This is a genomic window from Paracoccus sp. SCSIO 75233 (genome assembly GCF_027912675.1).
GTDB lineage: Bacteria > Pseudomonadota > Alphaproteobacteria > Rhodobacterales > Rhodobacteraceae > Paracoccus.
This window is the reverse complement of record NZ_CP115757.1, coordinates 281352-395733: the sequence shown is the minus strand read 5'-3', so window position 1 is coordinate 395733 and position 114382 is coordinate 281352. Positions and strand designations below refer to the sequence as shown.

The following is a 114382-nucleotide window of genomic DNA, read 5'->3' as shown; positions in this document are numbered from 1 at the left end:
GTGCTGGACGTGGTCGATGGCGGGCTGAAGATCGTCGAAACCGCCGATGGCGTTTCCGAAGACGACGTCCGCAAGGCGACCGAAGCCACCATCGTCTGAGCGGCGCCACATATATGCCAAAAGGCCCCGCATGCGGGGCCTTTTTTATGTCTGCCATTGGGATTGCCCGACGTGCGCTTTAAACGGTCTCAAACCGAGCGCGACGGCACAAACCGGGCTGCACGACCCGATGAAACGTTGTGCAAACAGAAGCTTAATTTACCTTTGCGCATAGCTGCGAAAACCCCGCAGCCCCGGCTCAACCCAGCGAATAACCCGTGCCGCGCACGGTGCGCACCGGATTATCGCCGCCATTGGCCATCAGCGCCTTGCGCAGGCGACCGACATGCACGTCGATGGTGCGGGTATCGACATAGATGTCGCGACCCCAGACCCGGTCCAGAAGCTGCTCGCGGGTCCAGACACGGCCCGGTTTTTCCATCAGCGTCGACAGAAGCCGGAATTCGGTCGGGCCCAGATGCAGGGCCTGACCGGCGCGGAACACGCGATGTTCGCCCGCGTCGAGGATGATATCGCCATAGCTCAGCCGCTCGCCCATCGTGGCCGGGCGGGTCCGGCGAAGCTGGGTGCGCAGCCGGGCCATCAGCTCGACCACGGAATAGGGTTTGACGACATAGTCATCGGCCCCGGTCTCCAGCCCCCGGACCCGGTCGACCTCGTCGCCGCGCGCAGAGAGCATGACGATCGGGATCTGGCGGGTGTCCGGATCAGCCTTGACCCGCCGACAGATCTCGATCCCGGAGACATTGGGCAGCATCCAGTCCAGCACGATCAGATCGGGCTGCTCCTCCTGAACCAGAAGCAGGGCTTCATCGCCGTTTTCAGCGGTCACGACGTCGAAGCCCTCAGCCTCGAGGTTGTATTTCAGAACCTCGCGCTGCGCGCCCTCATCTTCGACAACCAGAACACAGGGAGTCTGTCGGGCCGACATAGTTCTTATTCCTCGTCCTGGGCCACCGGCGTACGAACCACGCTGTCCTTTTTCGGACGAGCGTCCTCCGGAAGCTCACCAGTGACAAGATAGATCACCTGTTCCGCAATCGTCGTGGCATGGTCGCCCATACGCTCGATATTCTTGGCGATGAAATGCAGATGCATGCAGGCCGTGATGTGCCGCGGGTCTTCCATCATATAGGTCAGGAATTCGCGGAACAGCGCATTATACATCTGGTCCACTTCCAGATCGCGGTCGCGGACATCGGCAGCCAGATCGGCATCACGCTGGATGTAGCTGTCAAGCGCATCCTTCAGCATCCGCTCAACCGTCACCGCCATCCGGCGCAGCGCCATGCCGGTGCCGTCAATGACCGGCATCTGCGACAGAACATGGCTGCGTTTTGCCATGTTCTTGGCGTAATCCCCGACCCGCTCCAGCGAGGCGGAGATCTTGATGACAGTCAGGACCAGCCGCAGATCGGTCGCCGTCGGAGCGCGCAGCGCGATCAGCCGCGCCGCCTCCTCATTGACCTGAAGATCGAGCGCGTCGATCTCCTTGTCGCGGCGGCGCACCTGCTCCGCCAGTTCTTCGTCAAAGGTTTCCAGCGCCCTTGCGGAGTCCGTGATCGCGGTCTCCACAAGTCCGCCCATCCGCACCACGAGGGCCTGAATGGTTTCCAGATCGCGGTCGAAAGCCGAAGCGATATGTCTGGTTTCATTGCTCATTTCACGCGCTCCTGAAGGTCAGCCGATACGGCCGGAAATATAGCTTTCGGTCCGCGGGTCCTGCGGATTGGTGAAAATATCGTCCGTGTCGCCATACTCGACGAGGTTGCCGAGGTGGAAGAAGGCGGTTTTCTGGCTGACCCGCGCCGCCTGCTGCATGGAGTGGGTCACGATCACGACCGAGAAATTCTCGCGAAGCTGGTCGATCAGCTCCTCGACCTGACTGGTCGCAATCGGGTCAAGCGCCGAGCAGGGTTCGTCCATCAGCAGCACTTCCGGCGCTGTCGCAACGGCGCGGGCGATGCACAGACGCTGCTGTTGGCCACCGGACAGGCCGGTGCCGGGTTCCTGCAGGCGATCCTTGACCTCATTCCACAGGGCCGCGCCGCGCAGCGATTTCTCGACGATCTCGTCAAGCTCCGCCTTGTTGCGCGACAGGCCGTGGATACGCGGGCCGTAAGCCACGTTGTCATAGATCGACTTCGGAAACGGGTTCGGCTTCTGGAACACCATGCCGACCTTGGCGCGAAGCTGCACCGGGTCGACACGCTTGTCGTAGATGTCCTCGCTGTCGATCTCGATCTTGCCCTCGACGCGCGCGACGTCGATGGTGTCGTTCATGCGGTTGATGCAGCGCAGAAAGGTCGACTTGCCGCAGCCCGACGGGCCGATGAAGGCAGTGACGGTCTTGTCGAGAATGTCGACATCGACATCCTTGATTGCGTGTTTATCGCCGTAATAGACCTGCACGGCCCGCGCGGTGATCTTGATCTCGTCCTGCGTCACGTTGCGCTCCACAATGCTCATATCGTTCATGATATCCATCCCAGCCACTCTACTTACCAGCGGCGTTCAAACTTGCGGCGCAGATAGATGGCCAGCAGGTTCATGCAAAGAAGGAAGAGCAGCAGCACGATGATCGCGCCGGATGCCCGTTCGAAGAAGGCGGGGTCCGCCCGGTTGGTCCAGTTATAAACCTGCACCGGCAGAGCCGAGGCGGGTTCGAAGAAGCCGGCAGGCGGGGCCGATGGGATGTCCTGCACAAAGGCAACCATCCCGATCAGCAGCAGCGGCGCGGTTTCGCCAAGCGCACCAGCCAGACCGATGATCGTCCCGGTCAGGATACCTGGCAGCGCCAGCGGCAGCACATGGTGGAACACCGTCTGCATGCGCGATGCCCCGACGCCGAGTGCTGCATCACGGATCGACGGCGGCACCGCCTTCAGCGCGGCACGGGTGGCGATGATGATCGTCGGCAGCGTCATCAGGGTCAGCACCAGACCGCCCACGACCGGGGCGGATCGCGGCAGACCGGCGAAGTTGATGAAGGCCGCGAGCCCCAGAATACCGAACACGATGGACGGCACCGCCGCGAGGTTGGAGATATTCACCTCGATAATATCGGTGAAGCGGTTCTGCGGCGCGAACTCTTCCAGATAGATCGAAGCGGCCACGCCGATCGGCAGTGCAAGCGCCAGCACGATCAGCATCATATAGGCGGAGCCGATGATGGCGACGCCCAGACCCGCAGCCTCCGGCCGGGTTTCAGAGGCGTCGGCATTGGTGATGAAGTCCCAGTTGAACTTCGTCTCAAGCGCGCCGCGATCCTTGAGCGCGTCGGCCAGCATCAGCTGTTCGGGGCTGGTGCGGGAGTCGATCGCGGCTTGCTCCATCGTGACGCGGCCCTTGAAATAGCCATCCACACGGGCGGAGGTCAGCGCCGGCACCTCAACCGTCTGACCGACCATCTCCGGGTCTGTCAGCACCTGTGTTCGCAGGGTCGTACGCGCCTGATCGGAGAAGAAATCCGCGATATCCGTGTCGCTCAGGTTCGGGATATCGATGCTGTTCTCCGCCAGATAGGTCTTGATGCCATCGGTCAGCAGCTGTCCATAGCTCAGCGTGAAGACGCTGGACATCTCGGCCGGGTCGCGATTGCCTTTCGGGTCGACGACCTCGGCACTCAGCGTGACCGGCACCGTCGCGTAGGTCTGGCGGAAGGCGGGAAGCCCGTCCGACAGAATAGTGATCACAAGCCAGGCCAGCGCCAGGATGGCGATGGCGATGGCACCGATGCCGTAAGCCTTGAAGCGGCTTTCGGCAGCATTGCGGCGGCGGGTGCGGGCGTCAACGGCCAGCAGCGATTTCGCTTCGCGGCGGGACGGATCGACCGGGGCGAATTCTGGGGTCGTATCGGTCATTCGTACTGCTCCCGGTATTTGCGGACGATGTAAAGCGCTACGATGTTGAGCGCGAGGGTAATGGTGAACAGCGTCAGGCCAAGGGCAAAGGCCACCAGCGTTTCAGGGCTGGCAAAGTCGTTGTCGCCCGTCAGCTGACCCACGATCTTCACCGTGATCGTCGTCATCGCCTCGAACGGGTTGACGTCGATCTGGGCCATTGCGCCGGCGCCGAGCACCACGATCATGGTCTCACCGATGGCACGCGAGGCGGCCAGCAGAACCGCACCGACGATGCCTGGCAGGGCAGCGGGCAGCACCACCTGACGGATGGTTTCCGAATGGGTGGAGCCAAGGCCGAGGCTGCCGTCACGCAGCGATTGCGGCACGGAGTTGATAATGTCGTCCGACAGCGAGGAGACGAAGGGGATCAGCATGATGCCCATCACGATGCCCGCCGTCGCAACCGAAGACCCGGTATCGCCAAGGTTCAGCGGCTGTGCGATCCAGTCACGCAGCAGCGGACCAACCGTCACAAGTGCAAACAGACCGTAAACGATGGTCGGGATCCCCGCCAGCACCTCGATCATCGGCTTGGCGAAGGAACGAACGCGCGGCGAGGCGTATTCGGACATGTAGATCGCCGCAAACAGACCGATCGGCACCGACACCAGAAGCGCGATGAAGGAGATATAAAGCGTACCCCAGAGAAGCGGCAGAAGGCCAAGTTCGGAGCCGCCGCCAAAGCTCGGCGTCCATTCGGTTCCGAAGAAGAAATCCGTCCAGGGATAAAGCTGGAAGAAGTTGATCGATTCAAAGACCAGCGACAGCACGATACCGACAGTGGTCGCGATGGCGATGGAGGAACAGCCGATGAGGATATACCGGATCACCTGCTCCACGACATTTCGCGCCCGGAACTCCGGGTTGGTGCGCCATAATGCGTAAGCAAGTCCGCCGACCGACAGCAGAATGACGATGATGCTCAGCCAGGTCGCACCGGCCTGCGTGATCCGCAGGTTATGCTGGGCCGCATCAAGGATCGGCTGCTGGGTCAGCAGGGCGAGCCCGTTCTCGCGCATCAGGTCCAGACGGTCCTGATCGTCGACCGTCAGGCTCAGCGCCTCGGGGCGCGTCAGCACGTCCTGATTGATCGCGGCGCGCAAGGTCCCTGCGACCTGACCAACCTGGTTCAGCACCAGACCGCGGCTTTCACCTTCGGAGATGGCCTCGTCCGGAAGATAACGGGAAACCGACCGTTCCACGATCAGCGGCTGGGCAAGCAGCCAGATAAGCATGACGATGAACGACGGCACCATGACATAAAGCGCGACGTTCCAGCCATAGTAACTTGGGCGCGAATGCAGTTGACGTATATCGCCATCCACCTGCTGCAAAGCGCGGCGGCTGCCCAATACGTAACCGACTGCGGCGAGCGCAAGTACGATCAAAATAATCCACAGGACGGGCATGATTTCCCCCGAAAAAAAACAGAAGGCCGGACAGCACGACAGGCTGCCCGGCCAAGCCGGTATTAGTTACTGCATGGTCGCTTCGTCAGCGATCTTCTGCTGGGTCTCGGCCAGAGCCGGATCCGGAACCAGACCGTAATCCGACAGCGGGCCGCCCGGGCCGGCAACAGCGTCGGAGACGAAGAACTCAGCATATTCCTTCAGGCCGGGGATCACGCCGATGTGGTCTTTCTTGATGTAGAAGAACAGCGGACGCGAAACCGGGTATTCGCCGGAAGAAACGGTTTCGACCGAAGGCGAAACGTCATTGATGGTCGCGACTTTCAGCTTGTCGGTGTTGTTCTCGTAGAAGGACAGACCGAACACGCCCATGCCGTTGGCGTTGCTTTCGATGCGGGCCAGCGTCTCGGTGTAGTCGCCATCGATGTCGACCGAACGACCATCGGTGCGAACTGCCATGCAGGCGCCTTCAGCAGCGTCTTCGTCGCCGCCGTTAGCTTCAACAAAAGCTTCCATTGCGCCGGTTTCTTCGCAGCCAGCCAGCAGAACCTTTTCTTCGAACACTTCACGGGTGCCGTGCTTGGTGCCCGGGATGAAGGCCAGGATTTCCTGCTCCGGCAGGTCAGCATTGACGTCCGACCAGTTGGTGGCGGTGTTTTCGACAACCGCGCCATCAACGACGACTTCTTTGGCCAGCGCCAGGAACACGTCCGACGGGGTCAGGGCGAAGTCGGCACCGTTGATGTCCGAAGCGAAGACGATGCCGTCATAGCCGAACTGGACTTCGATGATGTTGGCAACGCCGTTGTCGGCGCAGGTCTGAACTTCTTTGTCACGGATCGCGCGCGAAGCGTTCGCGATGTCGATGGTGTTTTCGCCCACGCCTTCGCAGAACTGCTTGAGGCCGGCCGAGGAGCCGCCGCCTTCAACGACCGGAGCCGCGAAGTCGGTGTTTTCAGCAAAAGCTTCCGCAACGATGGTCGCGTAGGGCAGAACGGTCGAGGAACCAGCGATTTGCAGCTGGTCGCGCGCCGATGCAACGGACGCCGATGCAGCGATAACGGCCAGAGCCGAAACGGTGAGCTTAACGGTTTTCATAGGATCACTCCTGGAATCATTTAACCGGCAAGAATTTGCCTTCGCTCTCCCTATGAGGCGAATGCGACGCTTATGCGACATCAATATAACGGTTTTATGACATCACGGTCTGAAAGAGCTAGCGCCTTGTTTGCCGCACTGATTTTTTCGCTCACCCTTCCGGGTCGGTCGCGCCGGACCCTTCCTCCAACCGACGGTAGAGCGAGCGGTTCAGGCGATCCAGATCGTCCACGAAATGCGCGACTTCGTCTGGCCTCCATTCGGCAACCAGTCTGGAAACGCCGTCTTTGCGGGCCGTCTGCATCTGGGCAGCGCAGGCCGCGCCTTCCGGTGTCTGCTCGAAAAGCGTGCTGCGCCGGTCCTCGGGGTCGGGCCGCCGCGACACGAAGCCCTGCCCTTCCATCGCCGCAAGCTGTCGTGTGACAGTTGTGGTGTCGAGCGCCAGCACTTTCGACAGCTCTCCGACACGGCGCGGGCCGTCGCGCAATTGTAGAAGCAGCAGATAATGCGACCGTTCCAGCGGATAGGCACGGCGGCGGTTCATCGCTTCCAGCAAGCGCGCCAGCGTCGCCAGCTCCTGCTCAAGCCGAGCAATCGCCGAAGTCTCCGCTGCCCCATCAATTTTGTCCATGCTCCCCCCGTCAGACGCTTTTATCGCGGTTGCGAATCTCTCACAATATAAATATGTATTATACATTAAGTGTATTATACATGTAAAAGGTATCCCCATGTCCTCCGCCTCTGGAAAGCCAGATTTCTTCGATCAGCCGAAAGCCGTCTGGGCCACGGCCTTCGCCTGCGTTGTGGGTTTCATGTCGATCGGTCTGGTCGACCCGATCCTGACCTCCATCGCAGAAGGGCTGAATGCCTCGCCATCACAAGTGTCACTGCTGTTCTCCAGCTATTTCCTCGTCACCTCGGTGATGATGCTGGTGACGGGCTGGGTCAGCAGCCGGATTGGTGGCCCGAACACAATTCTTCTGGGCACCGCCCTGATCGTGGTCTTTGCCGCACTGGCGGGGCTTTCGAATTCCGTGGCCGAGCTGGTCATGTACCGTGCCGGTTGGGGCCTGGGCAACGCGCTGTTCGTGGCAACGGCGTTGTCGGTCATCGTCGCCACTTCACGGGGGGGAATGTCCGCCGCGATCCTGATGTATGAGGCGGCACTTGGTCTGGGGATTTCCGCAGGCCCGCTTCTGGGCGCAGCACTCGGCACGATGTCATGGCGCTATCCGTTCTTCGGTACGGCGGCGCTGATGTGCGTGGCGTTCCTCGCCGTCTATTTCCTGCTGCCGCCACTGCCGAAGCCGGCACAGAAAACCTCGCTTTCCGCGCCGATCAAAGCCCTGGGCGACAAGGGCCTGTTGATCACGGCGGTCGCCGCCTTTTTCTACAATTACGGCTTCTTCACCGTGCTGGCCTTTGTGCCATTCGTCCTCAACATGTCGCCGTTCGCGGTCGGGATGATCTTCTTCGGCTGGGGCCTGTTCCTCGCCGTCTTTTCGGTGTTGATCGCACCGCGCCTGCAAGCCCGTTTCTCCTCCGTGCAGATCCTGTCCGGCTGCCTTCTGGTTTTCGCGCTGCTCCTCTGCGTCATGGCTTTCGCTCCGGCCCCGGTCATTGCCGGTTGCGTCGTCTTCTCCGGCGCGCTGATGGGGATTTGTAACACTGTCTTCACCGAGCTGGCCCTTGGAGTGTCGGACCACCCGCACCCCGTCGCATCAGCCGGCTATAACTTCGTCCGCTGGTTCTCCGGCGTCATCGCGCCCCTTGCAGCGCCCCATCTGGCCGAGAGCTTCGGCACACAATCGGCCTTCTTCGCTGCCGTCATTGCCGCCATCGTCGCGACCGCCGTTCTGGTCCTTGGCCGCAACGCACTTCGCGAAAAAGACGAGGAACTGCACGTCGCGGTCACGGCTTCCAAATCGGGCATCTTCGCCGCCCTGGAGGGCAGCCCGAAAGACGAAGCCGTTCTGGCGCGCGCCGCAGCCTTGGCCAAAAACCATGCAATGCCGGTCTTCGTGCTGCATGTCCGGACCTACGAGATCGCCGGGGGCATGGCAGTATTTTCGGAAACGGTGGCCGACGCCGCGAATATCGTCAACGCCGCGCTGACCCGCCTGCGGGCCGAGGGCGTAAAGGCCGAGGGCGATGTGATCGAGGCCGCAGCAGCCCATCTCGTGCCCGCCATCGACGCACAGTTGACCGGGTTGTCACCGAAATACGTCGTCATCAGCCGTGGCGAAGGCGGAGACCTCAGCCACGGCAGCACGGTCGAAAACCTGTTGCGCGAGATGCCGGAAGGGCCGGAACTGGCGATGGTATGACCGGATCGGTCACGATCATCATAGCTTACCCACAGATCAGGCCGGGAAATCCCCGGCCTGATCCTTATGCGGGCGGCCTTGAACCGCAACGGCCAGACCTTCGCCCCAAGGACGCATCAGGGGTCGGAGTTTCCGTCAAAGCCATAGCAACATGAGAAAAACGCGTCGATCACCTGCCCCTTGGTCTCCGCGAGGCAGAACGCCGTGTCATGTGTCGCGAGCCCCTCCATCTCGGTGATCGCAAGCCGGACGACGCCATCCACCCGCGTCGTGCTGTCGGCCCAGATAAAGCCGATCCCAAGCCCGTTCACCACGGCCTCATAAAGACCGTCACGCGCGTCAAGCGTCAGAAAAGGCTTCGGCGTCAGCCCCGCACGCGCGAACATATGATCCACGGCACGCTGGGTGGATGATCCCGGCGCCCGAAAGATCAGCGGCTCACGGCAGAGCGTTTTGGCGCTGATTTCGTCGGCCGCCGCCAGAGGATGATCCTTCGGCGCGATGGCAAGGACACGGGTTTCCGACAAATGCCGCACCCTGAAGCGGGAATCGCGGGGTGCGTCAGGCAAAACCCCGATATCGTAATCATGGGACAGCACGCCGCGTGTTATTTTCTGATGCGAACCCGTCTCGACCTGAAGTTTGACATGCGGAAAGCTCCGGTGGAATTTCGCGATCACCGCCATGCCCGGCATCGCATTTCCCAGCCCGATAACGATCTCGCCCTCGCGCAACGATGCCCGGCTGACAAGCAAGCGCCGCGCATCCGCCTGTGCCTCGGCAATGCGCTCAGCCGAATCGCATAGTTTCAGGCAAAGCTCGGTCGGCACCAGCCTGCCGTTTTCGCGCCGGAAAAGCCTCACCTCAAATTCCGCTTCGATTCCCCGGACAAGCGCAGAGATATTCGGCTGCGTCACCCGAAGCCGCCGCGCCGCAGCCGCGTAAGAACCCGATTCGGCGACCGCTCTGACGGATTCCAAACGAGCATTCGAAAGCGCCTTCATAAAATACAAATCCCCGATTTGGTTAAGGCAAACTTTAACCTTGCTTCGTGTCCGTCATGTTACAATCCGCCTCTAGCCGTGCTCCCGAAGGCGGATCGGGCGATCCGCGCAAACGGGAGTGGTCCTGTGGACGCGGCAACACCAAAGAACTCAGAAGCAAGGATTTTTCCCCGGCTCGACCCCGCCGCGATACAGGGGGCGCGGATCGTGCTGTGCGACCTCGACGGCTGCTTGATGTCGGCGGGGAGAGCGTTCGACGATGCGGTCGATTATGTCGAAGCCTGTGGCGAACGGATCTGGGTCGTGTCGAACAGATCCGACATGACCGCACCCGAACTTTCTGTCTGCCTCCAGCATCTCGGCCTGCAAATCCCGCCGTCGCGCATCATCCTCGCCGGTGAATTCGCGCTGGATCATCTGTCCGCGCATGGCCTCCGCCGCCTGGCCCTTTACGCCGCCCCGGCGCTTCATGCACATGCGCGTCGCCTCGGGCTCGACCCGGACGATGCAGAAGACCCCGAGGCGGTTCTTCTGTGTCGCGATCCTGCGCTGACCGTCGACGGGATGGGGCCGTTGCTCAACATGCTGGACAGCGGCGCGCCGCTATGGGTGTCGAATGAGGACCTGTCGCATCCCGATCACCGGCACCGACCTATTGCCGAAACCGGGGCGCTGCTGGCGGCGCTGCGTGCCATTCGCCCCGATCTGACCTGGCAGAGCCTTGGCAAACCGGAACCGGCAATGCTGCTACATGCGCTGCGGCTGTCCGGCAACCAGCCGGGCAACGCGATCTTCGTCGGCGACAACCCAAGGACCGACGGCGCCGCAGCCGCAGCAGCGGGCATCCCCTTTCATCACATCCAACGCGCGAGGAAGTCATGAGCATCTATATCATCCGGGTTCTCCTCAAGGCCGTACTGACGCTGTTCGCGATTGTTACGGCAACCTTCGTGGCGACGCGGCTGTCCGGCAATCCGATGGACACCTTCCTCGGCGAGGGACTGACCGCCGAAGGCCGGGAGCAACTGATCGAGTATTTCCAACTCGACGGATCGCTTTGGGAGCAATACGTCGCCTATCTTCGCGGCGCGCTTTCGGGCGAATTCGGGCTGAGCTTCGTGGATCGCCGCCCGGTGACCGAAGTGGTTGCGGACCGGCTCTGGCCCTCGGCGCAGCTTCTGCTGTCCTCGATCCTGCTGACGATTTCGGTGTCTATCCCGCTGGGCGTTCTGGCGGCGGTTTACCGCAAAAGCTGGATCGGATCGGCGGTCATGGTCGTCGCCTTCACCGGCTATGCCGTGCCGAATTTCATTCTGGCAATCATCATGATCCTTATCTTCTCCTACTGGCTCAACTGGCTGCCGGTCATGGGCAATGGCTCATTCCTGCATTTTCTGATGCCGACCCTTACAATGTCCGGGGTCCTGATCGCGGCGCTGACGCGGTTTACCCGCAACGCCATGCTCGACGTGCTGGGACAGGAGTTCATCCGTACCGCCCGCGCCAAGGGGCTGAGCGAACCGCGTGTGGTTCTGCGTCACGGGCTTGGCAACGCCTCCATCACCGTGATCTCGGTCGTCGGGCTTCAGATCGCCAGCCTCGCCGCCGCAGGCAGTGTCGTGGTCGAAAGCATCTTTGCCTGGCCGGGCGTCGGGCAGTTGCTCGTGAATGCGGCCATCGTGCGTGATTATCCGGTGCTGCAATTCGGCGTCATCGCCGTCGCCATTGCCGTCGTCGCAATCAACACACTCACCGACATCGCCTATGCGCTCGCCGACCCGCGCATCCGGCTGTCGCAGAGCTGAGGAGAGAACCATGGCAACCATTGCAAACCCCGCCGCCCGTCCGAAGGCAAGGAAGCGTGGCATGGACTTTATCCAGATCGTCGCCCTCGCCATCGCGGTTCTGCTGGTGCTGGGCGCATTATTCGCGCCGCTGCTGACCCCATTCGATCCGCTTGACCAAAGCCTGCTGTCGCGGCTTCGCCCGCCCGTCGGCTTCCCCAATGCCGACCCCGGCCATATCATGGGCACGGATGAGCTGGGCCGCGATGTTCTGTCCAGGACGCTTTACGGGCTTCGCCTCACGCTGCTGCTTGCGCTCTCAGGTGCGATAATAGGGCTGTTCCTCGGCGGGACGCTGGGCCTGATTGCCGGGCTGAACCGCGGGATCGTCGAGGATTCGATCATGTCGCTTGTCGACATGCAGATCGCCATCCCGTTCACGCTGGTCGCACTGCTGCTTCTGTCCATTCTCGGCACCACCCTGCCTGTCCTCGTGCTGGTGCTGGGCATTGCCGGATGGGAGCAATACGCGCGGATCGTGCGCGGCGAGGTCCGGCGCATCGCGGCGATGCCGTTTCTGGAATCGGCGCGCACCGCCGGGGCCGGTCCGATCTACATTGCCCGCCGCCATGTCGTGCCGAATATCGTTTCTGCGCTGGTGGTACAGTTCACCCTCGCCCTGTCCAATATCGTGATCCTCGAAAGCACGCTGTCCTTTCTCGGCCTCGGCGTCCAGCCGCCCAATCCGTCGCTCGGTTCGATGGTCGGGCTGGGCCGGGACTACATGCCGACCGCCCCGTGGATCGTCCTGACACCCGCCGCGCTGATCGTCGCTCTGACCTTCTCGGTTCAGATCCTCGGCGACTGGCTGCGCGACCGTGCCGATGTGCGGTTGCGGGAACGCTGATCAACAACAAGAGCCGCGTGACAGCGGCCATTTTCACCCCTCTCCCGGAGTATGTACAAATGTTTCGATTGCTGCTGACCACCACAATCGCTGCGCTGCCAATGGCCGCCGCCGCGCAGGAAATCACCGTCGCCGCCGCCAATGTCGCGCCATATCTCGACCCCGGTCGCGACCACTCCAATGTCGGCTCCCAGTTCTACTACAACAGCTTCGACACGCTGATCGACCGTGATCACAGCAAGCTGGAACCCGAATGGGTTCCCGGACTGGCGGAATCATGGGAAATCGTCGAGCCGACCATGATGGAGCTGAAGCTGCGCGAAGGCGTGACCTTCCACAACGGTGAAGAGATGAACGCCGATGATGTCGTCTTCTCGCTGAACCGGATGTTCCAGGCGACCTTCCCGCCCTATGTCGTGCGCTCCAAGGATCGTCTGAACAACTTCGACCGTGCGGAGAAAGTCGACGACTACACCGTGCGGATCTACACCAAGCGCCCGGAACCGCTGTGGGAAACGCTGGTCTCGATCCAGCAGATCGCCATCATCCCCGAGGACTACACCAAGGGGCTGACCGGCGATCCGGCTGTCGCTGAAGACAGCGACTACGAGGCCTTCTCGCTTGCCCCGGTCGGCACGGGTCCTTACCGCATCGCCACGTTCCAGCCGGGCGAACAGATCGTCTGGGAACGCTTCGACGATTTCTGGGGCGAACCGGCACCGCTTGAGCGCGTGACTGTCACGCAGGTCGCTGAAACCGCCAGCCGTGTTACGGCGCTGAAAACCGGCGAAGCCGATATCATCACCAATATCGCCCCGGACCAGCTCAGCCTGATCGAATCCGATCCCAACCTGAAGGCCGAAGGTGCGGCGACGGCTCTGTTCCATGTCATGATCATGAACGAGAACCATCCCAAGCTGAAGGATCCGCGCATTCGCCGCGCCATGTCGCTGGCGATCGACCGCGAGGCCCTCAATCAGGCGCTTTGGCAGGGTAAGGCGATCGTGCCGTCGACCCACACGATGAAGGAGATGGGCGAACTGCACCAGCCCGACCTGACGACCTTCGAATATGATCCCGAAGAGGCCAAGGCCCTGCTGGAAGAGGCCGGTTATGACGGCTTCGAAATCACCTATGACACGGCTGCGACCTATTACACCAACGCGCTTCTGGCCGCTCAGGCGATCATGGAGATGTGGGCTGCGGTCGGCATCAATGGCAAAGTCAATGTTGGCGATGAATGGACCGGCGGCAGCCCGGACATGATGGCCCGCAACTGGTCGAACCCGATGTATTTCGCAGACCCCTTCGGCTCCTTCGGCGTGATGTGGGCACCGGACGGACCGTCGGAAGGCGAAGGCCGCTTCAACACCGATGAAAGCTACGCCGAGAAATGGGACCGCTTCCGCTTCTCGACCGATATCGAGGCCCGCAAGGAAGCCTATCGCGAAGTCATGGAAGTCATCAAGATGGACCCGCCGGTCCTGCCGCTTTACCGCCCCTATGAAAGCTGGGCGATGAAGCAGTCGGTCAACTGGGCGCCGATGCCGGGCCATATCCCCTATGTGCTCGATTTCCGCGCCGGCAGCATTTCGCTGAGCGAAGAGTAATCGTTTCGGGCCGGGTCTTTCGGGGCCCGGCCCATCTCCGACAGATCCCATCTCCGACAGTTATTGAATGGAGTTTTCAGATGACGCGCATCGCAATCGTCACCGACATCCACCACGGCGCTCCCTCCCATACCAAGCGTGGCGATACGGCGCTGCCGCTGCTTGCAGAGTTCGTGGACTGGGTGAACGCTGAAAAGCCCGATCTGGTGCTGGAACTGGGCGACCGGATTTCCGACATCGATACCGAAACGGACCTGCGCCTGGAGCAAGAGGTGGCCGACGCGCTCTCCGGTCTGACCGTCCCGATCCACCATATTTGCGGCAACCATGATCGCGATCATATCTCCGTCGAACAGAACGAGCAGATCCTGAACGCGCGCCTCATGAACGAAGTGATCGACCTCGGCGATTGGCAACTCGCCCTGTGGCGTGCCGATGCCAAGATCCACCGGACACCGGATCTCATGGGCTTCGATTTACCGGAAGCGGACCTTCTCTGGCTGTCGCGCATGGTGCTGCGCGCGGAGAAGCCGACGCTCATCGCCAGCCATGTCCCAGTCTCCGACCATTCGCAGATCGGAAACTACTATTTCCAGCAAAACGCCGGGGTGGCGACTTACCCACAGGCCGACCGCGTGCGCATGGCGCTTTCGCAAGCCCGCGTGCCCGTCATCTGCATCGCCGGTCACGTCCACTGGAACACCGTCACCACCGTCGACGGCATCCCGCATCTGACCCAGCAAAGCCTGACTGAAAGCTTCACAACCGCAGGCGAACCGGCACGGTCCTGGGGTCTGATGACACTCGGCCAAACCGTCCACTGGCAGGTTTTCGGTGACGACCCGTTCGAGGCCCGCCTGACCCCGTCGACAACCCGCTGGACACCCCGGCTTGATCCCTTCCTCCCTCGAAAGGCCACGCAATGAGCATTTTGCCAAACGATGCCATCCTTTCGGTGAAGGATCTGCGTGTCGCCTTCGGTGAAACCGAGGCCGTGCACGGGCTGTCCTTCGACCTGTATGAGGGCGAGACGCTCGCACTGGTCGGGGAAAGCGGATCGGGCAAAAGCGTCAGTGCCCTGTCCATCCTGCGTCTCATCGAACGCGAGGGCGGGCGCATCACCGGCGGCTCAATCCGCCTCGGCGGGGCTTCTCCAACCGAAATTACCACCCTGCCACCAGCCGCGCTGCGCGCCCTGCGTGGCGAGCGCATCGCCATGATCTTTCAGGAACCGATGACCTCGCTGAACCCGGTGATGACCATCGGGGCGCAGATCATCGAAACCCTGACGCTCCACCGGGATATCCGCGGCGCGGCAGCGCGCGAAGCAGCGCGCGCTGCACTTGAACGGGTCGCGATCCCGGAACCGGAGCAACGTCTCGATCAGTATCCGCACGAGCTTTCCGGCGGCCTGCGGCAACGGGTCATGATCGCGATGGCTCTGGTCTGCGAACCGGAGGTGCTGATTGCCGACGAACCGACAACCGCACTCGACGTGACGACACAGGCCGAAATCCTCAGTCTGATCGCCCGATTGCAGCGTGAGTTGCGGATGGCGGTTCTGTTCATCACCCACGACCTCGGCGTGGTCTCCGAAATTGCCGACAGGGTCGTCGTGATGCGACATGGCGACAAGCTGGAAGAAGGCACCACAGCGGAGATTTTCAACAATCCCCAGGCCGCCTATACCCGCGAATTGCTGGCGGCATCGCCACGGCTCGGCGCCGGATCGCCCACGCCGCTCCGCAATGCCGAGGCGGTGCTCAAGCTTCGCGGACTGAGCGCGAGCTATCACAACAAGTCACTGTTCCGCCGCACGGCCCCGACACCGATCGTCCGCAATGTATCGCTGGAAATCGGCAAGGGCGAAACGCTTGGACTGGTCGGGGAGTCCGGCTGCGGAAAATCGACACTCGCCCGCACCGTCATGCGCCTGCTCGACCCTTCCGATGGCGAGGTCGATCTGCTCGGCACCCGCATCGACGGGCTGTCCGCCCGCAAACTCATGCCGTATCGCGCCCAAATGCAGATGGTGTTTCAGGACCCTTACGCCTCGCTGAATCCGCGCATGTCGATCAGGGATCTGGTGACGGAGCCCGCATATCTGCACGGCATGGTCCCGCAGGGGGGCCGCGATAAAATGGCGTCCGACCTGCTGTCCCGCGTCGGGCTGCCCGAAGATGCAGCCGAGCGGTTCCCGCATCAGTTCTCCGGCGGACAAAGGCAGCGCATCTGTATCGCGCGTGCGCTTTCAGTGCGGCCTCAGCTGATCGTTGCGGACGAAGCCGTCTCGGCGCTTGACGTCTCAAACGCACGGCGCGTGACGGAACTGATGGCGCAGATCCAGCGTGACGAAGGCACATCCTTCATGTTCATCAGCCACGACATTGCCGTGGTCGAGCGCGTGAGCCACAGGATTGCTGTGATGTATAAGGGCGAGATCGTCGAGACCGGCCCGACACAGGAGGTTCTCAGAAACCCGCAGCATGACTACACCAAGCGTTTGCTGAGCGCTGTGCCGCGAATCTCTCCGCCGAAATCTGTGGCTCCGGAAAGGGCGCACAGCATGGACCCGATCCCGGCGTGATAAGATGACGGTGCCTTGTCGACAGTCGGTTTCGAAACGGGAACCGCGCGGCGCTTTGGCACCGCGCGGTTCATGGATATTTAGGCCAGGCTGAAAGGCTCAGAGCTTTTCGGTCAGTTCCGGGACGATGTTGAACAGGTCGCCGACAAGGCCGTAATCGGCGATCTGGAAGATCGGGGCTTCCTCGTCCTTGTTGATCGCCACGATCACTTTCGAATCCTTCATCCCCGCAAGGTGCTGGATCGCGCCGGAGATGCCGATGGCGATGTAAAGCTCAGGTGCGACCACCTTGCCGGTCTGGCCGACCTGCCAGTCATTCGGGGCGAAGCCACTGTCGACCGCCGCGCGGCTGGCGCCGACCGCAGCGCCGAGCTTGTCGGCGAGCGCCTCGATGATCGCGAAGTTTTCTTCCGAGCCGACGCCACGACCGCCGGAGACCACGCGGCCCGCCGAGGTCAGTTCCGGGCGGTCGCTTTCCGCAACCTCGTCCGAGACCCACGCAGACAGCGCCGGGTCCGGGCCGGTCGCCTGATCGGTGACGGATGCGGATCCGCCCGCGCCCGCCGCATCGAAGCTGGCGGTGCGCACGGTCAGCACCTTCTTCGCGTCTTTCGATTTGACCGTCTGGATCGCATTGCCCGCATAGACCGGGCGCTTGAACGTATCGGCATCGACCACCTCGGAGACATCCGAGATCACCATCACATCCAGCAAAGCCGCCACGCGCGGCATGATGTTCTTGGCGTCGGTCGTCGCGGGGGCCGCGATATGGTCGTAATCGCCCGCCAGTTCGACCAGCAGCGCGGCGGTCGGTTCGGCCAGACGATGACCGTACAGCGCATCCTCGGCGACCAGCACCTTGGCCACACCGTCGATCTTCGCGGCTTCGTCAGCGGCGGCCTTCGCCGACGATCCGGCACAGAGCACCGTCACATCGCCCAGACCCTTCAGCGCATTGACCGCCTTGCCCGTGGCATCCGCGTTGAGTTCCCCATTGGTGACTTCACCCAGCAGCAGAACAGCCATCACACAACCCCCGCTTCTTTCAGTTTCGAGACAAGCTCGTCGACATCGCCGACGATGATCCCGGCCTTGCGGCCCTCGGGTTCGGCGGTGTGGGTGATCTCCAGCCGCGGGGTCACGTCCACGCCGTAATCCGCCGCCGTCTTCTCATCCAGCGGCTTCTTCTTCGCCTTCATGATGTTCGGCAGCGAGGCATAGCGCGGTTCGTTCAGCCGCAGATCCGCCGTCACGATGGCGGGCAGTTTCACCTCGATGGTCTGCAACCCGCCATCGACCTCGCGGGTGACCTTGGCCGCATCGCCCGCGATCTCCAGCTTCGACGCGAATGTCGCCTGACCCCAGCCGAGCAGGGCTGCCAGCATCTGGCCGGTGGCGTTCATGTCGTTGTCGATGGCCTGTTTGCCGGCGATGACCAGCTTCGGGGCTTCGGCGTCGATGACAGCCTTCAGGATCTTCGCGACCGCCAGCGGCTCGATATCCTGATGCACATCATCCGCCGCGACCACCAGAATGGCCCGGTCTGCGCCCATGGCCAGCGCCGTGCGCAGCGTCTCCTGCGCCTGCTTCACGCCGATCGAGACCACCACGACCTCTTCCGCCGTCCCCGCCTCCTTCAGACGGATCGCCTCTTCCACGGCAATCTCGTCAAACGGGTTCATCGACATCTTCACATTCGCAAGATCAACACCGGAACCGTCAGACTTAACCTTCGGCTTCACATTATAGTCAATCACGCGCTTAACCGGCACGAGGATGTTCATCAGTTTCTCCTTCTTTTATTCGGCCACCAATTCAGCCGCTGCAATTCGAAGCGGTTGCGGCCAATCCGTCGAACTCCGGCTTGCGGCGCTTCATGAACGCGGCGATGCCTTCTGCCGCCTCCGCCCCGCCGAGCGCACTTGCCATGAGTTGCTTCTCCCGATCCATCTGGTCATCAAAAGCCAGATCGGCGGCGCTGTCGAGCATCGCCAGAATTTCCGACTGCGCGCCGAGCGCGCCAGTGGCCAGTTCTTCCCCCAGCTTCAGCGCAAGGCCAAGAGCACCCCCGGTCGCGGCGATGCGGTTCACAATCCCGAACTGCGCGAGGCGCAACGCCGAGATCGGTTCCCCCAGCAGAAAAATCTCCGCGACCTTCTGGGGCGGCAGGGCGCGTAACAAGGACGCCGTCGCGCCGCCATCCGGGACCAGCCCGACCTTGACATAGGCCATGCGGAAATAAGCATCGGTCGCAGCGACGATCATATCAGCCGCAAGCGCAAGCGAGGCACCTGCCCCGGCAGCACCGCCCTCGATCGCGGCAATCACCGGCTTGCGGCAGGTTCTGACCGCACGCACGACATCGTGCAAAGCCTGAATGCGCTGCTCGCGCTTGTCGCGTGGCAAGGCGGCGCGTTCCGCCAGCGCGTTCAGATCGCCACCAGCGCAGAAAAATCCCTCCGCCCCCTGAATGACAATATTGGCGATACTGTCTTCAGCCTGCGCCAGTTCCAGCCCGTTCAGCAGGCCGTCATAAATTTCCGGGCTGAGCGCGTTGCGTTTTCCGGGGCGGTTCAACGTCAGCACAAGGCTCGCATCGCGGCGCTCAATCAGGAGGCTTTTCGAGGCTGTTTCTTTCATGACCTTCTCAGAATCTTGAATGTTGCACTGCATGTCGCCAGCAGCCGCCCGGCCTCATCCCTCAATTCGGATTCGGCAAATTTGAGGGTCTTGCCGCCGCCGACCACCCGACCGGTTGCAATCACGCGACCGCTGCTGACGCCCGCGACGTAGTTCACGCTCATATTGACCGTCACCACACCGGTTTCGATATCACCGGCATCGCGACGCACGGCTGTCCCGCAACCATTGTCGAGCAGCATGGACACGAAGCCCCCATGCAGAAGCCCAAGGCGGTTCAGATGCTGCGGCCCGATATTCAGTTCGCAGGCCCCGCCCCCCTCATCGGGGAGCGACGAGCGATAACCGACGAGGTCGCAACTGCCCGAATAATCAATCGACAGCCGCTCATCACCTTCCGCTTTGGGCTTTGCATCATCCATCACGCGGCCTCGCGCTCAACGCCTGTCTCTTTCAGGCGCAGCATCCGCAGCACATGGTCGTTATGATCACCGAGCTGATGGTCGATCATGACCAGCCGCTTGGCGTAGTGGGAGCCGGGATATTCCCATGTCATGCCGATGCCGCCGTGAAGCTGGATCGCCTCTTCCGCGATGTGACGCCCGGCGCGGCCGATCAGGTTCTTGGCCATCGATGCCAGCCGCGACTGATCCGGCGTGCCATAGGCCGCAACGGCGGCGATGGTGATCGACCGGGCCTGCTCCACATCCACCACCATGTCGACGACACGATGCTGAAGCGCCTGAAAGCTGGAGATAGCGCGACCGAATTGCTGGCGCTGCTTCATGTAATCGACGGTCAGGTCGATCAGATGCGACATCGCACCAACCGCCTCGGCGCAAAGTGCGATGCGGCCCAGATCCAGCGCGTCCTCGATCTGCGGCTGACAATCGGGCGACAGGCATTCCGCTGCCAGCCCGTCCATCACCAGATCGGCCACGCCGCCGCCATCGATCATCGCCGCCGCGATCAGTTCCGGGCTGTGGGCAAGGAACAGGCCCAGCCCCTGATCGGTTCGCGCGACAATCAGCAGATAATCCGCACCGGGCGCGCCGTAGATGACGGATTTGCGCCCGCTCAGCGTCCACTGATCGCCGTCCTGCCGCGCAACCGCCGCGATATGGGACAGGTCGCTGGCGACGTTCGGTTCATACACGGCAAGTGCGCAGCGCGCGGAACCGGCGACGATCGCCTCCACCTCGGCCTCACGACCGAACGCAGCCAGAAGGCGCAGCCCCAGCAAGGTTCCAAGCATCGGCTCCGTGCAAAGCGCGCGGCCCAGCTCCTCGAACACGACCGAGATATCCTCGGCAGTGCCGCCGAACCCGCCCTGTTCCTCGCTGATAAAGGCGCCGACCGTACCCAGACCGGCCAGATCCTCCCACATCGCCGCAGAGTGATAAGGCGCGACAAAGGCTTGCTCGTTCCGCGCCTCGATATCGTAATTATCCGCCAGAAAGCGCCGCAGCGTATCGGACAGCATCTGATGGTCTTCGGACAGGTTGAAATCCATGTTCTCTCACCCCCGGAACAGTTCTTTGGCAACGATGTTGCGCTGAATTTCGTTGGAGCCGCCAAAGATCGACAGCTTGCGATGGTTGAAATAGACTGGCGCGGCACGGGCGGATTCCGGCGGCACGGTCAGTTCGTTTTCCGACAGATCATCCGCAACCGGCGCGGCCTGCGGCCCGAGTGCCGAGCGGTACAGATCCTGCAAACCCTGCCGGATCTGCGTGCCTTTCAGCTTCAGCAGCGAGCTTTCGACACCACCTGCCGCGCCGTCCTTGGTCTTGGCGAGCATCCGCAGATTGGTGATGCGCAGCGCCTCAAGATCGGCCTCGATCTCTGCGGCACGGGCCGCGTAAAGCGGGTTCTGAGCGACTAAGCCGCCATCACGCACCGTATCGGCTGCAAGCTTGTGGAAGCGTTCCAGATCCTTGGTCGAAAAGCCGATACCCGCAATATTGGTGCGCTCATGGGTCAGCAGATATTTGGCGATGGTCCAGCCCTGATTCTCCTCGCCGACCAGATTCGCGACCGGGACGCGGGCATCGGTGAAGAAGACCTCGTTGACCTCATACCCGCCATCGATCAGGCGGATCGGGCGCATTTCCACGCCGGGCGTGTCCAGATCGACCAGCAGGAAGCTGATGCCCGCTTGCGGTTTCACATCCGCATCGGTCCGCACGAGGCAGAAAATCTTGTTCGCGTGCTGGCCCAGCGTGGTCCAGGTCTTCTGCCCGTTGACGATATAATCGTCGCCATCGCGCACGGCCCGCGTTTTCAGGCTGGCCAGATCCGAGCCCGCGCCGGGTTCGGAATAGCCCTGACACCACCAGTCGCTGCCGTCGATGATGCGCGGCAGGATTTCGGCCTTCTGCTGTTCGCTGCCGAATTTGATCAGCACCGGACCCAGCATGTTCAGCCCGAAAGGCGGCATGCGCGGCGCGTTGTGCAGGGCGCATTCCTCCGAGAAGATATGCCGTTCCACAGCCGTCCAGCCGGGGCCGCCGTTCTCCTTGGGCCATGTCGTCGCGACCCAACCCTTCTCGTTCAGGATCGCCTGCCAGCGCAGGATCTGCTCTTTCTCCAGCTCCTTGCCGTAAGCGACGGCCTGGGCAATGTCATCGGGCAACCGTTCCTCGATAAAGCTGCGGACCTCGTCACGGAAGGCCAGCTCGTCTTGGGTGAATTCCAGATCCATCCGCTTACTCCTTGTTCAGATCGGCAAAGCTGCGACCCGACTGCGCCAGTTCGCGCAGCAGCTTCGGCACTTGCCAGTAATGGGGGTCTTCCTTGGCGTAACCTTCGATCCGCTCGACCAGAGCCGCCGCGCCGATCCGGTCCGCATAGTTCAGCGGACCGCCCAGATGACGCGGGAAGCCATAGCCGAAGAGGAAGACCGCATCGACGTCGACCGGACGATGTGCAATCCCCTCTTCGACCACGCGCGCGGCCTCGGAAATCATCGCCGTCATATAGCGGGCAACGATTTCGTCATCGGAGAAGGTGCGGGAGGAGATACCTTCCGCCGCGCGCTCGGCATCGACGATCGCCACCGCGTCCGGATTTGGCGTTCGTGATTTCGGATCGTCATACAGATAGTAACCGCGTCCGGTCTTGCGCCCGAACCAGCCCTGCTCGCAGATGCGGTCCGCGATACGGACATAACGCTCCTCGGCGGGCCGTGTCGGCGCCTTGCGCTTGCGGGTGGCCCAGCCGATATCCAGCCCGGCCAGATCGCCGACGGCAAACGGTCCCATTGCAAAGCCGAAATCCTCAAGCGCGCGGTCGATCTGCTCAAACGACGCGCCGTCCAGCAGCATGTAATCCGCCACCATCCGGTAATGCGCGAGGATGCGGTTGCCGATGAAGCCGTCGCAGACGCCGGAACGCACCGCGACCTTCTTCATCTTGCCCGCCATTGCGAAAGCCGTGGCGACCACATCAGGCGCGGTCTTGTCCGCCACGACCACCTCAAGCAGCCGCATGATATGCGCGGGCGAGAAGAAATGCAGCCCGATCACATCCTGCGGGCGCGAGGTCGCCGCCGCGATTTCGTTCACATCCAGATAAGAGGTGTTCGTCCCCAGAACCGCGCCCGGTTTGCAGATACGGTCGAGGTCGCGGAAAATGCCGGTCTTGACCTTCATATCCTCGAACACGGCTTCGATCACCACGTCGACCTGCGAAAGATGCTCCAGCCCGGTTTCGGCGGTCAGCATGGCGACGCGCTGATCGCGGGTCTCCGCGCTCATCTTGCCGCGCTTGACGCCGCCATCGAGGTTTTTGACGATCCGCTCATGCGCCGTCTTCGCGTGATTGGGGTCCATCTCGATCAGCGTGACGGGGATACCGGCCTGAAGCAGCGCCGTGGCGATCCCGACACCCATCGTGCCGCCGCCGATCACGCCGGCGCTTTCGACCGGGCGGGGCTGGGCGGCGCTTTCGGGAATATGCTTGACCATCCGCTCGGCCTGAAACGCGTGGATCAGGCCCTGACGGTCGGGACTGTCCATCAACTCCAGAAACAGCCTGCGCTCGGCCTTAAGCCCCTCGGCAATCGGCAGACCCGACGCCGCAATGGCATCGACACATTTCAGCGGCGCGGCGAGTGCCGGGCGCTTCTTCGCCAGCTTTTCCCGTGCAGCGTTCAGCACGGCCTCATCCGGCTTGATGCTGATCTCACCTGTGCGCCGGGTCGGCAGAGCACCGGACAACACATCGCGGGCCGCCTTGATCGCCGCCTCTCGCGGGGTGCCCTCGGCAAGCCAGTCCACCAGCCCAAGCTCCACGGCTTCAGCGACAGGAACATGGCGGCCGGAGGTGATGATCTCGATGGCACTGTCCAGCGGGATCAGACGCGGCAGGCGCTGCGTCCCGCCTGCACCGGGCAAAAGACCCAGCGTGACCTCGGGCAGGCCGACCCGCGCACCCGGCAGACCGACCCGGGCATGGGCCGACAGCGCCAGTTCAAGCCCGCCGCCGAATGCGACGCCGTGGATCACGGCAACGACAGGCTTGGCGCTGCCCTCGATCCCGTTCAGCACATCCGGCAGGCCCGGCGGCTGCGGCGTCTTGCCGAATTCGCGAATATCGGCCCCGCCGGAGAGCATCTTGCCCTCGCCATAAATCGCGATGACCTTGACCGCATCATTGGCGTTCAACTCGGCAACCGCATCCAGCAGCCCCTGCCGCACGGCCTGACCAAGCGCATTGACCGGCTGATTGTCGAGCGCAATCAGCCCGACTTCGCCGTCCGTTTCGACACGCAGAGATTTCTGCTCCGTTACAGGATGATCCATCATGCTCACTCCAGCCGCTCGATAACCATTGCAATGCCCTGACCGACGCCGACACACATCGACAGGCTGGCATAGCGCCCGCCGGTACGCTCCAGTTGCCGCAGCGCGGTCAGGATGATCCGCGTGCCCGAGGCACCCAGCGGATGGCCCACGGCGATCGCACCGCCATTGGGGTTCAGCCGGCTGTCATCGGGGTCCAGTTCAAGCTGCTTGCAGCAGGCAAGGACCTGGCTGGCAAAAGCCTCGTTGATCTCGATCAGGTCCATGTCCTTCAGCGTCAGCCCCGCACGCTCCAGCGATTTCGGGACTGCAAAGCCCGGCCCGATCCCCATGATCCGCGGCGGCACACCGGCAATCGCGCCCGAGACGATCCGCCCGCGCGGCTTCGGCCCCAGATCCTTCGACCCGATCAGCAAGGCCCCCGCCCCGTCATTCACGCCCGACGCATTCGCGGCAGTCACCACCCCGCCGGGATAAAGGCTGCGCAGCGAGGCCATCTTCTCCAGCGTGGTATCCGGGCGCGGATGTTCGTCGGCATCCACGACCGTCACCTTGCCCTTGCGACCGGCAATCTCGATGGGTTGGATCTCGTCCTTGAAGAACCCGTCCGCCCGCGCAGCCTCGTAACGCTGCTGGCTGCGATAGGAATATTCGTCACAGGCCTCGCGCGTGATCTCGTAATCCTGCGCCAGATTGTCGGCGGTTTGCGGCATGGCGAAATCGCCGAACTGCTCGGCGACAGCCGGGTTCGGGAAACGCGTACCGATGGTCGAATCGTAAATATGGGGCCGGCGATCCCAGGCCGAGGGCGACTTGGCGACCACGAACGGCGCCCGCGTCATGCTTTCGGTTCCCCCGGCCAGATACAGATCGGCTTCACCCACGGTAATGGAACGCGACGCATCCAGCGCAGACGCCATCCCCGAACCACATAGCCGGTTCACCGTCAGGCCCCCGGCCTCGACATTGATCCCGCTGAGAAGACCGACGAAACGCGCCACGTTGCGGCTGTCCTCGCCCGACTGGCAGACATTGCCCATGATCACGTCCTCGATCCGCTCGACCGGCAGTTCGGAGCGCGCCACAAGCGCCCGGACCACCTGCGCCGCCAGATCGTCGGGGCGGATGCCCGAAAGCGCACCGGCATGGCGACCGAAGGGGCTGCGAAGTCCATCGTAGATATATCCTTGAAGCATCATTCCCGTTCCTTCTTCTTGTGGCGGACGCCGCAGCGATCCGGCCCGTCCTGATCCGTGAGTTGAGTGGAGCGCCGTCTCATTCAGCAGCCTCCACCGTGGCGACGGCATGACCACGCTGCCGCGCCGCGAGTATCGGAAGCGCAGCAAGCGCCATACCCAAAATGGCCGTTACGCCGAAACCGACACCTGCGAAGGGCATGGCCGGCATGGCGATGAAGAACCCGCCAAGCGTCAGCATGATCCGCAGCGGCAGCTCACCCCGCCCGGCCAGTGTTCCAAAGAACGTCACATAGCCCTGCAGCCCCATGCTGATCATCGACACACCGATGAAGGCACAGATAACGGCAATGGCGACCTCGATCACCGGGGCGCTGCCGATCAGCGCCGGGTTCAGCACGAACAGGAACGGCACCAGATAGATGATGCTGCCCAGCCGCATGGATTCGAAACCGGCGCGCATCGGGCTGGTTTCCGCAATCGTCGCGGCGGCATAGGCCCCAAGCGCGACCGGCGGGGTGATATAGCTGACCATCCCCCAGTAAAGGATGAACAGATGCACCGCCGTCTGGTTCAGCCCGCCCGCCTCCAAAGCGGGGGCAAGGACGATGGCCAGAAAGATGTAACAGGCCGTTGCCGTCATCCCCATGCCGAAGATGAACGCCGTCGCAGCACCCATCACCAGCAGCACGAAGACATTGTCCCCGGCGATGAACAGCAGTTCATTGACCAGCGTCCCGGCAAGACCCGTGGCCGAGAACGACCCCACGATCAGCCCGACGCCAAGGATCACGGCGGTCAACTCCGCCAGACTCGACCCGATCCCCAGCAGGATGTCACAGAACTTGCGGAAACCGATGCGGGTCTTGGGCGAGATCTGGTTGATGACCAGCAGCAAGGCGACCGAATAGAACGGTGCCGCCGTTTCCTGCCGCAGAACCACCATCATGAAGATCAGCAGCCCGAACACCAGCACATAGGGCCAGCCGGTGCGCAGCGTATCGCGCAGGCGGGGCACCTCGGCCCGCTCCAGCCCGCGCAACCCACGGCGGGCGGCATAGGCGTCGATCTGCGCGAAAAGCGCGAAGTAGAACAGCGCCGACGGAATGACCGCTGCCATGACGACCTCGGCGTAAGGGATCGCCAGGAAAGACGCCATCACGAAAGCCGTCGCGCCCATCACTGGCGGCATCAGCACACCCCCGGTCGAGGCGCAGGCCTCCGTCGCGGCGGCAGTCTGGGCGGAAAACCCCGTGCGCTTCATTGCGGGGATGGAGACCGAGCCCGTCGTCAGCACGTTGGAAATCACGCTGCCCGACATCGAGCCCATGAAACCGCTGCCGAAGATCGACACCTTGGCCGCGCCGCCGCGATAACGCCCGACCAGCCCAAGCGCCAGATCGTTGAAGAAGGACCCGCCGCCAGTATGCTGCAGCACCGCGCCGAAGATGATAAAGCCGATCACCACGCCGCCAAAGGCTTTCATCGGAATGCCGAAAATGCTTTCCGAGGAATAGACGTGATAGGCGAAGGTCTGGCTGAGCGTGCTTTGAAAGCCGGAAAACGGCGCCGGGACATAGCCCGCAAAGCTCGGATAGAAAGCCACGAAGGTGACGATCACCGCCAGCACCAGACCGCCCGCTCGCCGCGTGGCCTCCAGCACCAATGCGGCAAACAGGAACGCCACCCATTGCGCCGTCTGCGGGGCCGCGAATTCCCAGCCCTCGTTGAGGTTATCCAGCGCCGTGGCGGCGATATACGCGCCTGCACCCAGCGACAGCGCCGCCAGCAACCAGTCCAGCGGGCTGGTCCGCATGAAGCGATGCCCCCGGAAATCAAAAATCAGGAATGTCGCGGCGAGGAAAATCGTCGCCAGAACATTCAGATAACGGCCATCCATCAGCACCACGCCAAAGGCGCGCAGGTTGAAAAGCTGATTGATGACCAGCGCCAGCGCCGCAACGGTCAGCACCATCAGAACCACCGAACGCGGGGTGAATGGGCTGCCGGTCGGCAGGCTTTCGGGATCTTCCAGAACGCTGTCGGCAGGTTGCATCTTGGCCTCCTCTCCAGGCAAAGATCGTGGGAAGAGTTGCGGCGGACCGCATCTCTGGTGACAGTTTTCTTGCGCAGTGTCGCGCTTCAGAATTGAAGGGCCGGATCAGGCGTGACCCGGCCGGTCGGGTTCAGAAAACGACCTGCAGGCCAGCATCGGCAAGCGCCTTGCGACGCGTCTCCGCCCATACCGCTTCCCAATCTTCGGGATTTTCTTCGGCCAGCTTGTCCCAGGCGGCCTTCAGCACACCCTGCCGCTCGATCAGCTCATCGTTGCGGGCCTGCGCCTCATCGCTCCAGACACCGATCTCCTTGAAATAGGCGACGGCACCGTCGTGATAGGGCACGACCCAGGTAAAGTCCTGATTGTCGATGTTCCAGCCGCTGATGCCCGGCGCCTTGCCGTCATATTCAGGGAACAGTTCGACCAGCGCCTTGGTCATGTTATAGACCATATCCGCGTCCGTATCGGCCATCGCCGTCAGCACCGGATAGGCGTAAGTTGCGCCATCGAAGCCGTCCGTGCCGTCGATATTCGCGCCGACCGTGACATGGGTCAGGGCAAAGAACGGCGCGACATCCGTCATGCGCTTGAAGCCCTCTTCATCCGCCGGGTCGATCTTGACCCATCCCAGACCACGCGGACCGGCAGCGGCCTCATAGGCCGGGCCGGCATTGGTTGAGGTGAAGACGCCGTCGACCTGACCTTCGATCAGACCCGTCCAGGAGGCACCATATCCACCGAACTCGACCTTTTCGACATCGTCCCAGGTCAGCCCGGCATGCGCCAGATATGCCTCGATATTCAGGTTCAGCCCCGGAGCGCCCGTAACCCAGGCCATCCGCTTGCCACGCATATCCGCAGGCACCTCGATCCCCGCATCCCCGGCAACAGCGACGGATAACCCGATCTCGCCGCCGGAATTGGCCAGCACCACACGAACCGGCTGCGGCCCCCAGTTCTTCGCGCTGAACTCGAACGCGCCTTCCTGCGCCATGAAGCTGCCGCCGACGCCCGTGGCCGAGAACTCGACCCGGCGCTGACGCAGCGGCTCGGTCCGGGAAATGTCGTTCTTGCCGGGCAGCACACGCAGGCTGGTGCCGGTGGCCTTCTGGATCTCGCCCCCGATGGCAACCGCCTGATTGAACCCGGCAGAGCCGGTGTCATAGGCGGTCCAGGACATCTGACGCGGCAACTCGATCTCATTCGCCACGACCGGGACCGCGACACTCGCCGTCAACACGGCCGCACAGACGGCGCCTTTTGCGAAAAACATTTGTTTCCTCCACTCCAACATGACGCGAACCACATCCCATTCGCAATGCGATCTTTTCGTCCGCATAGCGAACTAATAACATAAAGGAACCAAACGTCAAGTTCTTTGAATGAAAACAACACCCCGGACCAAATCGATTTTCTGCGCTAACTTGAGATAATTATTGTAACTTTATGATTATCATTGATATTATCTGATATTGGCGACGCAAGAATCTGAAAGGCTTTTTCATTAAATTCAAATATTTCCCCCTAAATCACTGCTTACACTGCATAAAACGCCAAAGCCCCGCCCTCAGCCTGACCGCATAGCAGACCCCCTGAACACAAAGCGAAATTGATTCGCACCCCAAAATGCGGTTACTCTGGCATCTGTCGGGCGCCATCGGCTAAGATGTCCGGCAATCACAACCTTGCAACCGGACAGTGTCGCGCCATGAACGAGCTCAGTAACGAACCACATATCTCGGAAGAGGGAGACCGCCAGTTCGTTACCGCACTCGCCCGCGGCCTGGACATATTGGCCTGTTTCAAACGGAACGACCGGTACCTGTCGAATCATGAGATCGCGCAGCGCACCGGCCTCGCCCGGCCCACGGTCTCCCGCCTCACCTATACGCTGATGAAAACCGGCTTTCTGTTGCGCAGCGACGAAAGCGGAGAGTATCGGCTCGGGCCGAAAGTGCTTCAGCTGGGCTTCAGCACCCTGGCCGCGACAGACATATCGGAACGCTTCAGCGAGCAGATGTCGGAGCTTTGCCGGGGACCGAACCCCTATATCACCGTCGCCCTGGCGGAGCGCAGCGGAACCCGCGCGGTTTATCTCGCCGTGCGGCGGTCGCGGCAGGCCGTCACGATCTCCATCGACGTCGGCGCCCGGCTGCCGCTTTTCTACTCCGGCATCGGTCGGGCGATACTGGCAGGCAGCCCCGACGAGGATCGGGAAACGATCCTTCAGAAAGCGGTCGCGGAATTCCCCGGCCAGCGCGAGCGTATGGAGCGCAGCCTGAAACAGGCGGTCGAGGATTTTGACCGCTACGGATATTGCACCAGCTTCGGCGCGTGGAAACCGGAGATCAACTCCATCGCCGCCCCGGTCCGCTCCCTCGACGGCACCTCGATCTATGGCGTCAATATCGGCGGACCGTCCTTCATGATCTCGCCCGAGGAACTGCACGAACAATATGGCGACAGGCTGCGCAGCGCCGTCTCTGGCCTCGGCAAGACCTGACCCACCCGAACGCCGCGCCGCAAAGACCGGCGATCCGGCAAGCCGGTCACCACCCGCCCCGGCGCGGCAGCAGATCGTCACGCCGGCGGCAGGATACGGGCCTCAGTGACCGATTGCACCTCCTCCAGCGAGTTGCCCGGCGCAAGCTCGACCAGCCTGAAACCGTCAGCCGTCACCTCAAGCACCGCAAGGTCAGTATAGATCCGGTTGACGACACCCAGCCCCGTCAGCGGATAGGTGCAGCGCTTCAACACCTTGGGACTGCCATCCTTGTTGACATGGCTCATCATGACAAAGATCTGCGGCACGCCCACGACCAGATCCATTGCGCCACCGACGGCGGGCGGAAATTTCTCGTCCATCGTCGCCCAGTTGGCCAGATCGCCGTTTTCCGCGACCTGATACGCCCCCAGAACCGCAATATCGATATGCCCGCCGCGCATGATCGCAAAGCTCTCGGGATGGTCGAAAAACGCCGCGCCGGGGGCCACGGTGATCAGCCGCTTGCTTGCGTCGATCAGCTCGGCATCTTCCTCACCCAGATCCGGGGTCGGGCCAACGCCGATAATCCCGTTTTCGGAGTGATACAGAACCTCCCGATCCGCAGGCACATAAGAGGAGACATAGGTCGGCTTGCCAATCCCGAGATTCACATAGGCCCCATCCGGGATATCCAGCGCAAGACGGGCGGCAAGCTCATGATCGGTCAGGGATTTCATGGGCGCACTCCATATTCGACGATGCTGTGAATGAAGATACCCGGCGAAACGACGCTTTCCGGGTCCAGCGGCTCATCCGAAAGATGCCGCACCTCGGCGATGGTCGTCCGGGCGGCGCTGGCCATGACCGGGTTAAAATTCCGCGCCGTGCCGTGATAGCTCACGTTGCCCCATTTATCGCCCCGCTCGCCACGGATCAGGGCGAAATCGGCCGACAGGGGCAGCTCGAACACATAGCCCTTGCCGTCGATCACACGGGTTTCCTTTCCCTCGGCCAGCCGGGTGCCAAATCCCGTCGGCGTCAGAAACCCGCCAAGCCCCGCACCTGCCGCGCGAATCCGTTCGGCCAGCGTGCCCTGCGGGACAATCTCCAGCGCGATCGCGCCTGCGGCATAGGCTTTCTCGAACCAGATCGACCCTCTGGAGCGCGGATAGGAACAGATGAATTTCGCAACCTGCCCCTCTTTCAGCAACCGGCCCAGCCCGAAATCCCCGGCACCGGCATTGTTCGAGATGATCGTCAAATCCTTCGCACCATGCTCGATCAGCGCATTGATCAGACCGAAGGGCGCACCCGAGTTGCCGAAGCCGCCGACCATGATCGACGCCCCGTCAGGGATCTGCTCGATCGCCTCGGCCAGATTTGCGACACGTTTATCCATTCTACTCCTCCTGCACGGGTGGCGCGGAAGGCGCTGAGCGCCCTCCGATAACCGGATTGTTCAACAAGGCCCCGGCCAGCACAGCGATACCGACGGTGCCGGTCATCACCCCAGACCGGATCGCCGGACCCCCGCCGATGCCAAAGATCACGCGGCTTGTCATATCTCTTTGACCGCTGCGGCCATTTCGCTATGCGGACTTCTTATAGATTGAATCCTATCGGCCTCAGCCAGCGCCGGGTCGACATCCATTCGCGGCAGATTACAGTCACGCCCGCGCGCACCCTTGACCAGATCATATCGCCGGCGCATCGCCGATGGGCCGCGAGCGGCATCGAACATTCTGCGTAGCGTCAAGCACACCGACATTTCACTCTCAGGAAAATTTATGATTTTAATATTATCCGACATCACCCCGAAAAGACCTGGGCGCGCACTCCCGATGACAGACCCTCTCATTGTCGTTCTCCCCCTCCCAAGAAAGGAAAGGACGGCACGCGCCCCAAAATTCGCTGATGAATTTTGTTTCGCAGGCCCTCCCCAGACCTCCTGTCAGGCGCAGAACAACACCCGACATCTACCTAGAATAGAAAATGCGAACGATATGTCCGCTATGCGAACCATTTATCTCTTATGTTTTCGCGATGTCAAGCAGGTTGAACCGGCCACAACCGTTGCGGCAGCAAACGCCCGGACGATAAAGGGACCGCAGCCGGGTCACCGCTCATCGGATCGAAAAACGACGGGCCGATTCTTCGTTACCTTCAGCCCACCCTCATGACGGGCGACTGACGCTCTTTGTCACATTTGCGGCGGAGGATCGCTTTTCCCCGGCAGCGACCGCATCCCCTCTTTCGCGAAGGAACCCTGCCAGTCGGGATGCGCCGCCTCCTGCGCCTTGATCTCCCGGAAATAGCGCCGCCAGGCACCGATCCCGGCCACCAACGGCGTATGCGCCAGTTCCCAGTGAATGCCGTTGATCGGATCATCGAAGAACACACCGTAATAGCCGGGCGCATACAGCGTGTATTCTTTCGGCGCATCGGTCACCGGAATATCCCGCGCCAACAGGAAATCACGGTGGAAACGGTCGATCTCGCGCCGGTTTCTGGCCCAAAGCGCGATATGATGGATCCCCGTCGCCCGCGCCGCGTGATCCAGCTTGCCGCCGGTTTTGGCGGGCTGAATCCCGATATAGCTGTGCGGGAACGGAAACCGCGCCATGTAATAGGTCGAGCGGTAGCCGATATCCATCGTCCAGAAACTGCGATAGCCCAGCCAGCCGAACATCTGGTCGTAAAACGCGACCGAGCGTTCGTAATCGATCACCGAGAACTCAACATGACTGACGCCCCGCCAACGCATGATTTTTCCTTTCCTGACAGAATCGGCCCGAACTTACGCAACATCTGTGTACGCTCTGTGTACGGGCTGTGTACGGGCTGTGCAGCCCCAAACCCAGCAAATACCGGGGTATCCGGCGCAAACGCCCCGCCGCGTTGCGCACGCACCGAACGCCCCGGCAATATCCTCTTAAGCTGCGCTCAGATGATCCCCGCCTCGGTCACGATCAGGTCGAGCGGTTCGTCATGGGGCTGCGGGTAAATCGTCCGCAGCCGTCCAGCCTCCTCCCCCACGCCAATCGCATAGGGCCGGCGCCGCAGGCTGGCCAGCGACCGGTCGTAAAACCCGCCGCCATATCCCATCCGGTAGCGCGCCGAATCCCAGCCCACGGTCGGGGCAAGCATAAGATCAGGCTGAACCACCTCATCCGTGTCAGGCTCCGGGATATTCCACAGACCGGCCCGCATCGCCGCATCCGGCGTCCAAGGGCGAAAGATCAGCGCCGCGTCGCGCGAGACCACCACCGGCAGCGCCAGCCGCAGGCCCTGCCCGGTCAGCGCCGCCATCCAGCCGCGCAGATCGGGCTCACCCCGGATCGGCCAGTAACCCGCCAAAACCTTGCCAGTAGCACCCGAAAACCGCTCCGCCAGAACCCGGTCCAGATGGGCTGCAATCGCTGCGTCACGGGCGGCGCGCGCCGCCTCGTCCAGCGTCCCGCGCGCCGCGATCAGCCGCGCCCGCTCCGCCTTGCGCCAGCGGTCGGCATCGGCGGCGGCGCGTTCGTCCACCCGGCCCGGATCGAAATAATCCGGAGCGATTTCCCCGGCCAAGCACACGGGCGAGGCATAGTCGCGTTCCGGCTTGTCATCGCTCATTTCATCACCCGTCCCGCAAAGGCTATATTCGGCCCAGTGTAGCAGGCAGCGACCGCGTGCTGGCAACCCCGAAGGAGGCCCGATCATGGCGGAGATCACCCGGAACGGCGAGGATTTCACCGTCGATGCGGCAACCATTGCCGAAGGGCTCGACCTGCCCGAACACGCCATCGCCCGCGCCATGTCCACCGGCGCCATCACCACCCGCACAGAACGCGGCGAAGGCCCCGATGAAGGCCGCTTCCGCCTGTCCTTCTTCTACCGCCGGCAAGTCCTCCGCCTGACCGTGGACAGCGACGGAAACCTGCTCAGCCGGGCCCGTTTCGAGCGTTCGCAGAACTGAAAAGGCCCGCCATGAAAGGCGGGCCAGATCATTGTAATTTAAAGAAAATTACATGCGTCCTGCGACGTTTTCCCAGTTCACCAGCTTGCTCAGGAAGTTCTCCAGATAAGCCGGACGCTTGTTGCGGAAATCGATGTAGTAGGAGTGCTCCCACACATCGCAACCCAGCAGCGCGGTCTGCCCGAAGCAAAGCGGGTTCACGCCGTTTTCGGTCCTGGTCACCTTCAGGCTGCCATCGCTGTCCTTGACCAGCCACGCCCAGCCAGAGCCGAACTGACCCGCACCCGCTGCGGCGAATTCTTCCTTGAATTTGTCGACCGAACCAAAGCTCTCGGTCAGCGCCTTTTCCAGCTCACCCGGCATGGTATCGCCGCCCGGACCCATCATTTCCCAGAACTGGGTGTGGTTCCAATGCTGGCTGGCATTGTTGAAGATACCGTTCTGCGCAACCGCGCCGGACTGGTAGGTGCCCTTGACGATCTCTTCGACGGATTTGCCTTCCCACTCGGTCCCGGCGATCAGCTTGTTGCCGTTATCGACATAGGCCTTGTGGTGAATATCGTGGTGAAATTCCAGCGTTTCCTTGGACATACCCAGATCGGCAAGCGCATCATGGGCATAGGGAAGATCGGGAAGCGTAAAGGCCATGGTTCAATCCTCATTATCGGGGGCGCGGCAAAATGCCCGCCCGGCTTCGGTCACCCACGCAACGCGACCTTCACGCTGCGGGTTCCTGCGCCGAGGCTTAACATATGGCGTAAATAAGGAAAAACCCCGAAGCGTCGCTCCGGGGTCATTCTTTTTGTGACAGTCTTTCAGGAAAAGACGCTTACTCGGCAGGGGTTTCTTCAGCCGCTTCGCCCTCCGCCGGGGTCTCCACCTCAACCGCGTCCTCGGCCGGGGTTTCTTCAACGACGATGGCGGCTTCACCGCTGTCACTTTCCGCCGCGACCTCGTCGTCACCGCCGCTCATCATCCAGATGATCAGCAGCACCACGACGACCACTGCGCCAATGATCCAATAGAGATTCTTGTTGTTCGATTCGGTAGCCATGAAATCACTCCAATTGCGATTGCTTCGGCCAAGACAATGCACAACTTGGCCGTTGTTTCCACAAGCTGCTGCCATCTGCCGCATGGAAGGCGGGTTTTCGCCGCATCGTCCGCGCAAAACCGGGGTTTTTCTGACGGGACAAACGGCTTAACTAACGATCAGCCGAAAGGAGCGCCCATGTTCTGGCTTCTCGCCACTGCCCTGACGATCATCATCGCTGTTTCAATCCTGCTGCCGTTCTGGCGCAGCTCGCGGGCGGAGGCCGAACCCGCCGCTGCGTTTGATCTGCGCGTCTATCGCGGTCAGTTGCAGGAGGTCGAGCGTGACCTGTCGCGCGGCGTGATCGACCCTGCGGAGGCCGGGCGGTTGCGGGCTGAAATCGGACGGAAGATTTTGGAAGCCGACCGGGCTCTGGCGCGGGAAAAAGCCGCACAAGGCGGCTCCGGCGGGCGCCACGGCGCGGTCGCCATCGCGGTTCTGGTCGGGCTGATCGCAGCAGGTGCAGGGATTTATGCCTGGCTCGGTGCGCCGGCACGGCCCGACATGCCGCTGGCATCGCGCATCACCGCCGCCGATGAGCGCTATGCCAGCCGCCCCACCCAGCAGGAGGCCGAGGCGGAGGCGGCGCGCCGTCCCCGGCCCGATCTGCCAGAACCGGACCCGGAATTCGCACAGCTCATCGACCAGCTTCGCGCGGCAGTGGCCGAGCGCCCGGACGATCCGCAGGGGCTGGCGCTGCTGGCCCGTAACGAGGTGCGGCTGGGCAATGTCCTCGCCGCGAAGGAGGCGCAGGCGCGGCTGGTCACGGTGCTGGGCGACCGGGCGACGGCAGAGGATCACGCTTTCCTCGCCGGGCTGATGGCCGAGGCCGCCGGGGGTGTGATCACAAGCGAGGCAGAGGCGGAACTCGCGCGCGCCTTGCAGCTTGATCCGCAGAATACGCAGGCCCGCTACATGGCCGGGCTGCTTGAGGCGCAGAATGGCCGCCCCGACCGCGCCTTTCCGATCTGGGCGCAGCTGCTGGAGGATACCCCGTCAAGCTCGCCTTGGGCGATGACGGTGCGGCAGGTCATCGGGGATGTCGCATGGATGGCGGGCGAGCCGAATTATGTGCCGCCTGAAATGGCCCAATCCGCCCCCGCCATGCCCGGCCCCGACGCCGATGCGATGGCCGCCGCGGCGGATATGACGCCGGAAGATCGCGCGGCCTTTGTGCGCAGCATGGTCGATCAGCTACAGGACCGGCTGGCGACGGAGGGCGGCAGCGCGGAGGAATGGGCGCGGCTGATCTCTGCCCTCGGGGTGCTGGGCGACACGGAACAGGCCGGCGCCATCCATGCCGAGGCGCAGGCGCGATTTGCCGATCAGCCGGAGGCGTTGACGCTGATCGACGCCGCCGCAGCAGAGGCCGGGCTGGGCGAATGATCTTCGAGGAGATCACCGATTTCGCCGCCGCCCTGCCCGCCGCCGGGGCTGTGGCGGGGCTGGATCTCGGCACGAAGACACTGGGCGTGGCGGTCAGCGACGGGCTGCGGCAGGTGGCGACCCCGCTGACGGTGATCCGGCGCAAGAAATTCACCCTCGACGCCCAGGCGCTGCTGAAGATCGCCGCCGATCGCGGGCTGGTCGGGCTGGTCCTCGGCCTGCCGCGCAATATGGACGGGACCGAGGGGCCGCGCGCCCAATCCACCCGCGCCTTCGCCCGCAACCTGACCGGGCTGACCGATCTGCCCCTCACCTACTGGGACGAGCGGCTGTCGACGGTCGCCGCAGAACGTGCGCTGCTGGAAGCCGACACCTCCCGCCGCCGCCGCGCCGAGGTGATAGATCAGGTCGCGGCGGGGTATATTTTACAGGGCGCGCTGGATCGGTTGAGGTTTATTCAGGCGGGGTAGGGTTGGGTGTTGTTGCTGGGGGCGGGCTGTGCCGGGGTCGAAATAGGGCAAGCGCCCGCCCATTGTTCCGGGCGAGGCTGCGGGCGGAAGCAGCAGGATGGACGAGCGGGCGGTATATGAGGGGAAATGTCGGCTTGGAGCCCTAAGTTCCAAATGCTGCGCATGGTCTAAAAGGCTGCTCTGGGCATTAAGCAATCCTCGGATCCCGCGACCCCAACACGGTATAATCAGGTCGCAGAGGGCATTGGGAATCCAAGGCCATCCTCAAACCTGGTGATCGTCCTCCGTGCCTCACATTGCTGGGGTTATTTGTTGCCAATGGTCACCGGGCCTGATTTTCTTCAAAAAAGTTTGGTAGGCACTCAAGGACCAAGGAGGAGTAGATTTGAAGCCGCTTTTTAGATTTGGTGTGATAGGGCTGATTGCCAGCGCCCCGACCGCTTCCTTTTCGTATTGCAGTGAACCGTCCGTTTATGCATCGGAGCCGTCTTTCTCAGGTTATGAGCCTAGTGCGCCATCAAGTTTTCAAAAACCGGACGTTCCGTACTGCCTGTCCTCGTACAGCTACTCAGGGACACACGATTGCGACGAATATGAACTTAACGCCTATTTCGATGAGGTTGAGGAATACGTCGAGGACCTAGAGGATTATTACGAGGAGGCGCTTATTTTTGCGCAGGAAGCCATCGACTATGCCAACGAAGCACTGGCCTTTTCGAATGACATCCAGCAGTTTGCAGATGAAGTGTTAGATTACGCCAATTGCGAAGCCGAAGACGTGACCACCCAACACGAATAAACTGAAGCTGGACTTCATTCAAAAAGTCTGCGGCACCGGGGCGGTTGTCCGCAAAGCCGATCTCCAACGACCTGCGCGCAATGGTGGTTCTGTCCCACACAGCAGCACCCCTCACCCCCGAAAATGATCATATATCTTCTGCGCCAGCCCCTCGCTGATGCCGTCCACGGCGGTCAGGTCGGCGACGGCGGCGCGGCTGACGGCCTTTGCCGAACCGAAATGCGCAAGAAGCGCGCGTTTGCGAGACGCGCCGACGCCTGGCACCTCGTCGAGAGGGGTGGCTGAGACCGCCTTGGCCCGTTTCGCCCGGTGCGTGCCGATGGCCCAGCGATGCGCCTCATCCCGCATGCGCTGGATGAAATACAGCACCGGGTCATTCATGCGCAGCGCAAAGGGGCGCTGGCCGAAGCGGTGAAATTCCTCCTTGCCGTGGTCGCGGTCGACGCCCTTGGCGACGCCGATCATCGGAATATCCTCCACGCCGAGATCGGCCATGATCTCATGCACGGCGCTGACCTGACCGGCACCGCCGTCGATCAGCAGCAGGTCGGGCCATGTCTCCCCCTGCCGGTCGGGGTCTTCCTTCAGCAGGCGGGAAAAGCGCCGCGTCAGCACCTCTTTCATCATGCCGAAATCGTCGCCCGGCGTGATCTCCGTCCCCTTGATGTTGAACTTGCGGTACTGGCTTTTGATCCAGCCTTCCGGCCCCGCTACGACCATGCCGCCGACAGCGTTCGTGCCCATGATATGCGAGTTGTCGTAGACCTCGATCCGCTGCGGCGTGGCGGGCAGATCGAAGGCTTCCGCCAGCCCCTCCAGCAGCCGCATCTGGGCGGCACTTTCCGACATGCGCCGGGCGAGAGATTCGCGGGCGTTGCGCAGCGCGTTCTCCACCATCTCGGCCTTTTCACCACGCTGAGGCACGCCGAGCACCACCTTGCGCCCGGCCTTTTCCGACAGCGCCTCCGCCATCAGGTCCATATCCTCGACACCGTGGCTCAGCAGCACCATGCGCGGCGGCACCTTGTTGTCGTAGAACTGCATCAGGAAGGCCTGCATCACCTCATCGGGCGATTCCGCACCGCCGAGGCGGGGATAGAAGTCGCGGTTGCCCCAGCTTTGGTTGCCGCGGATGAAGAACACCTGAACGCAGGCCTGCCCGCCATCCATATGCAGCGCCACCAGATCCGCCTCGGCAATCCCGCGTGGGTTGATCGCCTGCACCGATTGCACGGCGGTCAGCGCCTTGATCCGGTCACGCAGGGCGGCGGCGCGTTCATATTCCATCGCCTCCGCCGCCGCTGCCATTTCAGCGGCGAGATCGGCCTGAATCTTGGTGCTGCGGCCCTTGAGGAACAGCTCCGCATCCTCGACAAGCGCGCCGTAATCCTGTTCCGATATCCGGCCCACGCAAGGCGCGCTGCACCGCTTGATCTGGTACAGCAGGCAGGGCCGGGTGCGGCTTTCAAACACGGCATCCGTGCAGTTGCGCAGCAGGAAGACCCGCTGCAACTGGTTCAGCGTCCGGTTCACCGCCCCCGCCCCGGCGAAGGGGCCGTAATAATCCCCCTTCTCGCTTTTCGCGCCGCGATGTTTCTTGATCTGGGGAAAAGGATGCGCCTTGGCGACGAGGATATTCGGAAAGGATTTGTCGTCGCGCAGCAGCACATTGTAGCGCGGTTTGAGTTGCTTGATGAGGTTCTGTTCCAGCAACAGCGCCTCGGTCTCTGTCCGGGTGGTCAGAAACATCATCGAGTGTGTTTCGCGGATCATCCGGGCAATCCGGCCGGTATGGCCGTGTTCGCGCGCATAGCTGGAGACCCGTGCCTTCAGATTTCGCGCCTTGCCGACATAAAGCACATCGCCCTTCTCGCCGAGCATCCGGTAAACGCCGGGGCTGGAATCCAGCGTGCGGAGGTAATCGGCGATGACGGCGTGGCCGGTCTGTCTGGGGGTGGAATCGGTCATCTTTGTCAAATGGGTGATTCTGGAGGTGGTCTGCAAGTTTCAGCGCCCGATATCAACTCGAAACCTGTCCACGGATTCTGTGGATAAGCTTGTGGGTGAGCTGTGGCGATCATGCGTTTTGCCCATAAATAGCCGGTATCTTGGACATTGACTAGTTTTTGGGCAGTTTCTCAGCGGGCTGAATATTCACGGTTTTTTATTTTCCAGAGAGCAAGAGACTGATTTTTAAGACAGAATCTTGACGTATTTATAGCTGTCCTATGACAGGTGGATAATCCCGTCGAATTGATCTGCGCCTGCAGCATCTCAACTCACGGTATACCGTTGTCCTGCCAGACCAGATGCTGACCGCCATCGACGCAGATCAACTGGCCTGTGACCGCCCGCGCATTCAGGAAATACAGAAGCGCATCGGTCACATCGCTGCCATCGGCACCGCGTCGCAGGATCGTCGCGCCACGCTCTGCCGCGAAATCCCCGGCGGATTGATGTCGACCCTGAAGCGTCGGCCCGGGCCCGATGGCGTTCACGCGAATGTCGGGGGCGAGCGCCTGTGCCAGCATCCGGGTCAGATCCCACAGCCCGGCCTTGGCGATGGCGTAGGTCAGGAATTCCGGCGTCGGCTTCAGGACGCGCTGGTCGACCATATTGATGACAAGCGCCCGGGGAACGGGTTCAGTGCCGCTGCGATCCGCTGCCGGCGCCTGCGCGGCGAATGCCTGGGCCAGAAAGAACGGCGCCCGCAGGTTGGAGCCGATATGCCGGTCCCAGCTGTCCCGGCTTGCGGATTGGATATCGTCATAGGCAAAAAGCGAGGCGTTGTTGACCAGCACCGAAAGCTGCCCCATCTCGCCCGCGACGCGCGGCACCAGCCCCTCAACCGCATCCGGATCAAGCAGGTCCGCGGCAAAGGCTACGGCGCGGACGCCAAGACGGCCTGCATCCCGTGCGGTCTGCTCCGCCTCCTCGCGCGAGGCGTTGTAATGGATGGCAACGTCATACCCCGCTTTCGCCAGGCAAAGCGCCATCTCCCGACCAAGCCGCCGCGCCGCGCCGGTCACAAGTGCGACGTTCATACCAGCAACCAAAGGGTGTAAAGCGCATAGATCGCAAGCAACGCCCCGCCCGCCAGACGGCTGACAGGGATATGGCGCAGGATGAATGGTCCGACCAGCAATGTGCAGGCCAGCATGAACCACAGGTCGAAGCGCAGCATCTGCTCCGGCACCTCAAGCGGGCCGAAGAATGCCGTGATGCCCATGATCGACAGGATGTTGAACAGGTTCGACCCGATCACATTACCCATAGCCATATCCGCCCGCCCCCGCAGGGCGGAGGTCGCGGAGGCGGCCAGTTCCGGCAGCGACGTACCAATGGCGACCAGTGTCAGGCCGATCACGGCTTCGCTGATCCCGAAGGCGCGGGCGATGTCGGATGCGCCATCCACCAGCAGCCGCGCACCAATCGGCAGGGCGATCATGCCAATCGCCAGCCAGATCGCGATTTTCCCGGCGCTGGATTTCTGGACCTCCAGTTCCGGTCCTTCGCCCTTGCCGGCTTTCGCGCTGCGGATCTGCATGGTCAGCGTCGCCGCCAGACCTGCCAGCAGCACGACACCGTGCCACCATATCAGAGGCCCGGCAAAACACAGCGCGATCAGCAGCACGGACGCAGCGACAGCGTAGCGCCAGCTGACCTTGAGTTCGTCATCATGGCTCAGCACCGGCGCGATCAGGGCGGTCGCGCCAAGGATCAGCAGCACATTGGCGATATTGGAGCCGACGACATTGCCAAGCGCGATGGCGGGCTGGCCACCAATCGCTGCGGCAACGGAGACGATCAGTTCAGGCGCCGAAGTGCCGAAGGCCAGCACGGTCAGCCCCACGATCACAGGGGCAATACCCAGACGCAGCGCCAGGGCAACCGCGCCCCGCACCAGAAAATCGCCGCCAAGAACCAGCAATCCCAGACCGGCGAGGATAAGGAGTATGTCAACGATCACGGTTCGGCAGCCCCAGAAGCTTCGCTATGACGCGCCGGAAGCCCGGCCCGGAAACCAGTCCAAGCGCCACGAACAGCAGCAGGATGATGACCACCCCCTTGATCATCACAGGCCGAACCGCTCGAAGCTGGCGCGTTCCTCAATCGCCGCGATGGCGTCGGACGCTATCTGTTCGCCCGAGACACCGAAGCGGCGCAGGAAGGGTCTGCGGGCACCGAAGCTTTGAAAGCGGATCTTGTCACCGAAAACCTCGCGCATTTTCGGGCCAAGATGTGCGATACCGTCGATCAGCCCCAAATCCTGCGCACGGCGGGCGAGCCAGAACTCGCCGCTGAAAACTTCGTCCCGTGCCGCGAGCCGCTCGCCACGGCGCGATTTGACCTGCGCGATGAAAATCCGGTGCATGTCGTCCAGCAGCCGTTTCAGCCGCTCCACATCTTCGGGCTTCTCGGCGCGGAACATATCCAGCTGCGATTTCGACGCGCCGGCCGTGTGGATACGCCGCTCGATCCCGTGGCGGGCAATGAAGTCCTGAAATCCAAAACCACCGGAGATCACCCCGATGGAGCCGACAACAGAGCATTCATCCGCCCAGATCTTGTCCGCGGCAGAGGCAAGCCAGTACCCGCCGGAGGCCGCCACATCCTCGACAAAAGCGTGGACCGGAACCTCATGTTTCTCAGCCAGCCGCCTGATCCGCGCAGCAATCAGCGAGGATTGCACGGGCGAGCCGCCGGGCGAGTTGATCGCAAGCGCCACAGCGACCGGCTTTCCCTTGGTAAAGGCTTTTTCAAGGGCAGTCGCGAGGGCTGCATCGTTCAACCCTGCCGCTCCGTTACGGGCGGGGATGCCGATGCTGCCTTGCAGCCGGACGACGCTGACACGCGGGGGACGGTTTACGAATGGTAATCTCATGGCCATGAGATAGGCGACGCGACCCCGACCGGCAAGCGTCATGCGTTGCAATTATCGGCCCTTCCCCGCATATAGGTGGCGACCTGACTGGAGCCCCGGATGACCTATCTCGATTTCGAAAAACCGCTGGCCGATATCGAAGGCAAAGCCGAAGAATTGCGCGCCATGGGCCGTGACGACGAAGGCGTGGATGTCGAAAAAGAGGCCGCCGCCCTTGATAAAAAAGCCGAAATCCTGCTGAAGGATCTTTATGGCGATCTGGATGCGTGGCGCAAGACGCAGGTCGCGCGACACCCGGAACGCCCGCATTGCCGCGACTATGTCGACGCGCTGTTCACCGAATTCACGCCGCTTGCCGGTGACCGGGCCTTCGGCGATGACCATGCCGTGATGGGCGGTCTGGCACGGTTCAACGATCAACCCTGTGTCATTATCGGCCATGAGAAGGGATCGGACACGAAATCCCGCCTTCTGCATAATTTCGGCATGGCCCGGCCCGAGGGGTATCGCAAGGCGATCCGGCTGATGGACATGGCGCATCGTTTCGGCCTGCCGGTCATCACGCTGGTCGACACGCAGGGTGCCTATCCCGGCAAGGGTGCCGAAGAACGCGGCCAGTCCGAAGCCATTGCCCGCTGCACCCAGAAATGCCTTGAGATCGGAGTTCCGTTGGTCTCCACCATTATCGGCGAGGGCGGATCGGGCGGGGCTGTTGCCTTTGCAACGGCCAACCGGATCGCCATGCTGGAACATTCGATCTATTCGGTGATCTCGCCCGAAGGCTGCGCCTCGATCCTGTGGAAGGACACGGAGAAGATGCGGGACGCCGCCAAGGCGCTGCGCCTGACCGCGCAGGATCTGAAACAGCTTGGCGTGATCGACCGGATCGCCGCCGAGCCGCTGGGCGGCGCACAGCGCGACCCGGAGGCCGCAATTGCATCGGTCGGCAAGGAGATCGAAGCGATGCTGACGGAACTGGCCGGGAAGACGCCGGAAGAACTGGTGAAGGACCGGCGGCAGAAATTTCTGGATATGGGGAAGAAGGGGCTGGCCTGAGCCATCCGCCTTTCGGCCTAATGCTGTCGCTGGCCCGCTTGCCAAGCGGCAACATGCTGACTAGATAGGCCCGTCCGCAATCGAAAGGCCCGTGTCTTGGAAAACGTCATCCTGACCGTCCACCTGATTCTCGCGCTGCTGCTGATCGGCGTTGTGCTTCTGCAACGCTCCGAAGGTGGCGGGCTCGGCATGGGCGGCGGCGGGGGCGGCGGTGTCATGACCGGGCGCCAGGCCGCGAACGCGCTCAGCAAGTTTACATGGCTGCTGGCGGTCGGGTTCCTGATTACCTCGATCACGCTGACGGTCATTGCCGCGCGTAACGCGACAGGCGGATCGGTTCTGGACCAGTTGGATATCGGCACTGGCACGGCGGAAGAGGAAAGCGGCGACACTGGCAGCACCGGGCTGGAGAACTACGCGCCGCCCCCCGGCGTCGGTCAACCCGCAACGCCGCCCGCGGCACCGGGGACCGCAGCCCCTGCCCCGGCAACGGCGGAAAGCCCGGCCGGCGAGGCACCGGCAGCGCCCGCCACGCCTCCGCCCGCGAACTGATCACAACAACACCTTGGGGGAGATGTTTTTTCCCCCACGACAGCTTGCGGCCCGCATTGCGGCCACGGGAGATTTCGGTTATATCTTTAATCCCGTGAACGGCGCTCTCATGCGGCCGCATTGAACGACGATTCGAGAACTCACGGGGGCCGTATGGCGCGTTACATTTTCATTACCGGCGGCGTTGTGTCCTCCCTCGGCAAGGGGTTGGCCTCGGCTGCGCTTGGCGCGCTGTTGCAGGCCCGGGGCTTTACCGTCAGGCTGCGCAAGCTGGACCCCTATCTGAACGTCGATCCCGGCACCATGTCGCCCTTTGAACATGGTGAGGTGTTCGTGACCGATGACGGCGCGGAAACCGATCTCGACCTCGGCCATTACGAGCGCTTCACCGGGGTTCACGCGCGCAAGACCGATTCGATTTCATCTGGCCGAATCTATTCCAACGTGCTGGAGAAAGAGCGTCGCGGCGAGTATCTCGGCAAGACCATTCAGGTCATTCCTCACGTCACAAATGAGATCAAGGATTTCATCGCCATTGGTGACGACGAGGTCGATTTCATGCTGTGCGAGATCGGCGGCACGGTCGGCGATATCGAGGGCCTGCCCTTCTTCGAGGCCATCCGCCAGTTCACCCATGAACGCCCGCGCGGCGAGTGCATCCTGATGCATCTGACGCTGCTGCCCTATCTGGCAGCAAGCGGAGAGTTGAAGACCAAGCCGACCCAGCACAGCGTCAAGGAACTGCAATCCATCGGCCTTGCGCCTGACGTACTGGTCTGCCGCTCCGAACATCCGATCCCGGAGAAGGAGCGGGCCAAGATCGCGCTGTTCTGTAACGTCCGCCCCGATGCGGTGATCCCTGCCTATGACCTGAACTCCATCTACGAGGCGCCGCTGGCCTATCATCGCGCCGGTCTGGATCAGGCGGTGCTCAACGCCTTCGCCATCAGCCCGGCCCCACGTCCCGATCTGACCCGTTGGGAAGACGTGATGGACCGGCTGACCAACACTGACGGCACGGTGAAGATCGCCATTGTCGGCAAATACACTCAGCTTGAGGACGCCTATAAATCCATTGCAGAGGCTCTGACGCATGGCGGCATGGCCAACCGCGTGAAGGTGAAATCCGACTGGATCGCCGCCGAGGATATCGAGGCCGAAGGCGGGCTACACCTTCTGGACGGCTATCACGGCATCATCGTCCCCGGCGGCTTTGGCGAACGCGGGACCGAAGGCATGATTACAGCCGCGAAATATGCGCGCGAGAAGAATGTGCCTTATCTGGGCATCTGCCTTGGCATGCAGATGGCGGTGATCGAGGCCGCGCGCAATCTGGCCGGTATCGAAGACGCAGGTTCGGAGGAGTTCGATCACGAAGCCGGCGAAACGCGGTTTACACCCATTGTCTACCACCTGAAGGAATGGGTTCAGGGCAACTACACGGTCCAGCGCTCCGTTCATGACGACAAGGGTGGAACGATGCGTCTGGGATCTTATACGGCGATCCTGAAACCGGAATCGAAGATTTCGGAAATCTATGACGGCGCGCTGGAAATCGAGGATCGCCATCGCCATCGATATGAGGTCGACAGCAGCCATATTCCCCAGCTGGAGGCGGCAGGGCTGTGTTTCTCGGGCATGTCACCGGACGGAAAACTGCCGGAGGCGATCGAATATCCCGATCACCGCTGGTTCATCGGCGTGCAGGCGCATCCGGAACTGAAGTCGAAACCTTTCGATCCCGCGCCGCTGTTTGCGGGGTTTATTGAGGCGGCGAAAGAAGGGGCGAGGCTGGTTTAATCTTCAGATATGGGGTCAGCCGGAAAATGCACACCAGAACGGTTTTGTGAAATTTTCTGCGAATAGCGAGTGACATGGCCTTCAAATCAATATCTGCGGCGGTCTGTGGATCAGCGACCTGCAAACATCGGAGGCAACGATTGATGGCCCGCTCTATATCTCTGTCACAATTACCCGTTACGTCTGTCTGACCAAGTGGAGAAATCACATGAACGACGCACCGCAGGACTGGCTTGACGCCGAACTACAGGACACGCTTGACGAGGATTACGAGATCGAGCTGGAGGACGCCGTCCTATCGCGCGAAATCAAGCAGATTTACCGTGACACCCATCCCGAGCAGATGGATCGCAAGCTGTATTTCAACGAGCTTCTGCGGTTGCAGTCGGAACTGATCAAGCTTCAGGACTGGGTCAGCCATTACAAGCAGAAAGTCGTCGTGATCTTCGAAGGTCGCGATTCGGCGGGCAAGGGCGGCGCGATCAAGCGGATTACGCAGCGGCTGAACCCTCGTGTCGCGCGGGTTGTCGCTCTGCCCGCCCCTTCGGATCGGGAGAAGAGCCAGTGGTATTTCCAGCGCTACGTCCCGCATCTTCCTGCGGGCGGCGAAATGGTTCTGTTCGACCGCAGCTGGTATAACCGCGCCGGTGTGGAGCGGGTCATGGGCTTCGCCACCGAAGATCAGGTGCAGCAGTTCTTCGACGACGTTCCGGAATTTGAACGGATGCTGGTCCGCTCTGGCATCAGGCTGGTCAAGTACTGGTTCTCGATCACCGACGAGGAACAGCAGATGCGCTTCCTCATGCGGATCCATGATCCGATGAAACAGTGGAAGCTGTCTCCGATGGATTTGCAGTCCCGCGTTCGCTGGGAAGCTTATACCAAGGCCAAAGAAGAAATGTTCGAACGCACGAATATTCCCGAAGCGCCCTGGTATATCGTTCCCGGCAACGACAAGAAACGGGCGCGGCTGAACTGTATCGCGCATCTGCTTTCGCTTATGCCGTATACGGAAGTGCCGCATGAGGACATCAAGCTGCCCGACCGGGTGTTCAACCCGGATTATGAGCGGGATGTCCTGCCACGGGATCTGTATGTTCCGCAGAAATTCTGAGCCGGGGCCTCGGCCGGGGGCAAAATAATTCGACGAAAACCGTGGCGGGCGGGGTCGTAAGGCCTTGTTCTTTGGCGCGTAGTTCGTATCATTTAACCATGTTCCGGAATCTCATTCCTCGCCTCTTTTCTCATGATGAGCCATCCGCGCCATTGCAGGGGCAGGACGCCGAGGTTGCGCTTGCTGCGCTTCTGGTGCGGGTTGCGCGGGCGGATGACCGCTACACCAAGCAGGAAGAGATGCGGATCGACCGCATTCTTGCGCGACGGCGCGGGCTTGAGATGTCGGAGGCCGCCGAACGTCGCGCTGCTGCGGAAATGATCGAGGCGGAGGCACCGGACACGGTGCGCTTCACCCGGATGATCAAGGAACGGATCGCGCTGGAAGATCGCAGCGGTGTCCTCGCCGCACTTTGGGAAGTGACCTATGCCGACGGCAATCGCGCGCCGGACGAGGAATCCATCGTCCGGCTCGTGGCGGGTCTGTTGGGGATCAGCGACCGCGACTCCGGGCTGATCCGCCAGCGCGTGATGGCCGATCTGGGCATATCGGATCGCTGAGCGGCATGGCGTGATCCGGGGCAGCGGACGCAGGCTTACACAACGCGGACGATGTCGTCGACCAACCGGCGCAGATCACCGAAATATCCGTCGCTGCGCGCTGGACGTGCCGGATCAGACGTGATCGCGATGGACAGTCCTCGCCTTGGAACCACGACGAGCATCTGCCCGCCATAGCCGCGCGCATAGGCTGAAGCCTGACCACCGAAGCGGGTGAGAAACCAGCCATACCCATACTGGTCTCCGGAGAAAGGCGAACGCGCACGCGCCTCGAAAGACCTGTTAAGCCAGCTTTCGCTGACGACGCGCTGTCCGCCCAGTTGCCCGCCATTCAGGACCATATCCCCGATCCGCGCCAGTCCAAGCGGGCTGATGGCCATGTCATTGCCACCAAGATAGCGCCCCTGCGGGTCGGCCACCCAAGGTGGGATCGCAATATCCAGCGGATTGCCCAGCCACGCCTGCGCCAGTTGAAGCAAGCTCTGACCAGAGACACGGGCGAGAGCCGCACCCAGCACATGCCAGCCGCCGGTGGAGTAGATGAAGCGTCCGCCGGGAGCGCCTTCCAGCGGTTGATTCAGCGCGTATTCGACCCAATCGCGGCTGGACACCCAGGCACCGTAATCGGCGCCGCTCGTGCTGCTCAGCCCCGCCCGCATGGTCAGCAGGTCCGCAACCGTCATTTCGTCGCGCGCATCCCCGAACGGCGCACGTCCGAGCATGGGCAGGATCCGCTGATCGGTGCTCGCAACAACGCCGCGGTCGATGGCGATCCCGGTTAGCAATGCAACAATGGTTTTCGAAACCGACTTCACATTGGCCGGACGATCAAGGGCGCGGCCACGGAAAGCTTCGGCGAAGACCCTGTTGCCGTTCTGATGGATCACCAAAGCATGAATCTGATCCAGCCGCGACGCCCCGGCCGTGACCTCAACAAGCGCCGTGGGTTGCGCGACGGCAGGGGCAATCAGAAACGGCATGGCGAGCGTGGCGCTGCCCGACGCAAGGATCGTTCTTCTGGAAATTGACGACATAAAACCGACCTGTGTTAATGAAACCAGCTACCTAGGTGGGAAGCCGTCTTGCCCCGGTTCAATAGGCGGATTGATGCAGTAGCGGGATAAGCGCTATCTGTATTGTAGCATTCTCATGAGCAGTGATTTGCGGCACGATCTGCACCTGCAACCGGAAAATCAGCAACGCCCCGTTCTGAAAGGAAAACAGCATGAAAATCACTCGCGCAGGATCGAATGGCTCGGCCAAGGGGCCGGCGGACTGGTTCACCGGCTCGGTCCGGGTCGATGGCCTGTTCAATCAGGACGCGCCCGAGCGGGTTCAGGGCGCGCATGTCACGTTCGAGCCGGGTGCGCGCACCGCGTGGCACACTCACCCGCTTGGTCAGACGCTGATCGTGACATTCGGGCGCGGTCGGGTGCAGCGGGAAAACGGGCCGATCGAGGAAATCCATCCCGGCGATGTCGTCTGGTTCGAACCCGGGGAAAAGCACTGGCATGGCGCGGCAAGCGACACCGGGATGAGCCATATCGCCATTCAGGAGGTGCAGGACGGCAAGGTTGTGACATGGCTGGAGCATGTCACCGACGCACAATATTCCGGCGGCGTATGAGCAACCACCCGGCGGACAGGCGGCGGACAATCGGCCTGCCGCCTACCCCATGCGTTCGGAAGAATACGATCCGGGCGAGGCGGGGAAAACCACGGTCTTGTTGCCGTTAAGGAAAACGCGATGGTTCGCGTGGGCATGGATGGCGCGGGCCAGCACCTGACTTTCAACATCGCGCCCGAGCGAGACGTAATCCGCAGCCGACTGGGCATGGCTGACGCGCACCGTGTCCTGTTCGATAATCGGCCCCTCGTCGAGATCGGCGGTCACATAATGCGATGTCGCGCCGATCAGCTTCACGCCCCGCTCAAAAGCCTGCTTATAGGGGTTCGCGCCCTTGAAGGACGGCAGGAACGAGTGGTGGATATTGATGATCCGCCCCGACATCTTCCGGCACATCTCGTCCGAGAGTATCTGCATATACCGCGCCAGCACGATCAGTTCCGCGCCGGTTTCCTCGACAAGCTGCATGATCTGCGCTTCCGCCTGCGCCTTGTTCTGCTTGGTGACCTTGATGCAATGGAACGGAATATCATGGTTCACCACAAGCTTCTGGTAATCCATGTGGTTTGAGATCACCGCCACGATCTCCACCGGCAGCGCCCCGATCCGCCAGCGATAAAGCAGGTCATTCAGACAATGCCCGAAGCGGGAAACCATGATGACCATTTTCATCTTCAGGCTTTCGTCATGGAAGGCGTATGTCATTTCAAACGCATCCGCGATCTGCGCAAATGCCTCGCTTAGCTCGCCCTGCTCGGCTCCGGTTTCCGGGATAAAGCTGATACGCATGAAGAACTTGCCGGTTTCCATGTCGTCGAATTGGGAGCTATCGACGATATTGCAGCCGCGCTCCGCAAGAAAGGCGGTCATCGCCGCGACGATGCCCCGCTGCGTGGGACAAGCGACGGTAAGGCAGATTTTCTTCGGCATGCGTGGTGTCCTCGAATACGTCCGGCCCTCATGGCCCGCAGGCCGCTGAGATCATTTGCAGCCTGTAGCAAAACCATTCACGCTCTGCGAGGGCAACTGTTGCGAAAGCAAATGACCCGCCCCGGAATATCCGAAGCGGGCGGTTTCACAGCCAAGCGATCTGCCGGATCATCGATGCATTACGCCAACCCCGAGAGAGACGAGGCGCGGCAGTGCAGCCGCGCCCCGGGAGCATCGCTCAGGCCGCGCGTTCCGGGATCTCCATCCCCAGCCATTCGGTGTAGAACGCGTCAATATCCGGCTCAAAATCATGTATGACGGGATACCACGGTGTCGGCGCTTCCACATCCAGCAGATCGCCGGAGGCGGGGCAGTAATATTCCCGGATCACCTGCCAGTCGGTGGTGGGCGCCATGAGGCGGGGATAAATCTCTTCCATCTCCTCGGCGGTTTCGCGCACGCGCATCACGGCGTGCAGTTTCCAGTTCTCCCGCCAGTCGCAGAATTCGTGACCGGCATGGGATTTGACCACCCATTTCTTATCCGCAGGCCGCTGCACGATGTACAGTTTCGGGCCGAGCGGCAGGATGATCTTGTCTTCCCACGGCACCTGCTCTTGCAGGATTTCGAGATACATCACAAAGCGTTCCCGGTCCTTCGGCGTGGACAGCATCGTATGCAGCGTATCCCGGTCGATTGTCCCGTCGACGAGGTCTTTGATCTTGGCTTTTGTGTAGGCCATGTTTGTCTCCTGTTGTCTGAAGGGGTGCCGCATCCGGGGACGCGGCACCCGGTCGGGATCATTCCTCGACGAACTTGACGGTTTTCACGTCGGGCAGTTCGGACAGGTCCATCGAATATTCGCGACCATAGGACGGGATCGGCAGATCCGCCTCCATCAACTGCCAATCGACGGGCAGATCCCAGAACGCGCGGAAGCCTTCTTCCCAGCGGGGGCCGAGCTTGAAGCTGGCGGCATACATCTGCTGGACATGAACGCCGGCGTCTTTCGCAAGGATACGCTCGCGCTCCTTGGCCATCCACTCCGATGTCGGGACCGCGTTCCTGAGACGGCCCTTGCGGATCGTCGCGCGAAGTTCCTCCGTCGCGGCATCGTCGGCTTCCAGCAGATCGCCCTCGCCCTTCTTCAGCACGACGCCGTAGACGGAAGCTGCGAACCGCTCCAGCAGGTAGCCGCCATTGACGTCCTCGGCCACGCGGGCTGCCTCGCGATCCAGCGGATCGCCGAAGCCCGGACCACCACGCATGTAGTTCAGATACAGGTCGTGGTCGCTGAACATCTCCTCGGTGGTGATCGCCTGCTTGTCGCGCTTGATCCCCGCCTGATTGATGAGCGCGTCGAAGGTCGGGTTCTGCGGGTCGGTATCGCCGCCGCACGGGATTTCGCCACCATTCTTGATCGCGTCCTCCAGCCCGGTGTCATGCGCCGCGAAGCGATAACCCGAGGCCGCCGGATAACCGCCCATCAGACCCCAGTCGGAGCTGATATGGCCGTTGCCCATGAAGAACATCGTCCAGTCCTTGGCGTTCCAGACCATGCGCAGCGATTCAAAGCCGCAACCGCCGCGATACTTGCCCGCACCGCCGGAGTTGGCCTTGATCTGGCGACCGAGGTAAACCAGCGGTTCCGCCAGTTCCCAGATCTCCATATCGCCCATATCACCTTCCGGGTTCCAGATGGCGGCGGCGTGGCTGATGCCGTCATCGATGGCGCTGGCACCGACCCCGTTGGCCGCACATTCGAACGAGTTCACAGCATGGATTTCGTCATACTGGTTGAACCCGCCGCCTTGCAGCCAGTTGGAGGTATTGGCATTGCCCGCATTGACCTCCTCCAGGTAGCCGCGCCCGAAATAGGACCGCGACAATCCGCGCCAAAGCGCCGTCCAGGAACTGACGAGGAAATGCCAGCTATAGGCGAAGGCCACGCGGCGGTCATCCGGGTTCATCCATGTGCCTTTGGGCAATCGGAACTCGGTGCCGTAAGCCGCGCCGTCATTGATCATCTCGGTCGGGATCAGGGTCTGGGTCATCATCACCCAGATGCCGGAGGTGAAACTGACCGAGTGGGCGTTATAGGTGTGCCAACCCCATCGGCTCGACCCCTCAAAGTCCAGACGCCATGTCCCATCTGGGCGAATGGTCATCTCGGACGGGGTGTGCATGATCGTGTCGACCTTGGCAAAGTCGGACGGCACCCGGACATCCTCATGCGCATAGGGCACATCGACGAAACCGACCTGACGATATTTGCCGGGGATGGTCATCGCCTTGATGCGGTTCTGCAACCCGACCCGGCCATGCTCGACCGCCTCATAGGCGAATTTCCAATAGGCTTCGATGCCCTCCTCGGCAATCACCTCCTCGACCAGCTTGCGGATCATGTGGCAGCCCGCGACGCGGGTCCGCTCATCCAGCATCCAGTAACGGGTGGTCCGCACCGAGCGCTGCGATTCATGCAGCCAGTCGCGGAACAGCTCGTCATTCTCGCCCACCTTGCGGCAGGTCACCGAGTAGCCGTCACCAAAGCGCTGCACCTGACCCGTGGTCATCGAGCCCGGACCGACGGCCCCGGTGTCGATCACATGGGTCACGCCACCAACCCAGCCGATCAGCTCCCCTTCATGGAAGATCGGCACGATGGTGTGGATGTCGCAGGGATGGACGTTTCCGATCAACGAGTCGTTGTTGCAGAAGATGTCCCGGTCCTTGACGCCGGGATTACTTTCCCAGTCATTCTCGATCATGTATTTGATCGCCGCACCCATGGTGCCGACATGGATGATGATCCCGGTCGAGGTGAGGATTGAATCCCCTGCCGCGTTATAGAGGGTAAAACAAAGCTCCCCCTCCTGCTCCACGATCGGGGACGCCGCGATCTTCTTGGCGGTTTCGCGGGCATCGACGACGCCGGCGCGCAGTCTTGAGAACAGCTTGTTATAAAGGATCGGGCTTTCCTTTTGCAGCGCCCTTTCCTTGAGACCGGCGTAATGGCCGGTGGTCTTGGTCTTGTCCATGACCTCGTCGCGGTGCTGCTTCAGCGTCTGGCCGCCGCGGACGATGCCCCTGATTTCCGATTGAACATTCATTTCTAGTCTCCTCCTAAGCCCGTCACACTTCTTTCAGGTGGAACAGGCGGTGGCCGTCCAGCCAGGTTTCAAAACCGCCCGGCACGACAAAGGTCGTGGCGTCGGATTCGATGATCGCCGGGCCGGTGACACGGTTGCCGGGCAGCAGTTTTTCCATCTGGTAAAGCTGCGCATCGACCCATTCGCCCTTGCGGTAGAACTTGCGGGTGCCGAGTTGCGCATCCGCAGGCGGGGTCGCGTCGCCTTCGGGTTCCTTCGGGATTTTCGGCTTGGGGATCGGCACGGTGCCGCGCATGATCGCGCCGGTGACCGAATAGCCCAGCTCAGGCGAGCGCGCTGACGCGGCATAGACCCGGCCATAGGTGTCGTTGAACGTGTCGACCAACTGGCCCCAGTCTTCTGCGGTTCCGGCGGTCTTGATCGGGCTTTCGATTTCCAGATCGTTCAACTGGCCGCGATACTGCATGCGGTAGCCGGGTTGCAGTTCGACCTGATCGCGGGTGTAGCCGTTCAGCTCGAACTCCTCCAGAACCCGTTCAGTCAGTTCCTGCCACGCATCGTTCAGCGTTTTCGCCTCGGCCGCCTGAGCGTCGGCGGATGCGTCCTCGGCGATATTGATGTCGAGCGATTTGTCGTAACGATACTCGAAATCCGCAGCCGCGCAGCCAAAGGCCGAGAAGCCAGCCGCCCAGGCCGGTACGATCACGTCCTCGAAACCCAGGCCCTCGGTATAGCCATAGGTGTGAACCGGACCGGCGCCACCATAGGAGAAGCAGGTGAAGGAGGACGGCGAGTAGCCCTTGCCCGAGATCATCGAACGCAGATAGTCGCGCAGATCGCTGTCGAGCAGTTCGATCACCCCTGCCGCAGCCTCTTCGACGCTCAGACCCAGCGGATCGGCGATCTGCTCTTTCATGGCGTCATAGGCGCGCTGACGGTCCAGCTTGACCTGACCGCCGAGGAAATTGTCGGGGTTCAGATAGCCGAGGATGACGTGGCAGTCCGAGATCGTCACCGTATCGATCCCCGAATCCGCCCAGCAGACCCCGACCCGGTAGCCCGCCGAATCCGGCCCTAGCTTGATCGCCTTGGTGTAGGGGTCCAGCCGGATAAAGCTGCCCGCGCCAGCCCCGACGGAATCGAGCCCGACCAGCGGCAGCGACAGCACCAGCCGCGCCATGTCCGGGTCGTTCTGGATCGTCAACTCGCCTTGCGTGATAAGCGCCACATCGAAGGAGGTGCCGCCGATATCCGAACAGGCGATGTTCTTGTAGCCCAGTACCTCGCCCAGATATTTCGCGCCGATCACGCCGCCAATGGGACCGGACACGATGGTCCGCGCCAGCTCTTTGGCCTTCCACGAAATCGTCCCGCCATGCGTCGCCATCACCCGGAAGTCGAATTTCGATCCGTTATCCTTGAACGCGGTCGAGATTTTCTTCAGCGTCTGGCGGCTGGGCTCGGCGGCGAAAGCCTCCAGCACCGTGGTATTGGTCCGGTGCGTTTCCTTGCGAACCGGGTAATAGTCGGTCGAGGCGAAAACCGGGATTTCCTTGCCCGCACTCGCAATCTCCTCGGCCACGATGTCGCGCACCCGGCGTTCGTGCTCGGGGTTCTTGTAGCTGTGCAGCAGCGAGATCACGATGCCTTCGACATCCTGCGCGATCAGTTCCTGCGCGGCCTGCCGGGCGGTTTCTTCGCGCAGCGGAATGACCACATCACCGAACATATCCACGCGCTCCATGACGCCACGGGTCAGATGACGCGGAACCAGCGGATCGTCGTAGTAATGCGTGTTCAGATGGATCCGGTCCTCATAGGCCATGCCCAGATAGGCCTGACAGGCGCGGCCCATACGGTGGAAATCCTCCATCCCCGCATTGACGATCAGCCCGGTCTTCAGCCCCTTGCGCTGCACCACCCGGTTCAGCATCGCGGTGCCCGAATAAACCCCGGTCTGGATGGAGCCGAGCGCCTCTTCCAGCGACAACCCCCAATGCTCCAGCCCCTCACGGCTGGATTCGATCAGACCCAGTGCCTCGTTCTGCGGCGTCGACTGCGCCTTGCCGACGACGAAATCACCTTCGTTGTCGACGAAAAATGTGTCGGTCATCGTACCGCCCGCGTCGATGCCAAGCACCTGCACGGTCCGGTCGTTCTTCCTGTCCAATGGCATGGATACTCCTCCCACTCTTGTCGCCGCCCAAATCGGCAGCGCAGGTTCAGCTTGACGTGGGCTGTGGCGAAATCCTCGTCCGATATTCGTCCGGGCCGACGGACATGCTGCGGACGCGCGATCTGGGAATTTTCAAATATTATTGTTTAATAACAATTTACTAGACATCGACACCAACAGCAAAAGCGCCCCCGCAGAAGGGTGCGGGGGCGCTTCTGAAGGAAACCCTATTTGGTGACCGATCAGCTTCTTCGCGTGCGCGGAATGCCGTAAGCGTCCAGCTTCAGATAAAGCGTCGAGCGCGCTATGCCGAGGCGCCGGGCAACGCGGGTCAGATTGCCATCCTCACGCTCAATCGCCTCGATGATCTCGGCCTGTTCCCGGTCGCGCAGCGTTTCGCCGCCTTCTGGCCGGACGGGCCGCCGGATCTCGGGCGGCAGGGATTTCTCATCGATCAGGCCGCTCATCGACAACGCATCAAGCGCGGCGATCAGATTGCCCATCTCTCGCAGGTTTCCGGGCCAGGCATAGGCGTTCAGGACCGCCATTGCGCCAGACGTGAAATTCAACTCGCGCCCACCCCCTGCCGCATGCTTGCGAACCAGCGAGCGCAGCAGTGGCGCGATCTCCTCACGCCGTTCGCGCAGCGGCGGCACATGCAGCCGGGCACCGGCGATGTGGTAATAGAGATCGCTTCGGAACTGACCGGCCTGCATCGCGGACAAGAGCGAGCGCCCCGACAGCGTGATGATCCTGACACCCGCCTCACTGGCCTGTTCCACCAAAGTCAGAAGCAACCGCTGTGCTTCAGGCGGGGTCGAGCCGGGCCCGTTGAGGCAAAGCGTGCCTTGCGGCGAAGCGAAGCCGCGGCGGGATATGCCTGCCAGATCGTCCCGAAGCCCGTCCATCGTCAGAAGCGCGCATTCCAGCAGTTCGAAATCACCCTCCGACTGGCCGCTGGCCTGATGGATCGCCCGCGCCAGATAGGTCTTGCCGGTGCCGGTCTCACCCTCGATCAGGATCGGGATACGGGTGCGCGCCAGACGCTGCGCCTGCGCACATAGCGCGCCGGTCACCGAACCGATCCGACCGATTTCACCAAGCTCGGCCCCGGCCGCTATCGGCCTGCGGCTGCCACGGCGCAGAGACAGCATGACGCCGATAGCCTCACCATGCCTTGAAACGACCTCCATTTCGGTATTCGGCAGACAACCACCAAGCGCCTCGACGATGGCGTCGGGACGCTGGTCGATCAGCTGCGGCACCCGTGCGCGCAATGTGCTGAGCGCCTCGTCATCCTCGCAGAAGCGCGCGAAATCCGGTGACGACAACACATCCGCGCCGCTGCGATCCATGACCAGGACCGGCTCGCCCCCGCGACGCAGGCTGGACATCTGCAACCTCTCCATCAGCAGCTCGCGTTCCCGCGCCAGCCGCCGGGTCAGATCCGATTCAACCTGAGCCGCAAGCGCCGCCGAAAGCGCCGCCGCGCTGGCCTGCCGGAGCCCGCTGCGCCACGATATATCGAGCACCCCCAGCAATTCACCCGTCGCCGGGTCAGCGATCGGGGTCGCGGCACAGCTCCAGCGCTGGATCTCCTCGCAATAATGTTCCGCCGCTGTGATCAACACGGGGCGCCGCATGTGGATCGCGGTGCCAATGGCATTCGTCCCCATGACCTCCTCGCTCCAGTCGCCACCGAGATGGAGATGGTTTTCCCGGCCCCGGTCCAGCGTCTCGGCATCGCCCACGGCATCCAGCACCACGCCGCTTCTGTCGCATAAAAGCAGAATATTGCTGCTTCCATCCAGCAGGACGCCAGCCCGTCGCAAAGCGGTTCGCGCACTGTTGCGCAGCCGTCTGGCCTGCGCACGCTGGGTCAGCAGCGCCTGTTCCGCAAGCTGCGGTGCCTGCTTCAGACTTGGCTGGCCGCGTCCCGTGCATCGCTGCCAACTGGCCAGTATCTCGCGCCGGATATTCGCTGGCGCGCGGCCCGAAATGACATAGGCTTCCCAATCATCCTTCGTAATGCTGTGAGGCAAAGCAAACTCCCCCCGATCCGTGACGTCGCCCTCCCCCAGAGCGGTCAGTCATCGGCGCATCGGGCTGATACGATCAGCCCTAAATGCGGCCATTTCAACTATATAGCTGAAATTCCGTTCGGCGTCTGTCCGATTTTCGGACGGCTCGACCTGATGAGCCAAACAAGCAGGGCCTCGTTTCCTGCCGAGTTTAGTTAAGATCGGGACATGTTCGCACAGCCTGCAAGGCGTTCTGATCGCGGGCATACCAGCCTGCGTCGCGCAGAAGATTTGATGCGGCATGCGCCTGACGCGCATGACCGCTGATTATGCACGCCGCGTCAGATTTGCGGCTGATCCCCTGCCGGATTGGTGGTTGCATCCTCGCCGACATCCCCGTGCCGACCGCGCAGGACGAGATATGTCACACCAGCCGCGACGAAGGTTGCAGGGGCGGAGAATGTCGCAGCCGCACCACCGGCGAAATGCAGCACCAGCCCCACGCCGGACCCGATCAGCCAGGCGCCCAGCCCGGCGGGATTGACCGCGCGGCTGTGGTTGAGAAGACGCCGGATATCCTCAGCGCTCCGCTCATTCCCGCGTTCACCGATGATATGCACCATTGCAATCGCAACCCATGCGACCACGAAGATACCCTGATAGGCGAGCGCCTGAGGATATATTCAAAGACATTGGCCAGCATCAGGACATTGCCTCAAACGATCTGAAAAAGATTGCATCAGGGCTGAACAGTATCGTGGACGGCACAATGTTCCTGAGAAACAAGAAAAGCGCGTCACACGGGCGCACAGAGGCGCAAATCAAAGCGAATGAACTACGCCCGCGTCATGCCCGGTTGGTTATCCATTCTGCACATACGCTCGCGACCTATGTGCTGGAATGCATGGCTGGCACATCGTAGGGCACGAGACGATTCCGGCTCGTAGAAAAAATTGGTCAGAATGGTTGGCCAGAATGGTCAGAAAGCCTTCCCGGAAACTTCCGGTATCTTGCTGAATTTTAAGGTAAAATCAGGAAAAACAGAATTACTGGTGGAGCCAAGGGGAGAGGAAGATCGTCGGACATAAGGCGATAACGCTATTGAATAAAATGATTTTTTGGGAAAACAGGTGGGGAAGAAGTGTGGGGAACCCCGTGGCCGACTACATCGAGAAGCGCAAACGGCGCTGGTACTTTGTCCTAGACATTCCGAAGAAGCTTAGACCGTTTTATGATGGCAAAGACGTATAGTTCGGTCCTTGGAAACTGACAGCCGGTCCGAGGCAGTCATTCGCGCCAAGCCTCTTGCGGCAACGTATCTGAGCGAGTTCGAAGCCTATAGAACCGGAAGGTCGCCACTCGATATGGACTTTTCCGCGACGGCGATGGAATGGCGGCAGGATTATTTGGGCACCAAGCCGGGCACCGAAGACCGTATGGACTATGACGACGCCCTTGAGGATCATGCCGTCGCGCTTGCGAGAAAGGACCCCGAACTGGCAGATCGTCTTCGTGGGCTGGTACGCGGTGAGTTCATCCTCACGACGGAACATCTTGATGCGTATTTCAACGTTTACAGCGATCAGGTCACGGCAAAGACAGCAGACATGCGACGGTCGGATATTCAAGAGTTCGCCGGAAAGTTCCCAACCACCGACAAGATTACCAAGAAACATGTTAAGCGCTGGGCAACCGAGCTTGAAGCAACCGGCCTCAAGCGGGCAACAATCACGCGCAAGCTTGGAGCCCTCAGGGGGTATTGGCGCTTCATGCAGGACAGAGAGATCATAGATCGAGACGATAACCCCTTTGCCGATGTGCTTGGGCACCAATCGAAAAGCCAAGGCAAGAGTCAAAGCGACAGTTGGGTTCCGTTCAGCGATGTAGACGTTCTCAAGCTCCTTCGGCATGTTCAAGGCGCCCGTAAGCCGGATCAGCAGTTGGCAGACCTTATCAGGCTAGGCATGTGGACAGGTTGCCGAATTGAAGAGCTCTGTATGTTGAGGGTCGAGAATGTGTCGGAACGCAGCCTGAAAATCATAGAAGCAAAAACCCAGAAGGGAATACGCGAGATCCCCATTCACGCTTCGCTTGCGCCAACGCTCGAACGGCTCTGCCGCGATAGCAAAGACGGCTATGTACTGTCTGGCCTCGAAACCGATAAATACGGACAGCGTTCTGGGGCGATAGGGAAGAGGTTCGGACGACTGAAGCAGGATCACGGCTTTGGACGTTCGCATGTGTTTCACAGCATCCGAAAGACAGTTGTGACGATCCTTGAGAACGCGGAGGTGCCTGAGGGTGTCGTTGCCGATATTGTCGGGCATGAAAAGAAGACGATCACCTTTGGTCTGTACTCGGGGGGATCGTCGCTGGAACGCAAGGCGGAGGCTCTTGCTCACCTGAAATACGCAGGGTGGACCTTGGAGGATGCGAACCCGACAATCTCCGGCAGCCCCCCGATGGCTGCGGAGTAGCGTTTGATAGCGGCGATACCTACCGCAAAATCGAATGCCGCAATCGGCAGGAACCGCGTTCGAAGAAAACCCGAACCTCAACCAAACAACGAATAACAACCCATAAACCCGCCTCGATTTTTGAAGTCGGTTGGGATGAACCCATACCCCCCTTTGGGTCCCTTTTGGATTTTTAACGACAGGCTTGCGGGTCGGATAGTCTCACAATTAAGTCAGCTTTGCTGTCTTAATTAGACCTTCCATCACCGCCATTAGACCCTGCCTTGTCCGGACACACCAAGAGTCACGCAGCTTCAGCAGCAGGTGTTGGACATCAAGCGTATTTATCAGGCGCATCGTTTCGAGGGCAAGGATCCGCCCGAGATATATCGCTGCTTCAACAACGCAGACGCAGACAACTTCGATTTCAACAAGGGCGGGCGTCTCTATGGGAAGTTTCAAGAGATGTCACGGAATGACCGACAGAAAATCAGGATCGATGGTGAGCCTGTGACTGAGCTGGACCTCAAGGCATCCCATCTGAGCATTCTCTATGCGTGGATACACAACGCCATACCAGAACGGGACCCGTATGTTTTCGAGGGATTGCCGCGACCCGTCGTCAAACTCGTCATCACCGCAATGATTGGCAAAGGCGAAAATTATCTCAACAGATGGCCCCAGAAAGGCAGACAGGAGCTGAGCGCGCAACTCAAACTAACACCACAGCAGTTCAGCCGAAAATACCCGATCCAAGAGGTCCAAAAGAGAATCCTGAAACGACACAGTGTCCTGCACCAGCTGGAACCCGGAACGCTGGATTGGGCGGACCTTCAGTTCACCGAAAGCAAGGTGCTTATTGGTGCCATTCTCCGTCTGGGCAAGGAGCATGACATTGCAGCCCTTCCCGTCCATGACAGCCTCATTGTCCGGCAGGATCAGGCAGAGCTGGCAGAGCAGATGTTTTCGGACAGCTTCTTGAAGATCGTCGGCACGACACCCACTATAACAAGGAAGTAGGCTGGAAAGCCTCCATTGGATCGATTCAGTCCAAAGGAGCCCCCTAGGCCCTCCTATCCCCCTCTCTACTATATATGGTGGTAAACCACAGTTGCTTGGGAAGAGCTCAGGGAAGGAGGAGAGAGATCACAACGCATAACTATGAACGCTGATGGCTTCCGACCGAAATCCAGCAACGCCGATGACGGAGAAATCGGCAGGTATTTCCTACCTCAGGAAGCGGAATGGAAACACACAGCATCGGCAAAAGTCGGCTTTGAGACCATATTGCGCAATGCTCTAGGTTCTGAACCCATAAACAGGATTCCGCTCAAGGTTTATTCATGCTTCACTCTCTTTGATAGAGGTGAGCATGGCATGTTTCGATCTGACGGACTTCGAATGGGCAGTGATCCAACCGCTTCTGCCCAACAAGCCGCGCGGTGTAGCACGGGTGGATGATCGGAGGGTGCTCAACGGTATCTTCTGGGTGTTGAGGACCGGATCGCCCTGGCGTGATCTGCCCGGGCGATATGGTCCCCACACCACTGTCTACAACCGCTTCAACCGTTGGGCAAAGGCCGGGGTCTGGCTGCAGGTCTTTGAAACCCTTGCCGAGAAATCCCCCGACAGCATGCAGTTCATCGACAGTTCGATCATCCGGGCTCACCAGCATGCGGCCTCGGGTAAAAAGGGGGCGAAGATCACGCCATCGGTCGTTCTCGTGGCGGACTGAGCACCAAGATCAACGCCATGGTCGACCATCGCGGCCTGCCGGTGGCGATCACGCTGTCGCCGGGGCAAGCCTCCGACAAGGTCGCGGTCGCCGATCTGTTGGCTGCGCATCCCGCGCCCGGTGATGTGGTCGCCGATCGCGGTTATGATGCCCGGGCCATCCTTGAACTGATCTCCGCACATGGCGGACGGGGGCATATCCCCACGCAGCGCGACCGGAAGATCCAGCGTTCCGTCGATCAGAGGCTCTATCGCCAGCGTAACCTCGTCGAACGGTTCTTCAACAAGCTCAAACACTTCAGAAAGATCGCTACCCGATACGAGAAAACAGCGCGAAACTACCTCGCTGCCATACTACTCGCATCCTCACGACTATGGATGCGGTTTTATGAGTCCGCTTCCTAATGCCCAGCTCGCAATCCGCAGCCCAAAACGTGCCAATATCTAAGGAGCAGCCTCACCGTTGTCACTGAGCGCCGGCAGCGCGTCCGGCCCGCCCGACGTACTCGAACTTGTAGGAGAGCGCTTGGAAGAACTGCTTTCCGATTGGGGCGACGAGCCGTATAGCATCCAGCGCCGAGTCCCCGCGGCTTGTCAGTCCGCATCCCCATGCACTTCGTCGTAGCCGAGCAGCCGAACGTCGGACGGGTCCTCGGCGATGAGGTCGCCGTAATCGGCCGACCGCTCACCCAACTCGACGTCCGGTCCGTCGTAGATCGAGACGGGCGATGCTGAGCGGGTGCGCTCGGACAGTTCCTCCAAGCTCATGTCGAGCAGGTCGCCGTCGGCGGAGCGCCTCGCGTCCTCCATGTCGCGCAGCGCCCGCTCGACGTCGCGCTGGTTAGCGGGCCCGCCCACGGCTTGGCGCAGGAAGCCATAGAAGTTGAGAGCGTAGCCTTGGATCAACTCCCATTTGTCCAGACCATTGACGATCCGCCGCGCGTTCTTCCAGTCGGACTTTGTCGCGGTGAAGTGCCGCTCCAAGTTGTGGCCCGGCACAAAGATGCCCACCAGCATGCCCACGATCATCACCTTGACCGAGACGTCCATGCGCAGCAGCAGCCTCGGCTCGTCGTATAGCGCGTCGCCCAGCCCGATCATCTGCCCAGCCTTCTTGTAGTTGTGGCCCCAGGTCAGCTGCACCAAGCCGCGGCCGAAGTAGCTGTGCCCGTTGGCGTGCGGCAGCGCGTAATTAGTCTTGATGCGTCCTTGGTTGTAGAGCCGCGCGACCGCGCGCACTGAGCACGGGTCGTCGGGGCAGAAACCCTCGCGCACAGGCTGCATACGGCGACCAGTTTCGTGGAAGGCCGTCGCCATGATATACGCGAGCCAACGCAGGTCCGTGAGCACCGAGCGGCTGTCCCAGAAATCAAGGATCGCCTCGTAGCCATCAACCTGCGACTGGAGCAACTTGCCGTAGACCTCTCGATAGGCGATGTAGAAAGTCTTGCGGTCAATCATGGCTTCGCTCCTCGTTGCTAGTTTCCATAAACTCGATTTATCCCACGTCGGCGTTATTAGGAAGCAGGGCGCCTAAACAACAAGTCCCGGCACCGGCAAATTACCCAATCCTGCCTTGGAAAATAGCTCGTTAACTGCTCCCCAAAGCGTTTTAGCGATTGCATTCCATGCATTCTGGAGCGTCAGTACAGTAAGGTTCGCAACGGCTTGAGCAAAGTTTCTTGCGGCATCCTCGAACTGTTCGATTAGAGTTTCAAAAATCGGATCCCCTTGAGGCACTTCCCCGCTCAACTTTAGCTGGGCCAAAAGCGCGGCTTGACGCGCCAATTTCCTGCCTTGAGATTTATGGAAATTACTCAATGTGTCCCAGTCATCATTCAGCGATTCCTTCACCTTGGAGTAGATATCATCGGCAACTTTATCCAATTCGATGCTCATCAGATCCCTCCCGCGCTGACTGCAAGTGCGGCCTCTACGGTCAGCGCTTGCTCTATCGAAATATTGAAAAGGTTTCTATAGTTTTCGGCTAAAACTGGTCCGAGTCCGAGGCGCTCATGGGCATTTCGCATCTCGGAAATGCTTTTTCTTGCCTCTTTTAAGGCAGACGGCGTCACAACCAAAAAACAGGCTCGAGGATCGTCAGCGGGCACATCCTCGCTTTCGCGGCAGAGGTCCTGTATCCGTTCGCGGCCGACGATTCTGTTTATAAGACGCTCCGAAGTTTCAGGTTGCGGCCGTGCCTCAACTTGCAGCAAAACAGCTGATAGACCGCCAAGAACTTCATTATATGTAGGCTCCAAAGATGCGAATTCTGCAGCGGAGGAGCCACGCTCAACTGTCGCAAATAATACCTGCGCCTGATCATTGGTCTCTTCTATCTTCTCGATTATTTTGGCGTCAAATTCCGGAAAAAGGCTCACTGTGCAAGAGTTTAGAAGTACCAACGAAAGTAACAAAAATAATAACCTAAACATGAAATTTCCCTAGGATTTTTGTTATTAGGTCTAGAAGGCGAGTTTAACTGCCCTTTGAACTTGATTCAAATGAAGTTCGATTCTATTCGAATATTAGAACTTCCACTGTTCCCTTGTAAAGGAAAAATTAAGTTTTTCTACGATGAACCTCAGGTGTACCTCAAAATCCCGTGCAAGCTTTTTCGAGGCCCTCGAGACCTTGCCTCAGGAAGCATAGAGACCTGTGCGCTAAACGGGCTCCGGTTTCGGCTGGATGGCACTGTCAGAACAAAAATGCCTGATGTAACTATTCTTTTGCTCAAAATTTTACTGTCCGGTACAAACTCTTTATTCACTTGATTGTTGTCAAGCATCACAACGCGAAATCCACTCAAATTTCTATTAAGAACTCTAGCAGATCGGTTTTCTCTGACAACTCCCATGCGCTGCTCAGAGCGCTGGAGCAGTGGGGCCATGAAAACCCTCATATCTTCAAGTGCATTACGCCAATCCGACGCCTCCCACGCCCAATCCGAAACGGACATGAATTCATCCCGCCACAAGACAGAAATTGGATCAAATCTTCATCACAAGGGCAATTGTAGTACTAGGCATTATCAGATTAGCAAAGAATGCTAAGATATTGTTGTGGAGCATATGCAGACGTCGTTGAGTTTGTTGCATGAAAGCGAGTTAATTAGGAGAAGGTTAGTGATGTTGAGGTGCAATCATATTATAAGCGCGCATTTTCTCCGATGCTCTGGAGATTGCTCATTTCGGCATGACGCCCAACAGCGGGGCAAGACTCCGAAATGGTTCGGCTGAGAATTGCTAATGAGCCTCTGTCGGATCTATCATCTCCCTTTGAAGTGGTCCGTCGTTATGATTAGGTCGTGTTGACAAAAGGGATTCACATCAGGCTTTGAGCATGATTCAAGCTGGCATCTGCGATGGAGACCAGCTTGGCACGAGACCTTATGTCGGACGAGGAATGGACGTTCTTTGAGCGCTTCATCCTCGCCGTCCGCGCCCCGAACGGGCGTAAACCCACCAACCACCGCCTCGTTCTTGATGGGATTTTCTGGATTGCCCGAACCGGGGCGCCTTGGCGCGATCTTCCCGGGGAGTTCGGCAAGTGGTCGAGCGTCTATCGGCAATTCCGGCGCTGGACGTTGGCCGGGCTCTGGGAGGACATCATGGAGGCACTGAACCAGAGCGGAGCTGTGCCAAGCGCCCTGCAGATGATCGACAGCACCGTAATCCGCGCCCACCATCAGGCAGCGGGCGCTAAAGGGGGACTCCACGACAGGGTTTCGGCCGTTCTCGAGGTGGCTTTACGACCAAGATCCACCTCCTCGTCAATGCACACGGGCTTCCCATGAGGACAGAGATCACGCCAGGCCAGACGTCGGACTATCTCGGCTTCGATCTGGTGATGGCGGATAATCTGCCCCGCCCGAGCGTGCTGCTCGCGGATCGCGGCTACGATGCAGACAAGATCAGAGACGGCATGGAAGCGCGCAACGTCCTGCCCGTGATCCCGATGCGAAAGTCCCGCAAGAAGCGGATTGGTGTCGATCGCTCGCTGTATCGCCTGCGTAATCTGGTCGAACGCTGCTTCAACAAGCTCAAGAACGCCAGGCGTGTCGCGACCCGCTACGACAAGACGGCGGAAAGCTTCCTCGGCTTCATTGACATCACGTCGATCCGTCTCTGGATCCGCCATTTGTCAACATGACCTAGGCTCCAGGCCCATAGATTTTGGCTGTCTGCCGTGATTCAGGCTCTGCAAGGAGACCTGATTGATGAGCAATCTTTTCTGGCTGACGGATGAATGAATGGAGCATCTGCAGCCGTATTTCCCGAAGTCCCACGGCAAGCCCCGTGTTGATGATCGACGCGTGTTGAGCGGCATAATCTTCATCAATCGCAATGGTTTGCGGAGGTGCGATGCACCCGGGAGTACGGACCCGCCAAGACGCTCTACAACCGCTGGAAGCGCTGGAGCGAGAACGGCGTCTTCGCCCGGATCATGATGAGCCTGGCTGCCCAAGGACCTGCACACAAGACGATCATGATCGACGCGACTTACCTGAAAGCGCACCGCACCGCCTCCAGCCTGGCGGTTAAAAAGGGGAGCGTGCTCGCCAGATAGGTCGCACGAAGGGCGGCATGAATACCAAACTGCACCCCGCCACCGATGCGAAGGGCCGCCCTATCCAGTTTTCATCTGCCGGGCAAGTCAGCGATTACAAAGGTGCGGCGGTGCTGTTGAGCAGCCCACCGAACGCCGATTAGTTAATGGTAGACCGGGGCTATGATGCCGACTGGTTCAGAGACGCCTTGAAAGACAATAGGATACGGGTCTGAATCCCCGGTCGGAAGTCCCGCAAGAAGTCCGTCAAATACGACAAGCGTCGATACAAACGCCGCAACCGTATCGAGATCATGTTCGGCAGGCTCAAGGACTGGAGACGGGTGGCGACCCGCTACGACTGCTGCCCGGAGACCTTCTTCTCAGCCATTCTTCTCGCCACAACCGTCCTCTTCGCGCGCAGGCGGAGTGCATCATCGCCACGGCGCTGCGCGGCTGATGTCATCGCGCCTGCATTCGCCACGACCTCCTCCATCTCGCCCATATCGCCGTGGCAATGCAGGATCAGATCGCAACCCGCCGCAATCGCCGCAGCGCTGCGTTCGCCGATACTGCCGCTCAGACCGTTCATCGAGATGTCGTCGGTCATCAGCAGCCCGTCAAAGCCGATCTCATCGCGGATGATCCCGATCATGCGGGCGGAGGCGGTCGCCGGGGCATCGTCCAGTTCCGTGAACCGGATATGCGCGCTCATCCCCAGGGGCAGATCGTTCAGGGCGCGGAACGGGGCGAAATCTGTGTCGGTCAACTCAGCCAGCGGCGCGGCGACAGCGGGGGTCTCGAAATGGCTGTCGACGCGCGCCCGGCCATGACCCGGCATATGCTTCATCACCGGCAGTACCCCGACTTGCAACAGCCCCTCTGCCACGGCACGGCCATGCGACACGACATCCGCGACATTCCGGCCAAGGCAGCGATTTTGCAGAAACGGATGGGTTTCGTCGGAGGCGATATCAAGCGTCGGCGCACAATTGCTGTCGATGCCGACCGCGCGCAGTTCCTGCCCGATCAGCCGATAGCGCAGACGCAGCGCCTTCGCTCCGTTTTCGGCGTCCTCAAGCGGCGGTGTCCACTCGGCCCAATGCGGCGCGCGCATCCGCTGTACCCGTCCGCCCTCCTGATCGATTGTGATCACAGCGTCCCGTCCGACCGCATCGCGCAGATCGCCGGTCAGGCGGCGAAGCTGGTCCGGGGTTTCGATATTCCGGGCAAACAGGATGAACCCCCAAGGATCGGCCGAGCGGAAGAAATCCCGCTCGGCCCTGGTGAGTTCGGTGCCCAAAAGCCCGAATATGGCAGCAGTCGTCATTGCGCGGTGGCGGGGTAGCAATCCGTGCCTTCCGCGATCAGCGCGGCGCAGAAGCGGCGGGCATCGTCGCGTGAATCGAAGCCTGCGACGCGGAGGCGGTAGAAGGTCCGGCCGTTCCGTTCCGTCGTCTGGACAACCGGCGATTTGCCGGAGAAGAGCGACGAGAAGCGGCCCGAAATCCGTCCCCATTCGCTGTTCGCGATAGAGCCGGAATCGAATGCACCGATCTGAACCAGCGGCGCGCCGGAGGCGACCTGTGCCGGGGCGGGTTCGGGCGCTTCGGCCTCTGCCACGGCCTGCGGGGCCTCCTCGGGACGTGCGGCGGGGGCGGCCTCGGCGGTTTCGGTTGCGGCAACGGTTTCGGTCGCAGTTGCAAGCGCGGCCTGCGCACGCGCGGCGATGGCCGCCGGGCGGCGTGCCGGGCGGGTCGCGGCAATTGCGGCAACCGGGGCGGCTTCAGCGGCAGGTTCGTCCATCATCTCCGCCGCCTGATCCTCGGCACCGACGATCCCGAGTTCGGACAGGGCAGCCGTATCCTCGCCAATAATTTCCGCTGCAAGCCCGGAGGCGGCGTCGGCATCGGACACCGCAACAATGGTCGATTCCGGCATCGGCGGCGCGACATCTTCAGCCATCGCATCAAGGGCTGCCGCATTCGCCAGCTCACCCATCGGCATATCGTCGTCTTCCAGCCCGGTCGGTGCCGGGGCGATGGCAATCTCGGCGTTCGGGGGGGCAATGATTAAGAACGAGTCCTGACCCTACGTTTTTTCCAGCCCAGCCAATAGTCGCGTCAGCGACATTAGAAGAAGCTTCAAAATCCCTCAGACGATCCCGCATTGTATGGCGGAAGCTGTGCATGGTTTGGCCTTCTTCGGCAAGCTGATTGATTTCTTAGTCGAGAAATGCGTGCTTGCTCTATAGATGGAATCTGCGTGGGGCAAAAGGGTGGGGAAAGTGTGTGGGGAAGCTCCGACGAAGAGAAATTTAGTATAATAAAATCAATAATTTATGATCATGCTATAAACTGGTGGAGCCAAGGGGAGTCGAACCCCTGACCTCATCATTGCGAACGATGCGCTCTACCAACTGAGCTATGGCCCCATAGGGGGCGATATGTGACAGGGCGCGCTGCTTTGTCAAGCTGCGAACGCGTTGGACTTGCGGCAAACTCTTCAGCAGGTCATGAGAGGGCTGAAAGGGGCGGATGATGAAGATACTGATACTCGGCGCAGGACAGGCGGCGGTTTCGATGGCTGCAAAGCTGCGTGGGCTGGGACATAACGGCCAGATCACGATCATCGGCGATGAGGCGGCGGCACCCTATCAGCGACCGCCGCTGTCGAAAGCCTATCTGCTGGGCCAAATGCCGCAGGAGCGGCTGATGCTGCGCGGCCCCGATTGGTGGGCGGAGCAGGACATTGAGTTGCTCACCGGCACCACGGCACAGCATATCGACACTGCGTCGAAAACCGTCATGACCACGGCAGGGCCAGTCGCTTACGATCAGCTTGCCCTGACACTCGGCGCGACGCCCCGTCAACTTCCGGACGAAATCGGAGGGGCGCTTGGCGGCGTTCACACGATCCGCAACCTCGCCGATATTGCGCGATTGCAACCCGAATTGACGCCCGAACGCCGCATGGTTGTGATTGGGGGCGGATATATCGGGCTGGAGGCTGCAGCCGTGGCCAGAAAGCTCGGGCTTGAGGTCACGCTGATCGAGGCCGCCCCGCGTATTCTTGGCCGCGTCGCTTCGCCCGAGACCGCAGCCGCGATCCGTGAACTGCATCTGGCGCATGGTGTGGAAATCCTGGAATCGACCGCCATCTCCCGGCTTGAGGGCGAGGGGCGGGTTCAGGCCGTGTCTCTGGCCGATGGTCAACAGATTGCCGCCGAGATCGTGGTGGTCGGGATCGGCGTCTCGCCCGAGACAGCGCTGGCAGAAGCAGCGGGGCTGGCGATTGACAACGGTATCGCCTGTAATTCGCAGGGCCGGACATCGGACCCGGCCATCTGGTCCGCCGGCGATTGCGCATCCTTCCCGTGGCAGGATCAACGGATCAGGCTGGAAAGCGTCGGAAACGCCATCGACATGGCGGAATGTGTCGCCGCGAATATTCTCGGTGCGGGACAGGATTACGCCCCGAAACCGTGGTTCTGGTCGGATCAGTATGACGCCAAATTGCAGATCGCAGGGTTGAACGGCGGTTACGATCAGATCGTCACGCGGCACGGAGAGAGCCCGCATTCGGCCTCCTTCTGGTATTACCGGCAAGGTCGGCTGATTGCCATCGACGCCCTGAACGACGCCCGGGCTTACATGGTCGGCAAGCGGCTGATCGAAGCAGGCAAGACAGCATCCCCTGAACGCGTCACCGACCCCGCAACCGCGCTGAAAGACCTGCTGTGAGGATTATTGGCGGAAGACTGCGCGGGATGAAACTGGCCGAACTCGGTGCCGGGGATCAGCAGGCACATCTGCGACCGACCTCTGACCGGGTTCGGGAGGCGATGTTCAATCTGCTGATCAACAGTATCGGGCTGGAACTGGACGGTATCCGGGTGCTTGACCTGTTTGCCGGGACCGGCGCGCTCGGGCTCGAAGCCCTGTCCCGCGGGGCCGCTCGCATCGCCTTTGTGGATGACGGTGCGAAGTCACGCGCCCTGCTGCGCGAGAATATCGAGAAGGCGCGCGCTATGGGCAGCACCGATGTCTGGCGGCGGGATGCCACAAGGCTCGGCCCCAATCGCAGCGCAGGTTACGGCCTGATCTTCATGGATCCGCCCTATGGCAAAGCTCTGGGCGAGGCGGCGCTCCGCTCGGCTGAGGAGGGAAACTGGCTGGCCGATGACGCGGTCATCGTCTGGGAGGAGAGCAACCCGCCCGAACAGCCCGCCGGGTTCCGGCTTCTCGATCAGCGACGCTACGGCGACACTCTGGTGACGGTGATGAGACATGAAAAAGGGGCGCTCGCGCCCCCTCTGGCCTGACGGCCATTCACCCCCTGAGGATATTTTATCCGGGTGAAACGCATTTTCATCCTGGCGCAAATATCCTCGGGGGTCCGGGGGCCGAGGCCCCCGGCGCGATCAGTCGCGCAGCAATTCGTTGACCGAGGTTTTTGAGCGGGTCTTTTCGTCCACGCGTTTCACGATCACGGCGCAGTAAAGATTCACCCCGTTCTTCGACGGCATTGAGCCGGAGACCACGACCGAACCCGCAGGGACTTCACCATAGGACACATTGCCGGTCTCGCGATCCACGATCTTGGTCGACTGGCCGAGGAAAACCCCCATGCCGATGACCGAACCTTCGCGGACGATCACGCCCTCCACCACCTCGGAACGGGCACCGACGAAGCAGTTATCCTCGATAATCGTCGGGCCGGCCTGCATGGGTTCAAGCACGCCGCCAATGCCGACGCCGCCCGAGAGATGCACATTCTTGCCGATCTGCGCGCAGGAGCCGACAGTGGCCCAGGTATCCACCATCGTGCCCTCGTCGACATAGGCACCCAGATTGACGAAGCTCGGCATCAGCACCACGCCCTTGGCGATGAAGGCGGATTTGCGCACGACGCAATTCGGCACGGCGCGGAAACCAGCGGCGCGCCATTGGTTGTCGCCCCAGCCCGCGAATTTGCTGTCGACCTTGTCCCACCAGCCGCCACCCTGGGGGCCACCCGACTGCATCTCCATATCCTTGATGCGGAAGCCCAGCAGCACGGCTTTCTTGGCCCATTGGTTCACATGCCAGTCATTGCCGCGCTTCTCCGCCACGCGCAGTTTGCCGCTGTCGAGCGCGTTCAGCGTGTCCTCGATCGCCTCGCGGGTTTCGCCCGTCGTGGCCGGGGTGATCGTATCGCGGGCCTCCCAGGCCGCCTCGATGGCGTTTTCAAGCGCGTCATTCGACATTCCGTTCTCCTCACTCAGGGTAGAAACTCTTGCTCATGCGCTATAAGCGGGAGGAACCCACGGCGCAATGCGCCCCGACCGATCCAGAGGCCGAGATGACCGACGAAGACAGCCGCGCCCATCCGTTTCCGCACAGCCGTGAGGACGCGAAAGCGGCGAAACAGATCCCCGACACACCCCAGACCCGTGCCCCGGCCTATGAGCTGGCCTTTGCGGATACGGATTTCCTGCTGCGGGAAGAGCTGCGCCCGGTTCGGCTGCAACTCGAATTGCTGAAACCGCAGATGATCCTTGACGAGCGGGGGGTGGAATCAACTGTCGTCATGTTCGGCGGCGCGCGCATTCCTGCCCCGGAACACAAGGATCAGGCCCGCACGGAGACCCTCGCCGAGCTGTCGAAATATTACGAGCAGGCCTACCGCTTCGCCCGGATCATGACCGAACGCAGCCTGCAGGCCTATGGGCGCGAATTCGTCATCTGCACCGGCGGGGGGCCGGGCGTGATGGAAGCCGGGAACAAGGGCGCGGACGAAGCAGGCGGCCAGTCCATCGGTCTGGGCATCGTTCTGCCGCATGAGCAGGCGCCGAACGAATATGTCACGCCGGATCTGTGCTTCAACTTCCACTATTTCGCCATCCGCAAGATGCATTTCCTGATGCGCGCCCGCGCGATCACGGTCTTTCCCGGCGGTTTCGGCACGCTCGATGAATTATTCGAGACGCTGACCCTGATCCAGACCGGGCGGATGAAACCCGTCCCGATCCTGCTTTTCGGCAAGGAGTTCTGGGACCGGATCATAAACTGGCAGGCACTCGCCGATGCGGGCACAATCGGTGCGGAAGATCTGAAGCTGTTCAGCTATGTTGAAACTGCGGATGAGGCAGTCGACATCATCGACCATTTCGATCCGGATAGTTGCTGATAAGGCACGGGCGGGCTGCGGCCCGCCTGCCCTACACCCGTTCCGGCGTCAGGCGAGGCGGTCGCGGAACGTCGCCAGCACCTGTTCATAAACGGCACGCTTGAACGGGACGATCTTCGCGATCAGATCGTCCGCGCGCATCCACGCCCATTTGTCGAATTCGGGGTGTTCGGTTTCGATATTCACCTGATCGTCAGAGCCGGTAAAGCGCATCAGCACCCATTTCTGGCACTGACCGCCATATTTACCCTTCCACACCTTGCCAAGCAGTTCATCCGGAAGGTCGTAATAGACCCAATCCGGCGTCTCCGCGATGACCTCGACCGTGTCGGCGGGCAGACCCGTCTCCTCGCCCAGTTCCCGCAATGCGGCCTCCAGCGGGGTTTCGCCCTTGTCGATCCCGCCTTGCGGCATCTGCCAGGCATGGCCGGGATTGTCGATCCGCTGCCCGGCAAAAACCAGCCCGTCGGCATTCACCAGAACCACCCCGGCGCAAGGCCTGTAGGGCAGACCGGACGGGCCGAGACGCGCACTGCCATCGGCCATTATTCGGCCCCTTCTTCCGCAGGAGCCTCTGCGCCCGACGTACTATCCTCGACCGGAGCCGCCTCCGTTCCCGAGCCTTCGCCGGTCACAGCCGGGGTTGCGGCCACAGAAACGTCATCAGCGTTGAAATCGACCGCCGCGAGGCCCTTAAGGATGTCGATGGCATAGGCGAGCTGGTAATCCTCTTCCCGCAGCTTCGCGGTCGCCTCAACTTCCGCGGCCTCTTCCTCAAGCTGGCGCTTTTCTTCGTCGGAATAGCTGTCGTTGTTCAGCGCCCCACGCAGATCCGCCTCCGAGCTGAGGAAGCTCGATTCGGTGCGCGGCGCATCCTCATCCCCGTCCTCCGCCGGACGGCGGGCGGGTTGGGCCACGATGATGTCGGGGTTGATCCCGAGCGCCTGGATGGACCGCCCGGACGGCGTGTAATACCGCGCCGTGGTCAGCCGCATGGCGCTGTCGGAGGTCACGCGCAGAACCGTCTGGACCGAGCCTTTCCCGAAGGATTTTTCGCCCACGACGATTGCCCGACGATGATCCTGCAACGCGCCGGTAACGATCTCCGACGCCGAGGCGGAACCACGGTTGATCAGCACCACGATCGGCTTGCCTTCCGCCAGATCACCGGGACGGGCGTTCCAGCGTTCGCTCTCTTCCGGCGTGCGGCCACGGGTCGACACGATCTCGCCCCGCTCAAGGAACGCGTCGGAGACATAAATCGCCTGATCCAGCAGCCCGCCGGGGTTATTGCGCAGGTCGAGCACGATGCCGGTGATATGGTCGATCCCGCCGACCTCCTCGACCGCGCTCGCCAGTTCTTCCTCTAGCGAGGAGATCGTCTCATCGTTGAAGGTCGCGACGCGCAGCACAACCGCATGACCTTCGACACGGCCCTTCACCGCCGTCAGCTTGATCGTGTCGCGCACGATTTCGATATCAAACGGCTCCTGCTCGCTTTCGCGCAGAATGGTGATGGTCACCTCCGACCCGACCGGGCCGCGCATCAGATCGACCGCCTGATCGAGTGTCAGCCCCATGGTCGGCTCGCCGTTGACATGGGTGATGAAATCGCCCGCCTCGACACCCGCCTCATCTGCCGGCGTGTCGTCCATTGGCGAGATCACCTTGACCAGACCGTCTTCCTGCCCGACCTCGATCCCCAGCCCGCCGAAGCTGCCGCGGGTCTGCGTCTGCATGTCCTCATAGGCATCGGCCGACAGGAACGATGAATGCGGGTCGAGCGATTGCAGCATGCCGTTGATCGCCGCCTCGATCAGCTCTTTCGGTTCAGTTTCCTCGACATACTGGCTGCGGACCTGCTCGAACACATCCCCGAACAGATCGAGCTGTTCGTAAACCGAGCTGTTCTTGCCCACGTCCTGCGCCGAAAGCGGCCCCGCAAGCTGTGAGGTGAGCAGCAGCCCTGCCAGAGTGCCACCGACGCCTGCAATCAGATAATGCTTCATTGAGAATCCGCCTGTTCGTTTGCCGTTATGTCTGCGCTTTCTACGATATGGTTGAGCACGAACCAATCCGCCGGGTCCAGCGTTTCCTTGCCCCGTCGGAGTTCCAGATACAGCGTTTCACTCTGATCTGCATCCTCTCCGGTCGATGCGTTCACCACAAATTCGATGCCGAATTCCTGCGCCGAGGGCTCAGTGCCGCCCATCAGCCCTACCGGCTCACCGGCGGCCAGAACATCCCCGACCTCTCCGAAAACCTGCGCCATGCCCGCCATGATCAGAAGATAATCCTTCGCGGGTTCGAGTATCATCACATTCCCGTAATCCAGAAGCGGCCCGCGATACCGGATCGTCGATGTCCAGGGCGCGGTCACCAGCGATGCGGGGGCGGCTGCAATGACCAGACCCGGCCGCCGGATACCAGCCGCGTCCGTCTCGTTATACCGGCGCAGAACCTGCCCGACGACCGGCAGGCGCAGCGATCCCTGTGCGCCCTCGAAATCCGAAATCGGCGCACCGACATCGGATTGCAGATCGGCCAGCCCCTCGGCAAACGCATCCAGCGTCGCCGCCGACGCCTCAAGCGCCTGCAATTCTTCCGGGTTCTCACCGAATCGTTTCGGCATGGTGGAGCGGTCCTGAACCGCGCTCGCCAGTAGCCGCCGCGCCTCCTGCACCTGCCCGAAGCCCTCGGCCAGCGTATTCGCCGCATCCTCCTGCAGCTTCCGCACCTCGGCGATTTCGTCGAGGTTTTTCTTCAACGCATCCGCCTCTTCCCGCAGACCGGGGACGACACTGGACAGGATCATCCCGGAGCGCGCCGTCGCCTCCGGTCCCGCAGGATGCAGCAGCATCAGAGTCTCGGGCGATTTTTCCATCGCCGCCATCACCCCAAGGATCGAGGAAAGCTGATCCCGCCGTGTCTCCCACTCCGCCCTGATTTCACGCTCACGGATGCCTGCCTGCCGCAGCCCGGCACGCATCGCCGCAAGCCCGGTCTCGTAGGCGTGGATCATATCGGTCAGCGCCGTGACCTGATCGTCCTTGCTTAACGCCTCATCCAGCTGGCTGGCCGCCTCGCGCAATTGATAGGCTGCCCGCGCCGCGTCCTCGCCAGCGCTGGTCTGCGCCTGCGCCGCCCCGAGCGAAAGCCCGAAAGCGAGTAACGACGGAAGGGCAGTCCTCAGCCTCATGCGTCCCCGATCAGGCTCTTGCCGGTCATCTCGGCAGGTTTGTCCAGACCCATCAGCGCAAGAACCGTCGGCGCGACATCGGCCAGCCGCCCGCCGGGGCGCAGATGCCGACCCTCCGGCCCGCCAACCACGATGACCGGCACCGGGTTCGTCGTATGCGCGGTATGTGGCCCGCCGGTTTCCGCATCAACCATCGTCTCGCAATTTCCATGATCGGCAATAATCACCGCCGCACCGCCCGCCTTTTCCAGCGCATCGAGCGCCCGGCCCAGATTGCGGTCAACCGCCTCGCACGCCTTCACGGCGGCCTCCAGGCTGCCGGTGTGACCAACCATGTCGGGATTCGCGAAATTCACGACGATGAGGTCATAGCCGTCCTCAATCGCTTTCACGAAATGATCGCCCACCTCATCCGCCGCCATCTCCGGCTGCATGTCATAGGTCGCGACCTTCGGGCTGGCGGGCATATGACGATCCTCGCCCTCCTCCGGCGCTTCCTTGCCACCGTTCAGGAAGAACGTCACATGCGGATATTTCTCCGTCTCCGCCAGCCGGAACTGACGCAGCCCCTTGGCCGCGACCCAGGCACCCAGCGTGTTTACGACCTGCTGCTTGGGATAGGCGCTGGTCATGTACTCGTTATGCTTGTCCGAGTAGTCGACCATCCCCAGCAGCGCCGCCCATTCAGGCCGCTTGCCGGTCTCGAACGCATCGAAACCGGGCTGACCGATAGCCGCCAATATCTCACGCGCCCGGTCGGCACGGAAGTTCAGGCAAAAGAGGCCGTCCCCGTCCTTCGCCCCGGTATAGCCGTCAATCACCGTCGGCTGGATGAACTCGTCGGTTTCGCCCCGCTGATAGGCCGCTTCGACGGCGTGGGCAGCGTCCGCTGCCGTCTCGCCCTCAGCTCCGATCATCGCGGCATAGGCGCGGCTGACCCGGTCCCAGCGATTATCGCGATCCATTGCGAAATAGCGCCCGTTGACGGTCCCGATCCGCGCATTCTTCGGTAGATTGCCCTGCAACTCCGTCACGAAGCCGAGCGCCGATTTCGGGGCAACGTCACGCCCGTCCGTCACCGCATGAAGCACGACCGGCACGCCCTTTCTGGTCACGGCATTTACCGCCGCGATCACATGCTGGATATGGCCATGCACCCCGCCATCGGACACCACGCCCATCAGATGCGCCGTGCCGCCGCTGGCCTTCAGCTTTTCGATGAAATCGCCAAGACCGGTATTGTCGTAGAAACTGCCATCCTCGATGGCGAGGTCGATCTGGCCCAGATCCATCGCCACGACCCGGCCCGCGCCGATATTGGTGTGGCCGACCTCCGAATTGCCCATCTGCCCTTTCGGCAGACCGACATCCGGGCCGAAGGTAATCAGCGTCTCATGCGGACATTCCGCCATCAGCCGGTCATAGCTCGGCGTATTGGCCTGATCGGGTGCGCTCTGTTCAGGCCGCTCAGAGATCCCCCAGCCATCCAGAATGCACAGAACAACAGGTTTCTTGCCGCTCACAGCCCTGCCCCCTCATCTATCCCCAGCATGATATTCAGGTTCTGCACCGCAGCCCCGGAGGCACCCTTGCCGAGATTGTCCAGCACGGCAACCACGACCGCGCATCCCGCAGCGTCATCACCATGGACCGAAATATCCAGCATATTGGTGCCGTTCAGCGCTGTCGGATCGACCCTCGCGCCGACCTCTTCGGCCTCGCGAACCCGCACGAATTCAGCGCCCGCATAGCGCTCCGCCAAGGCCGTATGAAGCGATGACAGCGTCCGCCTGCCACCCAGATGCAGCGGCAGCGACACCGCCATGCCTTGCGCGAAATTGCCGACAGACGGTGCAAAGACAGGCTGAACGCCAAGCCCGGTCAGCGCCATGATCTCCGGGATATGCTTGTGGCTCTGCGCCAGCGCATACAGGAACGCATCCGGCGCGGTCCCGGCCTCATATTCCCCGATCAGCGCATTGCCGCCGCCGGTATAGCCTGAGACGGCGTTGATCGAGACAGCCTCCTCCGGCGCAATCAGACCGGCATCGACAAGCGGCCGGATCATCGCGATGGAGCCGGTGGCGTAGCAGCCCGGATTGGCCACATAGCGCGCCGCCGCCGTCTGCTGGCGCGCCTCCGGCGTCAGTTCGGGGAAGCCGTAGACCCAGCCCGGGCTGACCCGATGCGCGGTCGAGGCGTCGATCAGCCGGACGGAAAGACCGGCGGTCATCGCAACGGCTTCCCGCGCCGCGTCATCGGGCAGGCACAGAATGGCAATATCCGCCGCCTCGAAACAGGCGCGCCGCGCATCGGCGTCCTTTCGCAGGGCATGATCGATGCGGATCAGATCGATATCGTCGCGCCCTTCCAGCCGGTCGCGGATCTGAAGCCCGGTCGTCCCGGCCTCGCCGTCGATAAAGACCTTGTGTGACATGCCCACCCTTTCCTACTTCGGCCTATCACATAACCCCCCGGCCCCGCAGGGGCAATGCGGCGGGAGCTTGCCGGCGGTCAATCGCGCGGAGTTGAAACGCACCAGCCGATTCGCTTATCAGGGCGATATGAACGATACGCTCACACCGAACGCCGCCATGCCTCGCGCCTCCACCAGCCACCAGCCCTCGCGGCTGTATCATTCGCCGCTGTCGCCCTTCTCCCGGAAGGTGCGGCTGGTGCTGGCCGAAAAGCGGATCGAGGTGGAACTGGCGGAGGAGCGTTACTGGGAACAGAACCCCGAACTCTATCGCCGCAACCCGGCGGGGAAAGTGCCTGTGCTGCGCCATGACGGCATGCTTCTCGCCGAAAGTCAGGCGATCTGCGAATATCTGGACGAAACCATCCCGAACCCACCCTTGATGCCGGAAAACGCCGCAGCAAGATATGAGGTTCGCCGCCTATGCGCCTGGTTCGACGACAAATTCAACACCGAGGCGACACGGCCCGTGCTGAACGAACGCGTGTGGAAAAAGGTCCAGAAAACCGGCTATCCCGACAGCCGCGTGGTCAAGGCCGGGCTGGCGGCGATCAAGTTCCATATCGACTACATGCACAGCCTGCTGGAGGCGCGGCGCTGGCTGGCTGGCCCGTCGCTGAGCCTCGCGGATTTCACCGCCGCCGCGCATTTTTCATGCCTCGACTATATTTCGGACGTGGACTGGAACCGCTCCGATCTGGTGACGCAGTGGTATGCGACGATCAAATCCCGCCCGGCATTTCGCGGCGTGCTGGCCGACCAGATACCGGGGCTGCACCCGGCACCGCATTACGCACTGCTGGATTTCTGAGCGACCGCCTCAGCCGATCCGGCCACGCTGACCGCCGGTCTGGGCGCGGTCCAGCAGCAGGTGATCAAGCACCACGCAAGCTGCCATCGCCTCTGCCACCGGCACGGCACGGATGCCGACGCAAGGGTCGTGGCGGCCCTTCGTGATCAACTCGATCTCCTCGCCCGACTGGTTGATCGTCCGTCGCGGCGTCAGTATCGAGGAGGTCGGCTTGACCGCAAATCGCACCACAATGTCCTGCCCGGTCGAAATCCCGCCCAGAATCCCCCCGGCATGGTTCGACAGATATTCCGGCCCGTCCGGCCCCATGCGGATTTCATCGGCATTCGCCGTCCCGGTCAGCGCAGCCGCCGCCATCCCCTCGCCAATCTCCACACCTTTCACGGCATTGATCGACATCATCGCCGCCGCCAGATCGGTGTCGAGCTTGCCGTAAACCGGCGCACCGAGACCCACGGGGCAGCCCTGGATCAACACTTCAACCGCCGCGCCGACGCTGTTCTGCGCCTTGCGGATGCCGGTCAGATAATCCTCCCACGCCTGCGCCGCATCCGCATCGGGCAGGAAAAACGGATTATCCCGGATCGCCGCCGTGTCGAATTTCGCCCGATTGAGCCGCATCTCGCCCATCTGGACCATATAGCCGGTCACCGACACGGCGGGCGCAAGATCGCGCAGCGCCGCAACCGCAACCGCCCCGGCGGCCACCCGCGCCGCCGTTTCCCGCGCGCTCGACCGGCCGCCGCCGCGATAATCGCGGATACTGTATTTCTGGTGATAGGTGATGTCCGCGTGCCCCGGACGGAACGAGGTCGCGATTTCGCCGTAATCCTTTGACCGCTGATCGGTATTCTCGATCATCAGCATGATCGGGGTGCCGGTCGTCCGCCCCTCGAACACACCGGACATGATCCTGACCCGGTCGGCCTCCTGCCGCTGCGTGGTGTTTTTCGACGTGCCGGGACGGCGGCGATCCATGAAGGGCTGGATCCAGTCCTCGCTCAGCGCCAAACCCGGCGGGCACCCGTCGATAACCGCGCCGAGGCCCGGCCCGTGGCTCTCGCCCCAGGTGGTGACGCGGAAAACATGACCGAAGCTGTTGAGGCTCATCGCGGATCTCCTTTGCGCTTCTGGTTATCCGCCACGGGGGCCGACAGCAAGCGCCCGCGATCGGGGGTTGCAACCGCCCGAATGTTTGCGCATGTTGGCTGAGCCTCGGGGAGCCTTTGGCTGAGACGCAATCTTGCGGACCCGTAGAACCTGATCCGGCTAACACCGGCGGAGGGAAGGTTTCGCTGCCCTTTCTTTCCGTAATTCATAGAAGGAGGAAGCGATGAAGAATTCCGTTCTGGCCCTGCTGCTGATGACCACGCCCGCAATGGCGGCGGGTCCCGAGTTCACCGTTTACGCCCCCGATTACTTCGCCTCCGAATGGGGACCCGGCCCGAAGATCAAGGAAGGGTTCGAGGCGATCTGCGACTGCGACCTGAAATTCGTGACCGGCGACGTGCTGCCCCGCATCCTGCTGGAAGGCGAGCAGACAGCGGCGGATGCGGTCATCGGCCTGAACACCGATGTCACGAAACGCGCCCGCGAAACCGGGCTTTTCGCGCCGCATAACGAGGATCTGTCCGGGCTGACCCTGCCGGTCGAATGGACCGACGATGTGTTCCTGCCCTTCAACTGGGGCGAAACCGCCTTCGTCTATGACAACACGCGGCTCGAAAATCCGCCCGCGAGTTTCGACGAATTGCTGAACGCGCCGGACGATCTGAAAATCGTCATTCAGGATCCGCGCAGCTCGATTTCCGGCCTTGCCCTGCTGCTCTGGGTGAAATCCGTATATGGCGACCGCGCGACCGAGGCGTGGGAGAAGCTTCAGCCGAAAGTGCTGACTGTGACTGCAGGATGGTCGGAAAGCTACGGCATGTTCACCGATGGCGAGGCGGATATGGTCCTCAGCTACACCACCTCACCCGCCTATCATATCGGTGCCGAACAGGATGAGACCAAGCAGGCCGCGATCTTCCCCGAAGGCCATTATTTCATGGTCGAACTTGCCGCCCAGCTTGCCACCAGCGATCAGCCGGAACTGGCGCAGAAATTCATGGACTATATTCTGTCCGAAGACTTCCAAGGCATGATTGCCGAGGCAAACTGGTCCTATCCGTCCAAGCTGCCCGCCGATCAGTTGCCGGATTACTTCGCCGCCCTGCCCCGGCCCGACAAGACGATATTCCTGAATGAAGACGATGCCGAGGCATTGCGCAAACCGGCACTCGATGAATGGCTGAACGTCTTCGCGCGCTAGGCGCGGACCCGGCAGGCACGCTGGCCGCGGGCGCGCTCGTCGCGCTCGTGCTGGGAACGCTCGGGGTTGTCGCGGTCTATTCCGGCGGCTTCGGCGGGCTGGAGGTCTGGGACTGGCGCGCCGTCTGGTTCACGCTGTGGCAGGCGGTCGTCTCCGCCACCGTCTCCGCCGGTCTGGCAATCCCGGTCGCGCGGGCCTTCGCACGGCGCAGATTTCCGGGCCGGACGGTGCTGATTACCGTTATGGGCGCCCCTTTCATCCTGCCGGTGATCGTCGCCATCATGGGGCTCGTCACCGTCTTCGGGCGCAGCGGTCTGGCGAATGACCTGCTCGGCTGGTTCGGCATCGCGCCGGTCTCGATCTATGGCTGGCAGGGCGTCATCCTCGCCCATGTGTTCTTTAACCTGCCGCTGGCGATCCGCATGATCCTGCATGGCTGGCAGGCCATCCCGTCAGAGCGTTTCCGGCTGGCGGAATCGCTGGGCTTCTCGCCCGCCGATACCGGACGGCATCTGGAACGGCCCATGCTGCGTGACGTGCTGCCGGGCGCCTGGCTGGCCGTGTTCCTCGTCTGCCTGACCTCGTTTGCCGTGGCGCTCGCCCTAGGCGGCGGACCACGCGCCACAACGGTCGAGCTGGCGATCTATCAGGCGTTCCGATTTGATTTCGACATGGGCAAGGCGGCAACGCTGGCGCTTATTCAGGTCGCGCTGTGCCTGCTCGCCCTCGCGCTGTCATCGCGGGTCGCCATCCCCGCCGGGTTCGGCGCGGGCATGGACCGCGACGCCCCGATCCGGGGGCCACGCGGCTGGCGTGTCGCGGCAGACGCCGCCATGATCGCGCTCGCCGCCGCCTTCCTGCTGCTGCCAATGCTGTCCGTCATACTGCAAGGCGCGCCGCGCATTGCCGCCCTGCCCGGCCCGGTCTGGGAGGCCGCCTTCCGCTCCATCCTCATGGCGCTGATATCCGCTTTCCTGACCCTTGCGCTGACGCTGTCGCTCGCCCTGTCAATCGCGCGCGGTCGCCGCTGGATCGAGATCACCGGGATGCTGCCCCTCGTCGCCTCGCCACTGGTGCTTGGCACCGGGCTGTACCTGCTGCTGCGCAATGTTGCTTCGCCTTCGGAGCTTGCCTTGCCGGTCACGGTCATCATCAATGCCGTCATGGCGCTGCCTTTTGCGCTGCGCATTCTGCTGCCCGCTGTGTATGCGCTGTTTACAGATTACGGACGGCTTGCGGCCTCGCTGAACATGCGGGGTTTCGCCCGGATGCGCTACCTGACCCTGCCCCGCCTCGCCCGGCCCCTGGGCTTCGCAGGCGGGCTGTCGGCGGCGCTCGCAATGGGCGATCTGGGTGTGATCACACTCTTTGCAGACAGCGAAAACCCGACCCTGCCGCTGAAACTCTACCAGCTCATGAACAGCTACCGGATGACCGACGCAGCCGCCTGCGCCGTGATTCTGATGGCGATCAGCTTCGCCCTGTTCTGGGCGTTCGACCGGGGAGGCCGCCTGAATGCTGAGATTTGACAACGCCGAAACCCAGCTTGGCGAGTTCCGCCTGAGCGCCGATTTCACCGTCGAGCCGGGGGCCAAGGTCGCCGTTATCGGCCCGTCCGGCGCGGGCAAATCCACGCTTCTGGGCATGGTCTCCGGCTTCGTTCCGCTGTCGTCTGGTCGTGTGCTGTGGAACGGTCAGGATCTTGGCCGCCTCGATCCCGGCGCTCGTCCGGTGTCGGTCCTGTTTCAGGACCAGAACCTGTTCCCGCATCTGAGCGTCGCGCAGAATGTCGGGCTGGGCCTGCGCCCGGATCTGCGGCTGTCGTCGGAACAACACGCGGCGGTCGCCAAAGCCCTCGCCGATGTCGGGCTGAGCGGAATGGCGGAACGCAAACCCGCAGCCCTCTCCGGCGGGCAGCAAAGCCGCGTGGCGCTTGCCCGCGTTGCCTTGCGCGCGCGCCCGATCCTTCTGCTGGATGAGGCGTTCTCCGCCCTTGGCCCGGCGCTCAAGGCCGAGATGCTGGAACTGCTTGGCCGCATCGCACAGGAAAGCGGCGCGACCGTGCTGATGGTCACCCACGACCCCGACGACGCCCGCGCCTTCGCGCCGGAGACGATCGTCGTCACCGAAGGCCGCGCCTCCGCGCCGACAGCAACCGGCAGGCTGCTGGACAACCCGCCCGAGGCGCTTGCCGCCTATCTGGGCTGATCGACGGCCCGGATCAGCTTGCGGTCGAACACCCGCATCACCTGTTTCAGATCATGCCCGCGTTTGAGAATACGTCCGTCCATCGCAATCACCGCATACATCCCTTGCGCGCCGCGCAGCCGGGGGCGTTTCTCCACCCGGTAAATCGGCGTCTCCGCGCTGTGGCGGAAGATGGAAAACACCGCCACATCCCGCAGAAACGCCATCGCGTAATCCCGCCACTCCCCGGCCGCGACCATCCTTCCATAAACCGACAGGATCGCGCCGAGTTCTTCGCGATCAAAAGCGATCCGGTCATTTTGGGAGGAGATCGGGTGCTGCGGGTTTTGCATGATTTGATCGTGACACTCTCTCGCGTTCAGAAGCAAGAGACTTTGGTGATAACGCCGTCCTCGTCATATTCGACATTCAGCCGATCCGGACGATAATCCGCCGTCACCGCCGTCTCGGGACCGATCAGCCGCGCCTTGCCGAGGGCGCCGCCACCCAGAATCGCACGGTTCAGACCGATCAGCTTCTGATGTTCCGACGCGCCACAGGCGTCCGAAGGCGGGGGCGGTTCCGGCTGTCCGGGTTCAGGCTCCGAAGTGCATGCCGCCATCGCCACAATCACCGGCAACGCCGCGATCCATCCGCGCGCCATCAGCCGCAATCCACGCCAGAGATATTGCCCGCCGCATCCAGCCTGATAACCAGCCGGTTCGGATCGTAATCCTGCGGCTCGATCCCGCGATATTCAACCACGCGATAGTCCCGCGAAATCCCAAGCGTCGGAATGACACTGCCCGGCTGCCCGATCTGGCCGGCATAGGTGCTGGCCTTGCAAAGGTCGGGCTTGCGTTCCACCAACCCGCTATCGGCAGCGGTCGGCAGAGGCTCGATCCCCACGGGCTGCACCGGCATCTCGCTCACCGGGGCCTGTGCCATCATGCAACCGGAGAGTGAAATTGCCGCAGCAAAAGGCGCGGCTATCCTGAAAATTGTCTTCATTGGCTTCTTTCTGTCCCGTTTTCATGTCCTGCATCACGGCCCCGCTTTGCCGGGGACCTTGACCGAAGCTTACGCGTATTACCTGCGGCTGTTAAGCACACATCGGCTACGGCGTTGTCACATCTGCTTCATGCGAGGCTGCCCCTTGCGCGGCAGGCGTACCATAGGCGCGCAGAAATACGTCGACCGCGTTATTGACCGTATCGCGGATCATATCGTCATCGACCGCACGGCGCCCCATCAGCATCACCCGATCTTTCACCCGGGCAGAGTTCAGATGCACGAAACTATCCGCCACCAGATCGAGATCCGTGAGATCCTGCCGCAGCATCCCGTCGTGCTGCCATTGCCGGAACCGCCCGACAAGCGCCTCCAGAAGCGCTTTCGGGCCTATTTCATAATATTCCTTGGCCAAATCAGGAAAGCGCGCCGCCTCTGCAATCGACATGCGCAACATGCATATACCGAAATCCGAAGTCAGATGACTGGCGATCAGATGCCCGGTGAAGCGCAATACCTGCGCCATCGGCAAATCCAGATCTCCAACCGCCGAGCAATCTATCCGCTCGCGCAGCAACTCCGCCCGGAACACGGCCTTATACATAACCTCCTTATCGGGGAAATAGCTGTAGAGCGTCGCCTTCGACACGCCAGCCGCACGGGCGATATCGTCAACGCTCGCCCCTTCATAACCTTCGCGCATGAAGACGCCGCGCGCGCCCTCAATGACCTGATCGAATTTTCGCCCTCGGGTTATCGTTTTCTTTTTTTCAATCATTACACAGACACACCAATCATCGAAGAAACTCGCCCATATTCCACATAGAGAGCAAATCCGACAAGACCGTTAATTGGCCGCCAAAATTCATTGCCAATTTTCGGCATAAAGGCGATGCTTGCCCAAGAAACAGGCAGCTCAAAAGGTCCAACAATGAGCCAGAACCACCCGTCATTCCGCGACTCAGTCGACATCATGTTCGGCAAGGCGGCTTCGCTGATGAAATTGCCGCCGGGACTGGAGGAGAAGATCCGGGTTTGCAACTCGACCTACACGGTGCGCTTCGGTGTCCGCCTTCGGGGTGCGATCCACACCTTTACCGGATACCGCTCCGTCCATTCCGAACATATGGAGCCGGTGAAGGGTGGCATACGCTATGCGACCTCGGTCAACCAGGACGAGGTCGAGGCGCTGGCGGCGCTGATGACCTATAAATGCGCGCTGGTCGAGGTGCCGTTCGGCGGCTCCAAAGGCGGGCTGCGGATCAACCCGCGCGAATGGGACGAGGATGAGTTGGAGCGGATCACCCGCCGCTTCACCTATGAGCTGTCACGCCGCAGCCTGATCTCGCCGTCGCAGAACGTCCCGGCCCCGGATATGGGCACGGGCGAGCGTGAAATGGCATGGATGGCCGACGCCTATAAGCGGCTGCATCCCGATGACATCAACGCCAAGGCCTGCGTCACCGGCAAGCCCGTGACAATCGGCGGCATCTCCGGGCGGGTCGAGGCAACCGGGCGCGGCGTGCAATACGCCGTTCAGGAATTCTTCCGCCATCCCGAAGCGCTGAAACGCGCCGGGCTTTCCGGCGATCTGTCCGGCAAGCGCGTCGTCGTTCAGGGCCTCGGCAATGTGGGCTATCACGCCGCCAAGTTCCTCCAGAAAGAGGATGGCTGTGCGATTGTCACCGTGGTCGAATATAACGGCACCGTCCACAATCCCGACGGTCTGGATATCGACGCGCTCAAGGCGCATATCAAGGAAACCGGCGGGGTGGAGAACTTCCCCGGTGCCAGCTTCCGCCCAGCCGGTCTCGAAGGGCTGGAGGATGATTGCGACATCCTGATCCCGGCCGCCGTTGAAAGCGTCATCACCGCGAACAACGCCTCACGCATCAAGGCCAAGCTGATTATCGAGGCTGCAAACGGCCCCGTGACCGCCGAAGCCGACAAGATCCTGCAGGAAGGCGGCGTCGTCATCATCCCGGATATGTACGCCAACGCCGGTGGTGTGACCGTGTCTTACTTCGAGTGGGTGAAAAACCTCTCCCAGATCAGCCTCGGCCGGATGGAGCGGCGTTACGAAGAATACCGCAACAAGCTGCTGATCGCCGAAATCGAACGCCTCTCGGCGGATTCCGGGCTGAAATGGACCATGACCGACGGGTTCAAGGAAGCCTATCTGCACGGCGCTGACGAGATCGAACTGGTCCGCTCCGGCCTCGACGATACGATGCGGGAGAACTACCAGAAGATGCAGGAGGTCTGGTTCGGCGACAAGCGCGTCGATGACCTGCGCACGGCGGCCTATGTCGTTGCGATCCGGCGGATCGCCAATGTCTACGGCTCGCTCGGTCTCTGATCCGCAGCGATCTGATTGCGCGACCGCAGCCCGGCTGATCCGTCAGCCGGGCTTTCTTTCTGCCAGAAAATCCAGCACCTCCGCCGCCTTCGGGATCGCATCCCCGGCCCCACGCCGCGTGACCTTGACCGCCGCCGCGGCGGAGGCATGGCGCAGCGCCTCCTGAATATCGCGCCCCAGATCCAGCCCCGCCGCGAAATACCCGGCGAAGCAATCCCCGGCGCCGGTCGTGTCAACGGCCTTGACCGGAAAGGCCGGCTGCCGCGTCGTCTCGCCCGTCACCAGATCCCGGTATTCAGCGCCATCCGCGCCAAGCGTGACCAGCATCGCAGGGACCGGAATATCGCCCGGCATCGTCTCAGCAAGCTGCGCCGCCTCGATCTCGTTCAGCGCCAGCAGCGAGACATGGTCGATCACCTCCCGCACCGCCGCGATGCTGAACGGTGCGCAGCTATAGACCACCCGTGCCCCGGCTGCCCGCGCCATCCGCGCGGCCTCGGCCTGCAAATTCGTCTCGTTCTGGATCAGCAGCGTGTCGTCCGGGCCGATCCCGCTCAGCGCAAGCGCAAGCTGATCCGGCTGCAACCGCCGGTTCGCGCCCGGATGCAGGACAATCGCGTTCTCCGCACCTTCATCGACCAGAATGATCGCATGCCCCGTTGCAGCATGTTCCAGCCGCGCAATATGCGTGGTGTCCACCCCGGCCTCGTTCAGCCGGTCCAGCACCCATGCGTCGGCAGACGCGGAAATCGCCCCGATATGAACCACCCTCGCCCCGGCTTTCGCCGCAGCAATCGACTGGTTCGCGCCCTTTCCGCCGAGACCCTGACCGTATTCGCGCGCGCCCAGCGTCTCCCCCGGTGCCGGAAAATGATCCAGCCGGTAGACATGATCGATATTGATCGAACCGAGATTAAAGATCGCCATGCCTGAGCCTCACAGATGTCCTTCGCGCCGGATAATGTAGGACCACCAGCTAAGATATTGCAAATAAAAGCGCGCCCCGAAGGGTGCGCCTCAAGATCACGGAAGCTGGAAGGATCAGCTGTCCTTGGGATGCTTCACATTCCACCAGATCCGCTTATTGGTCAGGTAGAGCAGCGAGGCGAGGATCGCGAGGAAGATCACGGCCACGAAGCCATTTTCCTTCCGGGCCATCATCTTCGGCTCAGCGGTCCACATCAGGAAGGCGGACACGTCCTTCGCCATCTGATCGACCGTCGCCGGTGTGCCGTCTTCATAGGTCACCAGATCGTCGAACAGCGGTGCAGGCATCGAGATGAAGCCGCCGGAGAACGCCGCATTCCCGTAAAGGACCGAACCGGCCTGTTCGACTTCTTCACCATTATAGCCGGTGAGGACCGAGTAGATATATTCCGGCCCGCCGATCCCGTTGATGAACTGGCTGATGCCCGTACCCAGCGGACCGTGGAACCCGGCGCGGCCCTTGGCCATCAGCGACAGATCCGGCCCCATGCCAAGCCCGGTCACGGTCGGGAAATGATCCGTCGGCAGGCGCGGACGCTCTTCCCCGGTTTCCTCGTCGATGATGAACATATTCGCCGCATAGGCACGGACCTGATCTTCCGGCAGACCCGGACCGCTTTCGTCATGCAGCGTGCGGATCGGCACCTGTTTCAGACCGTGGCAGGCCGAGCAGACCTCGGTATAGACCTGAAGACCGCGCTGAAGCTGGAACTGGTCGTATTTGCCGAACGGACCCTCGAAGCTGAAGGCGACGTTGGTGACATGGGCTTCCTCGGCCTCTTCGGCCTCCTCTTCCTCAGCACCTTCCGCCTCGGCAGCTTCGCCTTCTGCGGCTTCGGCTTCGTCGGAAGCCTCTGCCTCGCCCTCAGCGGGGGCCGCTTCGTCTGCCGCAGGCGCTTCTTCCGCGACCGGATCCTCGGCCGGAGCTTCCCCGGCTTCCGTCGCGGCTTCCGCCTCGGCGGCCTCACCTTCCGGTGCTGCCTCTGCCGCTGCGGGCTCCGCCGCGTCGTCTTCTACGGCAATGGCATCATCTGCCGCTGCCGCTGCTTCTTCCTCAGCCGTGTCAGCCGCGTCGGTCACTGCCTCCGCCGCTGCATCGGCAGCGTCGCTGGCCGCCTCCGCCACAGCATCGGCGGCGTCGGTCGCTGCCTCGGCAGCCGCATCCGCGGCAGATTGCGCCGCCTCGGTGACGGCGTCTGCGTCGGGCACCGTGGTCGCGCTTTCCTGCGCCCAGCCTGCGGCAGCAACGGACAGCGCGGCGACGGCCGTGAGTGTCGTGATTCTCAGGGTCATTGCTTGCCTCTCCTTACTCGGCAGGATGGGTTTTGGCGCCGTAATGCTCGGCAAAATCTTCCTCGATCGTCGCCGGCATCGGGTCGGGTTTCTCAACAAGACCGAGCACCGGGAGAATGATCAGGAAATAGGCGAACCAGTAGGCTGCACCGGCCAGCGCGATATAGGGATAGATCCCTTCCGCAGGCATGGCACCGGCCCACATCAGCACCACGAAATCAACGCAGAGCAGCCAGAACCACCATTTGAACATCGGGCGGAACCGGCCCGAGCGGACCCGGCTGGTGTCCAGCCACGGCACCAGCGCCATGACCAGGATCGCGCCGAACATGGCGAGCACGCCGAAGAACTTCGCGTCGATGATCCCGAAGGAGATGAAGTCGACCAGCTGGACAACCCAGACCTCCGAGTCGAAGGCGCGCAGGATCGCGTAGAAGGGCAGGAAATACCACTCCGGCACGATATGCTCCGGCGTCGAAAGCGGGTTCGCCTCGATATAGTTGTCCGGGTGGCCCAGATAGTTCGGCATGAAGCCGACCACTGCGAAGAACACCACCAGAATGACCGCCAGCGCGAACAGATCCTTGATGACGAAGTAGGGCCAGAAGGGCAGCGTGTCTTTCTCCGCTTCCTCTTTGGAACCACGGCGCACCTCGATCCCGGTCGGGTTGTTGTTCCCGGTGGAGTGGAAGGCCCAGATGTGAACGGCAACCAGTGCGGCGATCACGAAGGGCAGCAGATAGTGCAGCGAGAAGAAGCGGTTCAGCGTGGCGTTATCCACAGCCGGTCCGCCCAGCAGCCATTCCTGAATGCTCGGCCCGATGCCGGGGATGGCCCCGAACAGCCCGGTGATCACCGTCGCACCCCAGAAGGACATCTGACCCCAGGGCAGCACATAGCCCATGAAGGCGGTGCCCATCATGCACAGATAGATCAGCATCCCGATGATCCAGGTCACTTCGCGCGGTGCCTTGTAGGAACCGTAGAAGAGGCCGCGGAAGATGTGGATATAGACCGCAAGGAAGAACAGCGATGCGCCGTTGGCGTGCAGATAGCGCAGCATATGCCCGCCATTCACGTTGCGCATGATATGTTCGACGCTGGCGAATGCCATATCGACATGCGGCGTGTAATGCATCGCCAGCACGATGCCGGTCACGATCTGCAGCGCAAGGCAGAAGGCCAGCACGATGCCCCAGATCCACCACCAGTTCAGGTTCTTCGGGGTCGGGATCATCAACGTGTCATAGGCAAGGCTGACAATCGGCAGACGGCGATGCAGCCAGCGCTCGATACCAGTCTTGGGTTCGTAATGGTCGTGTGGAATACCGGACATGTCGCGCCTCCTCAGCCGAGTTGCAGAGTTGAGTCGTCAAGGAACGCAACGACGGGAATTTCCAGGTTGCGCGGCGCGGGACCGCGGCGGATCCGCCCGGCAGTGTCGTAGTGAGAGCCGTGGCAGGGGCAGAACCAGCCGCCGAAATCGCCGGCGCCGTCACCGATCGGGACGCAGCCCAGATGGGTGCAGACGCCGATCATCACCAGCCACTCGCCCGCGTCGTCAATGGCGCGGTTCTCGTCCGTGGCGGGCTCGCCCGGCTTGTTCTCGTTCTCGGCACCCTGGTCGATCAGGTCGCCCAGATCCACGGCACGGGCCGCGTCGATCTCTTCCTGGGTCCGGCGGCGGATGAACACGGGTTTCCCCAGCCACTTGACGGTCAGTTGCGTGCCGAGCTCGACCCCGCTGACATCGACCCTGATCGATGACAATGCCTGAACGTCGGCGGATGGATTCATCTGGTTGATCAGGGTCCAGGCAGCGGCACCCGTGGCGACCGTTCCGGCCCCCGCGGTGACATAGTAGAGGAAGTCCCTCCGCGTGCCTTCGTGTTCTTCAACGTGGGTCACGGCAAATCTCCGGTTCAGGCCCGCCTGCACGGACCAGCTATATATTTTCGAGCCGCTTGAATCACGACCTTCGCATGCGCATCTCTATCGTTCAATTTTCTGCCAGTCCAGCGGCGTAGGGGCAAGAGCCACAGCCAAATCGCCGCAACGGAGCAATTTTTGTCTCCGACGCCACGACAGATTGCGACATTACGCCGCAGCCTGCCGGGTCAATTGTGTCATTTTTCCTGCCCTGATAGTTTCGCCGCGAAACCTCGGGAAAGGCCGTCATGACACAGCGCAGCCATTTTGCGGAAGGCGGCGCGGAATATGCCAGCCACCGCCCCGACTACCCGCCCGCTCTCGCGGAAAGCCTGAGTTTTCTGTGTGCCGCACACGGCCACGCCGTCGATATCGGCTGCGGAACGGGGCAGTTGACTGCGCTTCTGGCCGGGCATTTTGACCGGGTGACGGGAATCGACCCAAGCCCGTCGCAGGTCGAGAATGCCAGACGGGTGGATCGCGTCGACTACCGGATCGCCGATGCCGAAGAGACCGGCCTGCCCGATGCATCAGCGGATCTCATCGTCGCCGCGCAGGCCGCGCACTGGTTCGATCTGCCCCGTTTTTACGCCGAGGCACAGCGCATCGCCCGGTCCGGCGCGATTCTGGCCCTGATTTCCTACGGCGTGCCGGAATTCAGCGACGACTTCGCCCTGGCATTCGCGCGATTCTACTGGCAGGACACGCATCAATACTGGCCCGACGACCGCGCCCATGTCGAAGAGGGCTACCGTTCTCTGGAATTCCCCTTCCGGGAATTCGCCCTGCCACCGATGCGGATCGTCCGGGACTGGTCGCTCGACGAACTGACCGGATATATCGGCACCTGGTCGGCAACCAGACGCGCCCTGAAGACAGGACATGAACCGGCATTCACGGCGGCGCTGGACCGGCTGACGCAAGACTGGGGCGATCCCGCGACCAGACGCCGGATCATCTGGCCGATTGCCTCACGCCTCACCCGGCTCGGTTAACCGCGCAGAAAACGCCGCAGAAGCTTTTCCAGCTTTGCCGCACCCAGCGGGGCCATCTGCTTGGTGTGCTCGTGGCTGATCGATTCGTCGCTCAGCCCCGCCCCCATATTGGTGATGACCGAGATCGCCGCACAGCGCAGCCCAAGGAACCGCGCCAGAATCACCTCCGGCACCGTGGACATGCCGACCGCATCCATGCCCAACACCCGCGCCGCCCGGATCTCCGCCGGGGTCTCGAAGCTGGGGCCGGAGAACCAACCGTAAACGCCTTCGGGCAGATCCACGCCTTCCGCCGCCGCCGCATCCTTCAGCGCCTGACGTATCTCCGCGTCATGCGCATCGGTCATCGGCACGAAGCGCGCATCGGTCTTTTCCCCGATCAGCGGGTTCGTCCCGGCAAACGCGATATGATCGCTCAGCAGCATCAGCCCGCCGGGTGCCAGCGCCTCGCTGACCGCCCCGGCCGCATTGGTCAGGATCAGCCTGCCGCAACCAAGTGCTGCCAGTACCTCCAGCGGCAGACGCATCGCATCCGCCCGCCCCGATTCGTAGTAATGCGACCGCCCGCCAAAGACCGCGACCCGCGTCCCTTCCAGATCGCCGATCACCAGTTGCGGCACATGGCCCGAAACCCCCGCATGCGGAAACCCCGGCAGATCGTCATAGGGGATCGCCACACCGTCCACAGCCTGCGACAGATGCCCCAGCCCCGAGCCGAGGATCAGCCCATATTCCGGCGCCTCCGCCCCGGCACGGGCGCGGATCAGACCGGCAAGCTCAGCGCTCTTTGACATAAGGCTCTCCCCCCGCACGCGGCGGAATGGCGCGGCCGACAAAGCCCGCCAGAATGATGACCGTCAGAATATAAGGCAGCGCATTCATGAACATCGACGGGATCGTCACCGGCCCAAGCTCCAGATTCGGATAACGGTTCGCAATCGCCTCCAGCAGCCCGAACAGGAAGGTCGCGAACAGCGCCCCCCAAGGCCGCCACTTGGCAAAGATCAGCGCCGCGAGTGCAATGAACCCGCGCCCCGCCGTCATCTCCTTCACGAAGCCCGCGCCGAGGCCGGTCGCCAGATACGCCCCGGCCAGCCCGCACAGCACCCCGCATATGCCAACCGCGATATAGCGCAGCCGGATCACCGAGATCCCCGCCGTATCGACCGATGCCGGGTTCTCCCCCACAGCCCGCAGCCGCAGCCCGAACCGGGTGCGAAACAGCAGCCACCATGTCAGCGGCACGCACAGAAACGCCACATAGACCAGAATCGAGTGGCCCGAGATCAGATCGGCATAGACCGGCCCGATCACCGGCACATCGCGCAGGCTATCGGCAAAGGGCAGCGTGATCGTCCCGAACCGCCCGCCCCCGGTCAGCGACGGCGTCCGCCCGCCAAGCCCGAAGATCTTCTGCCCCAGCAAAACCGTCAGCCCCGAGGCAAGGAAATTGATCGCCACCCCGGCAATCAACTGGTTCCCCCGGAAGGTGATGGAGGCAAGACCGTGGATCAGCGACATCATCAGCGATCCCACAACCGCCGCGATCAGCCCCAGCCAGGCCGAGCCGGTCAGCGCAGCAACCGCAGCCGCCGAAAACGCCGCCATCAGCATCTTGCCTTCCAGCCCGATATCGAACACGCCGGAGCGTTCCGAATAAAGCCCCGCCAGACAGGCCAGCAATAACGGCGTCATCAACCGCACAGCGGAATCGAGGATCTGGATGATGGTGTTCAGGTCCATCACGCATCCCCCCGCTTGCGGCGCGCTGCGAAGAACGCCTCCAGCGGCGCGCGGACCATATTGTCGAGCGCGCCGGTGAACAGGATGACAAGCGCCTGAATGACGATGATCAGTTCGCGCGGGATGGAGGTCCACAGCGCCAGTTCGCCCCCGCCCTGATATAAGAAACCGAACAACAGCGCCGCCAGCAGCACGCCGACCGGATGGTTGCGGCCCATCAGGGCGACGGCGATGCCGATGAAGCCCGCGCCCTCGACATTGTTCAGGATCAGCCGCTCCGCCTCGCCCATGACGTTATTCGTGGCCATCAGCCCGGCCAGCCCGCCAGAGATCAGCATCGCGATCACGGTGATCTTCACCGGCGAAATTCCGGCATAGCGCGCCGCCGTTTCCGAACGTCCAAGCGCGCGGATCTCATAACCCAGCTTGGTCCGCCAGATCAGCGCCCAGACCGCAGCGCAGGCCAGCAGGGCAATGATAAAGGTGATGTTCACCGGCGTATGCGTGCCCCACTCCACCCCGAAAGCGGCGAACATATCGGTGATCTTCGGCAGATGCGTGGCTTCGGGAAAATTGGCCGATGCCGGGTCCATGCTGCCCACGGGACGCAGCCAGTTCACCAGGGCCCAGTTCAGCAGCGCCGCCGCGATGAAGTTGAACATGATCGTCGTGATGACGATATGGCTGCCGCGCTTGGCCTGCAAAATCGCCGGAATGAACGCCCATGCGGCACCAAAAGCCGCGGCCCCGATCATCGCGCCCAGCAGCGCCAGCGACCAATGCGGCCACGGGATGAACAGGCACATCATGGCCACGCCAAGACCGCCAAGCCCCGCCTGCCCCTCGCCGCCGATATTGAACAGGCTGGCGTGATAGGCGACCGCGACAGCAAGCCCGGTGAAGATGAAATTCGTCGTATAGTACAGCGTGAACCCCCAGCCATAGCTGGAGCCGAGCGCGCCCGTCACCATCGTCTTGACCGCTTCCCACGGGTTCTCCCCGATGGCGAGGATGACCAGCGCCGATATTCCAAAAGCCAGCGCCAGCGAGATCAGCGGCGTCAGGACCACATCCGCCCATTTCGGCATCTTGTCCATCAGCGTCCCCCCTCTGGCGTGGCGGTCGGCTCGGCAGGATGGTCCGCCGGGTGGCTGTGGCCGGGCGGAATACCGTCGTCCCGGCTTGCGTCATCGGTCTCGGTCACGCCTGCCATCAGCAGCCCCAACTCCCCGGCGGAGGTGTTTTCCGCCTGCCGTTCACCCATGATCATGCCGTCGAACATCACCAGAATCCGGTCGCTCAGCGACATGATCTCGTCCAGTTCCACACTGACCAGAAGCACCGCCTTGCCCGCATCGCGCAATTCGACGATGCGCTTGTGAATGAACTCGATGGCGCCAATATCGACGCCGCGCGTCGGCTGCCCGATCAGCAGCAGATCCGGGTTCCGCTCCACCTCGCGGGCCACGACGATCTTCTGCTGGTTCCCGCCGGAGAAATTGCGCGCCGCCAGATCACAGGTCGGCGGGCGGATGTCGAAACGCGCGATCTTGCCCTCCGCATCTTGGCGGATCGCCACCCGGTCCATGAATACACCCTTGCTGTATTCCGGCGCACGGTGATAGCCGAACGCGACGTTTTCCCACGCCGCGAAATCCATGATCAGCCCTTCATCCTGCCGGTCCTCAGGCACATGGCCGATCCCGCGCATCCGCCGCGTCGCCGCATCGGATTTCGTCCCGGTCAGGTCAATGCTCTGCCCGTTGACGAAAATCTCGCCGCTGACCTTCGCGCCCTTCTCGGGGAAGCCGCCCAGCAACTCCAGCAACTGCGTCTGCCCATTGCCGGAGACACCCGCGATCCCCACGATCTCACCGGCGCGGATGCTGAAATCAATGCCCCGGATCCGCTCCACCCCCTCGTCATCGACCAGGCGCAGATTGCGGACCTCAAGCACAGTTTCGCCGGGCCGGGCGGGCTGCTTGTCGACCTCCATCAGCACCTTGCGGCCAACCATCAGCTCCGCCAGCTCCTCGGGGCTGGTCTCGGCGGTTTTGACACTGGCAACCATCTCGCCGCGCCGCATCACCGACACGGTGTCGGTGATCTCCATGATCTCGCGCAGCTTGTGGGTAATGAGGATGATCGTCTTGCCCTCATTCTTCAGCCCTTCGAGAATGCGGAACAGATGATCCGCCTCCGCCGGTGTCAGCACCCCCGTCGGCTCATCGAGGATCAGGATATCCGCCTGCCGGTACAGCGCCTTCAGGATCTCCACCCGCTGCTGATGGCCGACCGACAATTCCTCGATCGTCTCGTCGGGATCGACCTGCAATTCATATTCCTCGGCCAGTTCCCGCAGCCGCGTCCGCGCCCGCGCCAGAGACGGCCGCAACATCGGCCCGTCCTCCGCGCCCAGAATAATATTCTCCAGCACGGTGAAATTCCGCACCAGCTTGAAATGCTGAAACACCATGCCGATGCCCGAACGGATCGCGGCCATGGAATCGGTGATCTGAACCGGCGAGCCGTTGATGCGGATCTCCCCCCGGTCGGGCTTGTAGAACCCATAGAGAATCGACATCAGCGTCGATTTCCCGGCCCCGTTCTCCCCGATGATGCCGTGGATCGATCCTTTCGCGACCGTCAGATCGATATTCTTGTTGGCCTGAACCGGGCCGAACGCCTTGGAAATACCGCGCAGCTCAATCGCCGCCACGTTTTGGGGGGCCGCACCCGGCCCCCCTTCTTGCGCCACCGCCTCGGGCATCAATCGACCGGGCAGCTATTGTCAGTCATATAGTCATGAACCTCGATCTCGCCCGAGGTGATCTTCGCCCGCGCGTCATCGACCGCTGCCTTCATCTCTTCCGAGACAAGCGCGGCATTGTTATCATCCATCGCGACGTCGACACCGCCCGAAGCGACATCCCAGACTTTCAACCCCGGCTCGACCGCTTCACCGGCGGTAAAGGCGTCAAACACGGCCACATCGACATTCTTGACGACCGAGGTCAGAACCTTGCCCGGATGCAGATGGTTCTGGTTGCTGTCCACACCGATGGACAGAACCCCCTCATCCGCAGCGGTCTGCAACACACCGATCCCGGTGCCGCCCGCCGCCGCATAGATCACGTCCGCCCCTTGGGAGATCTGCGCGCGGGTCAGTTCCCCGCCCTTCACCGGATCGTTCCACGCCGCAGGCGTCGTGCCGGTGTAGTTGATGATAACCTCACCCTCGGGGTTGGCGGCCAGGAAACCCTGACGATAACCGCACTCGAATTTATGGATCAGCGGAATATCCATGCCGCCGATAAACCCGACCGTCCCGGATTCAGAAGCCTGCGCGGCCATGATGCCCGCCAGATACGACCCCTCACCCTCATTGAAGATATTCGACTGCACATTCGGCTGCTCGACCACGCCGTCGATAATGACGAATTTCGTGTCCGCATAGTCGGGCGCGATCTTGTTCAGCACCTCGGCAAAGGCAAAGCCGGTCATCACAATCGGGTTTGCGCCGCTCTGCGCCAAGCGCCGCAGCGCCTGTTCCCGCTGGGCCTCGGACTGCATCTCCAGCTCTTTATAGCTGCCGCCGGTCTCCTCCGCCCAGCGTGCCGCGCCGGTGTAAGCGGATTCGTTAAAGGACTTGTCAAACTTGCCGCCCAGATCGAAAATCAGCGCCGGTTCGGCGAATGCGGCCCCCGCCGTCAGGCCGATCACAGCAACCGAGGCGAAAAGAGTTTTGTTTACGGTCATGGCAACCCCTTGTGTCACGCGGGCGATTCTGCCCGGATTTGGTGGACAAGTTTAGGGCGAAAGCCCCGTCATGGGTCAAGGCGGTTTGTCGTGCGACGACCTGTTCGCCAGTTCGGATATTCGGAAAACGTAGGAAAAACACGCGTTTCAGTTGCAAATCTTGTATTTTTATTACGCATTTTAGCAAATTATAAAAATTTGATTGCTGAACTCACAACTATATGATAATTCATGATTATTGATTGGTTGATACGCATCTCGCCTGTATGCAAATCCACCTTTCAGGCGGGTCAGCGCCAGTCAAAGCTCCTTGCTGACCCGCCCTTTTATCAGGTAACGCAATCTTTGATTGAAGTTTCGTCCGTTTGAACCCAGGAACGGAACGACTCTTTGTCTCCTGAGTTGTTCCATCATTATTTCAAACAACCTGAGGCCCCATGCGCCCCCTAATTCTTATGACCGTGATTCCCCTGCTCGCCGCTTGTGGCGGCGGTGGCAGCAGCAACTCGAATTCGACCACCAGCACCATGCGGGTTCAGGTCGATCCCGCCGCCCTCTATTGCGAGTCGGTCGGCGGGGAAGTCATGAACCGCGTCGTCAACCGCCGCCGCGCCGATCTCTGCCGCCTGCCCAGCGGCCGGACCGTCCGCGCCGCCGACCTGTTGAACAACGCCAACGATCTCTGACCGAGGCCTGAACGATTCGTAAAATCGCAGCGGGCATCCCGGACCGGAATTTTACGCCGGGGTGTCCGCTGACAAATCATGCGGTGCTGCGTGTACCGTCGGTGTACAGCTTGTGTACGCCATGTGTACGGGTTGTGCGCTGTGAAACCCAGCACAGGCTGGGGTTTCGGCGCTAGAGCGCGCCGAAGGCCTGCCGCTGTCTTGTTGTCCAGTTGACTCGGATGACATGGCCGTCCTCGGTCACCTCCTCCGACTCGACAACACCCGCCTCATGCAGCCAGGCGCGGCGTTTTCCCTCGCTGAAATCCAGCCGCAGTTCTGCCGGTTCGCGCGGTTCGGACAGCACCTCCTCAAGCGCGGCTTCGATGGTCTCGGCCAGATCGTCCAGCCCTTCGCCCGTCAGTGCGCTTATGGCCTGCACCGCCTCGCTGCGCCCCCCGGTCCGGCGCAGTGCCGCCCGCGTCGCCGGGCTCAGCGCGTCGATCTTGTTCCACACCTCGACCAGCGCCACATCCTCGTCAACGCCCAGCGATTCAAGGATTTCGGCCACATCCTCGGCCTGTTCCTCGGTCTCTGGATGGCTGATGTCGCGCACATGCAGGATCAGATCCGCCTCCAGAACCTCCTCCAGCGTGGCCCGGAACGCCGCGACCAGCTCGGTCGGCAGATCGCTGATGAACCCAACCGTGTCCGACAGAATGATCTGCCGCCCGCCGGGCAGACGGATCGCCCGCATCGTCGGGTCCAGCGTCGCGAACAGCATGTCTTTCGCCAGCACCTCCGCCCCGGTCATGCGGTTGAACAGCGTCGATTTCCCGGCATTCGTATAGCCCACCAGCGCCACGATCGGATACGGCACCTTGGCGCGCGAGGCCCTGTGCAGGCTGCGTGTTTTCACCACCCGCTCAAGCTGACGCCTGAGCCGGGTCGTCTGCTCGTCAATCGCCCGCCGGTCAGCCTCGATCTGCGTTTCACCCGGGCCGCCGACGAAGCCGAGACCGCCCCGCTGACGTTCAAGGTGGGTCCACGCCCGCACCAGCCGTGTCCGCTGATAGCTGAGCGCGGCGAGTTCGACTTGCAGCACCCCCTCCCGCGTCCGCGCCCGATCCGCGAAGATTTCTAGGATCAGCCCGGTCCGGTCGAGGATCTTGACGTCCCATTGCTTTTCCAGATTGCGCTGCTGCACCGGCGTAACCGGCCCGTCGATCAGCACCAGCTCGGCCTCGACCGCCTCCAGCGACGCCGCCACCTCGTCCAGCTTGCCGGCCGAGAAAAGCTGCCCCGGCGACGGGTTGCGCAGGCGCACGGCCTCTGCGCCCACGATCTCGATCCCCGGCAAAGCCTCGGCCAGCGCCACGGCTTCGGCCAGCGCGCTTTCCGGCGCGCGGCGCGGCGCGGCGCTGCCGTCTATGTCGGGATGCAGGACAAAGGCGCGCGTCGGCGCGCGTTCGGTGACGTGCGGCTCAGCCAATCAGTCGTCGCCCTCATACAGGCTGATCGGCGCACCCGGCATGATGGTCGAAATGGCGTGTTTATAGACGAGCTGTGATTGACCGTCCCGGCGCAGCAATACACAGAAGTTATCGAACCAGGTGATAACGCCCTGAAGTTTCACGCCGTTGATCAGAAAGATCGTCACCGGAACCTTGGCCTTGCGCACGTGATTCAGGAAAGCATCCTGAAGATTCTGTTTGTCGCCAGCCATGTTAGGTCCCTTTTCTTGTTGGTTCTCGAAAATCTATGGGACGAATCGGTAACTTACAAGATTTGGATGCGAACTCCGTGATCCTGTTGCCAATCAGCGACGCCAGAAATCCGGCGTGACCAGCGCCAATATCGCCAACGTCTCCAACCGCCCCACAATCATAGCCCCCGCCAGCACCGTTTTCGGCAGCGCAGCAAGGCCGGACCAGCCTTCCCAGGGGTTTGAGGCGAAACCGGCGGTTGATTCGAAGCTGGGGGTCAGATGGATGGTCCCGGCCAGCGGTCCGGTGTTTGTCAGGGCAGAGACGGAGAGAATCACTGCCGTGTCAAACTCGATGGGCCGAATCGATACCAGCAGCACGGTCACGGCAATGGACAGCGCAAAGAGCATGAAGAAGATGAAGGCCAGATAGGCCCCCTCGCTGCGCAGCCGCCGCGCCATGCGGCCGCCGCCACTGACGGAGGTGGGATGCACGACCCGCTCCAGCTCACGCTCGCTCTGCCGGGCCAGTGCGTAGACGCGCAGCAGCTTCACCCCGCCCGCCGTGGTGGCGACGCCGCCGCCCATGATCGCCAGCCCAGCCAGCAGAAGGCCCGGCGATTCAAGGCCGGACCAGCTTCGCGCCCCCTGCCAGTCGACAGAGTTCCAGCCGGTCGTGGTCAGGAATGACAGGGCGTTGAAGAACCCGCCCCAGGCCGCGACAGCCGCGTTCCGAAGTGAGATCAGAACACCCGTCGCCACATTCGATGCCGCGATTTCCTGTTCGAACGAGGTGAAGAAATGGCGCAGGAACAATACCAGCGCCACCAGCACCACGACGGTGAGCCCGAGGCGCAGTTCGGGGTCGGTGCGCAAGGTTTCCGTCGCGCGCAGCTCGCCGCCGCCGGGCCAGAAGCGCCGCGTCAGGGCGAAGATCATGAAGAACGCCACAACCACCTCGCCCAGAACGCCGGAATGCACGCCGACCGATCCGGCGACCGGCGAGATGCCAGAGGTCGAAAGCGTGCCAAGCGCACGGCAAAGGGCAACCAGCCCCGGATCGCCTGCCAGCAGCAGAATGACCCAGAGTGCCAGCGTCAGCCCGGCGTAATACGGCCCGACATCACGCAGAACCCGCATCGCCCGCGCCGACGGCGTCGTGCGATCAGCACCGAGGCCGAGGAAAAATTGCGGCTGGTTGCGCGGATCGGCGCTTTCGGGCAGGGGCCTGAAACGTTCGCTCCGGCCATAGGGTGACGACAGGATCTCGAACCCGCCGACCTTCATTGGCGACAGCACAGCCACGGCGCTGACCAGAATGAACAACCCGCCCAGCCAGCCGACAAGCGCCCGCCACAGATGGATCGGCGGGGCCAGCATATCGGCGGCATAAAGCGATGCGCCGGTTGTGGTCAGGCAACTGACCATCTCCCACCACGCGTTGAATATCCCGGTGTCGGGCAGCACCATTGCCAGCGGCAGGCCAAGCGCTATGGGCAGCACGCCGAGCACCCCCAGCATCGTCGCCAGAACGGAGCGGCCATGCGGGCCGGGCCGCCGTCCCCCAGCGGTCGCTGCACCGAGAAGCGCGGTCAGCACCAGCATCAGCACCGAGCTGAACAGAAAGGAACGCGCGATTTCATACCACGCCGTTGCCGCTGCATAAGCCGCAGGAACCAGCATTGCCAGACCGGCGACACCGATCAGCAACACAAACAGGGGCATCCGGCTGAAGAAGGACATCAGAAGAAGTCGATGGCGACCTGCAACAGCCGCTCGACCTCCGGGACATCGGGGGTGAGCGCGAAGATGCAGATGATATCGCCTTCCTCTATGCGCGTGTCGGGGTTCGGCTTAACGATCTTGTCGTTCTTCATCACCATCCCGATCAGCGCGCCCTCCGGCAGGTCGATATCGCGAATCGCCCGCCCTGACATGGAGGAGGTGGCCAGCACCTGCGCCTCGATCACCTCGGCCTCGGCGTCGCCAATCGAATAGATGTCGCGCACACGCCCGTGCCGGACATGGCGCAGGATGGTCGACACCGTAGTTGAACGCGGGTTGATATAGGCGTCAATGTCGAGCGGCCCCATCAGCGAAACAAGTGTCGGATCGTTCACAAGGCTGACGACCAGCTTCGCCCCGGTCTGTTTGGCCCGGACCGCTGCGAGGATATTGACCTTGTCGTCATCGGTCAGCGTCAGCACGGCGTCAGCCTTGGCAATCGACGCCTCTTCCAGCAGTTCCGCCGACAGGCCGTCGCCATGAAGCACAATGGTCCGTTCCAGCGAATCCGCCGCGAATTCCGCCCTTTCGCGGCTCCGCTCGATAATCTTGGTACGGACCCGCTGGCGCGCGGTTTCCAGGCTGCGGGCCACCGACAGGCCGACATTGCCGCCGCCGATGATAATGACCCGCTCCGTCCGCTGGGTCTGCTTGCCGAAGATTTCCAGCGTGCGGTCCACATCCTCGCGGTCAGAGAAGACATAGATCTGATCGCCCGCGAAAAGCTGGTCATTGGATTCCGGCGCGAATAGCCGCCCCTCACGGCGGACCCCGACGACAATCGCCCGGAGACTGGAAAACAGATCGTTGAGTTGCCGCAGCGGGGTATTCAGCGCCGGGCAGGTTTCGTCCAGCACGAGGCCCAGCAGCCGGACCTTGCCGTCCAGAAAATCCTCCGCCTCGAAGGTAGAGGGCGCCCGCAGGCGCGCCAGCGCTGCGCGCGCGACCTCGCGTTCGGGGCTGATGACGACGTCAATCGGCAGGTGATCGGTGCGGTAGAGATCGGAATAAATCGCGTCGAGATAGGCGGAGCTGCGCAGCCGGGCGATCTTGCGCGGCACCTGAAACACCGAATGCGCGACCTGACAGGTGACCATGTTCACCTCGTCCGAGTAGGTCGCGGCGATAATCAGATCGGCGTCACGCGCACCCGCCCGGTCCAGCACCTCGGGATGGCTGGCAAAGCCGGTGACGCCCTGCACATCAAGCGCCTCCGTCGCGCGGCGCACGAGTTCGCCGTTATTGTCGATCACGGTGACGTCGTTACGTTCGCCCGACAGGTGGCGGGCAATCTGCCAGCCGACCTGCCCCGTCCCGCAGATGATGATCTTCATTCCGATCCCTTCGCCTTTGCGACAGGATTAGGCGCGTTGGCGCTAGGGGTCAATGAAGGCTCAGCGTGCCGGGTTCGGTTTGGCGATCTCGTCAAGGTCTTCGCCGCCGGGCGGTTCAGGCACATCGCGCGGGCGCGGCGGCGGCGGTCCGTCGCGGTAAAGCAACGAGTTGCCCTCATGGAACAGATGCATCGCTTCGGGATCGGCGGTCAGGCGCACCGTTTTGCGGTTCAGGCCGGCATGGATACCCGGCAGCTTGGCAATCACCGGCTCCGCCTCCTGCCCGGTGCCGAAATAGAGCAGCGTGACCTCGCCCAGTGCCTCGGTCAGATCGACCGTGCCTTCGAACAGCGCCGGACCGTCGGTTTCGCGCATATCCTCCGGCCGGACGCCGAGATTGACGCTGAGACCCTGATCCTCCGGCTTGGTGGGGATCGCGACCTCTGCCACGCCGCCACCATCGAGTTGGACGGTCGTCCGCTGGCCGGTCTGGGTGACCTTCCCCGGCAGCAGGTTCATGGCGGGGGAGCCGATGAACTGGGCGACGAATTCGTTGATCGGGCGTTCGTAAAGCTCCAGCGGCGCGCCGACCTGAGCGATGCCGCCACCTGCCAGAACGACGATCCGGTCGGCCAGCGTCATCGCCTCCGTCTGGTCGTGGGTGACATAGATCATCGTGCGGTCGGGCATCGATTCCTTGAGCTGCGCGATCTCGATCCGGGTTGCCACGCGCAGTGCGGCGTCGAGATTCGACAGCGGTTCGTCGAACAAATAGACCTTCGGGTCGCGCACGATGGCCCGACCGATGGCCACACGCTGACGCTGCCCGCCCGACAGCGCCTTGGGCAGACGGTCCAGATAGGGCGTCAGTTGCAGCATCTTGCCGGCGCGGTCGGTGGCTTCCTGTATCTGCTCCTTCGACTGGCCGGCGATCTTGAGCGCGAAGGCCATATTGTCGCGCACCGTCATATGCGGATAGAGCGCGTAGGACTGGAACACCATTGCGATCCCGCGTTGGCTGGGCGGGATGTCGTTCATCTTCTGCCCGTCGATTTCCAGCGTGCCGCCGGTGATCCGCTCCAGCCCCGCGATCATCCGCAGCAGGGTGGATTTGCCGCAGCCGGACGGGCCGACAAAGACGATGAACTCGCCCGATGTAATATCGAGATTGATGTTCCGAAGCACATTCACGTCGCCATAGGATTTCGCGACATCGGTGAGTTTCAGATTTGCCATAATACGCTCCCCCCGGTTCTGCCCCGGTTATTCCTCGTTAATTTCCGACTGCCACGGGCCCAGCCCGCCCGCCTCGCGATCCGACAGATTGATCCGCAGCGTCACGCTGTCATCCTTGGCGCGACGTTCGATGATCAGCACGTCGCCATCGGCACGGATCGTCTGATTGCCGGTTTGCAGCGATTGATGCTTGTGACGAAGGGCAATGGCCCAGCGGTAATGGTTCAGGATCGATCCGGCGCGATGCTCCTGCTCCGACACGGCGCGCGACAGATGCTCATGCGGGATCGGCAGCCACGGCACGGCGGTCGAGAAACCCGCATGGGTGTTGGCATTCCCCTCCCACACCATCGGGGTGCGGCAGCCGTCGCGGCCCTTGAATTCCGGCCAGAACTCGATGCCGTAGGGGTCCTGCAACGCCTCGAACGGGACATCGGCTTCGGGCAGGCCAAGCTCCTCCCCCTGATAGATGCAGACCGAGCCGCGCAGGAACATCATCACCGTCGCATAGGCAGAGACCGCAGCGTCGCTCAGATGCCAGCGGGTCGCGTGGCGGACGACGTCGTGGTTCGAGAACGCCCAGCAGGGCCAGCCCTCCGGTGCTTTCTGGTCCACATCGGCAAAGACATCGACGATGCGCTGCGCGGTCAGATCGCTGCCCGACAGAAACTCGAACGCATAGGACATATGCATCCGCTTATCGCCGGAGGTGTATTCGCCCAACAGCTCCAGCCCGCGCTGACTGTCACCGATTTCGCCAACCGCAGCCGCGCCGTAAGGCTCCATCACGGCGCGGAGTTTTTCGAGGAAGATCAGGTTCTCGGGCCGCGATTTATCGTAGACGTGCAACTGGTGGTTATACGGGTTCACCTTCGGCGCGGTCTGGTCGTTCCGCTCCTCCGGCGGCAGGGCCGGGTTGTCGCGAAGTTCGGCGTCGTGGGTGTAGAAGTTGATCGTGTCGAGCCGGAACCCGTCCACGCCCCGCTCCAGCCAGAAATGCGCCACGTCCAGCAACGCCTGCTGCACATTCGCATTGTGGAAGTTCAGGTCGGGTTGGGCGGTCAGGAAGTTGTGCAGATAATACTGCTCCCGCCGTGCATCCCACTGCCAGGCCGGACCGCCAAAGATCGACAGCCAGTTATTCGGCGGCGTGCCATCCGGCTTGGGGTCGGACCAGACATACCAATCGGCTTTCGGATTATCGCGGCTGGCCCGGCTTTCCACGAACCACGGATGCTCGTCCGAGGTATGTGACAGCACAAGGTCGATCATCACCTTCAGGCCCAGATCATGCGCGCGCGCGATCAGGGCATCGAAATCCGCGATATTGCCGAAAATCGGGTCGATGTCGCGGTAGTCGCTGACATCATAGCCGAAATCCTTCATCGGCGAGCGGAAGAAGGGCGAGATCCAGACCGCATCCGCCCCGAGCGAGGCGATATGATCCAACCGCTGCGTGATCCCGCGCAGATCGCCCGTGCCGTCCCCGGTCGTGTCCTGATAGCTGCGCGGATAGACCTGATAGATCACCGCGCCCTTCCACCAGTCTTGCGCTTTTTCAAGCTTATTCATCAGCCACCTTTTACAGAACCGGCCAGCAGGCCACGGACCAGATAACGCTGCATCGCGAAGAACACGAGCAGCGGCACGGCAATCGAGATAAAGGCCGAGGTCGCAAGGATTTCCCATTCGCCGCCGCGCGAGCCCATCATCTCGCGCAGGACGCCGGTCATGACCAGTTGGTCACGCGAATTGCCGAGGAACACGGTCGCGATCAGCAGGTCGTTCCAGACCCAGAGGAACTGGAAGATCGCGAAGGACGCCAGCGCCGGGAAGGACAGCGGCAGGATGATCTTGCGGAAGATCTGGAACTCCGTCGCGCCATCCACGCGGGCGGATTCTATCACCTCGCGCGGCAGACCGGCCATGTAGTTTCTAAGCAGATAGATCGCCAGCGGCAGACCAAACCCGGTATGCGCCAGCCAGATGCCCAGATAGCCCTTGCCGATGCCGATGCTGTTATGAAGCTGAAGCAACGGGATCAGGGCAAGCTGCAACGGCACGACCAGCAGGCCGACCACGGCGGCGGTCAGCAGCGCCCGTCCGGGAAACTCCATCCACGCCAGCGCATAGGCCGCGAAAGCCGCGATCAGGATCGGGATGATCGTCGCCGGAATGGTCACGGTCAGCGTATTCATGAAGGCGCGCCCGATGCCTTCGGCGTTCATCACGCGGCTGTAATTCTCGGTCGTGAACTCCGGCGGACTTTCCGTGGTCAGGAATATCCGTTCGCCCCGCGTCATCTCGAACGGCGTTTGCGATTCCATGCGATAGGTGCCGTCATCCACAACCGTCAGGGTCACGCCCTCGTCAATCTCCGCCAGATCACCGGGCTGGTATTCGGACGGGGCGCGCGCGCTTGTGCCCCAAGCGGCGAGGGATTGCCCCTCCTCCAGCACATTGCCGGTGATCACGAACAGATCGCCATCCTGCACCTGATCGTCAGCCGTCCCGGACCGGGCGAAGCTGGTCTGCTCGATCGAGGACAGCGATTTCCACCATCCGGTCTCCGAAATCTGGTCCCGGTCCCGGAAGGACGACACGAAAAGGCCCAGTGTCGGAATGGTCCACAGCACCACCAGAAGCAGAGCCGCGAGGTTGACCGCCCAGGTGAGCGTCGATTTTTGTCCGGCCATGCCTTCCATCAGCGCATCTCCTTACGGACGTTACGGATGTTCCAGATCATGATCGGCAGCACGAGGACCATCAGCACGATGGCAATGGCCGAGCCGCGCCCGTAATCCGGCGAGCCGCGGAACATCCAGTCATACATCAGGTTGGCAAGCACCTGCGTGCCCCACTGACCGTTGGTCATGACGAACACGATGTCGAAGACCTTCAGCACGGTAATGGTGATCGTCGTCCAGACGACCGCGATCGTGCCCATGATCTGCGGCACTTTGATCTTGAAGAAAATCTGCCACGGGTTCGCGCCGTCCAGCACCGCAGCCTCGATGGTTTCCTCCGGGATGCCGCGCAGCGCGGCGGAGAGGATCACCATCGCAAAGCCGGTCTGGATCCAGACCAGCACGATCATCAGGAAGAAGTTGTTCCACGGCTGGATCGTCAGCCATGTCTGCGGCTCGCCACCGATCCACTGCACAAAGGCGTTGAGCAGGCCGATCTGCTCCTCGCCCGCTTCGCGATATTCATAGATCAGCTTCCAGATCACACCCGCACCGACGAAGGAGATCGCCATCGGCATGAAGATCAGCGACTTGCCGATATTGCCCCAGCGGATCCGGTCGGTGAGTTGCGCGGCGATCAGGCCGAACAGCGTCGAGAGCGCGGGCACAACCAGCAGCCAGAAGAAGTTGTTGACCATCGATTCGCGGAATTTCGAATCCCCGACCAGCCAGAGATAGTTGTCGGCGCCCACGAATTGCGTGCTGGGCGCGTTTTTCAGCGACAACCAGAAGGAGTTGACGACCGGGTAGACCAGATAAACCCCGAGAAACAGGATGGCCGGGCCAAGAAACAGCCAAGGCCGGATCATGCTGGCGCGGCGGATATTGTCGCCCGCATTCTCGCCGCGTGGCGGCAGGATCGTGTCGAGCACCCAGTTAGATCCCCAGAACCACGCCACGCAGCCCAAAACTCCGGCGGCAATGGTTCCGACAGCGAGCAATAACAGCTCCATGCCTGTCCCCTCCCTCAAAGAAGCGCCCGGCCTTATGCGCGGCCGGGCGCAGATCACTCGTTACTTCAGCGTGTCCCAGGTGCCCTGGATCGCATCCGCCGCTTCCTGCGCGGACTGACCGCCGACGAAATCGACCATGCCGGTCCAGAACGCCCCGGCACCGATTGCCCCCGGCATCAGGTCCGAACCGTCGAAACGGAAGGTCGTCGCGTCGAGCAGGATCTGCCCCATGCGTTTCAACGTGTCATCGCCGTAAATCTCCGGGTCGACGCCGTTATGCGGGGTGATGAAGCCTTTCTGCGCCATCCAGACCTCATGCGCGATCGGGGTGCGCAGGAAGTCGATGAACGCCATCGCCGCCTCGTTATCCGTCAGGACCGAGAAGGTCGTGCCGCCACCCAGAACCGGCTGGCCCAGATCAACCTCTGCCGAGGCCGGGAAATAGAAGAAATCCCCGTCGACGCCAGCTTCCATGCCATCGGGGAAGAAGGTCGGGATAAAGCTCGCCTGACGATGCATGTAGCAGGCCGGCGGATAATCGAAGAGGCCCTTCGGGCTGTCACGGAAATCGGTCGAAGAAACCGCGCCCGCACCGCCAGCGACGAAATCGTCATTCTTCGCGAACCAGCCGAATTCGTCGATCACGGCCACGATTTCAGGATCGTTGAACGGCAATTCATTCGTGACCCAGGCGTCGTAATCCTCCGGCGGGTTCATCCGCAGCATCAGATCTTCGACCCAGTCGGTTGCGGGCCAGCCGGTTGCGCCGCCTGACCCCAGACCGATGCACCACGGGGTTTCGCCGTCCTCCACGATCTGCTCGGTCAGGGCCTTCAGATCCTCGTAACTTTCCGGCACCTCGTATCCGGCATCCTCGAAGTTCTCCGGCACATACCAGACCAGCGATTTCACATCGGCCTTGTAGGGGAAGCCGTAGACTTTTTCCTCGCCATCCGGCCCGGCGAAGGTCACGAGCTTCGCCCAGTCCTCACCGGCGGCGTAGTTTTCGGCCAGCCAAGCGGCGGTATCATCCGCCAGCGGCTTGAGGCTGCCCTTGGCGGCCAGATCGGCGGCCAGACCCGGCTGCGGGAAGACCGCGACATCTGGGGGCGATCCCGCCTCGCTGTCGATCACGATCTGCTGCTCGAAACTGTCGGAGCCGTTATATTCGACCTCGATCCCGGTCGCTTCCTCGAAATAGGGAATGACCGATTCGAACAGATCCTTGTCACCGCCCAGCCACGGGCCGAAGACTTGCAGGCTTTGCCCGTCCATGCCGGTATGGCTGGCCGCAAACTCCTCATAGCTGGCCCAGTTGAACCGATCATCCTCGCCCGGCTCGAAGATGAGCTGAGCATTCGCCGCTGCGGTCGTGAGCGCTATCATCGCCGCGGAAGTCAGGATTGTCGTTTTCACGTTTTCTCCTCCGTCTGTTGGACGCCCCGTTCTGGGGAATTGCTCCAGATTCATCGCCAATTGTCGCAAATGTCAAACACTGATCTGTCCTTTTGGACATGCCGCAACTGCATCCGGCACGGGCCAGATCAGGCCGGCGATTTCATCATGATATTGTGGATGTTGAGAAATCCGCCTCGCGGCGGCGCAGCAGCCGAACGATGCGACTGGCGGATCGGCGACAAAAAAACACAATCCGGGGAGAGTGAGGGCGATGGCTATCCCGGCAAAGGGACCACGGTACAAATCACCGGCGGCGAAAGATCATTCCTGCAGCAGATATTTATCCTTGCGGCGCTGCCGATCTTTCCTGATCGCCGCGCATCCGGCACCGGAGAACGCGGTTTCCAGATTGATATTGTCCTGAACCAGCTCTTCCAGCGTGATATGGTTGAGTTCGCGGTAAAACGCCGCAACCGCGCCGATCAACGCATCCCGCAGCCTGCATCCGGTGGTCAGGGGGCAGGTATTCCCCTCTGCGTCAAAACACTCGGTCAGCGGCAACGCCGCCTCGAATTCCGAGAAAACCTCGCCGATGGTGATGCTGTCGGGGTCACGGGCCAGCTCGATCCCGCCCGTGCGTCCGCGATGCGTTGTCAGAAACCCCTGAGCGGCGAGTTGATTGACCACTTGCGCAACGTGATGCGGAGAGGCGTTGCACGCCGCCGCAACCTCGCTCGACCGGGTGAGATGATGTCGATTGACGGCGCAATACATCAGCACCCGCATCGCCAGATTTGTCCGAACCGTAAGCCGCAATCAATCCACTCCCTTTATGGTTCCAGCCAGTAAAACGAAGGGATTCGGTCGCGACATTGACTTGGATCAACGGCCGGTAACGAAATTTAATATTTCAGATGCGGAAAACAGACATGGTGCCGCTGAAGGGACTCGAACCCCCGACCCCATCATTACGAATGACGTGCTCTACCAGCTGAGCTACAGCGGCTTTGTCTGTGTGCCGCGCCGGATAGCAGGTTCCGGCGCGGGGTGAAAGACCCTTTTCGCAACCATGCCCGATGGACCGGGAAAACCGTCAGCGCGACCTTGCGGGCGGGTCCAGCGGTTCCACATCGGGGCGCACCGGATTGCCGCTCGCATCCACTGCCGGGCCGTGGCGCGCTGCTTCCCGGGCGGGGGGCAGGCTGTCATCCTCGGGCAGGTCGACATCGGGGCGAACGGGTTCGGGCGCGGTGATGGGCTGTGTTTGCGCAGGAGATTTCTCCGGCACCGGCTTCATCTTTGCCGAAGCCTGTGCGACCGGTTCCTTCTGCTGTTCGACAGCTTCCGGCTGAGGCGACGCGGCATCCTTCGGCTTGCTGGCCGAGTTGCCGGGCGACGCCTTTTTCGCCTCGCCCCCCTTGGGTTCATCCACGAAATCTGATTCTCGCGGCACCATACCCGGCGCAACATCGGCAACCACGGAACCGGCGGTTTCCTTGGCAGGCTGCGGCGGTTCGGAGACGTCACGGGCATTCTCACCCGGCTCGGCGGTATCTTCCCTGGCCTTCTGCTCTGGCTTGCCGATCAGCAATGGCAGCAATTCCGCCCCGCCTGCCACATTGGTGGAACGCTTCTGCGCCGGCTCACGCCAGCTCAGCGTATCGAACCCGCTGCAGTTTTCGCAGACCGGCGCCCAGTCCTCCATGATGTGTTCGCATTTGTCGCAGACCCATTGCGGTCCACGCGAGGCATTCATGGCCTTGACCAACCACGCCCGGACCGCCGCATCGTCGCCGCCTTCGCCACGCTCGATTGCCGCCATGATTGACAGCGTCCGCGTCGTCGGATGCGTCTCTGCCAGATCGCCAAGCGCACGGCGCGCACCGGGGAAATCTTCATTGGCCAGCAACAACTCGGCCCGCAGAAGCCGGGTTTCCAGATCATCCGGCTTGCGCTTCATCAGCGATTCGAAACGGCGCAGACGCTGCTGCGGGGTCTCGTCCGGCTTGATCTCGGCATAGGCTGCGGCGAGGTCGGGATGCGGACGCACGGACCACGCCTTCTCCAACAGCCGCTCCGCGCCGCGCGTATCCTGCTGCGCCAGTTGCGTGCGGGCTGCAAGCACCACGGCAGGGATCAGGTCGGGCGAGGCTTTCGCAGCGGAGATCGCTGCCTCGCGCGCGGAGACGGAGTTGCCCTTGGACAGCACGTCGCGCGCCTCCTGCAAGGCCAGAACGGCATCGCGGCGGATATGGACATCCTGCGGCAATTCGCCCTGCTTGCGCTTGTCCTTCAAAACGCCGCGCGCGCCCTTCCAGTCGCCTTGCTTGGTCGACAATTCCAGCAGCGTGTTCTGCATATCCGCATTCTTCGGGCGCAGCGCATAGGCCTTCTGCGCCAGTTGCAGCGCGGTATCGGTATCGCCAGCCGCAAGCCGATGCTTCAGCAGCCCGCGCATCCCGACAAAGCGGGTACGGTCATCGTCGAGCATATCGCGATAGCAGGTCTCCGCCTTCGCCTCGTCGCCCGCGACTTCGGCGGCCTGCGCGGAGAGCAGTTTTGTCGCCCGCGTGTCGTCGAGATATTTCGCGGCCCGGTTAGCATGTTCCTGCGCCTGCTTCCCTTCACCCGCGGCAACGGCGAGCAGACCTTGCGACAGCGCCTCAAGACCCTTCTCACGGCGCGAGCGTGCGAAGTAACGGTTGATTGCGGTTTCATCACCCATGATGAAGCGCAGGAACGCCCACAGGATGCCGATCAGCTTGAACATCACCCAAGTGAGCGCCAGCAGCACCAGAAGCGCCACGACGGCCTGAATCGGGCCAAGCGTATATTCGGTCCCGCCAAGGACGATCTGCACGCCCTCGGACGTTGCGGAAAGATGGTTCAGCCCCAGTGCGACCGCCAGAATCACGGCGAAGAACAGAAGGACTTTCAGGAGTGTCAGCAGCATGATTATCCCCTCAGTTCAGCGTCGTGGCGACGTCGTTCAGTGCCGTTTGCGCGGCGATATAGGCTTCAGCCCGGGCTTTCCAATCGGCGATTGCATCCTGCCCGGCGGGAGGCAGCGCCGAAAGCTCGTCAAGCGCGATGGTCAGTTCGCCTTTTGCGACGAACGCGCCAGCGCGCGACAGCACGGCGTCCGGATCGTCACCCTCCCGCGGCTCGACCGAGCGGGCGCCGGTCTGCATCCGAAGGAAGGTGCCAACCGCACCAATCGCGCCGCCCTCACCCGATGTTTCCTCCAGCGAAGCACGAAGCGCCGCGCGTGAGGCCGCGTCATATTCCGTCTGGATCTGGTCAAGCGTCGGCAGATCGCCTACGGCAAGCGGCTCCGGCACGTCGATACCGGCCTCTTCCAGTTGCTGCACGGCTTCCTCGGGCGACCCGCCACGCTCAAGCGCGGCACCGATGGCAGCGACCGAGGCGACGGCCTGTGCCCGCTGGGTTGCGGCATCCGCCTCCGACTGGACGGCGGCGAGTTGTTCCTGCGCCTGCGAGGCGACCGCGTCTATTTCGGCCTTGACCGATTCGGCCCCCGCTGCGAGTTGCCGTATCTGCTCGACATCCTGCGGATTGATCTGCGGGCGGTCGGTCAGTGCCGCGATCTCCTCCCGCTGAGCGGAAAGCTGTTCGCGCAGCGAGTTCAGTTCGGCCATCAGATCGGCAGAAGCCTGCGGCTCCTCGGCAGCGTTTGTTGCCTGCTCGGCGGAAGCCGGACGGTCCGCCAGCGCGGCCTCAAGAGCTGCGATCTTGTCAGCCTGGGCCTGCAAGGCGGCCTGCATCCCGGTCGTCGTATCCGCGCCTTCCGGCATATCCGCGATGATCTGCTGGGCGGCGGCGGTCCCTGCTTCGCTGCCCGCAGTCGTCGCAGCCTCGGTCGCGGCGGCGAGGGTTTCCTCGCGCAGCGTTCCGATTTCAGCCCGTGCTGCCTCTGTTGCAGCCGTGACAGCTTCCGTCGTCAGCGCATCCGCATCAATTTGTTGCGCCTGTTCCCCAGCCGGGGAAGAAAGCTTCGGCAGTGCGTAATAAGCCGCACCCGCCCCAAGTGCTGCCGCGACCACGCCGCCAAGCGCGGTCGGCCAGAAGCCGGTTTTCTTGACCACAGTCGTCTGGCCGGGCTGCTGGGGCGGAGGCAGCGCATCCGCCTTCCGGTCCTGCGCCGCCGGGCTGGTCGAGGTGGACGCAGGCGCCTCCGCCGACGTTGCACTGGCAGCACCCGGCTTGCGCGGCGGCGTCGACGGCACCCGGCTGGCAAGTTCGGTCGCGGTTTCCGCTTTCGCCGCCGTCGCCTTCCGTGCGGCAGGCTTCACATTATCGACGGCCTCGCCGACCAGACCGGATTGGATCGGTTGCGACGGAGGGATGCGCGATACCGTAACGCCCCCGGTCTCGACCTTGGTTGACGGCACGACGGGCGTGGTCGACGCTTGCCTCGTCTCGCCGCCCTTTTCTCTGGACGAATTGGATTTGTCGGATTTGCTGCTTTTACTGGATTTGCCGGACGTGGCCACGTCGCTTCCCCCTAAGAGTTCTCTGGTCGACGGTAGAGCCGGACCACCATGAGGCGCAGTTTAACGACCACCCCTTTCCGCCTCAACCCACGGCAACAGGCTTCGTTCCGACTAAATCACAGCTTCTATGGCTTTGATAACGGATGAACGTTCCGGCTGCGCGGCAATTTTGCGCATGCGGACCGGCCCGGTAAAGGCCCGATCGGCCTGCGCGCTGATGGCAACCGTGGTGATCGGTGCGATCGCAGAAGATGTCTCCGACGACAACAGCTTCGCGGATCGGGGGGAGAAAAGCGGCAGAATGACCCGACGTCGCCCGGACAGAACGTGCTGCGCCGCCTCGTTCAACGGTTGAGCGACCTGATCGTAGACGGCAATTGCCCTGACCGGCAGCGTCATGATCCGATGCTGGCCATGCAGATGCAGCCAGTCCCCGAGCCCCTCCAGCAAAGGCTGCATTCGCTGGGCATCGCCCGGTCCTTCGGTGACCTGAAACCCGGCAGATCGCGCCGCATTTGCCGTCTGCGGACCGACGCAGATCGCCGGACGTCCGCGACCGGGCCCGGCGAACGGGACCGCATTCGCGGAGGTGAAGACGAAGCCCGGTGCAGACAGAACGAGAGCCTCATCGAATTGCAGCGGAACGATTCGCAGGATCGG

At 61.9% G+C, this 114382-nt stretch carries 108 protein-coding genes, 2 tRNA genes, 1 pseudogene and 1 riboswitch (2 of these 112 only partly in view); of the genes and pseudogenes, 35 read left to right on the top strand and 76 right to left on the bottom strand.

Going from position 1 to position 114382, the window contains the following annotated elements; genetic code table 11:
• Positions 1 to 99: the final stretch of a CoA transferase subunit B gene (locus PAF12_RS01980; RefSeq protein WP_271108343.1), read on the top strand. Its footprint begins 540 nt before the window's first position; 99 of the gene's 639 nt are visible here — the last part of the coding sequence; its start codon lies beyond the left edge, outside the window; it ends in the stop codon at positions 97 to 99.
• A gap of 199 nt (positions 100 to 298) precedes the next feature.
• Here the strand turns inward: PAF12_RS01980 and phoB are convergent, their stop codons facing one another.
• The 7 genes from phoB to PAF12_RS01945 form a co-directional block, all read right to left on the bottom strand.
• Positions 299 to 991 (bottom strand): phosphate regulon transcriptional regulator PhoB, encoded by a 693-nt coding sequence (gene phoB, locus PAF12_RS01975; protein ID WP_271108342.1) that lies wholly within the window; start codon positions 989 to 991, stop codon positions 299 to 301.
• A gap of 5 nt (positions 992 to 996) precedes the next feature.
• Positions 997 to 1722, bottom strand: a complete 726-nt coding sequence (gene phoU / locus PAF12_RS01970) for a phosphate signaling complex protein PhoU (protein ID WP_271108341.1) — start codon at positions 1720 to 1722, stop codon at positions 997 to 999.
• A gap of 18 nt (positions 1723 to 1740) precedes the next feature.
• The gene (gene pstB / locus PAF12_RS01965) at positions 1741 to 2538 is read right to left on the bottom strand and encodes a phosphate ABC transporter ATP-binding protein PstB (protein WP_271109629.1); all 798 of its coding nucleotides are present in this window, start codon (positions 2536 to 2538) and stop codon (positions 1741 to 1743) included.
• A gap of 23 nt (positions 2539 to 2561) precedes the next feature.
• Positions 2562 to 3923, bottom strand: coding sequence for a phosphate ABC transporter permease PstA (gene pstA / locus PAF12_RS01960; RefSeq protein WP_271108340.1), 1362 nt, complete (start codon positions 3921 to 3923; stop codon positions 2562 to 2564).
• Entirely contained in the window at positions 3920 to 5374 is a 1455-nt protein-coding gene (pstC, locus tag PAF12_RS01955) for a phosphate ABC transporter permease subunit PstC (RefSeq protein ID WP_271108339.1), read from the bottom strand. Before pstC ends, pstA begins: the two co-directional genes overlap by 4 nt.
• Positions 5375 to 5440: 66 nt before the next feature.
• Entirely contained in the window at positions 5441 to 6472 is a 1032-nt protein-coding gene (locus tag PAF12_RS01950) for a substrate-binding domain-containing protein (RefSeq protein ID WP_271108338.1), read from the bottom strand.
• A 151-nt stretch (positions 6473 to 6623) separates the two neighbouring features.
• Positions 6624 to 7103: a MarR family winged helix-turn-helix transcriptional regulator gene (locus tag PAF12_RS01945; protein ID WP_271108337.1), complete on the bottom strand. Its 480-nt coding sequence runs from the start codon at positions 7101 to 7103 to the stop codon at positions 6624 to 6626.
• 97 nt (positions 7104 to 7200) lie between these two features.
• Between PAF12_RS01945 and PAF12_RS01940 the strand changes: the two genes are divergently transcribed.
• Positions 7201 to 8799, top strand: a complete 1599-nt coding sequence (locus tag PAF12_RS01940) for an MFS transporter (protein ID WP_271108336.1) — start codon at positions 7201 to 7203, stop codon at positions 8797 to 8799.
• Between the two features lie 116 nt (positions 8800 to 8915).
• Here the strand turns inward: PAF12_RS01940 and PAF12_RS01935 are convergent, their stop codons facing one another.
• Positions 8916 to 9779, bottom strand: coding sequence for a LysR substrate-binding domain-containing protein (locus tag PAF12_RS01935; RefSeq protein WP_271108335.1), 864 nt, complete (start codon positions 9777 to 9779; stop codon positions 8916 to 8918).
• Between the two features lie 102 nt (positions 9780 to 9881).
• Here PAF12_RS01935 and PAF12_RS01930 point away from each other — a divergent pair, with 102 nt between their 5' ends.
• From PAF12_RS01930 to PAF12_RS01905, 6 genes are all read left to right on the top strand, one after another.
• On the top strand, positions 9882 to 10685 hold the full coding sequence (locus PAF12_RS01930) for an HAD family hydrolase (RefSeq protein WP_368045156.1): 804 nt from the start codon (positions 9882 to 9884) through the stop codon (positions 10683 to 10685).
• Positions 10682 to 11608 (top strand): ABC transporter permease, encoded by a 927-nt coding sequence (locus PAF12_RS01925; RefSeq protein WP_271108334.1) that lies wholly within the window; start codon positions 10682 to 10684, stop codon positions 11606 to 11608. The genes PAF12_RS01930 and PAF12_RS01925 overlap by 4 nt, the downstream gene beginning before the upstream one ends.
• A 10-nt stretch (positions 11609 to 11618) precedes the next feature.
• The gene (locus tag PAF12_RS01920; protein ID WP_271108333.1) at positions 11619 to 12494 is read left to right on the top strand and encodes an ABC transporter permease; all 876 of its coding nucleotides are present in this window, start codon (positions 11619 to 11621) and stop codon (positions 12492 to 12494) included.
• A 59-nt stretch (positions 12495 to 12553) separates the two neighbouring features.
• Complete coding sequence (locus PAF12_RS01915; protein ID WP_271108332.1) at positions 12554 to 14104, top strand: ABC transporter substrate-binding protein; 1551 nt, start codon at positions 12554 to 12556, stop codon at positions 14102 to 14104.
• Positions 14105 to 14184: 80 nt separating this feature from the next.
• Positions 14185 to 15030, top strand: coding sequence for a metallophosphoesterase (locus tag PAF12_RS01910; protein WP_271108331.1), 846 nt, complete (start codon positions 14185 to 14187; stop codon positions 15028 to 15030).
• Positions 15027 to 16691 (top strand): ABC transporter ATP-binding protein, encoded by a 1665-nt coding sequence (locus tag PAF12_RS01905; protein WP_271108330.1) that lies wholly within the window; start codon positions 15027 to 15029, stop codon positions 16689 to 16691. The genes PAF12_RS01910 and PAF12_RS01905 overlap by 4 nt, the downstream gene beginning before the upstream one ends.
• A gap of 99 nt (positions 16692 to 16790) precedes the next feature.
• Here PAF12_RS01905 and PAF12_RS01900 read toward each other — a convergent pair whose 3' ends face one another.
• From PAF12_RS01900 to PAF12_RS01855, 10 genes are all read right to left on the bottom strand, one after another.
• Positions 16791 to 17717 carry an electron transfer flavoprotein subunit alpha/FixB family protein gene (locus PAF12_RS01900; protein WP_271108329.1) on the bottom strand — a complete coding sequence of 309 codons (927 nt, stop codon included), beginning with the start codon at positions 17715 to 17717 and terminating at the stop codon, positions 16791 to 16793.
• On the bottom strand, positions 17717 to 18475 hold the full coding sequence (locus PAF12_RS01895; RefSeq protein WP_271108328.1) for an electron transfer flavoprotein subunit beta/FixA family protein: 759 nt from the start codon (positions 18473 to 18475) through the stop codon (positions 17717 to 17719). The genes PAF12_RS01900 and PAF12_RS01895 overlap by 1 nt, the downstream gene beginning before the upstream one ends.
• A gap of 31 nt (positions 18476 to 18506) precedes the next feature.
• Positions 18507 to 19331 (bottom strand): oxepin-CoA hydrolase, alternative type, encoded by an 825-nt coding sequence (locus tag PAF12_RS01890; protein WP_271108327.1) that lies wholly within the window; start codon positions 19329 to 19331, stop codon positions 18507 to 18509.
• Positions 19328 to 19753 carry a PaaI family thioesterase gene (locus PAF12_RS01885; RefSeq protein WP_271108326.1) on the bottom strand — a complete coding sequence of 142 codons (426 nt, stop codon included), beginning with the start codon at positions 19751 to 19753 and terminating at the stop codon, positions 19328 to 19330. Before PAF12_RS01885 ends, PAF12_RS01890 begins: the two co-directional genes overlap by 4 nt.
• The gene (locus tag PAF12_RS01880; RefSeq protein ID WP_271108325.1) at positions 19753 to 20844 is read right to left on the bottom strand and encodes an acyl-CoA dehydrogenase family protein; all 1092 of its coding nucleotides are present in this window, start codon (positions 20842 to 20844) and stop codon (positions 19753 to 19755) included. The genes PAF12_RS01885 and PAF12_RS01880 overlap by 1 nt, the downstream gene beginning before the upstream one ends.
• Positions 20845 to 20850: 6 nt before the next feature.
• Entirely contained in the window at positions 20851 to 22035 is a 1185-nt protein-coding gene (locus tag PAF12_RS01875) for an acyl-CoA dehydrogenase family protein (protein ID WP_271108324.1), read from the bottom strand.
• A gap of 4 nt (positions 22036 to 22039) precedes the next feature.
• On the bottom strand, positions 22040 to 24139 hold the full coding sequence (locus PAF12_RS01870) for a 3-hydroxyacyl-CoA dehydrogenase NAD-binding domain-containing protein (protein WP_271108323.1): 2100 nt from the start codon (positions 24137 to 24139) through the stop codon (positions 22040 to 22042).
• A gap of 2 nt (positions 24140 to 24141) precedes the next feature.
• The gene (locus PAF12_RS01865) at positions 24142 to 25332 is read right to left on the bottom strand and encodes an acetyl-CoA C-acyltransferase (RefSeq protein WP_271109627.1); all 1191 of its coding nucleotides are present in this window, start codon (positions 25330 to 25332) and stop codon (positions 24142 to 24144) included.
• 79 nt (positions 25333 to 25411) lie between these two features.
• Positions 25412 to 27388 carry a TRAP transporter fused permease subunit gene (locus tag PAF12_RS01860; protein ID WP_271108322.1) on the bottom strand — a complete coding sequence of 659 codons (1977 nt, stop codon included), beginning with the start codon at positions 27386 to 27388 and terminating at the stop codon, positions 25412 to 25414.
• 130 nt (positions 27389 to 27518) lie between these two features.
• A complete protein-coding gene (locus PAF12_RS01855) occupies positions 27519 to 28664 on the bottom strand; it encodes a TAXI family TRAP transporter solute-binding subunit (protein ID WP_271108321.1) in 1146 nt (381 codons plus the stop codon).
• Positions 28665 to 29099: 435 nt separating this feature from the next.
• On the opposite strand from PAF12_RS01855, the gene PAF12_RS01850 reads away from it, so the two are divergent.
• Positions 29100 to 29894 (top strand): IclR family transcriptional regulator, encoded by a 795-nt coding sequence (locus tag PAF12_RS01850; protein ID WP_271108320.1) that lies wholly within the window; start codon positions 29100 to 29102, stop codon positions 29892 to 29894.
• A gap of 77 nt (positions 29895 to 29971) precedes the next feature.
• Here the strand turns inward: PAF12_RS01850 and PAF12_RS01845 are convergent, their stop codons facing one another.
• From PAF12_RS01845 to PAF12_RS01825, 5 genes are all read right to left on the bottom strand, one after another.
• Entirely contained in the window at positions 29972 to 30613 is a 642-nt protein-coding gene (locus tag PAF12_RS01845; protein ID WP_271108319.1) for a 3-oxoacid CoA-transferase subunit B, read from the bottom strand.
• Positions 30610 to 31275 carry a 3-oxoacid CoA-transferase subunit A gene (locus PAF12_RS01840; protein WP_271108318.1) on the bottom strand — a complete coding sequence of 222 codons (666 nt, stop codon included), beginning with the start codon at positions 31273 to 31275 and terminating at the stop codon, positions 30610 to 30612. Before PAF12_RS01840 ends, PAF12_RS01845 begins: the two co-directional genes overlap by 4 nt.
• A gap of 1 nt (position 31276) precedes the next feature.
• The gene (locus PAF12_RS01835) at positions 31277 to 31438 is read right to left on the bottom strand and encodes a hypothetical protein (protein ID WP_271108317.1); all 162 of its coding nucleotides are present in this window, start codon (positions 31436 to 31438) and stop codon (positions 31277 to 31279) included.
• A gap of 638 nt (positions 31439 to 32076) precedes the next feature.
• Complete coding sequence (locus PAF12_RS01830) at positions 32077 to 32640, bottom strand: VOC family protein (protein ID WP_271108316.1); 564 nt, start codon at positions 32638 to 32640, stop codon at positions 32077 to 32079.
• A gap of 179 nt (positions 32641 to 32819) precedes the next feature.
• Positions 32820 to 33494 (bottom strand): 5-formyltetrahydrofolate cyclo-ligase, encoded by a 675-nt coding sequence (locus PAF12_RS01825; protein WP_271108315.1) that lies wholly within the window; start codon positions 33492 to 33494, stop codon positions 32820 to 32822.
• 85 nt (positions 33495 to 33579) lie between these two features.
• Between PAF12_RS01825 and PAF12_RS01820 the strand changes: the two genes are divergently transcribed.
• Complete coding sequence (locus PAF12_RS01820; RefSeq protein ID WP_271108314.1) at positions 33580 to 33837, top strand: DUF6522 family protein; 258 nt, start codon at positions 33580 to 33582, stop codon at positions 33835 to 33837.
• Between the two features lie 48 nt (positions 33838 to 33885).
• Here the strand turns inward: PAF12_RS01820 and PAF12_RS01815 are convergent, their stop codons facing one another.
• A complete protein-coding gene (locus PAF12_RS01815) occupies positions 33886 to 34485 on the bottom strand; it encodes a superoxide dismutase (protein ID WP_271108313.1) in 600 nt (199 codons plus the stop codon).
• Positions 34486 to 34666: 181 nt separating this feature from the next.
• Entirely contained in the window at positions 34667 to 34891 is a 225-nt protein-coding gene (locus tag PAF12_RS01810) for a hypothetical protein (protein ID WP_271108312.1), read from the bottom strand.
• A gap of 177 nt (positions 34892 to 35068) precedes the next feature.
• On the opposite strand from PAF12_RS01810, the gene ccmI reads away from it, so the two are divergent.
• From ccmI to PAF12_RS01795, 3 genes are all read left to right on the top strand, one after another.
• Positions 35069 to 36316, top strand: a complete 1248-nt coding sequence (gene ccmI / locus PAF12_RS01805) for a c-type cytochrome biogenesis protein CcmI (protein WP_271108311.1) — start codon at positions 35069 to 35071, stop codon at positions 36314 to 36316.
• Entirely contained in the window at positions 36313 to 36786 is a 474-nt protein-coding gene (gene ruvX, locus PAF12_RS01800; RefSeq protein ID WP_271108310.1) for a Holliday junction resolvase RuvX, read from the top strand. Before ccmI ends, ruvX begins: the two co-directional genes overlap by 4 nt.
• A 385-nt stretch (positions 36787 to 37171) precedes the next feature.
• Positions 37172 to 37585, top strand: coding sequence for a hypothetical protein (locus PAF12_RS01795; protein WP_271108309.1), 414 nt, complete (start codon positions 37172 to 37174; stop codon positions 37583 to 37585).
• A 111-nt stretch (positions 37586 to 37696) separates the two neighbouring features.
• On the opposite strand, the gene uvrC is transcribed toward PAF12_RS01795, so the two are convergent.
• The 4 genes from uvrC to PAF12_RS01775 all read right to left on the bottom strand — a co-directional run bounded on the left by uvrC (position 37697) and on the right by PAF12_RS01775 (position 42476).
• Positions 37697 to 39553, bottom strand: a complete 1857-nt coding sequence (gene uvrC / locus PAF12_RS01790; protein ID WP_271108308.1) for an excinuclease ABC subunit UvrC — start codon at positions 39551 to 39553, stop codon at positions 37697 to 37699.
• 311 nt (positions 39554 to 39864) lie between these two features.
• Positions 39865 to 40629, bottom strand: coding sequence for an SDR family oxidoreductase (locus PAF12_RS01785; RefSeq protein WP_271108307.1), 765 nt, complete (start codon positions 40627 to 40629; stop codon positions 39865 to 39867).
• Positions 40626 to 41555: a calcium/sodium antiporter gene (locus tag PAF12_RS01780; protein ID WP_271108306.1), complete on the bottom strand. Its 930-nt coding sequence runs from the start codon at positions 41553 to 41555 to the stop codon at positions 40626 to 40628. The genes PAF12_RS01785 and PAF12_RS01780 overlap by 4 nt, the downstream gene beginning before the upstream one ends.
• A 105-nt stretch (positions 41556 to 41660) precedes the next feature.
• The gene (locus PAF12_RS01775) at positions 41661 to 42476 is read right to left on the bottom strand and encodes a S49 family peptidase (RefSeq protein ID WP_271109626.1); all 816 of its coding nucleotides are present in this window, start codon (positions 42474 to 42476) and stop codon (positions 41661 to 41663) included.
• A 93-nt stretch (positions 42477 to 42569) separates the two neighbouring features.
• On the opposite strand from PAF12_RS01775, the gene PAF12_RS01770 reads away from it, so the two are divergent.
• The 5 genes from PAF12_RS01770 (at position 42570) to PAF12_RS01750 (ending at position 47552) form a co-directional block, all read left to right on the top strand.
• Positions 42570 to 43526, top strand: coding sequence for an acetyl-CoA carboxylase carboxyltransferase subunit alpha (locus tag PAF12_RS01770; RefSeq protein WP_271108305.1), 957 nt, complete (start codon positions 42570 to 42572; stop codon positions 43524 to 43526).
• Between the two features lie 96 nt (positions 43527 to 43622).
• Positions 43623 to 44078: a preprotein translocase subunit SecG gene (gene secG / locus PAF12_RS01765; protein WP_271108304.1), complete on the top strand. Its 456-nt coding sequence runs from the start codon at positions 43623 to 43625 to the stop codon at positions 44076 to 44078.
• Between the two features lie 153 nt (positions 44079 to 44231).
• Complete coding sequence (locus tag PAF12_RS01760; protein WP_271108303.1) at positions 44232 to 45878, top strand: CTP synthase; 1647 nt, start codon at positions 44232 to 44234, stop codon at positions 45876 to 45878.
• 208 nt (positions 45879 to 46086) lie between these two features.
• Complete coding sequence (gene ppk2, locus PAF12_RS01755; protein WP_271108302.1) at positions 46087 to 46992, top strand: polyphosphate kinase 2; 906 nt, start codon at positions 46087 to 46089, stop codon at positions 46990 to 46992.
• Between the two features lie 98 nt (positions 46993 to 47090).
• Entirely contained in the window at positions 47091 to 47552 is a 462-nt protein-coding gene (locus PAF12_RS01750) for a TerB family tellurite resistance protein (RefSeq protein WP_271108301.1), read from the top strand.
• Between the two features lie 35 nt (positions 47553 to 47587).
• Here the strand turns inward: PAF12_RS01750 and PAF12_RS01745 are convergent, their stop codons facing one another.
• Positions 47588 to 48586, bottom strand: coding sequence for a serine hydrolase (locus PAF12_RS01745; RefSeq protein ID WP_271108300.1), 999 nt, complete (start codon positions 48584 to 48586; stop codon positions 47588 to 47590).
• 191 nt (positions 48587 to 48777) lie between these two features.
• Here PAF12_RS01745 and PAF12_RS01740 point away from each other — a divergent pair, with 191 nt between their 5' ends.
• Entirely contained in the window at positions 48778 to 49179 is a 402-nt protein-coding gene (locus tag PAF12_RS01740) for a cupin domain-containing protein (RefSeq protein ID WP_271108299.1), read from the top strand.
• 42 nt (positions 49180 to 49221) lie between these two features.
• Here the strand turns inward: PAF12_RS01740 and purU are convergent, their stop codons facing one another.
• From purU to PAF12_RS01710, 6 genes are all read right to left on the bottom strand, one after another.
• Complete coding sequence (purU, locus tag PAF12_RS01735) at positions 49222 to 50109, bottom strand: formyltetrahydrofolate deformylase (RefSeq protein WP_271108298.1); 888 nt, start codon at positions 50107 to 50109, stop codon at positions 49222 to 49224.
• A gap of 238 nt (positions 50110 to 50347) precedes the next feature.
• Positions 50348 to 50851, bottom strand: coding sequence for an acetone carboxylase subunit gamma (locus PAF12_RS01730; RefSeq protein ID WP_271108297.1), 504 nt, complete (start codon positions 50849 to 50851; stop codon positions 50348 to 50350).
• 58 nt (positions 50852 to 50909) lie between these two features.
• Positions 50910 to 53219, bottom strand: coding sequence for a hydantoinase B/oxoprolinase family protein (locus PAF12_RS01725; RefSeq protein ID WP_271108296.1), 2310 nt, complete (start codon positions 53217 to 53219; stop codon positions 50910 to 50912).
• 22 nt (positions 53220 to 53241) lie between these two features.
• Entirely contained in the window at positions 53242 to 55395 is a 2154-nt protein-coding gene (locus PAF12_RS01720; protein ID WP_271108295.1) for a hydantoinase/oxoprolinase family protein, read from the bottom strand.
• Positions 55396 to 55637: 242 nt separating this feature from the next.
• On the bottom strand, positions 55638 to 57437 hold the full coding sequence (locus PAF12_RS01715) for a sigma-54-dependent Fis family transcriptional regulator (protein ID WP_271108294.1): 1800 nt from the start codon (positions 57435 to 57437) through the stop codon (positions 55638 to 55640).
• A 320-nt stretch (positions 57438 to 57757) separates the two neighbouring features.
• The gene (locus PAF12_RS01710; RefSeq protein ID WP_271108293.1) at positions 57758 to 58063 is read right to left on the bottom strand and encodes a hypothetical protein; all 306 of its coding nucleotides are present in this window, start codon (positions 58061 to 58063) and stop codon (positions 57758 to 57760) included.
• Here PAF12_RS01710 and PAF12_RS01705 point away from each other — a divergent pair.
• The 4 genes from PAF12_RS01705 (at position 58054) to PAF12_RS01690 (ending at position 62011) form a co-directional block, all read left to right on the top strand.
• Positions 58054 to 58338: an abortive infection family protein gene (locus tag PAF12_RS01705; RefSeq protein ID WP_271108292.1), complete on the top strand. Its 285-nt coding sequence runs from the start codon at positions 58054 to 58056 to the stop codon at positions 58336 to 58338. The two genes, PAF12_RS01710 and PAF12_RS01705, sit on opposite strands and share 10 nt — an antisense overlap.
• A gap of 337 nt (positions 58339 to 58675) precedes the next feature.
• Positions 58676 to 59893, top strand: coding sequence for a tyrosine-type recombinase/integrase (locus tag PAF12_RS01700; protein ID WP_271108291.1), 1218 nt, complete (start codon positions 58676 to 58678; stop codon positions 59891 to 59893).
• Positions 59894 to 60199: 306 nt separating this feature from the next.
• Positions 60200 to 60892, top strand: coding sequence for a hypothetical protein (locus tag PAF12_RS01695; protein ID WP_271108290.1), 693 nt, complete (start codon positions 60200 to 60202; stop codon positions 60890 to 60892).
• Between the two features lie 352 nt (positions 60893 to 61244).
• Positions 61245 to 62011 (top strand): IS5 family transposase gene (locus PAF12_RS01690; protein WP_271108289.1). Its coding sequence is split into 2 segments (ribosomal slippage): positions 61245 to 61569 and positions 61569 to 62011, totalling 768 coding nucleotides; the frame shifts between segments, so codons are not numbered across the junction.
• Positions 62012 to 62200: 189 nt separating this feature from the next.
• On the opposite strand, the gene PAF12_RS01685 is transcribed toward PAF12_RS01690, so the two are convergent.
• From PAF12_RS01685 to PAF12_RS01675, 3 genes are all read right to left on the bottom strand, one after another.
• On the bottom strand, positions 62201 to 63067 hold the full coding sequence (locus PAF12_RS01685; RefSeq protein WP_271108288.1) for a glycoside hydrolase family 19 protein: 867 nt from the start codon (positions 63065 to 63067) through the stop codon (positions 62201 to 62203).
• Between the two features lie 72 nt (positions 63068 to 63139).
• A complete protein-coding gene (locus PAF12_RS01680; RefSeq protein WP_271108287.1) occupies positions 63140 to 63505 on the bottom strand; it encodes a hypothetical protein in 366 nt (121 codons plus the stop codon).
• Positions 63505 to 63987: a hypothetical protein gene (locus tag PAF12_RS01675; protein WP_271108286.1), complete on the bottom strand. Its 483-nt coding sequence runs from the start codon at positions 63985 to 63987 to the stop codon at positions 63505 to 63507. Before PAF12_RS01675 ends, PAF12_RS01680 begins: the two co-directional genes overlap by 1 nt.
• Before the next feature lie 983 nt (positions 63988 to 64970).
• Between PAF12_RS01675 and PAF12_RS01670 the strand changes: the two genes are divergently transcribed.
• Both PAF12_RS01670 and PAF12_RS01665 read left to right on the top strand, forming a co-directional pair.
• A protein-coding gene (locus PAF12_RS01670; RefSeq protein WP_173485039.1) for an IS5 family transposase occupies positions 64971 to 65758 on the top strand; the annotation gives its coding sequence in 2 pieces (ribosomal slippage) (positions 64971 to 65310 and positions 65310 to 65758; 789 coding nt in all).
• Between the two features lie 100 nt (positions 65759 to 65858).
• A pseudogene (locus PAF12_RS01665) lies at positions 65859 to 66570 on the top strand (IS5 family transposase); the annotation flags it as partial.
• On the opposite strand, the gene PAF12_RS01660 reads toward PAF12_RS01665, so the two are convergent.
• The 3 genes from PAF12_RS01660 to PAF12_RS01650 all read right to left on the bottom strand — a co-directional run bounded on the left by PAF12_RS01660 (position 66510) and on the right by PAF12_RS01650 (position 68588).
• On the bottom strand, positions 66510 to 67484 hold the full coding sequence (locus tag PAF12_RS01660; RefSeq protein ID WP_271108285.1) for a glycoside hydrolase family 3 protein: 975 nt from the start codon (positions 67482 to 67484) through the stop codon (positions 66510 to 66512). The pseudogene PAF12_RS01665 and the gene PAF12_RS01660 overlap by 61 nt on opposite strands.
• Positions 67481 to 68161, bottom strand: coding sequence for an SPOR domain-containing protein (locus tag PAF12_RS01655; protein ID WP_271108284.1), 681 nt, complete (start codon positions 68159 to 68161; stop codon positions 67481 to 67483). The genes PAF12_RS01660 and PAF12_RS01655 overlap by 4 nt, the downstream gene beginning before the upstream one ends.
• A 351-nt stretch (positions 68162 to 68512) precedes the next feature.
• A tRNA-Ala gene (locus PAF12_RS01650) sits at positions 68513 to 68588 on the bottom strand.
• Between the two features lie 103 nt (positions 68589 to 68691).
• On the opposite strand from PAF12_RS01650, the gene PAF12_RS01645 reads away from it, so the two are divergent.
• Positions 68692 to 69897: an NAD(P)/FAD-dependent oxidoreductase gene (locus tag PAF12_RS01645; RefSeq protein WP_271108283.1), complete on the top strand. Its 1206-nt coding sequence runs from the start codon at positions 68692 to 68694 to the stop codon at positions 69895 to 69897.
• The gene (rsmD, locus tag PAF12_RS01640) at positions 69894 to 70478 is read left to right on the top strand and encodes a 16S rRNA (guanine(966)-N(2))-methyltransferase RsmD (RefSeq protein WP_271108282.1); all 585 of its coding nucleotides are present in this window, start codon (positions 69894 to 69896) and stop codon (positions 70476 to 70478) included. The genes PAF12_RS01645 and rsmD overlap by 4 nt, the downstream gene beginning before the upstream one ends.
• A gap of 99 nt (positions 70479 to 70577) precedes the next feature.
• On the opposite strand, the gene dapD is transcribed toward rsmD, so the two are convergent.
• Complete coding sequence (gene dapD, locus PAF12_RS01635) at positions 70578 to 71402, bottom strand: 2,3,4,5-tetrahydropyridine-2,6-dicarboxylate N-succinyltransferase (protein WP_271108281.1); 825 nt, start codon at positions 71400 to 71402, stop codon at positions 70578 to 70580.
• A 95-nt stretch (positions 71403 to 71497) separates the two neighbouring features.
• Between dapD and PAF12_RS01630 the strand changes: the two genes are divergently transcribed.
• Positions 71498 to 72325 carry a TIGR00730 family Rossman fold protein gene (locus tag PAF12_RS01630; RefSeq protein WP_271109625.1) on the top strand — a complete coding sequence of 276 codons (828 nt, stop codon included), beginning with the start codon at positions 71498 to 71500 and terminating at the stop codon, positions 72323 to 72325.
• A gap of 48 nt (positions 72326 to 72373) precedes the next feature.
• Here the strand turns inward: PAF12_RS01630 and PAF12_RS01625 are convergent, their stop codons facing one another.
• From PAF12_RS01625 to argC, 5 genes are read right to left on the bottom strand one after another with little or no spacing between them, the layout of a single operon-like run.
• Complete coding sequence (locus tag PAF12_RS01625; RefSeq protein ID WP_271108280.1) at positions 72374 to 72871, bottom strand: RNA pyrophosphohydrolase; 498 nt, start codon at positions 72869 to 72871, stop codon at positions 72374 to 72376.
• Positions 72871 to 74334, bottom strand: a complete 1464-nt coding sequence (locus tag PAF12_RS01620) for a S41 family peptidase (RefSeq protein WP_271108279.1) — start codon at positions 74332 to 74334, stop codon at positions 72871 to 72873. The genes PAF12_RS01625 and PAF12_RS01620 overlap by 1 nt, the downstream gene beginning before the upstream one ends.
• Positions 74331 to 75524 carry a murein hydrolase activator EnvC gene (locus PAF12_RS01615; protein ID WP_271108278.1) on the bottom strand — a complete coding sequence of 398 codons (1194 nt, stop codon included), beginning with the start codon at positions 75522 to 75524 and terminating at the stop codon, positions 74331 to 74333. The genes PAF12_RS01620 and PAF12_RS01615 overlap by 4 nt, the downstream gene beginning before the upstream one ends.
• Entirely contained in the window at positions 75521 to 77047 is a 1527-nt protein-coding gene (gene gpmI / locus PAF12_RS01610; protein WP_271108277.1) for a 2,3-bisphosphoglycerate-independent phosphoglycerate mutase, read from the bottom strand. Before gpmI ends, PAF12_RS01615 begins: the two co-directional genes overlap by 4 nt.
• Entirely contained in the window at positions 77044 to 77961 is a 918-nt protein-coding gene (gene argC, locus PAF12_RS01605) for an N-acetyl-gamma-glutamyl-phosphate reductase (protein ID WP_271108276.1), read from the bottom strand. Before argC ends, gpmI begins: the two co-directional genes overlap by 4 nt.
• A gap of 157 nt (positions 77962 to 78118) precedes the next feature.
• Between argC and PAF12_RS01600 the strand changes: the two genes are divergently transcribed.
• Complete coding sequence (locus PAF12_RS01600; RefSeq protein ID WP_271109624.1) at positions 78119 to 78811, top strand: glutathione S-transferase family protein; 693 nt, start codon at positions 78119 to 78121, stop codon at positions 78809 to 78811.
• Between the two features lie 9 nt (positions 78812 to 78820).
• On the opposite strand, the gene aroC is transcribed toward PAF12_RS01600, so the two are convergent.
• Positions 78821 to 79921 (bottom strand): chorismate synthase, encoded by a 1101-nt coding sequence (gene aroC / locus PAF12_RS01595; protein ID WP_271108275.1) that lies wholly within the window; start codon positions 79919 to 79921, stop codon positions 78821 to 78823.
• 96 nt (positions 79922 to 80017) lie between these two features.
• Positions 80018 to 80115, top strand: a riboswitch (TPP riboswitch).
• A gap of 29 nt (positions 80116 to 80144) precedes the next feature.
• Here aroC and thiB point away from each other — a divergent pair.
• Genes thiB through PAF12_RS01580 form a run of 3 tightly spaced genes read left to right on the top strand, consistent with a single transcriptional unit; the run spans position 80145 to position 83330 of the window.
• Entirely contained in the window at positions 80145 to 81122 is a 978-nt protein-coding gene (gene thiB / locus PAF12_RS01590; protein ID WP_271108274.1) for a thiamine ABC transporter substrate binding subunit, read from the top strand.
• Complete coding sequence (locus PAF12_RS01585) at positions 81098 to 82651, top strand: thiamine/thiamine pyrophosphate ABC transporter permease ThiP (protein ID WP_271108273.1); 1554 nt, start codon at positions 81098 to 81100, stop codon at positions 82649 to 82651. The genes thiB and PAF12_RS01585 overlap by 25 nt, the downstream gene beginning before the upstream one ends.
• On the top strand, positions 82638 to 83330 hold the full coding sequence (locus tag PAF12_RS01580) for an ATP-binding cassette domain-containing protein (protein WP_271108272.1): 693 nt from the start codon (positions 82638 to 82640) through the stop codon (positions 83328 to 83330). The genes PAF12_RS01585 and PAF12_RS01580 overlap by 14 nt, the downstream gene beginning before the upstream one ends.
• Here PAF12_RS01580 and PAF12_RS01575 read toward each other — a convergent pair.
• The 4 genes from PAF12_RS01575 to PAF12_RS01560 form a co-directional block, all read right to left on the bottom strand.
• A complete protein-coding gene (locus tag PAF12_RS01575; protein ID WP_271108271.1) occupies positions 83318 to 83662 on the bottom strand; it encodes a DUF2794 domain-containing protein in 345 nt (114 codons plus the stop codon). The two genes, PAF12_RS01580 and PAF12_RS01575, sit on opposite strands and share 13 nt — an antisense overlap.
• A 26-nt stretch (positions 83663 to 83688) precedes the next feature.
• Complete coding sequence (locus PAF12_RS01570) at positions 83689 to 83973, bottom strand: I78 family peptidase inhibitor (RefSeq protein WP_271108270.1); 285 nt, start codon at positions 83971 to 83973, stop codon at positions 83689 to 83691.
• The gene (locus PAF12_RS01565; protein WP_271108269.1) at positions 83973 to 84260 is read right to left on the bottom strand and encodes an I78 family peptidase inhibitor; all 288 of its coding nucleotides are present in this window, start codon (positions 84258 to 84260) and stop codon (positions 83973 to 83975) included. Before PAF12_RS01565 ends, PAF12_RS01570 begins: the two co-directional genes overlap by 1 nt.
• A 166-nt stretch (positions 84261 to 84426) precedes the next feature.
• Positions 84427 to 85098, bottom strand: coding sequence for a TetR/AcrR family transcriptional regulator (locus PAF12_RS01560; RefSeq protein WP_271108268.1), 672 nt, complete (start codon positions 85096 to 85098; stop codon positions 84427 to 84429).
• A 153-nt stretch (positions 85099 to 85251) separates the two neighbouring features.
• On the opposite strand from PAF12_RS01560, the gene PAF12_RS01555 reads away from it, so the two are divergent.
• The gene (locus PAF12_RS01555; protein ID WP_271108267.1) at positions 85252 to 86679 is read left to right on the top strand and encodes a Glu/Leu/Phe/Val dehydrogenase; all 1428 of its coding nucleotides are present in this window, start codon (positions 85252 to 85254) and stop codon (positions 86677 to 86679) included.
• A 42-nt stretch (positions 86680 to 86721) separates the two neighbouring features.
• Here the strand turns inward: PAF12_RS01555 and PAF12_RS01550 are convergent, their stop codons facing one another.
• The 4 genes from PAF12_RS01550 to petA all read right to left on the bottom strand — a co-directional run bounded on the left by PAF12_RS01550 (position 86722) and on the right by petA (position 90867).
• Positions 86722 to 87606 (bottom strand): ribokinase, encoded by an 885-nt coding sequence (locus tag PAF12_RS01550; RefSeq protein ID WP_271108266.1) that lies wholly within the window; start codon positions 87604 to 87606, stop codon positions 86722 to 86724.
• 114 nt (positions 87607 to 87720) lie between these two features.
• On the bottom strand, positions 87721 to 88959 hold the full coding sequence (locus PAF12_RS18960; protein WP_368045155.1) for a cytochrome c1: 1239 nt from the start codon (positions 88957 to 88959) through the stop codon (positions 87721 to 87723).
• Positions 88960 to 88972: 13 nt separating this feature from the next.
• Positions 88973 to 90295 (bottom strand): cytochrome b, encoded by a 1323-nt coding sequence (gene petB / locus PAF12_RS01540; protein ID WP_271108265.1) that lies wholly within the window; start codon positions 90293 to 90295, stop codon positions 88973 to 88975.
• An 11-nt stretch (positions 90296 to 90306) separates the two neighbouring features.
• Complete coding sequence (petA, locus tag PAF12_RS01535) at positions 90307 to 90867, bottom strand: ubiquinol-cytochrome c reductase iron-sulfur subunit (protein WP_271108264.1); 561 nt, start codon at positions 90865 to 90867, stop codon at positions 90307 to 90309.
• 269 nt (positions 90868 to 91136) lie between these two features.
• On the opposite strand from petA, the gene PAF12_RS01530 reads away from it, so the two are divergent.
• A complete protein-coding gene (locus PAF12_RS01530; protein WP_271108263.1) occupies positions 91137 to 91883 on the top strand; it encodes a class I SAM-dependent methyltransferase in 747 nt (248 codons plus the stop codon).
• On the opposite strand, the gene PAF12_RS01525 is transcribed toward PAF12_RS01530, so the two are convergent.
• The 5 genes from PAF12_RS01525 to PAF12_RS01505 are packed head-to-tail and all read right to left on the bottom strand — an operon-like array spanning position 91880 to position 97385.
• Positions 91880 to 92677: a purine-nucleoside phosphorylase gene (locus PAF12_RS01525; RefSeq protein WP_271108262.1), complete on the bottom strand. Its 798-nt coding sequence runs from the start codon at positions 92675 to 92677 to the stop codon at positions 91880 to 91882. The genes PAF12_RS01530 and PAF12_RS01525 overlap by 4 nt on opposite strands.
• A complete protein-coding gene (locus tag PAF12_RS01520; RefSeq protein ID WP_271108261.1) occupies positions 92661 to 93626 on the bottom strand; it encodes an ABC transporter permease in 966 nt (321 codons plus the stop codon). The genes PAF12_RS01525 and PAF12_RS01520 overlap by 17 nt, the downstream gene beginning before the upstream one ends.
• Entirely contained in the window at positions 93626 to 94723 is a 1098-nt protein-coding gene (locus PAF12_RS01515) for an ABC transporter permease (RefSeq protein ID WP_271108260.1), read from the bottom strand. The genes PAF12_RS01520 and PAF12_RS01515 overlap by 1 nt, the downstream gene beginning before the upstream one ends.
• Positions 94723 to 96396, bottom strand: coding sequence for an ABC transporter ATP-binding protein (locus tag PAF12_RS01510; RefSeq protein ID WP_271108259.1), 1674 nt, complete (start codon positions 96394 to 96396; stop codon positions 94723 to 94725). The genes PAF12_RS01515 and PAF12_RS01510 overlap by 1 nt, the downstream gene beginning before the upstream one ends.
• A complete protein-coding gene (locus PAF12_RS01505) occupies positions 96396 to 97385 on the bottom strand; it encodes a BMP family protein (protein WP_271108258.1) in 990 nt (329 codons plus the stop codon). Before PAF12_RS01505 ends, PAF12_RS01510 begins: the two co-directional genes overlap by 1 nt.
• Before the next feature lie 455 nt (positions 97386 to 97840).
• Here PAF12_RS01505 and PAF12_RS01500 point away from each other — a divergent pair, with 455 nt between their 5' ends.
• A complete protein-coding gene (locus PAF12_RS01500; RefSeq protein WP_271108257.1) occupies positions 97841 to 98071 on the top strand; it encodes a DUF333 domain-containing protein in 231 nt (76 codons plus the stop codon).
• A gap of 172 nt (positions 98072 to 98243) precedes the next feature.
• Here PAF12_RS01500 and hflX read toward each other — a convergent pair whose 3' ends face one another.
• The 14 genes from hflX to PAF12_RS01430 form a co-directional block, all read right to left on the bottom strand.
• On the bottom strand, positions 98244 to 99542 hold the full coding sequence (gene hflX, locus PAF12_RS01495) for a GTPase HflX (RefSeq protein ID WP_271108256.1): 1299 nt from the start codon (positions 99540 to 99542) through the stop codon (positions 98244 to 98246).
• Positions 99543 to 99776 (bottom strand): RNA chaperone Hfq, encoded by a 234-nt coding sequence (gene hfq / locus PAF12_RS01490; RefSeq protein WP_271108255.1) that lies wholly within the window; start codon positions 99774 to 99776, stop codon positions 99543 to 99545. It lies immediately after the preceding gene.
• Positions 99777 to 99869: 93 nt separating this feature from the next.
• Positions 99870 to 101498, bottom strand: a complete 1629-nt coding sequence (locus tag PAF12_RS01485) for a potassium transporter TrkG (RefSeq protein WP_271108254.1) — start codon at positions 101496 to 101498, stop codon at positions 99870 to 99872.
• Entirely contained in the window at positions 101498 to 102874 is a 1377-nt protein-coding gene (trkA, locus tag PAF12_RS01480; protein ID WP_271108253.1) for a Trk system potassium transporter TrkA, read from the bottom strand. The genes PAF12_RS01485 and trkA overlap by 1 nt, the downstream gene beginning before the upstream one ends.
• A gap of 60 nt (positions 102875 to 102934) precedes the next feature.
• The gene (locus PAF12_RS01475; RefSeq protein ID WP_271108252.1) at positions 102935 to 104110 is read right to left on the bottom strand and encodes an ABC transporter ATP-binding protein; all 1176 of its coding nucleotides are present in this window, start codon (positions 104108 to 104110) and stop codon (positions 102935 to 102937) included.
• A gap of 27 nt (positions 104111 to 104137) precedes the next feature.
• Positions 104138 to 105682 (bottom strand): alpha-amylase family glycosyl hydrolase, encoded by a 1545-nt coding sequence (locus PAF12_RS01470; RefSeq protein ID WP_271108251.1) that lies wholly within the window; start codon positions 105680 to 105682, stop codon positions 104138 to 104140.
• On the bottom strand, positions 105682 to 106815 hold the full coding sequence (locus tag PAF12_RS01465) for a carbohydrate ABC transporter permease (RefSeq protein WP_271108250.1): 1134 nt from the start codon (positions 106813 to 106815) through the stop codon (positions 105682 to 105684). The genes PAF12_RS01470 and PAF12_RS01465 overlap by 1 nt, the downstream gene beginning before the upstream one ends.
• The gene (locus PAF12_RS01460) at positions 106815 to 107810 is read right to left on the bottom strand and encodes a carbohydrate ABC transporter permease (RefSeq protein WP_271108249.1); all 996 of its coding nucleotides are present in this window, start codon (positions 107808 to 107810) and stop codon (positions 106815 to 106817) included. The genes PAF12_RS01465 and PAF12_RS01460 overlap by 1 nt, the downstream gene beginning before the upstream one ends.
• 60 nt (positions 107811 to 107870) lie before the next feature.
• Complete coding sequence (locus PAF12_RS01455) at positions 107871 to 109226, bottom strand: ABC transporter substrate-binding protein (protein WP_271108248.1); 1356 nt, start codon at positions 109224 to 109226, stop codon at positions 107871 to 107873.
• 303 nt (positions 109227 to 109529) lie between these two features.
• Complete coding sequence (locus PAF12_RS01450; RefSeq protein ID WP_271108247.1) at positions 109530 to 110024, bottom strand: Rrf2 family transcriptional regulator; 495 nt, start codon at positions 110022 to 110024, stop codon at positions 109530 to 109532.
• A gap of 114 nt (positions 110025 to 110138) precedes the next feature.
• A tRNA-Thr gene (locus PAF12_RS01445) sits at positions 110139 to 110214 on the bottom strand.
• An 87-nt stretch (positions 110215 to 110301) separates the two neighbouring features.
• Positions 110302 to 112161 carry a heme biosynthesis protein HemY gene (locus tag PAF12_RS01440; protein WP_271108246.1) on the bottom strand — a complete coding sequence of 620 codons (1860 nt, stop codon included), beginning with the start codon at positions 112159 to 112161 and terminating at the stop codon, positions 110302 to 110304.
• 10 nt (positions 112162 to 112171) lie between these two features.
• Entirely contained in the window at positions 112172 to 113722 is a 1551-nt protein-coding gene (locus tag PAF12_RS01435; RefSeq protein WP_271108245.1) for a COG4223 family protein, read from the bottom strand.
• Between the two features lie 111 nt (positions 113723 to 113833).
• Positions 113834 to 114382, bottom strand: partial view of a uroporphyrinogen-III synthase gene (locus tag PAF12_RS01430; protein ID WP_271108244.1) — the 3' portion only. It continues 90 nt past the right edge of the window; 549 of the gene's 639 nt are visible here — the last part of the coding sequence; the start codon falls outside the window, past its right edge; it ends in the stop codon at positions 113834 to 113836.

Coding starts and splice junctions, on each gene's coding strand:
- PAF12_RS01685 (WP_271108288.1), bottom strand. CDS start 63,067: ATGATTGACCGCAAGACTTTCTACATCGCCTATCGAGAGGTCTACGGC.
- thiB (WP_271108274.1), top strand. CDS start 80,145: ATGAAGAATTCCGTTCTGGCCCTGCTGCTGATGACCACGCCCGCAATG.
- PAF12_RS01820 (WP_271108314.1), top strand. CDS start 33,580: ATGGCGGAGATCACCCGGAACGGCGAGGATTTCACCGTCGATGCGGCA.
- argC (WP_271108276.1), bottom strand. CDS start 77,961: ATGTCACACAAGGTCTTTATCGACGGCGAGGCCGGGACGACCGGGCTT.
- PAF12_RS01655 (WP_271108284.1), bottom strand. CDS start 68,161: ATGCCGATGGGTGAGCTGGCGAATGCGGCAGCCCTTGATGCGATGGCT.
- PAF12_RS01775 (WP_271109626.1), bottom strand. CDS start 42,476: ATGGCCATGAGATTACCATTCGTAAACCGTCCCCCGCGTGTCAGCGTC.
- PAF12_RS01550 (WP_271108266.1), bottom strand. CDS start 87,606: ATGGCGATCTTTAATCTCGGTTCGATCAATATCGATCATGTCTACCGG.
- PAF12_RS01940 (WP_271108336.1), top strand. CDS start 7,201: ATGTCCTCCGCCTCTGGAAAGCCAGATTTCTTCGATCAGCCGAAAGCC.
- PAF12_RS01910 (WP_271108331.1), top strand. CDS start 14,185: ATGACGCGCATCGCAATCGTCACCGACATCCACCACGGCGCTCCCTCC.
- PAF12_RS01460 (WP_271108249.1), bottom strand. CDS start 107,810: ATGGAGCTGTTATTGCTCGCTGTCGGAACCATTGCCGCCGGAGTTTTG.
- PAF12_RS01570 (WP_271108270.1), bottom strand. CDS start 83,973: ATGGCGCGCGGATGGATCGCGGCGTTGCCGGTGATTGTGGCGATGGCG.
- PAF12_RS01880 (WP_271108325.1), bottom strand. CDS start 20,844: ATGGATTTCAACCTGTCCGAAGACCATCAGATGCTGTCCGATACGCTG.
- PAF12_RS01465 (WP_271108250.1), bottom strand. CDS start 106,815: ATGGAAGGCATGGCCGGACAAAAATCGACGCTCACCTGGGCGGTCAAC.
- ccmI (WP_271108311.1), top strand. CDS start 35,069: ATGTTCTGGCTTCTCGCCACTGCCCTGACGATCATCATCGCTGTTTCA.
- uvrC (WP_271108308.1), bottom strand. CDS start 39,553: ATGACCGATTCCACCCCCAGACAGACCGGCCACGCCGTCATCGCCGAT.
- PAF12_RS01705 (WP_271108292.1), top strand. CDS start 58,054: ATGCGACCACGAAGATACCCTGATAGGCGAGCGCCTGAGGATATATTC.
- pstB (WP_271109629.1), bottom strand. CDS start 2,538: ATGAACGATATGAGCATTGTGGAGCGCAACGTGACGCAGGACGAGATC.
- PAF12_RS01830 (WP_271108316.1), bottom strand. CDS start 32,640: ATGCGTTGGCGGGGCGTCAGTCATGTTGAGTTCTCGGTGATCGATTAC.
- PAF12_RS01850 (WP_271108320.1), top strand. CDS start 29,100: ATGAACGAGCTCAGTAACGAACCACATATCTCGGAAGAGGGAGACCGC.
- PAF12_RS01815 (WP_271108313.1), bottom strand. CDS start 34,485: ATGGCCTTTACGCTTCCCGATCTTCCCTATGCCCATGATGCGCTTGCC.
- trkA (WP_271108253.1), bottom strand. CDS start 102,874: ATGAAGATCATCATCTGCGGGACGGGGCAGGTCGGCTGGCAGATTGCC.
- purU (WP_271108298.1), bottom strand. CDS start 50,109: ATGCCGAAGAAAATCTGCCTTACCGTCGCTTGTCCCACGCAGCGGGGC.
- PAF12_RS01740 (WP_271108299.1), top strand. CDS start 48,778: ATGAAAATCACTCGCGCAGGATCGAATGGCTCGGCCAAGGGGCCGGCG.
- PAF12_RS01505 (WP_271108258.1), bottom strand. CDS start 97,385: ATGACCGTAAACAAAACTCTTTTCGCCTCGGTTGCTGTGATCGGCCTG.
- pstA (WP_271108340.1), bottom strand. CDS start 3,923: ATGACCGATACGACCCCAGAATTCGCCCCGGTCGATCCGTCCCGCCGC.
- PAF12_RS01680 (WP_271108287.1), bottom strand. CDS start 63,505: ATGAGCATCGAATTGGATAAAGTTGCCGATGATATCTACTCCAAGGTG.
- PAF12_RS01565 (WP_271108269.1), bottom strand. CDS start 84,260: ATGATGGCACAGGCCCCGGTGAGCGAGATGCCGGTGCAGCCCGTGGGG.
- dapD (WP_271108281.1), bottom strand. CDS start 71,402: ATGTCGAATGACGCGCTTGAAAACGCCATCGAGGCGGCCTGGGAGGCC.
- PAF12_RS01825 (WP_271108315.1), bottom strand. CDS start 33,494: ATGAGCGATGACAAGCCGGAACGCGACTATGCCTCGCCCGTGTGCTTG.
- PAF12_RS01485 (WP_271108254.1), bottom strand. CDS start 101,498: ATGTCCTTCTTCAGCCGGATGCCCCTGTTTGTGTTGCTGATCGGTGTC.
- PAF12_RS01560 (WP_271108268.1), bottom strand. CDS start 85,098: ATGATTGAAAAAAAGAAAACGATAACCCGAGGGCGAAAATTCGATCAG.
- PAF12_RS01915 (WP_271108332.1), top strand. CDS start 12,554: ATGTTTCGATTGCTGCTGACCACCACAATCGCTGCGCTGCCAATGGCC.
- PAF12_RS01900 (WP_271108329.1), bottom strand. CDS start 17,717: ATGGCTGTTCTGCTGCTGGGTGAAGTCACCAATGGGGAACTCAACGCG.
- PAF12_RS01580 (WP_271108272.1), top strand. CDS start 82,638: ATGCTGAGATTTGACAACGCCGAAACCCAGCTTGGCGAGTTCCGCCTG.
- PAF12_RS01525 (WP_271108262.1), bottom strand. CDS start 92,677: ATGTCAAAGAGCGCTGAGCTTGCCGGTCTGATCCGCGCCCGTGCCGGG.
- PAF12_RS01770 (WP_271108305.1), top strand. CDS start 42,570: ATGACCTATCTCGATTTCGAAAAACCGCTGGCCGATATCGAAGGCAAA.
- PAF12_RS18960 (WP_368045155.1), bottom strand. CDS start 88,959: ATGACCCTGAGAATCACGACACTCACGGCCGTCGCCGCGCTGTCCGTT.
- PAF12_RS01785 (WP_271108307.1), bottom strand. CDS start 40,629: ATGAACGTCGCACTTGTGACCGGCGCGGCGCGGCGGCTTGGTCGGGAG.
- PAF12_RS01475 (WP_271108252.1), bottom strand. CDS start 104,110: ATGGCAAATCTGAAACTCACCGATGTCGCGAAATCCTATGGCGACGTG.
- PAF12_RS01575 (WP_271108271.1), bottom strand. CDS start 83,662: ATGCAAAACCCGCAGCACCCGATCTCCTCCCAAAATGACCGGATCGCT.
- PAF12_RS01845 (WP_271108319.1), bottom strand. CDS start 30,613: ATGAAATCCCTGACCGATCATGAGCTTGCCGCCCGTCTTGCGCTGGAT.
- aroC (WP_271108275.1), bottom strand. CDS start 79,921: ATGAGCCTCAACAGCTTCGGTCATGTTTTCCGCGTCACCACCTGGGGC.
- ruvX (WP_271108310.1), top strand. CDS start 36,313: ATGATCTTCGAGGAGATCACCGATTTCGCCGCCGCCCTGCCCGCCGCC.
- phoU (WP_271108341.1), bottom strand. CDS start 1,722: ATGAGCAATGAAACCAGACATATCGCTTCGGCTTTCGACCGCGATCTG.
- PAF12_RS01555 (WP_271108267.1), top strand. CDS start 85,252: ATGAGCCAGAACCACCCGTCATTCCGCGACTCAGTCGACATCATGTTC.
- PAF12_RS01515 (WP_271108260.1), bottom strand. CDS start 94,723: ATGGACAAGATGCCGAAATGGGCGGATGTGGTCCTGACGCCGCTGATC.
- PAF12_RS01860 (WP_271108322.1), bottom strand. CDS start 27,388: ATGCAACCTGCCGACAGCGTTCTGGAAGATCCCGAAAGCCTGCCGACC.
- PAF12_RS01890 (WP_271108327.1), bottom strand. CDS start 19,331: ATGAAAGAAACAGCCTCGAAAAGCCTCCTGATTGAGCGCCGCGATGCG.
- pstC (WP_271108339.1), bottom strand. CDS start 5,374: ATGCCCGTCCTGTGGATTATTTTGATCGTACTTGCGCTCGCCGCAGTC.
- PAF12_RS01875 (WP_271108324.1), bottom strand. CDS start 22,035: ATGGATCTGGAATTCACCCAAGACGAGCTGGCCTTCCGTGACGAGGTC.
- PAF12_RS01625 (WP_271108280.1), bottom strand. CDS start 72,871: ATGGCCGATGGCAGTGCGCGTCTCGGCCCGTCCGGTCTGCCCTACAGG.
- PAF12_RS01615 (WP_271108278.1), bottom strand. CDS start 75,524: ATGAGGCTGAGGACTGCCCTTCCGTCGTTACTCGCTTTCGGGCTTTCG.
- petB (WP_271108265.1), bottom strand. CDS start 90,295: ATGTCCGGTATTCCACACGACCATTACGAACCCAAGACTGGTATCGAG.
- PAF12_RS01810 (WP_271108312.1), bottom strand. CDS start 34,891: ATGGCTACCGAATCGAACAACAAGAATCTCTATTGGATCATTGGCGCA.
- PAF12_RS01920 (WP_271108333.1), top strand. CDS start 11,619: ATGGCAACCATTGCAAACCCCGCCGCCCGTCCGAAGGCAAGGAAGCGT.
- PAF12_RS01905 (WP_271108330.1), top strand. CDS start 15,027: ATGAGCATTTTGCCAAACGATGCCATCCTTTCGGTGAAGGATCTGCGT.
- PAF12_RS01760 (WP_271108303.1), top strand. CDS start 44,232: ATGGCGCGTTACATTTTCATTACCGGCGGCGTTGTGTCCTCCCTCGGC.
- PAF12_RS01585 (WP_271108273.1), top strand. CDS start 81,098: ATGGCTGAACGTCTTCGCGCGCTAGGCGCGGACCCGGCAGGCACGCTG.
- PAF12_RS01865 (WP_271109627.1), bottom strand. CDS start 25,332: ATGCTTCAAGGATATATCTACGATGGACTTCGCAGCCCCTTCGGTCGC.
- PAF12_RS01720 (WP_271108295.1), bottom strand. CDS start 55,395: ATGCCATTGGACAGGAAGAACGACCGGACCGTGCAGGTGCTTGGCATC.
- PAF12_RS01620 (WP_271108279.1), bottom strand. CDS start 74,334: ATGAAGCATTATCTGATTGCAGGCGTCGGTGGCACTCTGGCAGGGCTG.
- PAF12_RS01660 (WP_271108285.1), bottom strand. CDS start 67,484: ATGACGACTGCTGCCATATTCGGGCTTTTGGGCACCGAACTCACCAGG.
- PAF12_RS01895 (WP_271108328.1), bottom strand. CDS start 18,475: ATGAACATCCTCGTGCCGGTTAAGCGCGTGATTGACTATAATGTGAAG.
- PAF12_RS01835 (WP_271108317.1), bottom strand. CDS start 31,438: ATGACAAGCCGCGTGATCTTTGGCATCGGCGGGGGTCCGGCGATCCGG.
- PAF12_RS01470 (WP_271108251.1), bottom strand. CDS start 105,682: ATGAATAAGCTTGAAAAAGCGCAAGACTGGTGGAAGGGCGCGGTGATC.
- PAF12_RS01530 (WP_271108263.1), top strand. CDS start 91,137: ATGACACAGCGCAGCCATTTTGCGGAAGGCGGCGCGGAATATGCCAGC.
- hfq (WP_271108255.1), bottom strand. CDS start 99,776: ATGGCTGGCGACAAACAGAATCTTCAGGATGCTTTCCTGAATCACGTG.
- PAF12_RS01725 (WP_271108296.1), bottom strand. CDS start 53,219: ATGAATGTTCAATCGGAAATCAGGGGCATCGTCCGCGGCGGCCAGACG.
- ppk2 (WP_271108302.1), top strand. CDS start 46,087: ATGAACGACGCACCGCAGGACTGGCTTGACGCCGAACTACAGGACACG.
- PAF12_RS01440 (WP_271108246.1), bottom strand. CDS start 112,161: ATGCTGCTGACACTCCTGAAAGTCCTTCTGTTCTTCGCCGTGATTCTG.
- PAF12_RS01950 (WP_271108338.1), bottom strand. CDS start 6,472: ATGAAAACCGTTAAGCTCACCGTTTCGGCTCTGGCCGTTATCGCTGCA.
- PAF12_RS01945 (WP_271108337.1), bottom strand. CDS start 7,103: ATGGACAAAATTGATGGGGCAGCGGAGACTTCGGCGATTGCTCGGCTT.
- PAF12_RS01840 (WP_271108318.1), bottom strand. CDS start 31,275: ATGGATAAACGTGTCGCAAATCTGGCCGAGGCGATCGAGCAGATCCCT.
- PAF12_RS01600 (WP_271109624.1), top strand. CDS start 78,119: ATGCCTCGCGCCTCCACCAGCCACCAGCCCTCGCGGCTGTATCATTCG.
- PAF12_RS01630 (WP_271109625.1), top strand. CDS start 71,498: ATGACCGACGAAGACAGCCGCGCCCATCCGTTTCCGCACAGCCGTGAG.
- PAF12_RS01870 (WP_271108323.1), bottom strand. CDS start 24,139: ATGATGGATCATCCTGTAACGGAGCAGAAATCTCTGCGTGTCGAAACG.
- PAF12_RS01730 (WP_271108297.1), bottom strand. CDS start 50,851: ATGGCCTACACAAAAGCCAAGATCAAAGACCTCGTCGACGGGACAATC.
- PAF12_RS01885 (WP_271108326.1), bottom strand. CDS start 19,753: ATGGATGATGCAAAGCCCAAAGCGGAAGGTGATGAGCGGCTGTCGATT.
- PAF12_RS01510 (WP_271108259.1), bottom strand. CDS start 96,396: ATGCCCGAGGCGGTGGCGCAAGAAGGGGGGCCGGGTGCGGCCCCCCAA.
- PAF12_RS01500 (WP_271108257.1), top strand. CDS start 97,841: ATGACCGTGATTCCCCTGCTCGCCGCTTGTGGCGGCGGTGGCAGCAGC.
- PAF12_RS01855 (WP_271108321.1), bottom strand. CDS start 28,664: ATGTTTTTCGCAAAAGGCGCCGTCTGTGCGGCCGTGTTGACGGCGAGT.
- PAF12_RS01645 (WP_271108283.1), top strand. CDS start 68,692: ATGATGAAGATACTGATACTCGGCGCAGGACAGGCGGCGGTTTCGATG.
- PAF12_RS01745 (WP_271108300.1), bottom strand. CDS start 48,586: ATGTCGTCAATTTCCAGAAGAACGATCCTTGCGTCGGGCAGCGCCACG.
- phoB (WP_271108342.1), bottom strand. CDS start 991: ATGTCGGCCCGACAGACTCCCTGTGTTCTGGTTGTCGAAGATGAGGGC.
- PAF12_RS01520 (WP_271108261.1), bottom strand. CDS start 93,626: ATGGACCTGAACACCATCATCCAGATCCTCGATTCCGCTGTGCGGTTG.
- PAF12_RS01750 (WP_271108301.1), top strand. CDS start 47,091: ATGTTCCGGAATCTCATTCCTCGCCTCTTTTCTCATGATGAGCCATCC.
- PAF12_RS01925 (WP_271108334.1), top strand. CDS start 10,682: ATGAGCATCTATATCATCCGGGTTCTCCTCAAGGCCGTACTGACGCTG.